Here is a 112108-nt window from a genome sequence, read left to right as displayed (position 1 = left end):
TCGTCCATCTCCGCCCGGCTTTGCGGCGCGGTCCAGGCGGGCGTCGCCTCCAGCCAGGCATCGGCCTGCCGCAGCAGGTCCTGATGCCGAGGCTCGAAGAACGGCCACGCGAGCGTAGCTTGCATGTTCATGGAAGAACGTCCTGTCGTAGGGGCTGGGCGCTATTGCTTGGGGATGTTGGCGCTTTGGGCCGTGGCAATCTCAAGCTCGATCTCTTTCCTCTGGAACTTGGCCAGCGCGGCGGCATCACCGATGAAGGAGATGAAATTGCTCTGCGCCAGGAAGGCTTGCGTCTTGGAATCGGCGTAGATCTCCAGCAGCGCGTCCTGCAGGGTCTTCACGACCGGCGCGGGCGTCTTGGCCGGCGCGAACATGGCCCACCACGCCACCTTGAAGAAGTCCTTGTAGCCCAGTTCCTGCAAGGTGGGCACGTCCGGCGCGCTGGCCAATCGCTTATCGGTCGTCACCGCCAGCAAGCGCAGCTTGCCCACCTGCACCAGGGCCTGCGCGCCGCTGTACTCAGCGATCACGAAGTCAACTTGCTTGCCCGCCAGATCATTCAAGGCCGGCCCCGCCCCCTTGTAGGAAATGCCGTTGGCGCTGGCCTGCGCCAGCGACAGGAACCATTCGCTGGCAATCTGGTAGGTGGCGCTTCCCGCCCCGTAGTTCAGCTTCTTCGGATCCTTTCTGGCGGCCGCCACCAGGTCCGCGACCGTCTTGTAGGGCGAATCCTGGTAGACATAAAAGCCCATGGGCGCCTGTGCCAGCACCGCCACCGGCGCCAGGTCGACCAAGGGGTCGTACGGCAGCTTGGCGAACGCCGCGACGTTGGTCGCCACGGGCGCATTGGCCGCCAGCAGCAGCGTATAGCCATCGGGCGCCGCCGACACGACGGCCTGGGTCGCGATAATGCCGCTCGCGCCTGGGCGGTTCTCGGCGATCACGGGCTGGCCCAGCTTGGCCTCCAACTGGCGCGCGGTGTAGCGCGCCAGCGTATCGGTACCCGTGCCGGGGGGATACGGGACGATCAGCCGGATCGGCTTGTCCGGAAATGCATGGCTGATCTGGGCGCCCAGCGCCAGCATGGCGCCTGCGAGCAAGGTGGTCAATCGTTTCATGTCTCCAACTCCTTTGTGTGCTCTGTTGTCTTTTGGAATTGCGGGCGCCAGCGCTTCGCGGTCAGGAAGATGACTGCGGATGCAAGGCGACCCGTCCGATGACCTCGCGGGAGGCCAGCGCGGCCAATGCTGCCGCGTGTGCCTCCAACGGGTAGGTCTGCTGGGTGTAGGGTTTCAGCGCCCCTTCGACGACCCAATCGAACATCGTGGCGAAGGCGGCGCGCACCGCCGCCCTGCGCTCGGGCGGGACAGGTACCCTGCCCCAGCCCATGTAGTAGCCCCAATAGATGCCGATCGCGGTGGCGTTCTTGACCAGCAGGATGTTGGCGGGAATCTGCGGAATGTCACCGCCAGCGAATCCCATCGGAATCAAGCGTCCTTCAGGCGCGACACAACGCAACGACTCCTCGAACACCTTGCCGCCCACCGGATCGAAGATCACATCGGCGCCGCGCCCATCCGTCAGGGCCAGCACCGCGTCGCGGAAGCCGCCTTCCCGGTAGTTGTGCCCGTGGTCGGCACCGTGCGCCCGCGCCGCGTCGAGCTTGGCCTGGGTGCTGGCGCACGCGATCACGCGCGCGCCCAGCCGCTTGGCGATCTCGATGGCCGCCAGCCCGCTGCCGCCGCTGGCCCCGTGCACCAGCACCGTCTCGCCCGGCTGCAGATGCGCGCGCCAGCGCAGCGCGCCATAGGCCGTGGCGTAGATGGTTGGAAACTGTACGGCGCTATCGAAATCCACACCGTCGGGCAGAGCGAATGTCGTGTCGACCGGCGCCACCACTTCGCTGGCAAAGCCGCCCGATTGCACGCCGGCCACCACCCGGTCGCCCGGACGGAACAGCGTCACGCCCGGGGCGCATTCCCGCACGATGCCCGCGACCTCGGTGCCTGGCGTCAGGGGTAGCGGCGGCCGGTTCTGGTGCTTGCCCTGCAACACCAGCAGGTTGGCGAAGCTCACGCCGCAGGAATGCACTTCGATGCGCACGCTGTCCGCCGGCAAAGGCGGCGCGGCGCAGGTCTCGACGCTGACTTGGCTGGGATCGTCCAGCCCGCGGCAGATGACGGCTCGCATGGTTCTCTCCTAATCGGCTTCGGGCAAGGCGCCATGACGCCCCGCACCCTGCTCGAAACGTTGCGCGCCAGCGCGCGCCTCCAGTTTTCGCGCGGCGGCGGCGTAGGCCATCTCCGCAGCCACCGCATCCCGCTCGGACAAGGCGATCTGGGCATAGGCCGATTGCCGGTCCGAGCGCATCGCGATCTGCGGGAATTGCGCCATCTGACGAGCCAACGCCTGGGCCTCGGCACGCGCTTGTCCATCCGGCACCACTCGGTTGACCAGCCCGAAGCGCTCGGCTTCCGGAGCCAGCACAATACGGGCGGTCAGCAACATGTCCAGGGCGCGGCTCATGCCTATCAGGCGTGGCAGCCGCACGGTCGTGCCATCGCTCATCGGCACGCCCCAACGGCGTGACAGTACGGCGAACGAGGCGCTTTCCTCCGCGATGCGCAAATCGCACCACAGCGCCACGCCCAACCCGCCCGCGCAGGCATGCCCCGCCACCGCTGCGATGACGGGCTTGGACAGCGGCGCATGCAAAGGGCCGTCCGGACTGCCTGCCCAGGGCTCGTAGTCGGTGCCTCCCGCCAATTCCTTCAGATCAGCGCCTGAACAGAAGGCGCCGCCGGCGCCGCACAGCACGGCCACCCGGGCCTGTTCGTCCGCATCGAATTCGCGCAGCGCTCGCGCCAGTTCGGAGGCAGCCTCGCGATCCAACGCATTGCGCACCTCGGGCCGGTTGATGATTACCGTGGTCACAAAACCGGCGCGTTCCACCAGGATTTTCGGAGCCATGAATCGCTGTCGTCCTGTAGTTTGAATAATACCAAGCAGTATTAAAATGATTAGAAAAAAGCCGCGCAGAATAGTCCGTTCGCGCGGCCCGGCTTTACTGCGGATGCGGCAACAAGGCGCTGACCGCGAAGCCGGCCAGTTCGTTGGCGACGCGCTCGCGGTCCTTGGCGGTTTCGTTCTTGCGCGGGTGATACCAGCGCGAAGTCCAGTTCAAAGCCCCCAGCAGCGGCTTGACCAGCAGCTTGGCGTCCATGGCGCGGAAATCGCCGCACTGCACGCCTTCCTCGATCACACGCATATACAAGGCTTCATTCGCCGCCCGCAACTTGAGGATTTCCTCCAGTTCGGCACGTTCGGACGCGGTGGTGCGCCCCGTCAGATGCAGTTCCAACCCTTGCGCCGCGACGCGCAGGTAGGCCAGATGCTCCATCATCAGCACGGTATGATCATGCGCCATCTTCCGCAGCTTGACGGCCGGCCGTTCGGCCGACAGCGCATGCGGCTCGATCGCTTCGCGGGTCAGTTCCATCGCGCGCCGCTGCACGGCGAAGAACAGCGCCGACTTATTGCGGTAGTAGTAATAGATGATGCCTTTGGTCGCACCGTAGGCCACGCTGATGTCGTCCAGCGATGCCGCTGAAAAGCCCAGGTTCATGAACACGGACGCGGCCGCATCGAGAATGGCGAGCCGCTTCTCGATCCCTTCCGTGCTGTCTATCAGGCTGGGCCGTCCCATAATGTCCTTGCTGTGGCGGAAATAAACGCGAAATTCTACCCTCAGGCCTGTCGGCCGGCGCCCGCGAACTCATCGCGGACCGCCTGCGTATGGGCGCCTATGGCGGGCACTTCGCCCAAGCGGCGCGGCTCGCCCCGGATCTGGACAGGCGGTGCCACGATGGACGCCACCCCGTGCGCGGTGCGTACCTCCGAGCGGCGCAGGTGCGGATGCGCCGACAATTCCTTGACGCCGTTGACTGACGCATAGGCAATCTTCGCCAGCGTCAGACGCCGTCGCAATTCCTCCAGCGCCACCGTACTCAGCAGAGCTTCGATTGCGGCTTTCAATTCCTCGGCATGCAGCACGCGGTCGCGATTGCTGCGGTAGCGCTCGTCGTCGACCCATTCGGGCTTGAGCAGCACGTCGCAAGCAAAGCGGCGCCATTCGCCGTCGTTCTGCACGCCGATCAGGAGCGACTGGCCGCCCTGGCAGGCGAAGGCGCCATAGGGAGCGATGGTCGGATGTCCGAGGCCTACGCGCGGCCACACCGTGCCGGCGTAGTCGTAGTGCAGCAGGGGCACGGTCATCCAGTCGGCCATGGCGTCGAACAACGACACGTGCAGGGCGCTGCCCTGCCCTGTCCGCTCGCGCTGCAACAGCGCCTCCAGGATGGCCGCGTGCGCATACATGCCGGTGCCGATATCGCAGGCGGATATGCCCACTCTGCCCGGGGCCTCCGGCGTGCCGGTCACCGACGCGATGCCCGATTCGGCCTGCACCAGCAGGTCGTAGGCGCGCATCTCCGCATAGGGGCCCGACTCGCCGTAACCCGTGATGTCGCAGGTAATCAGCCGGGGATTGGCGGCCCGCATTTCCTTCCAGCCGAAGCCGGCGCGTTCCGCCGCGCCCGGGCCCAGGTTCTGGATCAGCACGTCAGCCTGCAAGATCAGCGTGCGCAGCAGCGCCAGATCCTCAGGCTGCGAGAAATCGAGAACGATTGATTCCTTGCCCCGATTGAGCCAGACGAAATATGTGCTGTCGCCCATGACCGCCCCGTCATAGCCGCGCGCGAAATCGCCGGCCGCGCGTTCGATCTTGATGACGCGCGCGCCGGCATCAGCCAGCCGCGACGAGGCATACGGCGCTGCAGCTGCCTGCTCCACAGCGATCACCAGCAGACCTTCCAGGGGCAATGCCATTTTTGTCTCCGATCCAGCATTCGTTTTTTAATGCTACCGCGTAGTATTAGAACTGACAAGCCCGGGCTCCGGCCGCGCCTGGAACGTGGCGGAGCATTGGCATATGGCTGTCACACTCGCGGGCGATACTGGCGTCCGGATATCCGCCAGCCCCCGATCCCGGGCGCGCGCCGGATATTCATATAAAAGGTATTTCGTTGGCCGCCGCCCCTGGCCGCCTTACGATACCTGGCATCGACAGGGCCTGACGCCCGCAGGAATGCTCCACATGCAACGCTTGATATCCCCCATACTTACCCGCCGCCCGGTGCTACTGGCCGGCCCGCTCAGCGCGCGCCGCTACGACGCCGTGGTTTCCCTCCACGCCCACCGCGAAGCGCGCAGGCTGCGCGAATCCGCGCAGCGCATCCTGGCCGTTTCCGCCCGCTACATGCTGCCGGGCGCCTGAACCCGCCCCCAATCGCTGCGACCCGATCTCGTTCGGACGCGCAGTGCCCACTTTCATGCACTTCCTCCAGCTGCCACCTGCGGTAGCATTGCCGATTCGGCCCGAGACCGGGCCAGGCAGAACAGGAGTCATGCATGCAGAAGGTGGTAATCGTCGGCGGCGGCCACGCGGCGGCGCAATTGTGCGCCAGCCTGATAGAAGGCGGCTTTCCCGGCAGCCTGACGCTGGTGTGCGAAGAGGCCTCGCTGCCCTACCACCGCCCGCCGCTCTCCAAGACCTACATCAAGGATCCGGAAGCCCCGATCCAGCTGCTGCGCGCCGAGGCGGTCTACGCCGACGCCGGCGTGCAGGTGCTGCTGGCCGATCCCGCGGTCGGCATAGACCGCGACGCGCGCCGCTTGACGCTGGCTTCGGGCAAACAGCTGGACTATGACGCGCTGGTGCTGGCCACCGGCACGCGCGCGCGGCGCCTGCCGGACGTCCCTGATGAGCTCCAGAACCTGATCTACCTGCGCAACGCCGACGATGCCGCGCGCCTGCGCGCCGCGATCGCCGACGCGCCTTCGGTCACGGTCGTGGGCGGCGGTTTCATCGGCCTGGAAATCGCGGCCACGGCCGGCGCCCTGGGACGCCCGGTCACCGTCTTCGAATCCGCGCCGCGCCTGCTGGCGCGCTCCGTGTCGCCCGAAGCCTCGGACCACGTCGCCCGCGTGCTGCACGAGTCCGGCGTCGACCTGCGCCTGTCCTCCGACCTGCAACACATCCGGACCGAGAACGGCCGCGTGCGCAGCGTAGTCGTCAACGACGTGGAGCATCCGGTGGACCTGCTGGTCGCCGGCATCGGCGCCGTGCCCGAGATCACGCTGGCGCAGGCCGCGGGCCTGGACTGCCTGAACGGCATCGTGGTGGACGGGCTGATGCAAACCTCGGCGCCCGGCATCTACGCCATCGGCGACTGCACCTCGTTTCCGTATGCGCGCTGGGGCAAGACCCTGCGCCTGGAGTCGGTGCAGAACGCCAACGACCAGGCCCGCACCCTGGCCGGCGTGCTGCTCGGCACCAAGACCCCGTATCACGCCCTGCCCTGGTTCTGGTCCGACCAGGGCGCCTTGCGCCTGCAGATCGCCGGCCTGGCGCCGCCGGACACCGAGCGCGTACTGCGCCCGGGCGCCAAGCCCGGCAGCTTCTCGATCCTGCACTTTGCCGACGGCCATCTGGTCTGCGTCGAATCGATCAACGCCCCAATGGACCACCTGGCGGCGCGCAAGCTGCTGGAGCTGGGTCTGAACCCGCCCCGCGACGTGCTGGCCGACCCGGCCGTGCCGCTCAAAAGCCACTACTGAGGCGAATGGAGAAAGTCCGCGCCGGCGCGCCTCAGATGAAGCCGGCGGCGCGGAACATGCGCTGGTAGATCTGGCGCAGGACCGCTTCCTTGCGCTTGTTGTAGTCCATGACCTGCATCGCGCCGACCGCCGCCTCGCGCTTGGCCTGGGCATACAGATCGCGATCGGCGTCGTGCTGGCGCAGCCAGTCGCGGAACATCCGGTGGCGGACGTTCTCGGGGCAGTCCGGGCCGAACACATGCAGGTTCACGCGCGGCGCGGCCAGCTGCAAAAGACGGTGCTGATGCCAGGACGGCTCCCGCAAGACCAGCGCGTAACCGGCCGCCTCCAGCGCGGGGACATAAGAGTCCTCCTGGACGGGGTCGGCCACTGTCAGGTCTATATCTATCACCGGCTTGGCCGGCAGGCCCGGAACCGCCGTCGATCCCATATGCTCGACCGCAAGCGCCGCCGGTCCCAAGGCCTCGCGCACCTGCGTCGCAAGCTGGCCATAACGGACCGGCCAATCAGGGTCATAGGGTACGACCGCGACCAATTCCGGCGCCGGCTTGCCACGGACCCAGGGATCCTCGTCCGGATCCGAGTCGTAGTGCCGCATGATTTCTTCCGGCGTGGGCGCGCGCCGGTTTCCTGCCGGGCTCAATTGCCGAAAGCGCGACGCAGGCGCTCCAGCTCGGCCATGTTCAGGCGCTTGGCTTCCGCTTCGGCGTAGTTCCGTTCCCCTGATTCGTAGGCACCCTTGTAGATGCACTTGCTGCGGCTCGCGCACTCGCCGCCGGCGCGGGCAGAGGAGGAATACGACTTGGCGGCAGCCTGATCCGAAGTCTTGGAACCGCTGGACGAGCAACCGGCCATCAGCGCAGCCGCGAAAATCGCCACACCACAGCGGCTCAACGTTTGAATGGACATTTCCTGGTCCTGCAGAAAAGCTGTAGCCGACTTTATAGCAGGCTCTTGGAATCAGGGATTCACGGGCAATTGCTTCGAAACATTGCCGGTCTGAGGGTGCAAGACTCTGCTCGCGGCATATGGCAGCGCCTTTGATTGCGGGTAGACTGCCGCAGCTGGCTGGCCATGCGTTCCCGATAGTTGCCGCGGCGCTGGGAACACCGCGAAATGAAAAAACCCGCATCCTGGTCAAAGGAATGCGGGTCTTTTGCATTTTCCAGGGGCGACCCCTGGAACAAATTCTTGGTGCCGACGGCGAGACTCGAACTCGCACAGCTTTCGCCACTACCCCCTCAAGATAGCGTGTCTACCAATTTCACCACGTCGGCTAACTTCAGCCAGAAAAGCGTGCTTTCCTGGAAAGTCGAACATTCTATCACGCAAATTGGGAAACGGGTGGTTCCGTGCCGCTTTGTCGCTGGCATGCCACCAATCCGTCCCCAAGTACTATCCAGAGGAGCCGCGAATGCCCCCTCCCCCCGCCTATCAGTTGATCTGCAGGTTGGTCGCCTTGACGACTTCGCCCCACTTGCGGGTTTCGCTTTCCATGAAGGCCTTGAATGCTTGCGGCGTGTTGGGCGGCGGGGGCATCAGGAAGCCGTTGGTCTGGTAGCTGGCGGCCAGCGCGGCGTCGGAGGTCAGGGCCTTGTTGATGGCGGCGTTGACCTTCTGGACGATTTCGGGCGGTGTACCGGCCGGCGCGTACACGCCGAACCAGGCTGCCACGTCAAAGCCTTCCACGCCGGATTCGGCGATGGTGGGGATTTCCGGGGCGAACGGCACGCGGCTGGCGGTGGTGACGGCCAGGCCGGTCAGCTTGCCGGCGCGCACATGCGGCAGCAGCGGCGGCAGGTTGTCGAAGATCGAGTCCACCTGGCCGCCCAGCAGGTCGGCCACGGCCGGGCCGCTGCCGCGGTACGGGACGTGCAGGATATCGATGCCGGTCTTCATCTTGAAGAGTTCGCAGCCCAGGTGGGCGGACGAGCCGTTGCCGGGCGAAGCGCAGGTGAGCTTGCCGGGGTTCTTCTTGGCGTAGGCGATGTATTCCTGCACCGACTTGACGGGCACGCTGGCGTTGACGGCCAGGATGTTGGGCACCACGTTCAGCAGGGCGACGGCGTCCAGGTCCTTGAGCGCGTCATAGGACATCTTGGAATAGAGCGACTGGTTGATCGCGGTGGAAATCGATCCGACGAACAGCGTGTAGCCGTCGGGCGCCGAGCGGGCGACGGACTCGGCGCCGATGTTGCTGTTGGCGCCGGGCTTGTTCTCCACCACGAAGGTCTGGCCGAACTCCTTGCCCAGCACGTCGGCGATCATGCGCGCGCTGATGTCGGTGGTGCCGCCCGGGGCGTAGCCCACGACCAGCCGCACCGGCTTGGTCGGATAGGCGCCGGCCTGGGCCTGCGCCGGTCCGCTGGCGATGCACGCCAGCACTGCCGCCACGCCGGCCAGTTTGGTATAGATCTTCTTCATGTTTCCTCCTGTCGAAAACGGATGGGCGCGCATGGGGATGCGCACCGTTTTTTGTTGTTGTGCGGGCGCTGCTGCCCGGGGCGGCACCGCCGCCCGCGTCAGGCAGCGCCTGCCGGCCGCAAGGGCGCGATCAGGTCCGGCGTGAGGTCGGCCAGCGTCGCGCAGCCGAGCAGCGCCATGTTGGTCGAGATCTCGCTGCGGAATATGTCCGCCACTTTGCGGATGCCGGCGCTGCCGGCCACGGCCGCGCCGAACAATTGGGGCCGGCCGGTGAAGACCATGCGCGCGCCCAGGGCCACGGCCTTGAGCACGTCGGAGCCGCGGCGAAAACCGCCATCCACCATGACCGGGAAGCCGGGCGGCACCGCGGCCACCACGTCGGGCAACGCCTGCAAGGGCGAGATGCAGCCATCCAGCTGGCGTCCGCCGTGGTTCGACACGATCACGCCGTCGGCGCCCGCCGCGCAGGCCAGGCGCGCATCATCGGGATGCATCACGCCCTTGAGCACCAGCTTGCCCGGCCAGTTCTCGCGGATCCAGCGGATGTGTTCCCACGACAGCTTGTCGCGTTCGCCGCGAAAGCCGTTGGGCGGGTCCTGGGTGATGGGCGGGCCGATATCTTCGTACAGGTTCGAGAACCTGGGGATGCCGCTGCCCAGCAGCGTGCGCAGGAAGACGTTGAAGCTCCAGCGCGGGTGGCGCATGCCGTCCAGCATCACGCTGGGGCTGAGCTTGAAGGGCACGGTGAACGAGAGCTTCTGCAGGTTCTCGCGGTTGGCGCCGACGCAGGTGTCGATGGTCACCACCAGCACCGGGATCTCGGCCTGGCGCAGCCGCGCCATCAGCTTGCCGATGCGCTCGGTATTGCCCGGCAGATAGGCCTGGTACCAGCAGCGCTTGCCCGTGGCCTCCTGCAAGCGTTCCAGCGGCACGCTGGAAGCGCCGCTGATGATGAACGGTATCTCGGCCTGCTGGGCGACCTGCGCCAGCGCCAGGTCGCACTCATGCATGACGATGGCGGAGAACCCGGTAGGCGCGAAGCCCACCGGCATGGCGTAGCGCTGGCCGTAGAGTTCGACCTGGCTGCTGCGCTGGTCCACCACGCGCAGGCCGCGCGGCCGGAAACCCACGTCGCTCAATGCGCGCACGCTCTCGGCCAGCGAGGCGCCGTCCTCGGTGCCGCCGCAGACGTAGCCTTCGACGCAGCGCGGCATGATGCGCCGCGCCTCGCGTTCGAAGTCGCGCACGGACAGGCAACGATCCAGACGGCTCATGCGGCCACCGGCGAGCCGGCCTGCGCGCGCAGCGCCTGCATGCAGGCGGCCAGCGAACGGTCCTGCGTGTCCTGGTAGAGCGCCAGCTCGTCCTGCACCTGGGCGCCCAGGGCCTGCTCGAAAGCCGCCTGGCTGGCGTTCTGCGCGTATTCGGCCTGGGCCTTGTCGCCCAGGTTCGACTGGAAGATGCCGGCCGCGCTGACGGGCAGGAAGTCCTCGTACACCAGCGGCTCGAAGCGGATGTAGCCCTGGGCGATCAGGTCCTGCAGGCTGGCTTGCGCATCCGCGCCGTCCTTGCCGGTCAGGAAATAGCGGAAATAGGCCAGCCCCTGCGCATGCAGCGCATCATAGTCATCCGGGAAGGCGGCGAAACAGTCCTGCAGGTTCTGCATGTAGGCCGCGGCATTGCCTTCGTTGGGCGCGCCGCTGATGCGGCTGCGGGCCAGGTCCAGCAATTGGTCGTAGAGCGCGCGGCCCTTGCGGGTCAGCGCGACGCCGCGCTGCTCGATCTCGCCGAAGCGCGCCGTGTGGCTGCCGGCCGCGGACTGGCCGTCGACGCCGGCGAACAGGACCGCCTCCTCCAGCGCCTTGAAGCTGGTCTGGCGCAGCAGGATCGGACATTTGCGCGGCGGCGGGCCTTCGATCACGGCCTTCGCTGACACGCCGCGGCGCGGCATCTCGGCCTGGGCCTCGTCGATGTCCAGCGTGCGCGGAGTCAGGTGATTGATGTGCGGGCCCTTGAAGGCCACCACGTCGGCGATCAGGCGGTGCTGGCCGTGCAGTTCCTCGTAGTCTTCCAGGCTGACGGTGGCCTCGCTGTGCCAGCGGAAAGTGTGCAGGGCTTCGGCCACGAATTCGCGGGCCTCGGCTTCAACCAGTCCGCCCTGCGCCTCAAAGCGGGCCGCGAGTTCCAGCGTACGCGCGGTGAATATCTGGCGCGCGGCCAGGATGCGCGCGGCCTTCTCGCGCAGGGCCTCGTCGGCGATCAGTTCCAGCCGCAGCAGCGAGGTGAAGACGCGGAAGGGGCTGGCCTGCAGCGAGGCTTCGTGGGTGGCACGGAAGGCGGTGGAATGCACCGGTACGCCGGCCGGCGACAGATCGTAGTAGCCCACCGGCTGCATGCCCATCACGGAGAACACGCGCCGCATGTTGGCCAGTTCCTGCGCGGTGCCGACGCGGATCGCGCCGTGGCGCTCGATGTCCAGGCGCTCGATCTCGCCCGTGCGGGCCAGTTGGGCGGCCAACTCGGGCTGTTCGGCCAGCGTCTTGGCGTTGACCTGGGCGACCAGGTCCAGCAGCGTGTCGTACAGCGGCACTTCCGACTTGTACATGTCGGACATGGCGCGGGAGAACCAGGCGCGGATCTGGTCCGGATTGACGAAATTCTGACTCATGGCGGGCTCGGCACATCGGTAAACAAGGATGGCCCGCATGAAATCATGCGCCGCGCGTGCGATCAAATGAAAAAAATCGGCTTAATCAGTCCGTTTTTTCATGGACCGCGCCCGCTGGGCGTCGCGCTCGCGCTTGCGCGCGGCCTCTTCCTCAACCCAGGCGACGAACTGCTTGATCTTGGGCACTTCGGCCGAGTGCTCGGAATAGGCGACGAAGTACGCGCCGTCGCTGGGCTGCACGTAGTCCCAGGGAATCACCAGCTTGCCGGCCTGCAGCTCTTCTTCGGCCAGCAGGCGCGGCGTCAACGCCACGCCGCAACCGCCCTCCGCAGCGCGCACGCACATGTAGAAGGTATCGAAGCGGGGACCGTGGTAGCTGCGGTCGGACTGGAATTGCTGGCGCGAGAAGTAGTCGTGCCAGGCTTCCGGGCGCGAAGCGCACTGGATCAGCGCCTGGGCGCTCAGCGCCTCCAGGCTGTCGACCCTGTCACCCGGAAGAAAGCCGGGCGCGCACACCGGCACGACCTCGGCCTCGAACAATTCCCGGCACTGGGCGCCCGGCAAGGTGCCATGGCCGAAGAAGAAGGAGATGTCGATCTTGGCCTGCATCAGGTCGAAGGGCCGCGTTTCGCTGCGCACCTTGACCTGGATGTCGGGATGGGCGGCCATGAAGCCCTGCAGGCGCGGGATCAGCCAGCGCGCGCCGAAGGTGGGCTGGGTGCCGATGGTCAGCACCTGAGTCTCGCTGCCGTAGGTCAGGATGTAGCGCGAGGACATGTCCACCTGGTTCAGGATGGCCCTGACCTCGGACTGGTACAAGGCTCCCGCAGGCGTCAGTTGCAGGCGCCGCCGCACCCGCAGGAACAGCGGGTTGCGCAGCAGCGCCTCCAGCTGCGCGATCTGTTTGCTGATCGCGCTCTGGGTCATGTGCAGTTCCTCGGCGGCGCGCGTGAAGCTCATGTGCCGCGCCACCGCCTCGAAACATTGCAGCGCCATCATCGATGGCATCAAACGCTTTTCCATGGGGCCGATCCGGGTATGCCTGTGCTGGCGGCGGCCCGCGCTCCATCGCCGGCCGCCGCGCTTGCGGCATTATCGCAGGCCCGGCCTCACCACTGGTATCCGACCCCCGCGGCGCCGCCGAAGTCGCCGCGGGACGTGCCGTTGGCCGACACCTTGTAGACCCAGCGCCCGCCGCTAGACACGCGCGACAGCCCCAGGGCGTAACCCGATTCGCCGTTCCAGGTGCCGCCAGCCATGGACAGCATGTTGCGGCCGGGCAAGTAGGCCTGCGGCAAGGAAGCCGTCGCCATGGCTGCAGCCACCCCCGCGCTCAGCATGCGCTCCTGGGACTCCAGATCGCTGCGCAGGTTCTGCAGGGAATGCTCGACGGCGCCCACGCGCGCCTCGCTTGCGCTGCTTGCGGCGCGCAGCTGGCCCACGTTGACGGCATCGGTGTCCTCGCTGCCTGCAGCCACGCCCGTCATCTGGCGTCCACCCACGTTCACCTCGCCCGTGGAGCTTTGGGGCTGCGCCATGCCGTAGGCTTCGTAGTTCTCCTGCGCGCCGCGCGCCGCCGAGGACCCCGCCCCCAGCGCCACGCTGTTGCCCGCGCTGGCCACCGCGCCTGCGCCGACCGCGACGCTCTGCGTGGCCGCGGACGAATCCGCTCCCACCGACACGCTGCGGTCGGCAACGGAACCGCGTCCGGCGTTCGAGCCTATCGACACGTTGTCGTTGCCCCGCACGCCCGACCCCGCGGCCGTGCCCTGCGCCACGTTGTTATTGCCGACGACGTCGCGCCCCGCAGCCAGCCCGCCAGCCGTATTGCCGTCGCCCTGCACGCCATAGCCGGCGTAGGCGCCGGCAGCCGTGTTGTTGGCGCCGGTCACGTTCTGCCCGGCGTTCTTGCCCTGCGCCAGATTGCCCTCGCCCTCCACGTTCTGCCCCGCGTTCTGGCCCAGCGCCAGGTTGCCGTCACCGACGACGTTGCGGCCCGCTTCCTGGCCGAAGGCCGAATTGCCGTTGCCGGTGACATTGCGCCCGGCGTTGGTGCCATAGGCGGCATTGTTGTTGCCCACCGTATCCGTGCCGGCCCAGAAGCCAAACGCATCGTTGTAGTCGCCCGTGACGTTCTGGCCGGCGCTTCGGCCAAACGACTGGTTCCAGCCACCCTGCACATTGGTGCCGGCGTAATAGCCGATGGCCTGGTTGGCGTTCTTGCCGCCGACCTTGGAGCCCGCGCCCTCGCCGATCGCCAGGTTCCAGTTGGTGCTCACGTCCTGGCCCGCGCCATTGCCCAGGCCGATGTTGTTGCTGCCTTTCACGTTGGCGCCAGCGTTCTTGCCGATCGCGTGATTGCCCTTGCCCGTCACGCCCTGAGCGGCGCCCGGCCCATAACCGAGGTTGCTGCCGTCCCACTTCACAGGCGGCGCGGTCTGCGCCTGCGCGGCCGATCCCCCGGCCAGCGCGCCCACCAGAACCGCCACCGACAAGCCGTTGGCGGCCAGAATTGCGTATGTGTGCTTCATTTGTATGTTGATCGATTGTTGTTGCGGACCGGCCGGACGCGCACCCCGATGCGCGCCCGGCCCGCTCATGCCTGAGCCATCACAGATGCAGCGCCATGGCCGGATCGCTGACGCTCGCGCGGCCGTTCTCCATGCGTCCCGCGAAGCGGCGTTCGAAGCCTTCGGCGGTGACGGTGAAGTCGTACCAGTTGCCGCTTTCCTTGATGGACCAGTGGTGTTCGGCGACCTTGCCCGGCTCGACCGCCAGGGTCCAGGGGCCGTCCTTGCGGTAGGCGTTGGATTGCAGGTTCGCCTGCAGGCTGGCCGTGCCGCGGTTGGACACCTTCACGTAGAGCGCGCTGCCTGCCGGCTCGTAGCAGACCTGCACTTCCAAGGCCGCGCCACGCTGCGTATTGCCGGAGAAGGTCCGCACGAAGCCGTTGCTGCTGTACACCCAGAGGTCATAGTCGCCGCCGGTCCAGGTGTCGGACAACGTCTTGCCGGCTTCGACGGTGTAGCGCCGCGGGATCAGGTCCAGGTTGCGCTTGTCGTACACATGGAACACCGCGCCGGCTTCGCCCGTGTTGCTGAACAGCAGTTCGACCGCGCCATCCGCCCCCAACCGGGCGCTGGTGTGCAGTTCATAGGGCAGCGCGCGCGACAGCCGCGTGCCGGTCTCCTGGAACAGCGGCTGCGGGATTGCGGGCGCCTGGGTCACGGCGGTGGTGGGCAACAGCTTCTGCGCCGCGTTGACCGCGGGATAGTTGCTGGTGTCGGGCAGCGTGGGCACGCGCGGATCGTTGGGACTGACGAAGTCGAAGCAGGTGGTCAGGTCGCCGCAGACCGCGCGGCTCCAAGGACTGATGGCGTCGACCTTGATGTCGAAGCGCTGCTCCAGGAACCGGCCCACCGAGGTATGGTCGAACACCTGGGAATTGACCCAGCCGCCCTTGCTCCACGGCGACACGACGTACATCGGCACGCGTGAACTCAGGCCCCACGGCCGGATGTTGCCGGTGATCTTGTCGTCGGCCTTCAGGTAGTTGCCCACCGAGGCATCGAAATACTCCCCCTCCAGCGGCACGGTGGACTTGCCCATCAGCACGCCATTGGCGTCATAGGACGGCACTGCGGGCATGGCGGCGTGATCGAAGAAGCCGTCGTTCTCGTCGAAGGTCACGAACAGTGCGGTCTTGCTCCAGACTTCCGGATTGGAGGTCAGCGCGTCCAGCACGTCGGCGATGAAATCGGCGGCACCGGCCACGCCTTCGCTGCTGCCAGGATGCTCGGCCAGGGCCTGCGTGGGCAACACCCACGACACCTGCGGCAAAGTGCCATTGGCCACGTCCTGCTTGAGCTGGGCAAGGAAGTTGACGGCGCCGTCGTTCTTCTCGGGGCCGCCCGTCAGGCCATGTTCATAGATCGGCGAACCCGGCTGCGCGGTGCGGAAGCTCTTGAAGGCCAGGCAGCCGTGCATGGCACCCGTCCAGTTGTTGTTCATGTTCTGGTAGATGTGCCAGCTGACCCCGGCGCGCTGCAGCAGGTCGGGCAAGGTGTCCCACTTGAAGGCGCTGTTCACGTACTTGTAGTTGTAGGCGCCGGTCGCGGGGTCGACCTGGCCCGAACCGTCGGCCAGCTGCGCGCGGCCCGCCACCCAGTTGGACGGGTTAGGCCAGCAGCGCGAGTTGACGGGTTCCGAATCGGTGTCGGTGCTGTTCACGCCCAGCTTGCGCAGTTCGGGATTGGCGTTGGCGCCTGACCAGAACACGATGCGGTTGGGATCGGTGCCGGTCAGGATGGAACAGTGATAGCCGTCGCAGACCGTGAAGGCGTCGGCCAGCGCGAACTGGTACGGAATGTCCTCGCGCATGAAGAAGCCCATGGTGGCCTGGTTCTTGTACTGGATCCACTGGTCCATCTTGCCCTGGTTCCAGGCTGCCTGCTGGTCCGGGAAATTGTGCGGCGTGCCCGATCCGATCAGCGCGTTGCTGGTCCTGGAATCGCGGCGGAAGGGCTGGATGTCCTGGCCGCCCTTGGGGTCGGGCTGGAAGAACACCGATTTGCCGCTGGCCAGCGGAATCGGGAAGCGGTCGCCGAAACCGCGCACGCCGCGCATGGTGCCGAAATAGTGATCGAACGAGCGGTTCTCCTGCATCAGGATCACGATGTGCTTGATGTCCTTGATGGTGCCGCTTTCAACCGCGGCCGGAACCGCCAGCGCGCGCTGGATCGAGGCGGGCAGCAAGGCCATTGCCGACAGGGCGCCGGCCGCCTGGGCCGAGGCGCGGAAAAACTGCCGGCGGCCCGGCAAGGCCGGGGACGCGCTGGCGGGATGCGAGGGATAGGTCTTGGTCATGGGGCTACTCTTGCGTGGGGTTGGGCGGATCGGGCGTTCAGGGCGCGCAGCGCAGTTGCGGCGCGGGCGGCGGCGTCTCTGGCTGTCCGGTCTCGGGCGGCGTGGTCGCGCCGTCATCCGAGTCGTCATCGCCGCCGCAGGCGGCAAGGGTCAAACTCAAGGCGATGGCCGCAACAAGGGCGCGGCCCAGTGCAAAGTACGGGGTCATGAAAACTCCTGGTCAGGGAACGTTGCCGGGTCCGTCCGGCAGAAAACCTATCGGGGCGCGGCGGCCTGGCTGGCCGCCGCGCCGGCTCAGCTCAAGCGGCGCCGCAAGCGGGCGGCGACCTGGTCCAGCAAGAACACGGTGATGAAGATCACGACGAGAATGGTCCCGACGTGGGCGTACTGGTACATGTCGTAGCGGCCTTTGAGTTCCTGGCCGATGCCGCCCGCGCCCACCAGGCCCACGACGGTCGCCATGCGCACGTTGCGGTCCAGGATGTACAGGGTGTAGCCGGTGAACTTGGGCATGACTTGCGGCAGCACTGCGTAGGCCAGCACGCGCGGCTTGCTGGCGCCGATCGCGGCCAGCGCCTCTTGCGGCTTGGTGTCGGCCGTTTCGATGTCCTCGGCGTAGAACTTGCCCAGGAATCCCATCGAATGGATGGCCAGCGCCAGCACCCCGGCAATCGGGCCGAAGCCGTAGGCCAGCACCAGGAACAGCGCGCAGATCAGCTCGGGCATCGCACGGAACATGCTGACGATGGCGCGCGCCGCCACGTACAGCAGGCGGTTGGGCGCGTAGTTGCGGGCGCTGCAATAGGCCAGCGGCGCACTGCCCAGCACGGCCAGCAAGGTCGCCCAGATCGCGATCTCGAAGGTCTCTACCATCTTCACCGCCACCCGCCATAGATAGCCCAGCGGCTCGACCAGATAGGTCTGCGTGGATACCTCGTCTTCCATCTTCAGCGTGTGCGGATTCAGCCGGCTCTCGGTCACCTGCACCGTTTCCACATGCGCCAGCCACGGCAGCCTGTCCGGGTCGAAGCCCTCTATGCGCGAAGTCTCGGTGCGGTACGAGACCTGCAGCGGGAACAGGTTGTCGGCCAGAGCGCCCAGGCCCGAGGTGACCTGGGACTGCTCCTTCAGGCCCACCGCCGCCAGCGCGCCGTCCAGGGTGAGCGCCGCCATGCGACCCATCTCGACCCGCTGCCCGGTGTAGAGGAACAGCATCAGCGCGGCGATCACGATCAGCAGCGCGCGGGCGCCATAGGGCGGATCCAGGCGCCAGGCCGCGTTGTCGGCCGGCGTCTTCAATGCATGCGTGTTCATTGCGCGCCTCCCGCCGACAGCACCGCCGGCCGGATCGGCCTGGCCATGCGAGGTTCAGCATGGCCGCGGCCCGCAAGCGCGGCCATGCCGCTTTCCGCCTGCGGCGCCTGATACAGCGCACGGGCAGTGGCCTCATCGAACGCGCCCGCCGGTCCGTCGAACACCATGACGCCATGGCGCAGGGCCACGATGCGGTCGGCGAACTCGCGGGCCAGGTCGACCTGATGCAGGCTGCAGAGCACGGTGGCGCCGCGTTCGCGTGCCTGATTGCGCAACAACTCCAGGATGTCGCGGCTGATGCGCGGGTCCAGGCTGGCCACCGGCTCGTCGGCCAGCAGCAAGGCCGGAGCCAGCATGAACGCTCGGGCGATGCCCACGCGCTGCTGCTGGCCGCCGGACAATTCGCTCACGCGGCGTTGCAGGTGCTCGGGCTGCAGGCCGACTTCGCGCACCAGCTTGCAGGCCCGTTCGCGCAATTCCGCGGGGAAGCGCATCAGATAGGCGCGCCATGCCGGCAAGCCGGGCAGCGCGCCCGACAGCACGTTGGTCGCGACCGTCGCGCGCGACACCAGGTTGAAGTGCTGATGCACCATGCCGATCCGTGGCCGCACGGCCGCCAGCGTCGAGGGCTGCACCTGCGTGCCATCGACCCACACTTCGCCTTGGGTCGGCGCGGTCAAGCCGTTGGCCATGCGCAGCAAAGTCGACTTGCCCGCGCCCGAGGCGCCCAGGATCACGCAGAACTGGCCGCGCGGCACCTGCAGCGATACCGAGTTCAGCGCCGCGGTCCCATCGGCATAGCGCATGCCTACAGCGTCATAGCGCAGCATGTCCATTTCGCTTGCTCCGCCGATCACCGCTGTGCCGCCTTCTGCAGGATTTCACCCTTGATCTCGTCGGTCAGCAGGGCCATCTTCGAGGCCGGGCCGGCGAACTGCGCCTCGGAGAACTCGGTGTCGAAACGATCCAGCTTGGCGCCGCCATAGCCGCGCACCATGTCAGGCGTGACACCGGGCGCCTGATGGACCGTGGCAAAGGCTTGCTTGAGCGTGGCCTTCAGCGTCTCGGGCAGCTTGGTGTTCATCGCCAACGGCGGATACGGGATGGGTTCGCTCTTGAAGATCACCTTCACGGACTTCGGGTCCACCGCGCCCTGGCGCACCGCCTTGTCGAAGGAATCGAACGACAGCGCGGCCGCGTCGACCTGGCCCTGTACCAGCGCGGCGAGGCTGCTGGCGTGGCTGCCGGTCAGTTGCAGCGCCGCCAGGTCCTTGGCCGGGTCCATGCCGTCCTTGATCATGGATGCCACCTGGAAGGTGAAGCTGGAGGCCGAATTCACGTCGCCGAACGCGGCGCGCTTGCCCTTCAGATCAGCCAACGTATTGATCGGCGAATCAGCCTTGGCGAACATCGCGGCGTAGTAGGCGGATTCGCCCTTCTGCACGCCCACGGCCAGCAATTGCGCACATTGGCGCTCATGCGCCTGCACGTAGGAAACCGGACCCAGGAACGCGACCTCGGCCAACTGGTTGCACATGCCTTCGACCACGGCGCCGTAGGATTGGCCCACGGTCAGTTGGAAATGCAGGCCGGTGCTGCGCGTGATCGCGTTGAAGATCGGCGCGTAGTCGGCCTTGGTGCCCGACTCGGTGCCGCCGTCGGCGGGTATCAGCAGCACGCGCAGCGGACGTTGCTGCGAGCCGTCTGCCAGGGATTGGGCTTGTGCGAGAGGCGCGGCGGCCAGCAGGGAAACCAGCGCCAGGGCGGACGCGCAGGTGCGGATCTTCATTTTTCTGTTCCTAGTCTTGTTGAGGTTGCCATCGGGGCGCAGCGTGCTCGGCCCTGATTCCGGAACGCAGATTAGTCACCGCACATGACAGGCAAATGAAAATTTCTCAAATCAAAAAAATGAATTTTTGAATTTTGTTCAGATAGAATCACAGCCGCCGGGCAGGCCCGAACCGTAGCGGGCGCCCACTTCTTTCAACCCTGCACGCGCTTCGACGCCACCACGCCGATCCATGACCCGCATTGCCCGCACTCCCCTCGCTTCCTTCCCCCAAGCGCCGACGGCAGAACCGCCCTGGACCGCCCGATCACGCGGCCTGATCCTGGACCTGGACGGGACATTGATCCGGGGGCATGAAGTGATACCGGGCGCCAGCGAGCTGCTGACCCGCTGGGCAGGGCGCTGCGTCATCGTGTCCAACAATTCCACCGACACGGCGGCGGACCTGGCGCCGCGTTTACGGGCGATGGGCCTGCCGGTGCAGGCCGGAATGCTGGTCCTGGCCGGTGAACAGGCCGTGCGCCATATCGCCCGGCAAAACCCGCGGGCCGCGGTGCTGCTCTGCGCCTCGGACGCATTGCGCAGTTTCGCGGCCGGACTGGGGCTGGCGTTGGTCGACCGCGATGCGGACATCGTGCTGCTGGCGCGCGATCTCTCCTTCGGCTACGGGACGCTGCAGACCCTGGCAGGCGAGCTGGCGCGGGGCGCGGCGTTGATGGTCAGCAACGGCGACCTCACCCATCCCGGCCCGCAAGGCGCCATCGTCCCGGAGACGGGCGCGCTATTGCAGTCGGTGCTGGCCTGCGCGCCCGGCGCGCGGCCGCACATACTCGGCAAGCCGGGAGCCATGCTGCTGGAGGAAGGATTGCGCCGGCTGGGCCTGGCGCCTGCGGACGTCACGGTGATCGGCGACAACGTGCGCACCGATGGGCTGGGTGCGGTACGCCTGGGTATCGGCTACCTGCTGGTGGGCAATGCGCCCTGCGCGGATGCGCCGGACGTGGCGAGGCTGCTGGACAGCGCGTGCCCGCGCCGACATGCGCTGCCGGCGGGCATTGAAGACGATCAGTAGCGCTTGTTCGACAGCACGTCGAAGGTGCTGCGCAGCGTGGAGACGGCCTTGTCGTAGTCGGACAAGGCCAGGCAAGCGATGAGGGTGTCGATGATGGCGAGCTGGGCCAGCCGGCTGGTCATGGCCTCGGTGCGGAAACGGGTCTCGCGCGACATGGTGTGCAGCACCACGTCCGCATGCTCCTGGATCGGCGATTTGCCGAAATTGGTGATGCAGATCGTGCGCGCGCCGGCTTCCTTGGCCAGCCGCGTCGCCAACACCGTCTCGTGCGTGCTGCCCGAGTGCGAAATGGTCAGCACAGCGACGTCCGGCCCGGTCAGCGACGCGCTGATGGCCTGCACGTGGGAATCGGTCACTGCGGTGGCATGCAGCCCGATGCGCAGCATGCGGTAGTGCGCGTCGTGCGCGATGACGGCCGAGCTGCCGATGCCGTAGATTTCAACGCGGCGGGCGCCGCGTATCAGGTCCACCGCGGCCGACAGCGCTGCCACGTCCAGCACCGATTCGGTTTCCTGCAGGGTCTGGATATTGCTATGGAAGATCTTGCTGACGACCTGCTCGGGCGTGTCCTGGGCGGCCAGGTCTTCGTGGATGTACTGCACCGGCTGCACGATCTGCTGCGCCAGCGCGATCTTCAGCTGTTGAAAGCCCGTGGCCCCCAGCAGCTTGCAAAAGCCCACCACGCTGCCTTCGCTGCACTGGGTGCGCTCGGCCACTTCACTGACCGACATGTGCACCACCTCGGCGGGGTTGCGTATGACGAACTCGCCAATGCGCTGCGAGGCCGCCCCCATCGAGGGCAACAGGCTCTGGATACGCGCCAGCATGGCCTGCGGCGAGCCCCGCTGCTGATCGGCGGCGGTCGGGGTTCGGGGAGTGCGTTTGGATGTGGCCATGGCGGAGATCGAGAAACGGGAACCGGGTGCGCAGGCAACGATACCCTACCCGCTGCCGGCGCGGCGACGACGCATGCTAACGGCCGCCGATGACAGGATGTCCGGGCAGGCGCGCGCCGCCCATGAAAAAGGCCGGCATGTGCCGGCCTTTCCGTTTGCTGTGCCTTACTTCGCGGGCGTTTCGGCGGGCTTTTCGCCTGCGGCCGGAGCGGCCGGGGTGGCGGGAGCGGCCGGGGCCGAGGGCACCGACGCGTCGGGCTTGGCCGGAGCGGCGGGCACGGAACCCGCGCCGGGAACCGAGGCGGCGCCGGGAACCGACGAGCCAGCGGGAGCAGGCGCCGCGCCCGGCACTTGCGGCACCGAACGGTCGGCCGGGAAGCTCTGCATCACGCCCGAGTCGACGGCCGGGCCGCTATTGCCCTTGTGGCTGACATAAGCCAGGCCGGCGGTGGACGCGAAGAAGACCACGGCGGCCCACTTGGTCGCGCGCGAGAGGAAGTTCGCCGCGCCGGTGGCGCCGAACAGGCTGCCGGCCGAGCCGCTGCCGAAGGCGGACCCCATGTCGGCGCCTTTGCCCTGCTGAAGCAGGACCAGGACGATGATAGCCAGCGCCGAGATCACTTGGACGGCCAGCAGGATTTTGAGCATCAAGGGCATTACAGACTCCGGAACGGAAACTTAGATAGCGGCGATTCGCAAAAATTCTTCGGCCACGAGCGACGCGCCGCCGACCAGGGCTCCGTCGATATCAGTCATGGCGAACAAACTGGCGGCATTGGCAGCTTTGACGCTGCCGCCGTACAACACTTGCACCTGCGCGGCGCCCAGCGCGCGCAGGGCGGCGCGGATGGCGCCATGGACTTCCTGCGCCTGCTCGGGGCTGGCGGTGCGGCCGGTGCCGATGGCCCAGACGGGCTCATAGGCCAGGACCATGCGCGAAACCGCCTCGGCGCCCAGCGCCAGCACGGGCTTCAACTGGCGTTCGATCACGGCCAGCGTGTTGCCGGCTTCGCGGTCGGCCAGGGACTCGCCCACGCACACCACCGGCGTCAGGCCGGCGGCCAGCGCGGCCTGGGCCTTGGCGGCGACGGCTTCGTCGGTCTCGCCGTGCAGCACGCGGCGCTCGGAGTGGCCGGCCAGGGCCCAGCGGCAGCCGAATTCCTTCAGCATGGCGCCGGAGATTTCCCCGGTGTAGGCGCCCTTTTCATGGGCGCTGACGTCTTGCGCGCCCCAGGACACGCTGCTGCCGGTCAGGGCCGACGCCGCCTGCGCGAGATAGGGGAACGGCACACAGATGCCGATTTCGCAGTGGCTCGCAGCATCCGCGGCGCGCAGCTCGGTCAGCAACGCGGCGTTCTCGGCCAGGTTGCCGTGCATCTTCCAGTTGCCCAGCACGAGGCGGGCGCGGTTTTCGACTGAAGTCATGGCGAGGTATCTGTATCGGTTGGACTGGGGCGAGCCAAGGGCTGCGTAGCAACCGCCCACGGGCCTGCCTGGAAAAAATTCCAGGCGAAACCCGTGATTGTATCCTGTTGCGGGACGCTACGCCGAGCGCCCCCCATTTCTTACATGGTCAGGATGATTTTGCCGATGTTTTCACCGCTTTCCATCATGGCATGGGCGCGGGAAGCCTCGGCCAGCGGGAAGGTGGCGTGCACGATGGGCTTGATGGCCCCTTTTTCCAGCAAGGGCCAGGCCTGTTCGCGCAGCGCACGGGCAATGGCGCCCTTGAAGGCGACCGGGCGGGGACGCAAGGTCGAGCCGGTGATGGTCAGGCGGCGGCGCATGACCTGGGCCGTGTCCACATTGGCGTGGGAACCGCCCAGTTGGGCGATGATGACGATGCGGCCGTCGTCGGCCAGGCACTGCATGTCGCGGCCGATGTAATCGCCGGCCACCATGTCCAGGATCACGTCCACGCCGCGTCCGCGGGTGGCGTCCAGCACTTCCTTCACGAAATCCTGGGTCTTGTAGTTGATGCCGCGTTCGGCGCCCAGCGCTTCCACGGCGCGGGCCCGGTCGTCGCTGCCGACGGTGGCATAGACCTTGTGGCCCATGGCGCGGGCCAGCTGGATGGCCGTGGTGCCGATGCCGCTGGCGCCGCCGTGCACCAGCAGCGCCTCGCCTTCGGACAGGCGGCCGCGGTCGAAGACGTTGCTCCAGACCGTGAAATAGGTTTCCGGCAGGCCGGCGGCCTCGATGTCGGACAGACCCTTGGGGATGGGCAGGCATTGCGCCGCGGGCGCCACGCAGTATTCCGCGTAGCCGCCGCCCGCCACCAGGGCGCAGACCTTGTCGCCCATGGCGAAACCGCTGCCCGCCAGGTCGCCGCCGACGATTTCGCCGGCCACTTCCAGGCCCGGCAGGTCCGAGGCGCCGCGCGGCGGCGCGTAGTTGCCCTTGCGCTGGAACACGTCGGGACGATTGACGCCTGCGGCGCTGACTTTGATCAGAACTTCACCCGCGCCGGTTTCCGGCGTGGGGCGCTCCACGGGGACCAGGACCTCGGGGCCACCAGGGCGAGAGATTTCTACGGCGTGCATCGCGTGCCTCCTTTGCAGCAAATGGATTATTATTGCGCCCTTTACGGCGTATCGTGTTCCCGGCCTGGCATATTGTTTGCCTGATGGCCGGATCGCCGGAATATACGCAATACCAGGAAGCGTGGCAGAGTGGTCGATTGCACCGGTCTTGAAAACCGGCAACGGGCAACCGTTCGTGAGTTCGAATCTCACCGCTTCCGCCAAGACACCCGATGCCAGCGCGCATCGCCGCCCGCAAGGCGGCAGGGGCCTACAGGCTGCCGTACGAATGCAGCCCCGACAGGAACATGTTCACCCCCAGGAAGGCGAAGCTCGTCACCACCAGGCCGGCGAGCGCCCAGTAGGCCGCCACCTCTCCCCGCAGCCCCTTGAGCAGCCGCATGTGCAGCCAGGCGGCATAGTTCAGCCATACGATCAGCGCCCAGGTCTCCTTGGGATCCCATTGCCAGTACGCGCCCCAGGCGTCGGCGGCCCACAACGCGCCCAGCACGGTGGCCACGGTGAAAAAGGCGAAACCCAGCGCGATGGCCCGGTACATGATGTCCTCCAGCACCTCCAGGGACGGCAGCCGGCGGGCAATCGGCCGGCGCAGCGCCAGCACCGCGCCCACGAGGATGGCGCCCGCGCCGAAATACAGCATCCACACAGGCGACAGCCGCCGCGAGCCGAAGATCATCGGCTCGGCGCATAGCAGCGCACCCAGCAGGAAAACCGGAATCAGACGCTTGCCTGCGGCGCTCTGCCCGTGCAGCTTGACCAGGTAGGCGAAACCCACCGCGCCCGCCAGCGAGAACGTGCCGTAGCCAATGAAATTGGCCGGCACGTGCAGCTTCATCCACCAGCTTTGCAGCGCGGGGACCAGCGGCTGGATCTGATGGGCGCCGCGCGCGAGCGAATACCAGGACAGGAAGACGACCATCGAGGCGACCACCAGCATGACGAAGCCGCCCAGCGCCCGCGTGGCGTAGCGGGCCTCGTAGTAGAGGTAGAACAGCGCCGTGACCAGCGCGAAAAAAACAAATACCTCGTACAGGTTGCTGACTGGAATGTGTCCGACATCCGGTCCCAGCAGATGCCCTTCGCGCCAGCGCACCAGCAGGCCGGTCAGCCCTGCCCATACCCCGCCCCACGTCAGGACAGTGCCCAGCCAGGCGATCGCGGGCCGGGCCAGTCCCGCCCAGTAGCAGAGCGTGCCCAGCACGAACAGGCAGCTCATCCAGAGTATGGACGACTGCGACGACAGCAGGTACTTGAGCAGGAAGACGCTTTCGGCGCGCCCTAGATCGCCCTGCAGCAGCCCTGCCCCGCCCGCATACAGCCACACGGCCAGCAGCGCGCTGGCGCCGCTGGACAGGGCCAGAGTCCGCAAGGGGCGCCACAACCATCCCAGCCAGGCCAGGGCCGGCACGGCGCCGATCAGCATCGCTTTCTCGTAGCCGTTCAGGAACGGGCCGAACTCCGCCAACGCATAGGCGCAGCCGGCAAGGCAGATCAGCAGGAACGCGGCATCGGTCCGGTTCAGGCGCCTGCCGTTCCGGGCTGCGGCATTCGGAACCTCCGGCACGGGCCGGCGGGAAGTCAGCGGGACGGGCCCGGTAGCGGTAATCGGCATCGCAGCATCTCCATGCGTGACCGTCCGCCCCAGGTTGCCCACAGGCCGAACGAATCTTATATTGTCATAGGACAAATTGATTCTACGAACGACGCGGCAGCGCCGCATAGCGATGCCGCCGGTCCCCGCGCTGCGCCACCGTCCCTACCGGAAACGCGGCAGGCGTGCTAGACACCCGCGCAGCGCGCTTCGTCCAAAGATGGGCGAGACGCCGCCCGGTCCGGACAGGATTCCTGCAATTGTTTGCAAGCCGCGTGCACGCGCGCCATGGCCTGGGCGATCTCGCCAGTATCCAGACCGGCAAAGCCGAACAGCAGATGTCGGGGCTCGGCGCCCTCGGCCGCACAGGCGGCGGCCTGGGCCAGTGGATACAGCCTCACGCCCTGCGCCAGCGCGGCCGCGGCGACCGCGTCGGCGGGTGGGCTGTCCGCCGGCAGTTCGAAGGCCAGGTGCATCCCTGAATTCTGTCCGCTGATCCGGCCGCGTCCACCCCAGACCTTGCGGATGCCGCGCAGCAGTTCGTCGCGCTGCGCCTTGTAGCGCCGCCGCAAGGTCTGCAGGTGGCGCGCGAAACAGTTCTCATCGAAGTAGCGCGCCAGCACGGCCTGCGTCAGCCATGGACTGCCGTTGTTGAGCAAGGCCTTGCGTTCGACGAAATCGTCGACCAGCGCAGGCGGGCAAACCATGTATCCCAGCCTCAGGCCGGGCCCCAGCGTCTTGGAGAACGTCCCCAGGTACACGACCTGCCGCGGGCTCATCGCGGCCAGCGGCATGGGCAGTACAGACTCATAGCAAAAGTCGCCGTCGTAGTCGTCCTCGATGATCAGCGCGCCGCTGCGGCCCGCCCATTCGAGCAACTGCCGTCTGCGAGACAGCGACATGGCGTGGCCCAGGGGGTACTGGTGCGACGGCGTCACATAGGCCAGCCTGGCCGGCCCTTCCGGCAACAGATCCGTGCGCAGTCCCTGCCCGTCCACCGGAACCGGCGCCTCCTGCGCGCCATGCCGCCGCACCAGATTCCTGAATCCCGCGTAACAGGGCGACTCGAACACCGCCCTGCCGTGGCGGTCCAGGAAATGCGAGGCGATCAGGCTCAAAGCCTCCTGACTGCCGGCCGTGATCAGCACCTGTTCCGGTTCGACCTTCAACGCCTTGGCCGCCGACAGGTAATCGGCAATCTGCACGCGCAAGCCCCACAGGCCGGCCGGCGGCGCATATTCGGCCATGGCGCAGCCCGCATGCCGCAGCAGCTGGTTCGACAGCGTGATGAACTGGCGCAGCGGAAAGGCGTGGGCCGAGGGACGGCCGACCTTGAAGTCATAGCGCAGGGGCATCGGCGGCGACTGGCCGCAGACGCCGCTGGAAAGAGCCTGGCTGACGGCGTCGGCGTAGACCGGCGGACGGTCCTGGACGAAATCGGGGCAACGCGGATTGATGACCAGGCTGCGATTCAACGTCACGAAATAGCCGCGGCTGGGCTTGCTCTGGATCAGGCTGGAATCGATCAGCAGTTCATACGCGCCCAGCACGGTGTTCTTCGACACCTGCAGCAGCGATGACATCCGATTGATGGCCGGGAGCCTGTCCCCTTCCTGCAGCCGTCCGGCGCGTATCAACGCCTCGATCTGGTCGGCGATCTGCTGCTTGTAGGGTTTTGCATCCTGGCGGGATAGAGAGAGCGGGAGTGAAAACATGGCGGACAACCACAGGACAAAAAATGGCGCCGGCCTTTCGAAGCGGCGCGGGCCGGCCGCGCTCCGTTTGCTATCACGGTAGTGCTTTGGCCACGGCCTCACTTTGTCCTATGTCAAAAAACAGATTGGACCGTAACCATTGCGCAGGCGTGAGCCGTGCCTTATCGGCCCGGCGCCGCGATGACACAGTGCATGTGCCGCAGTTTCGGCAAAACCTTACGGGAGAGATCGACATGCACACCAAGCTATTGAGCGCGGCCTTGCTGTTCGTCTCGGCCGGCGCCGCCTGGAGTGCGCCGACCGGGGAGTACCTCAAGGCGAATCAGCTGTTCCAGCAGAACTGCGCCGTCTGTCATGGCGCCGACCGCGGCGGCTACATCGCGCCGGGCCTGACCAGCGACCGCCTGGTCCAGAGCGAGGCGGCGCTGCGCGGCACCATCATGACCGGCATCCCCGACACGCTGATGCCGCCCTTCGTGGGCCGCCTGTCCGACGAAGAGATCCGGGCGCTGGCCCGGCTCATCAAGACGCAGACGGCGGACGATCCCAAATGGGGGCTGGACCAGATCCGCGCCAGCGTGCAGGTGGTGGTAGACGAAGCCACCCTGCCCGCCAAGCCGACCTACGCCATCGACACCGTCTACGACCTGATGGTGGTCATGGCGCGCGGACGCTATGGGCGCGGCGACGCGGGCAACAATGCGCGCACCGTGTTCCTGGACGGCAAGACCAACAAGGTGGTCGGCGAGATCGCCACGCCGGTGGCGCCGCACATCATGGATTTCAGCCCCGTGGCGGAACGCTGGGCCTGGCTCAAGAGCGACGATGGCATGGTCTACAAGATCGACCTGTACTCGCTGCAGATCGTGCGCAAGGCCAAGGTCGGCCTGACCGGCCCCGGTATCGCCCTGTCCAACGACGGCAAGTGGCTGGCCATCAGTTCGTTCGTGCCCAAGAGCGTCGCCATCCTGAAGGCGGACACGCTGGAACCGGTCAAGTACATGGACCTTGAGGGCGAAGATCCGGACGGCAAGTTCGTCAAATCGGCCGGCGGGCCCGTCATCGGCAGCCGGATCAACAATAAGTTCGCGCTGACGCTGCGCCAGGCTGGCCAGATCTGGATCATCGACCCCGACAAGCCCGACATGCCCGTGACCAAGCTGACCAAGGTCGGCCGCATGCTGCATGACACCTTCCTCACGCCCGACGGGCGCTACTCCATGGTCGCGTCCTATGACGACAACAAGATCGTCGCGATCGACTTCAAGGACGACAAGGTGGTGCGCGACATACCCGCCGGCTGCCAGCCTCACGTCGGATCGGGCGCGGTGACCGAAGTCAACGGCCGCTTCCTGGCCTTCGGCACCAACATCGGCACCTGCGCAAAGGGCTCCGTGGTCACGGTCTGGGACACCAAGGACTTTTCCGTGGTCAAGCAGATCCCGGTGGCCGGAGCCACCGAATCGCCCGCCGCGCATCCGAACGCGCCCTACGTGGCGGTGGACATTGTCGACAAGGACAAGCGCGCGGCCTGGATCCAGCTGATCGACAAGAACACGCTGGAAGTGGCCAAGACGCTGGACGTGGGCGGGCATGCCTTCTTCCCCGACTACAACCGCACCGGCAATTACCTCTATGTCAGCTCGGGCTACTGGGGCGACCGCATCAAGATCTACGACAGCAAGACCCTGGAGCTGGTGGCGGAACACAAGATGGAAAGCCCCTCGGGCATTTTCTCCCGCGCCCGCACCCGCTGGCTGACCATCGGCCTGTCCGAAACGCGCAAATTCTGAGCCGAGGAACCCACATATGAAAACGCTATTCCGCATACTCACGGCACTGCTGCTGTCCCAGGCCGCCGCGCACGCGCTGGCCGCCGACGGGCAGCCCGCCCTGGTCGCCGGCGGCAATCCCGACACGCTCTCGCCCCGCGTCTCCGCCATGCTGCCGCTATGCGCCTCCTGCCATGGCGCGGACGGCATCAGCGCCGTCGGCCTGTACCCCAATCTTGCAGGGCAGAAGATGGAGTACCTGGTCAAACAGCTCAATGCCTTCAAGACCCGGGAGCGCAATGACCCGGTCATGAGTTCGATGGCCGAGCCCTTGAGCCCCGAAGCCATCCAGGAACTGGCCCAGTACTTCTCCAGCCGCAAGTAAGGGAGCAGGCCGCCATGGACGCGCCATCCGCGATGCTCTTCCCGGTGTACTTCAACCTGGCCGGCCGGCGGGTGGTCGTGGTGGGCGGCGGGGCCGTGGCCGAACGCAAGATCAGGCTGCTGCTCAGGGCCGGCGCCGCCGTTGCCGTGGCGGCGCCGGCCCTGACGCCCTGGCTGCGCGCAGCCGCGGACCAGGACCAGTTCCAGCATATGCCGGCCGTCTTCTCGCCGGCCTGCCTGGACGGCGCCTGGCTGGCGGTGGCCGCGACCGATCAGGGCGGCACGAACCAGGCGGTTGCCGCGGCGGCGCTTGCGCGCCGCATTCCCTGCAACGTGGTCGACGATCCCGTTCTTTCGACGATACAAGTGCCCGCCATCCTGGACCGTTCTCCGCTGGTGGTGGCGATTTCTTCAGGAGGCTGTGCGCCCGTGCTGGCGCGGCGCATCCGCGAACGGCTCGAAGCCTTGCTCGACGAAAGCACGGGAGATCTGGCGCGGCTCGCGGCACGCTATCGCAACCGCATCGTTGCGCGCTTCCGCGACCTGGAGCAACGTCGCGACTTCTACGACTGGATGCTGGACGGCCCGCTGCCCTCGTTGCTGGCGGCCGGCGACGGCAGGCAGGCCGGTCTGGCCCTCGAGGCCGCGATGCAGGCCGATACCCTGCCCCGCACAGGCAGCGCGACGATACTGGCAGCCGCCGACGGCCCCGCCGATCTGTTGACCCTGCGCGCCTTGCGCCTGCTGAACCAGGCCGACCTGGTCGCGCACGTGCCGGCGGTCAATCCGGCCATATTGGACAAGGCACGGCGGGACGCGGCGAGAATCGAGCTGAAAGGCCCGGGCCTGCAGCCTGATCCGGCCGTGGCCGCAGGCGCGGGACTGGACTGGCTGGCCCGCCAGGTGCAGGCGGGCCAGCGCGCCGTCCTGCTGCTGGGAACCGCGCATGACGCGAAGCTGCTGGCTCGACGAATATCGGCTTGCGGCGTGGCATGCAACGTCCTGTGAACGTCCGGCCCCGGACCAGCGCCGCGATCAGGAAGTCAGGTCCCCGCTTCCTCGCCACCCGCCAGCGCAGCCGCCAGATAAGCCTGGCCCCGCTCGCTGAAGGACAGTGACGCAGCCGCCTGCCTGCCGGCTTCGTCCATCTTGTGCCAGGTCTTCTGCAACACCGCGACGACCTTGTCCGGATAGCGTTCGCAGAATTCCTCGTACTGGTGCTCCAAAAACACCAGGCACAGCGCGTTCTCCATGCATTGGACGTCGGCATCGCGCTTGATGCCCTGCTTGCGCACGATCTTCAGCACCGCCTGCATGGTTTGCGCGTCATGGCCTGCGCTGGCTAACAGCCTTGCGGCGACGTCCGCGTGATGCTCCTTGAGCGTATTGCGCCATTGCAGATAGCCAGCCCTGCCGGCCGGACAGGCCTCGCGCGGGACCTCCCAGCGGCCGATGTGCTGGCAGCGGGCGGCCAGCCGCAAGGCAGAGCCGGCCTGCGGGGCCAGCTTCGTCACCCAGGCGTGGAGGAATTGGGCGTGCAGCCATTCGCGCGGCTGCATCGCGCCATTCCAGGCGACCAGATTGGGATCGCGCCGGTTGTACTCATCGAACAGCTGCCAGGCGCGCTGCAGCGGCGCGTCTTCTGCATCCACCGGGTTGGGCGGGAATTCCATTCACACTCCTGTCTCGTCTTCGGTCAGATAACAGCCGGGGTCCTCGGCCCAGAGGTCGCCCGACTGCTTCTGCGCACGGATGCGGGTGTTGCCGTTGCAGATGTCCAGGTGGGCGCAGCTGGCGCAGCGTCCCTTGACGGGCCGCGGCCGCAGCCGCAGCAGCTTGAGCAAGGGTTCGGCGGGATCCGACCAGATCTCCGAAAAGGGCCGCAAGCGCACATTTCCCAGAGTGTAGTGCCACCACATGGTGTCGGCATGGACATTGCCGCGATTGTCGATGTTCGCGACGTTCATGCCGCTGGCGTTGCCGCCCCACAGGCGCAGCCTGGCCTCGATATGCGGCGCGCTCTGCGGGAACCGGCGACGCACCCAGTGCAGGAAGAACACGCCGTCGGCATCGTTGTTGCCGGACGTGAACTCACGCGGTCTGCCGGCCGCGGCTTGTTCCAGGCAGGTTTCGAAGATCCGCTCCATGGCCGCGCGCGTCATGCGGTGATGGCTGTCCTCGCCCCGGTTGCGGCCGCCGCGGCCGGCGTAGTTCAAGTGTGAAAAGTAGAAGCGGTCGACATTCTCGGCGTCCAGCAATGCCAGCAGCCCGGGAAGATCGTCGGCGTTGCCCTGGGTCAGGGTGTAGCGGATGCCGACCTTGAGGCCGCGGTCCCTGCACAGCCGGATGCCTGCCAGCGAGGCATCGAAGGCGCCCGCCTCGCCCCGGAAGCGGTCGTGCGTCGCGCCCAGGCCGTCCAGCGAAATGCCCACGTAGTCGAAGCCGCAACCGGCGATGGACTCGATGTTGCACCCGTCTATCAGAGTGCCATTGGACGACAGGCCCACGTAGAAGCCCATGGCCTTGGCCCGGCGCGCAATATCGAAAATGTCCGGCCGCAACAGCGGTTCGCCGCCAGACAGGATCAGCGCCCTCACACCGTAGGCATGCAGATCGTCCATGACTGCGCAGACCTCGGCGTAGTCCAATTCGCCGGCGAAATCCTTGTCGACCGAAGCGGAGTAGCAATGCCGGCAATGCAGGTTGCAGCGCCGGATCAGGTTCCAGATCACCACGGGTCCGGCCGCCCCACGGCGTGGCGCAAGCGGCGTGGGACGCAGCAGTTCAGACACGAAGGCAGAGATGCGGAACATGCGGAATTCCTCGCTATGCTGCCGGCCCCTGGCCTTCTTTCAGGCGCAGGCCGGTCTTTTTCAGGATTGCCGAGGAAAACAGCGCGTCGTGCGCACGCAGGGCGTCCGGAAAGCGCGCGTGCAAGGCCTCGGCGACGTCATCGATGCGCGCCAGCACCGCCGCGCGATCGGTCCCGTGCAGCATGGCGTAGAGGTTGTAGCGCCACAGCGGCGGATGCCGGGGACGCCGGTAGCAATGGCTCACGTCCGCGCGCTGGCCCAACCAGGCTCCCACAGCGTCGGCCTGACCGTCTTCCACGTCCCAGACCGACATGGCGTTGGCCACGAATCCGAGCGCGTAGTGGTTGGGTACCACGCCGATGCGCCGTATCACGCCGCGCGCGAGCATGTCGCGCAACTGCGCCATCACCTCGGCTTCGGTGACGCCCAGCCGCGCGGCCACGGCCCGGTATGGATCCCGCCGGATCGGCAGCCCCTCCTGCGTGGCGCGGACCAGGGACAGTTCGAACGGAGTCAGGCCGGCTGCGTCCATCTCAGACCTCCAGCTTCATTTCAAGGAAGTACTCGCGCTCCTTCGGAAACGCCAGCACGGGCAGGCCCGTCTCCTGCTCAATGGCGCGCAAACAGGCGGCAACTTCGGCGGGATCAGCCGCCGCCAGCACGAACCACATGTTCAACGCATGCTCGCGGCGGTAGTTGTGCGCCACTTCGACCCGGCGGTTGACCAGGGCCACGACCCGCTCCCATTGCGCCTGCGGCACGGCCATCGCCGCCAGGCAGTACGCGCCGCCGGCGCGCTCGATCTGGAACAGCGGGCCGAAACGGCTCAGCGCGCCGCACTCGCGCAAGCGGGCTACCCGCGCGATCACGGCGTCTTCGTCCAGCCCCAGCGCCCGCGCGACGTCCGCGAACGGACGCGGGCTGATCGGAAAGCCGCCCTGCAGGCGGTTGATCAGCTTGCGGTCGGCAGCGTCCAAGCCCAGCGGCATGCCCGCGGCAATGTCCTTGGACCTAACCATGCGTCGCCTCTTCCGGCACGAACCTCGCACCGCGCTGCTTGAAACATCTGGTCGAGAACAGCACCGCATGCGGCCAGGCATCAAGTCCAAGACGGCCGGCGATGGCATTGCGCAGCGCCTGCACCGCTTTCCGCTCCTTGCCGTGGATCATGCAGAAGAGGTTGTAGGGCCATTGCGGCAAGCGCCGCGTGCGCCGGTAGCAAAGCGTGACGCCGGGCTCGGCGCCAAGCCGCTGCCCCAGCGCATCCACCCGCGTGTCGTCCACGTTCCAGACGCACATCGCATTGGCGCGAAAGCCCAGCTGGCGATGTCTCAGCACCACGCCGAAACGGCGGAACAGGCCTGCGCGCTGCCAGCGCTCCAGCAGGCGCAGCGTCTCGTCCTCATCCAGCCCCGCAAGTAGTCCCAACCGGCGATAGGGGTGCGCGCAAAGGTCCAACCCATCCTGCACGGCATGGAGCAAGGCCTCTTGCGCGCTGCCGGCGGGTGGCAGCACGGCTCGTCCGCCGCTGCGCTGCGGCGTCGTGCGTTGTTGTGGCGCGCTCAGACTGAAACCCAGGTCGATGTGGTACTCGGCCTCCATGGGCAAGGCCAGCGGCTCGCAGCCGGAGGCCTGTGCGATCCGCGCCAGCAAGCGCGCCAACGCGCCAGGCTTGCGGCAGGCGGCGACGAACCACAAGTTCAAGGCATGTTCGCGCTCGTAGTTGTGATTGACCTGTGGCAGGCTGCTGACGTAGGCGGCAACCTGATCCAGGCGGGCGGACGGCACGTGCATGCCGACCAGCGCGCTGGCAAAGCAGGACTGGTGCAGCACCGGACCGACACGGCTCACGAGCCCCTCGCGCTGCCACCGCTGAAAGCGCGCCAGCACCGTGTCTTCATCCAGGCCGACGCGCTCGGCCAGCAAGGCGTAGGGCCGCGAGACCAGCGGAAAGTCCCGCTGCCAGCCATCGAGCAGACGCAGATCGGAATCGGACAGTTCAGAAGCCAATGCGGCCGCTCCTGTTGGTGAAGAAAATGCCGCTGGGCTTGGGAATGTCCAGCGTGGCGCCGCGTTGCAGCGTCCGGGTGTCATACACCACCACCCGGTCATCGTCGCGCGCCGACAGCCATACCGCCTCTCCTCGCGGCGTGAATTCCATGTGCAACACGCCGCGGCCAGGTGCCAGCGTCCGGACCACGGCCAGGGTTTCGGTGTCGATGACCTGTACCTGGCCGTTGTCCGGCACCGCAAAGTTGACCCAGACGCGGCGGCCATCGGGCTGCGCCATGACGAACACCGGCTGGCCCAGCGTGGCGATGCGGCCGGTCTCCTGCCAGGTGGCGGTATCCACCACCAGCACCTCGTGCCTGCCGATGGCGGGCAGGAACAGGCGTCCGCCCGCCGCGCTCCAGCCTCGCAGGTGGGGCATCTTGTAGACCGGCAACGCTTCCTCGCCGCGCCCATAGCCCTGCAGGATCTTGCGCACGCCGGCCTCCGGATGCCAGAGGTCCATCATGGCCAGCGCATCCTCGCCGAACAACCCGGCGATGTAATAGCGGCCGTCCGGGGTGACCAGCGCGTCGTAGGGCTGGCGACCGGCCTTGTGGCGTTGTGTGGACGGCCGGGCGGGGTCCGACAGATCCGTGATCCAGATCTCGCCCGCGTCGAACAGCGCGTAGGCGAACTTCTGTCCAGGCAGGTCCGCCAGGCCGACGACCTTGGAGCGCCTGCCCGGCGCATACTCGGCGGGCACTTCGCTGATCTGGCGCAAGGTCACAGCGTCGAAGACCTTGATGCCGCCGGGCGTGTAGTTCTGCACCACGATCAGCCGCCCGTCCTGCGAAATGGCGCCGCCGATCGCATTGCCGGACTGGATGCTGCGACGGTCCACGCGTTTCCGCAGCAGATCCACCTTGGTCAGCCCGCCGTCCCGGCCGAAGACGTAGCCGTAGCGGCCATCGCGGGAATAGGCGATGTGCGCATGGGAAAGGTCGCCCAGCCCTTCGACCCGCGCCAGCCGGGTCTGTCCGCTGGTTTCGACGATGGAGACGGCGCCGTCGGCACGCTCTATCACCATGCCCAGGTCGTTGGTGCCGCGCGGGTCGGTGGCCGCGGCGCAGCCGGCCAGCACAACGGCGGCCAGGACGAACAGGAAACGCAGTTTCATGAACGTTTTATTCCTCTGGAAAGCCCTTGAGCAGCCGCGCGGCGATCCAGGCGGCTTCGTCGGGCGCAAGCATGCCGCGCCACCCGGGCATGGCGGTGCCGGGCAGCCCGTGCAGAATCGCCTGTTCGAGATAGGCCGGCGGCTTGCCAGCAAGCGCTTGCGGCGTCAACGCCGGCCCCAGGCCGCCATTCAGGCGCAATCCATGGCAGGAGCCGCAGTCCTGCCGCACCAGGTGTATGAGTCGCTGCTGATCGACGGGATCGAGGTCCGGCGCCGCCTGCGTCCGGCCCACCGCCGCTCCCAGCCCCGTGCAACAGGCCAGCGCCAGGCATGTCAGGCCGCGACCGGGGCGCATGGCTCGGCCGCGTCACGCAACAACAGCTGTCCCGCCGCGGCGGCGGACCAGGCGCGCTGCGCCAGTCGCACCACGTCGCCGACCACCAGCAGCGTGGGCGGCTTGAAGCCGGCCACCAGCTGCGGAATCTGGCGCAAGGGGGCCACCGTCCAGTCCTGGGCTTCGGTGGTGCCGGAATGAACCAGCGCGGCCGGCGTGTCGCCGCCGCGCCCATGCCGCTGCAAGGACGCGACGATCTCGGCGGCGTTGGCCACCGCCATGTAGAACACCAGGGTACAGGTGGGATCGGCCAGCGAACTCCAGTCCAGTTCAAGGCCGGCGTCGTCCCGCAGATGGCCCGTGATGAAACGCACGCTGGCCGCCACGCCCCGATGCGTCAGGGGTATGCCCAGCGCTGCCGCGCAGCCGTTGGCGGCGCTGATGCCCGGCACGACCTCAACCGGCACGCCGTGCCGCGACAGGAACAGCAGCTCCTCGCCGCCGCGCCCGAAAATGAACGGATCGCCGCCCTTCAAGCGCACGACGCGGGAGCAAGACCCCGCCAGCGCCAACAGCAGCTGATGGATGTCTTCCTGCCGGTGGCGGCAGTCGCCCGCCATCTTGCCTACGTCATGGAACTGCGCGGCGGGATTGATGAGGGGCAGGATGCCGCCGCCTACCAGCCTGTCGCAGACCACGGCATCGGCCTGCTGCAATAGCCGCAAGGCGCGCACCGTCAGCAATTCGGGATCGCCCGGACCGGCGCCAACCAGGTAAACCGTTCCGCTCACTACTCCCTCCCTTGCAGCCAGGCTGCGCAAAATAAGGCTTCAGGAGGAAGTGTAGGAAGCGACAGGCGGCTGCAATAGGTACGGTCGACGCAAGTGCAATGGGTGCGCCAGGGGCGTTCAGGACGCCTGGGCACGCAAACGCGCCAGGATCTGTGCGCGATGCTGGTCCAGGCCGGGGACCTCCCGCGCCATCGACGGCAGGGGTTTGGAGAACTTCACCGGGAAGCCCACCACGCGTCCTGCCGGCGTATCGGCAACGACCCCGCGATGTCTGACGTGCGGGTCCTCGAACACTTCATCGTGCCGCAGTACTGGCGCCCAGGGGATATCGTGACCGTCGAACAGGCGTTCCCAATCCGCCAGGTTGCGGCTCTTGAACAATTCGCGCAGTCGATCGTTCAAGGCTCGCTTGTCGCGCATCCGCCCCGCCCTCGTCTGGTAGCCCGGCGCGTTCAGGTCCGGGCAAGCCGGGGCCAGCGCCACGCAAAGGTTGCGCCAGAACGATTCCTCCAGAATGCCGAGCGCAAGATGCCGGCCGTCCGCCGTCTCGAAGACGTCGTTGTCAGGCATGACATGGGGCAGATGCGCCACCTCCGGGCCAGCAGGACCGTTCATCGCCTGCAATGCAGGGGCCATCCATGCCGTCATGGTGTCATGGATCGACACGTCCAAATGCTGCCCCACGCCGGACTCGCGCGCGTCCTGCACGGCAGCCAGTATCGCGAGCGCGGCGTGCATGGCCGCGCAGTAGTCCGACAGGCGCAATCGCGGCCGCGCCATGACATCGCGCACCTGCGACGGCACGGCCCAGTATCCGGCCAGGGCCATGTAATTCACGTCATGGCCGGGCCGTTGCGCATAGGGCCCTGTCTGCCCGAATCCCGAAATCGAACACAGCACCACCCGCGGATTGACGCGCGCCAATTGCGTGTAGTCCAGTCCCAGATTGGCCATTACGCCAGGCCTGAAACCCTCCACCACGACGTCGCTGCCTGCCACCAGTTGCAGCAGGACGCGCTTGTCTTCTTCGCGCTTCAGATCGAGGCAGATGGACTGCTTGCCCCGGTTGTACTTGGCGAAGGTCTCGGCTCCCAACTGGCGAGCGGTGTCGCCCTGCGGCTTTTCCACCTTGATCACGGTCGCCCCCAACTGACCCAGCAACATGGCGGTGTACGGCCCAGGGTGCAGTTGGCCCAGGTCGAGCACAGACATGCCGCTCAGGTAGTCCGCCGCCCCCTGCTCTGCGCCGGCGCTCATGCGAGTATCCCCTTTGCGATGGTATTGCGCTGGATTTCGCTGGTTCCAGTGACGATGCGGTACAGGCGCAGGCGGCGGAAGATGAACTCCACCGGATGGTTCTTCGTCACTCCCACGTTTCCATGGATCTGCATGGCCTTGTCGGCAATTTCGAAGCAACGCTCGGACACGAACAGCTTGCACATCGACGCCGCGTCGCGCACGTCCTCGCCCGAGTCGGCACGCTCTGCCGTGGCAAGCACCATCTGTTCGCAGGCATAGAGGGCCGTCGCCATGTCGGCCAGCATGTGCTGGATGGCCTGGAAGCGGCTGATGGGGCCGCCAAACTGCTGCCGGTGCTTGGCGTAGTCCACAGCCAGCCTGAAAGCCTGGCGCGCCAGGCCTATCATGGTCGGGCAATGCAGCAGGCGGTTCACGCTGACGCGGTTCATGGCGATCTTGAAACCCTGCCCTTCCTTGCCGATCAGGTTCTTCTTCGGCACCCGGACCTGATCCAGCACGATGTCCGCATCGACATACTGGCCTGTCATCGGCACGCAATCGTGCACCAGCCGTACGCCGGGGCTGTCCAGATCGATGAAAATCGCGGATATGCCTTCCGCGCCCCGGTCAGGATCGGTGACGCACATGGTGATGGCGAAATCGGCGAACGTCGAGGCGGTAATGTAGTGCTTGACCCCGGTCACGATGTAATCGTCGCCGTCGGCCACCGCGACGGTCTGCAAGCGGGTAGCGTCGGAGCCCGACTGCGGCTCGGTCATGGCGAAGCAGGCGCCGCGCTCGGCGTTGACCACGGGCATGATGTAGCGGTCGTGCTGGTACGGGGTCGCATACTGGACCAGGTTGCCGATGCGCGAAGGACCGCCCCAATCCCCCAGCACATGGGGGAACAGGATGGCGCCGGATGCCGCGACGTCGTCCTTGAGCACGCACAGGTCGCGGTAGGACAGCCCCTGCCCGCCCAGCTCGCGCGGCAGCTGCGCTCCATAGAATCCCAGCGCCCGGCATCGTTTCCACACGGACTGCACCAGGTCGCGCCCGAACTTGTCCTCGTACCCCAGGCCGAGCGACTGTTCCAACGGTATGAGTTCGTCCTGCAGGTACTGCTGCAACCGGGTGCGCAGGCCGGTCAGCGCCTGTTTGTCGTCTTGGGCCATGTCGTCTCCTTTGAGTAGTCCCCAGCTTGACAGCGCCCGGCATCCTCGCAATTATCTTTTCTTCGTTTTCAATAACCTGGCGGAATCATGAGGCTGGAAGATCTGGACTATTTCCTGGCGGTCGCGCGGCTGGGCCATGTCGGCCGGGCCGCCGACGGCATAGGCGTCAGCCAGCCTGCACTGACCAAGGGCATCCGGCGCCTGGAAGAAGAACTGAAACTGCAGCTCTTTGTCCGCACGCCCAAGGGCATGGAGCTGACAATTCCAGGACGCGCGTTCTACCAGCGCTCGATGCAGGCAAGGCGGGAACTCGACGACGCCATGCAGGAAGCGGGTGACCTGCACCGCGGAAGCATCGGCTTGCTGCGCGTCGGCGTCACGCCGCTGCTCGCGGAATCGTTCTTCAATCCGGCCTGCATCGAACTGCTGGCGCAACGACCCGCCGCCAAGGTCCAGGTCATGGTCAGCCTGAACGATGCCTTGATTCCAGCGTTACGGCAGGGAGACCTGGACTTCGCCATCAGTTCGCTGTTCGAATCCGCCTCCGCGGCGGAGTTCGAACGGGAACCCTTGTTCGCAGACAAGCTTTTCGTTGCCGTGCGCCCGGGCCATCCCTTGCTGGGCCGCCGCAAGATCCGCTTTGCCGATCTGGCGGGGTGCCAGTGGATGCTGCCGGGACCGCAGGCGGCATCACGGCGCTGGCTGGAAGCCAAGTTCGAGCAACACGGGTCGGCGCCGCCCAACGTGACGATCGAATCCAACGCGTCGGTATCGGGATTGCTGGGCATCCTGCACAGCACGGACCTGCTGACGCTGGTCAGCGAAATCACCCTGTCCGCGCATGCCGGCCAGGGCCTGAGCATCCTGCCTCTGGACGACATGACATGGCATCGGCAGATCGGCGTGCTGACGCGGCGCAACAGCTACCAGTCGCCGCTGACGCAGCGGCTGCTGGAAATCCTGCGGGAGCATGCCCGGGCCCGGGCGGGCGCCTAGCCCTCAATCCGCCTGCAAGCCCAGCTTGTCGATGAGCGGCCCATAGCGGGCGGACTCATCATCGATGAGCTTGCGCAGCTGCTGCGGCGTGCCGGGTATGGGCGTGAACGATTGCGACGCCAAGGCCTCCAGCACCTGGGCATCCTGCATCGCGCGGCCGACGGCGGCATTCAGCCGGTCGATGATTTCCTGCGGCGTGCCTTTCGGCACGGCGATTCCCGCCCAGCTGCCGCTGTCGAAGCCGGCATATCCCAGCTCGGCCACGGAAGGCACCTCTGGCAGGGAAGCGGCGCGCTTGGCGCTGGTGACGGCCAGCGCGCGGATCTTCCCTGAGGCGATGAAGGGCATGGCGGGCGCGACCGCGACGATGCCGATATCGATCTGGCCGCCTGCCAGGTCATTGAGCGCGTTGCTGCCACCCCGATAGGGCACGTGTATGGCGTCCAGGCCGAAATGCTGCTTGAGCGTTTCAAACGTCAGATGCATGGATGAGCCCACCCCCGGGCTGCCGTAGCTCAGTTTGCCTGGATTGACGCGGGCGTATGCGAGCAGCTCCTGGAATGTCTTGACCGGCAAGGCGCTGCTGACCAGGACCACGTGCGGAGCGATGCTGAGTCCGGATACAGGCGCCAGATCCGCGATGGGGTCGAACGACAGTTTGGGCGAAAGATGCTTGGCAATCGCGAAGTTGCCGCCGTACTCCAGCAGGGTGTAGCCGTCCGCAGGCGCGTTCGCGACCTTGGCGCCGCCCAGATTGCCGCCGCCCCCGCCCACGTTCTCGACGATGATGGTCTGGCCCAGTTCCTTGCCCAGGGGCACGGCGACCAGGCGGGCGATGTAGTCGAACTGGCCGCCAGCCGAGAACGGCACGATGAAGCGTATGGGCTTATCGGGGTAGCCGGCAGCCCCGGCGCCAGCCGCCTGCGCGGGTCCCGCCATGAGCGCGGCAAGCCCCAGGCTGACGGCCGCCAGGCAACGGGCCGCCCTGTCCCGCAGGCGGAAATTTCGCTGGTTCATGTTGTCTCCTGTTCTTGTGCAAGGCGGGACCGATGCTGGCCCCGCTTTCGCATAGAGGTAACCCGCAGGCCGCCTGAACGTCATGCCGCATCCAACGATTTCCATAACGCAGGGGAATCGCCCCCGCACGATAACGGCGCGGCATGAGGATTCGCGTCCTGGTTATCCGCGGGCGCCTTGCCGCCCCGCAGGATAGCGGCAAGCCAACCCCAGACACGGACACACCATGAACCAAGGCCGATACACCACCCGCAATGCGCGCTATTGGCGCGACCGTCCCGCCGTCATTTTCGGCGACAGGACGCTGAGCTTCGGACAGCTGGAAACCCGCTCCAACCGCCTGGCCAACGCCTTGCTGGGCCTGGGGCTGAAGAAAGGCGATCGCGTCGCCATTCTGGCCTGGAATTGCCCGGAGATCATCGAACTCGAATGCGCGCTGTACAAGGCGGGACTGGTGAAAGTGGCCCTGAACGCGCGCCTGTCGAACCAGGAGGTGCTGGATTCGGTCAACAATGCCGATGCGGCGGCCTTCATTGTGGACCCAGCCCATGTGGAAGCAGCGCAATCCCTGCTGGACGGCTTGGAGAACGTGCGGCATCGATTGGTGATGGGCGCCAGCGACATCGAAGGCTGGCGCTCATACGAACGCCTGCTGGAGTCGGCCGCCGACAGCAACCCGGACGTGCCGATGCAACCCGGCGACCTGGCCGTGCTGCACTTTACGTCGGGCTCGACGGGCAAGCTCAAGGCCGCCATGCAGACGGTAGGCAACCGCCTGGCGTCGCTGCGCAAGGTCGTGATGGGCCGCATGCGCGCCAATCCCGGCGAAGTGCTGGCACTCGCCGGCCCCATTACCCACGCCAGCGGCATGTTCATGCAGCCCTTCCTGTTCCAGGGCGGAACGATCCTGCTGCATGACCGGTTCGACCCCGAGAGCTTCCTGGCCTCCGCTGCCCGGCATCGCGCCGCCTTCAGCTTCATGGTGCCCACGATGGTCAACATGCTGATCGCGCATCCGCGGCTGCATCAGCACGACCTGAGCGCGCTGCGACAGATTTCCTATGGCGGCGCGCCGATGGCGCCGGCCCGCATCCGCGAAGCCTGGGAAGCCCTGGGACCCAAGCTCAGCCAGGGCTATGGCGCGGGTGAAACCACCGGCGGCCTGGTGCTGCTGAGTGCCCTGGACCATGCCGCAGCCATGTCGGGCCACCCGGAACGGCTGCTCTCCTGCGGGCGTCCATTCGGCGAAAGCGAGGTTCGTCTGCTGGACGAAGACGGCCGTGAGGTCGCGCCCGGCGAGGTCGGTGAGATTACCGCCACCGGCCCCGACATCTTCGCAGGCTATTGGCGCGAACCCGAGCTGTCCGCGCAAGCCCTGCGCGATGGCCGGCTGCATACCGGCGACCTGGCTCGGATGGACGATGCAGGTTTCCTCTATGTCGTGGACCGCAAGAAGGACATGATCATCTCGGGCGGATTCAATATCTACCCTACTGAAGTCGAACAGGCGCTGTATCAGCATCCGGGCGTGTACGAAGCCTGCGTTTTCGGCGTGCCCGACAAGGTGTGGGGCGAGTCCGTCAAGGCTGTGCTCGTGCTCAAGCCTGGCGACACCACCACCCCGGCCGATCTGATCGAGCATTGCCGCAAGCACCTGGCGGATTTCAAGAAGCCTCGCAGCATCGAACTGGTGGCGGAGTTGCCGAAGAACGCCAACGGCAAGCTCGCGCGCAAGCAACTGAGGGACGCGCACTGGGCGCATGAGGAGAGAAAGGTGGGCTAAGGGCACCACTAGGCGTAGTATGGGGATAGATGCTGTTCACGCTCCTAGGGCCGCGCGGACTCGCGCCGCCCTCCACACCCTCAGGAGGTTGTCATGTACAAGCACATACTCATCCCCATCGACGGATCCGAGCGTTCCTATGCTGGCCTGGCGCAAGGACTGGGCCTGGCCAGCGCCCTGGGCGCAAGCGTCACGGTGCTGACGGTGTACAGCGCCTACCGCCCGACCTCCATGGAAACGGTGCACCTGGAGGGCGTGCATACGGAATATGAGCGCGAGGCCCAGGAGCTCGCCAAGTCGTACCTGTCGCAAGCGGCCGCGCAAGCCAGCGCCGCGGGCGTGCCCTGCACCACCGAAATGCGCGAAAGCAACAACCCGGCGCAGACCATCATCGATATCGCCATGACGCAAGGCTGCGACCTGATCGCCATGGCCTCGCGCGGCCACGGCGGACTGGCGGCCGTGCTGCTGGGCAGCCAGACGCAGAAGGTGATGGCGCATTCGACGCTGCCGGTGATCGTCTACCGCTAAGACCGGCGCTTGGACTAGACCGCGGCGCGCGCTCCGTAGGTCTTCGGTATGCCAGCGGCGGCCACGCCGCTGCGCAGGCTTTCCTGCGGCAGCGCCTGGGCCAGCAAGGGCCGCGCCTGCAGCAACCGCGACAGATCCACGCCCGTGCGGTAGCCCATGCTTTCCAGCATGAAGACCAGGTCTTCGGTGACGATATTGCCCGACGCGCCAGGCGCGAAGGGACAGCCTCCCAGGCCTCCCAGGCAGGAATCGAAAGCGCGGATGCCTTCGTCCAGCCCGGCCAGCGCATTGGCCAGGCCCAGCCCCATCGTGTCGTGCAGGTGCAGCTTGACCAGGCGCGCGCCCACGGCGTCCTGCGCGGCGCGCACCGCATCGCGCACCAGCGCCGGATGGGCATAGCCCACGGTGTCGGCCAGCGCGATCTCGTCGGCGCCGGCCAACGCGGCGGCGGCGGCCACCTGCGCGACACGGCGCACCGGCACCGCGCCTTCCATCGAACATCCGAAGGCGGTGGCGACCGCCGCATCGATGCGCACGGGCCGCGGCTGCGCCCGCGCCCAATCGACGATGGAGGCCAGCACCTCCACCTGTGCGTCGGTGCCCTTGCCGACGTTGGCGCGGCTATGCGTGTCGCTAACGGAGACAGGAAACGACAGCGCGTGCGCGCCAGCCTCGTAGGCCGCAATGGCGCCCTTGAGGTTGCAGACCAGGGCAACCACCGTCAAGCCCTCGATCTTCAGGACGTCGGGCAGTACCGTACCCGTATCGGCCATCTGCGGCACCAAGCGCGGCGACACGAAGCTGCCCGCCTCGATCTCGCGCAGGCCGGCGTCGGCCAGCTGCCGGATCCAGCGTAGCTTGTCGGCCGCGGACATCATGCCCTTGGCCATTTGCAGCCCGTCGCGCGGACCCACTTCGCAAAGCCTGATTTCCTGGTTCATGTGCTGTCCTTTCCCGGCCGGCCTACTGCTGCACCACGATGCCCGCGCTTTCGATGGTCTGGCGCGCCTTGGCGATGTCCGAATTGATCAACGCGGCAAACTGTTCGGTGGACACCGGATCGGTTTCCAGGCCTTGCGAGGCCAGCGCCTCCTGCACGTCCTTGCGCGCCAGCAGCTTGTTGAAGTCGCTGTTCAGGCGCGACACGACCGCGGACGGCGTCTTGGCCGGGGCCAGCACGCCGTAGTAGGTCACCACGCTGAAATCCTTGTAGCCCAGCTCCGCGACCGTGGGCACCTCCGGCAGCGCCGGATTGCGCTTGGGCGAAGTGACTGCCAGCGCGCGCACCTTGCCGGACTTGATCAGCGTGGCCGCCGACGAAATCGAAGAGCCCGCGAACTGCAGGTGTCCGCCCATCAGGTCCGCCAGCGCCGGGGCCGAGCCCTTGTACGGCACGTGCTGCATCTTGAAGCCGGCCGCGTGCTGCAGCATTTCGATGGCGATGTGCACGCCGCCACCCGTGCCCGAGGTGCCATAGGAGATCTTGTTCGGATCCTTCTTGGCGGCGTCGATCACTTCGGGCAGCGTCTTGTAGGGCGAGCTGTCCGACACCAGCAGCACCATGGGCGTAGTGGCCACCAGCGCCACCGGCGCCAGGTCCTTGACCGGGTCGTACGACACCTTCATCAGCAGCGGAATCAGGGTGACGTTGTCGGACTGGCCGATCACCAGGTCGTAACCCTGGGCAGGCGAGCGCGCCGCTTCGGCCAGGCCCAGCGCCGTGCCCGCGCCCGGCTTGTTCTCGGGAATCACTGACCAGCCGTTGAGTTCATGCAGCTTGGTGCTCATCAGGCGGCCGATGTAGTCGGTGCCTCCGCCCGGCGTGGACGGGATGATGATGCGGATGGGCTTGCTGGGATAGTCCTGGGCGTGTGCGGCACAGGCGGCGGCCAGCGCGGCCACCGCGAACAGTCTGCGGATCATCTTGTCTCCTCTTTGATGGAAGTCTTGGCGGTCTGCGCCGCCTCGACCGATATCGGGCGCTACCGCCCGTTCATGCAATAACGCCTGCGCTGCGCAGGACCTCGATGCGCGCGGCATCCCAGCCCAGGCCCTGCAGAATGGCCTGCGTGTCGCCGCCCTGCCGCGGCGGATCGGAACGCTTGCCGGCCTTCAGGCCGTCGAACTCGATGGGCAGCGCCGCCGCGGATATCTCCCCGCCGTCCGGCAGCCGGGTCTTGAGCAGCGCGCCGCCGGCGTTCAGGTGCGCATCGTCCAGCAGGTCGTGCGGCTGGCGTATCGGGCCATAGGACAGGCCGGCGGCTTCCAGTGCCGCGCACAGCTCGTCGGTCTTCCAGGTCTTCAGGATCTCGCCCACGCCCGGCACCAGCCAGGGCCGCGCCGCCTCGCGGTCGACGGCGGTGGCCAGGCGCGGATCGGCGGCCCACTCGGGCGGCAGGAATTTCTGGGCGAAGTTGCGCCATTGCGCATCGCCCACCACGGCGACGAACACGCGGCCGTCGGCGGTCTCGAACACGTCATACACGCCCCAGGGCGGCCGGCGCTCCGCGCCCATGGGCTTGGGCGCCGCGCCCGTCAGCTGGTATTGCGCGATGAACTGCGCGACCAGCAGCAGGTTGTTCTCGAACAGGCCGGAGCGCACATGCCTGCCGCGCCCCGTGGCGTGGCGGTCGTGCAGCGCCGCCAGCGCGCCCACCACGCCGAAGGTGCCGCCCAGGATGTCGTTGACGGAGGCCGCCACGCGCTGGGGCGTGTCCGCGCCGCCGTTGATGTAGGCCAGCCCGCCCATCATCTGCACCACTTCGTCCAGCGCGGTGCGCTGCTTGTAGGGGCCGGACAGAAAGCCCTTGAGCGATACGTAGATCAGCCCAGGGTTCTCGGCCGACAGCGACTCATAGTCCAGCCCGTACTGGGCCAGGCTGCCGTCGCGAAAATTCTCCACCACCATGTCCGCCTGCAAGGCCAGCTGGCGCACCACGGCCTGCCCCTCGCGCGCCTTCAGGTCGATCGCCAGGCTTTGCTTGTTGCGATTGAAGACCGGGAAGTAGCCGCTGCCCGAGCCCTTCAGGCGCCGGGTGCGGTCGCCTTCGATCGGCTCCACCTTGATGACCTCGGCTCCCAGGTCCGCCAGCGCCAGGCCGGCCGCCGGGCCCATGATCATGTGGGACAGCTCCAGCACCTTGATGCCGCGCAGCGGTAATTCGGTGTGGTCCATGAAGGGTGAAGCCGGTGTTGCTGCCATCTGCATATCCTCGGGCCTGATGCGCTGAAAAACAGGCAACGGCAAGATCGATGCATGCCGCCGCCCCATGCCCCATCATCGGCGGCAAGCCGGATCAGCGGGTAGCGCTCTTTCAGCACGGGGGCATTCTCGTTTGGGAACGTCCGGGAAAGCCCTGAGCCCCGTCGTTTCAGGCGGCCTCCGCCACGCCCAGATGCGCCAACAGCACGCGAGCGGCGGGCGGCAAGGCGTCCAGCCCCAACACGGCGATGCACAAGGAAGTGCTGGACCAGGCTCCGGAGAGCGGAATGAAGCGGATGTCCAGGTTGGCGTGGCGCGCCTTGAGATACATGGGCACCACGGCCACGCCCATGCCGCGCGCCACCAGCATGCAGATGGTTTCATGCGAGCTGACCCGCGCGCTGATCCGCCGCGCCACGCCCGCATCCTGCGCCGCCTGCTCGAACACCGCGCTGATGCCGTTGTCGCGGTTCAGTTCGATCTGCTCGAAGGGCAGCAATTGCGCGTAGTCCAGCGTGTCGCGGTCGGCCAGCAGATGCTGGCCGGGCACGACCGCCGCCAGATCGCAGCGGCCACAGGTAAAGACCTGCAAACCGTCATGACCAAAATCGGAACCCACCGCCACGTCGGCCTGGCCGTCGAGCACCGCGCGGAACACCTCCTGGGTGGTGCCCTCTTCCAGGGAAATATCGATCTGGGGATAGGCGCGGCGAAAGGACTGGATCTGCGCCGGCAGTTCGCCGGACAGCGCCGCCACGCTAACCGCGAGCCGGATACTGCCGCGCACGCCGGTCGCAAAGCCCACCATCTCGCGGCGCATGCGGTCCATGCTCTGCAGCACCATGCGCACGTGCGTGGCCAGCGCATTGCCTGCCGGCGTGGGCTGCACGCCCCTGACCCCGCGTTCCAGCAGCGGCACGCCGAAGGCATCCTCCATCTCCGACATGCGTTTGCTGACGGCGGAAGGAACGATATTCTCGCGGGCGGCGGCGCGCGCCAGGCTGCCTTCCTCCAGCGCTGCGAGGAACAGGCGGAGCGAGACGGGATCGATATCGCGGGGATGCGGCGGGGGAGACGGGACGGGCTTCATGCCGGGAAGTGTCGTGCCTTGCGCGCCTGCGCAGGGATCGGGGTTTTCCCGGTCCGGGCGCCTTGCGCCTCTAACCCCGCACGCCCATACCGCCCTCCCATGCGTAGCCAGTCAGCAAGCCCAGCAAACCGCGCCTGACCACGGCCACTGCCTCATCCCGCAAGGCGTCGGCGCGCCAGCCCATTTCGATGGCATAGCCCGGCATCGCGACCGGGCAGGGCAGCATGCGCAGGCCGGAAGCGGCAGCCAGGCCGCGCGCCGCGTGCGCGGGCAAGGTCGACAGGGCATCGCTGCCCCGCAACAGGAACGCCAACGCCGAAAAATGCGTGGTCGAGGCCTGCACCCGGCGCGTCAGTCCCAGCCCGTGCAGCACTTCATCCACCACCCCGATGAAGCCGCCGGACGACACCAGAATGTGCTGGCGGCGGATGAATTCCTCCAGCGACAAGGTGGTCTGGCCTGGCGCCACGCTGGCGGGATCCAGCAGGCAGGCATAGCCGCCCTGCCCGACCGTCACGCGCTGCAAGGCCTGCGAGGCCAGTCCGCCCGAAGCGATCACCAGGTCCGCCTCGCGCGCCATCAGCATGTCGGCCGCCAGCCGGCTGTGGGTCTGGCGGAAGATGAGGCGCAGCCCCGGCGCGCTCTGCGCCAGCGCGTGGATCGCGTCTCGTCCCAGCGCGATCTCGAAATCGTCCGATAGCCCCAGCGTCACCGACCTGCCGGCAAAGCCCGCCGCGCCAGGCCGCGCCAGCGACAGGCTCTGACGGCACTTGTCCAGGGCTTCGCCAATGACGGGCCGCAGTTCGCGCGCCCGCAGGCTGGGCGTCAGCCCTCTGCCGGTGCGCGTGAACAGGGGGTCTCCGTAAAGCGCGCGCAGGCGGCCCAGCGCCGCGCTGACAGCGGACTGCGTCACGCCCAGGCGCAGCGCGGCACGTCCCGCTCCGCCCTCGTCATAGATGGCCTCGAAGATCTTGAGCAGGTTCAGGTCGGCTGACTCGATATCAATTTGGTTCATATCATTTATCTCTGACCAGGATTGATTGATTTTAGGGCCGGCCGGACACTGAAGCCCATTGCCACGTTTCCGAGGCCCCCGCCATGACCACGAAAACCGTCGCCGCCCTGCAGATCGGCTCCTCCCCCGAGGGCAAAGCCCGCACCCTGGAAGACATCCTCGCCTACGAGGGCGAGATCATCGCCTCTGGCGCCTCGCTCGTGGTCATGCCCGAAGCGCTGCTGGGCGGCTATCCCAAGGGCGAGATCTTCGGCACCCGCCTGGGCTACCGCCTGCCCGAAGGTCGCGAGGCCTATGCCCGCTATTACGACAACGCCATCGACGTGCCCGGCCCCGAAACCGAAGCGCTCGCCGCCCTGTCGCAGCGCACCGGGGCCAGCCTGGTGGTGGGCGTGATCGAACGCGGCGGCAACACGCTGTATTGCACCGCCCTGTTCTTCGAACCTGCTACCGGCCTCGCCGCCAAGCACCGCAAGCTCATGCCCACCGGCACCGAACGCCTGATCTGGGGCCAAGGCGACGGCTCGACCCTGCCGGTCGTCGACACCGAAGCCGGCCGCATCGGCGGCGCCATCTGCTGGGAAAACCACATGCCGTTGCTGCGCACCGCCATGTACGCCAAGGGCGTGGAAATCTGGTGCGCGCCCACCGTGGACGAACGCGACATCTGGCAGTGCTCGATGCGCCACATCGCCCACGAAGGCCGCTGCTTCGTGGTCAGCGCCTGCCAGGTGCAACCCTCGCCCGCCGAACTGGGCCAGGACGTGCCGGGCTGGGACGCCAACCGCCCTCTGATCAACGGCGGCTCGGTCATCGTCGGCCCGCTGGGCGACGTGCTGGCGGGCCCGCTGCGCGGCAAGGCCGGCCTGCTGACTGCCCAGGTCGACACGGCGGAACTGGTGCGCGCCCGCTACGACTTCGACGTGGTGGGCCACTACTCGCGCCCCGACGTCTTTTCCTTGACCGTGGACGAACGCCCGCGCCCCGCCGTGCGCTTCGTCTCCTGAATGTCCCGTCCACCAGGAGCCCGCAAGCCAGGCCCCTGGCGCCGGGATGGTATAGTCTCGCCCGCTGCCGGCCCTTCCGGGCCGCGCAACGCCCGAGTGGTGAAATTGGTAGACACAAGGGACTTGAACTAATTTGAGCCCTTTGGGGGAAACTCCAAAGGTGTAGCCCGTCAAACTCGGCGAATGCCCTGGACCCGTTCCGAGCCAACGCCGAGCCAAGCCCTGGCCGCACGGCCGGGGAAGGTGTAGAGAGCAGACGGCGGGCACCTAAGGCCGCAAGGCTATGGTGAAGGCGTGCTCCAGACCACGAACAGCGCATCCGCGCTGGCGGCGAAAGCCGAAGTGGTAAGAAAATCCCTCGGCCTCGCGGCCGTACCGGTTCGATTCCGGTCTCGGGCACCACCCCGCCACAGGCCAGGCGTCCATCCTTCGTCGCAAACCGGCGAACGCCTGCCTCGTCAAACTGAAGCGCGCAAAATTGCCCCCGCCGATCTAATCTAGTCCGGTAACCAGGGAGCGCGCCATGATCACCCTCTACTCGTACCCCGGACTCTATGGGCTGGAAGACAACAATCCTTACGGCCTGAAGATCTACGCCTTCCTGAAGCTCTGCCGGCTGCCGTTCGACCACCGGCATACGCTGGACGTACAGTCCGCCCCGCGTGGCCAACTGCCCTACATCGCCGACGGCGATCTGCGCATCGGCGACAGCGACGCCATCATCGCCTACCTGAAGCGCCAGTACGAACTGACCATCGACGATTCCCTCACGTCCGAGCAGCAGCGCCAGGACTTGCTGGTGCGCCGCGCGCTGGACGACCTGTACTGGGTCATGTCCTATTCGCGCTGGCGCGATGACCGCTATTGGCCGACCTTCCGCCGCGCGCTGCTGGACGCCCACCCGGACGTCACACCCGAGCAGCTGGAAGCCGCCCGCCAATACAACTTCCAGCGCTACCACTACCAAGGCATAGGCCGCTACGCCCCCGAAGACGCCTATGCGCGCGGGATCGCCGACCTGGAGGCCGTCTCCAGCCTGCTGGGCGACAACGGCTTCATGTTCGGCCCCAATCCGGGTAGCGTGGACGCGGGGCTCTACGGCTTTCTCGCCAATATCTATTTCTACGCCATCGACACGCCGCTCAAACAGTGCCTGGTGTCGCGGCGCAACCTGGTGAGCCTGTGCAATGCCGTGCGCGCCGAACTCGGTTAAGGCCTGACGCCCTTCCCGCGCGCGGCCGCCCGCCCCGGACGGCTTCCAAAAACGTTATTCTTGCGCCTCGTTTTCCACGTTTTCGCCCTGCCCGCCATGCGCCGGCGGGGCTTCAGACCTCACTTGACCGCCGCTTCCTCCTCCCCGCCCTTCATCGTCCTCGACGCCTGCATCCTCATGTCAGGCATCCTGCGCCGCCTGCTGCTCAGGCTGGCCGAGGCCGGCGTATACACGCCGGTCTGGACCGACCGCATCGGCGAGGAATGGCGCCGCAACGCCTCGCGCATCTGGGAGATCCCGCCCGAGGTGATGATGGAGATGTGGGACGACATGAACGCGCGCTTTCCCGGCGCCCGCGAGACGGACACCCAGGTCTACGAGGCCTCCTTGCGCTACAGCGACCCCAAGGACTTCCACGTGATCGCGGCCGGCCTGGCGCGGCGCGCGCGCTGCGGCCTGCAACAGCCGCCGGTGGTGCAGGTGCTGACCTGGAATCTGAAGGATTTCAACCGTTCCGAACTGCGGCGCCAGGGGCTGGACGTCTACAACCCCGACCGCATGCTGACGCAATGGTGGCAGGCCGCGCCCGACGCCATCCGTGCGGCGGCGGCACAGGTGCCCGCGGACTATGTGGCGTTGGGGCGCGAACCCGAGCCGCTGTCGGCGACGCTGCACCGCGAGCGCCTGTATGGCCTGAAGAACCTGCTGGCGCGCGACGCCGCGCAGAACGGCGGCGCCTGAACCGCGCCAGCGTGCTCAGTGGTCGTGGTTGCTGGCGGCAAAGCCCGCCGCGTTCAGTATGTCGATCACTTCCTGGATGTGCTCGTGGCCGCGCGTCTGCAGCACGAAATCCACCTCGACATTGCGCACCGGCAATGACGTGAACGCACGCTGGTGGTGCACTTCGGTGATGTTGGCCTGCGCGTCGGCGATGAGCTTGGTGGCGTGTGCCAGCGCGCCCGGCAGATCGCGCAGGTCCACGCGGATGCGCGCCAGGCGGCCGGCGCGCACCATGCCGCGCTCGATCAGTTCGCCCAGCATCAGCGGGTCGATGTTGCCGCCCGTCAGCACCAGGCCGATGCGCTTGCCCTTGTAGCGGTCGCTGCCCTCTTCCTGCGCGCGCAGCAGCGCGGCCAGGCCGGCGGCCCCCGCGCCTTCGACCACCGATTTCTCGATCTCCAGCAGCACCACGATGGCGTGCTCGATATCGCTTTCGCTGACCAGCTCCAGTCGATCGACCAGCTGGGTGACGATGGGCTGGGTCAGCGCGCCCGGCGACTTCACCGCGATGCCTTCGGCGATGGTGTAGGCGCCCTGCGGCATGGACACGCCCTTGACGGCGGCGTACATGGACGGAAAGCGCTCGGTCTGCACGCCGATGATCTCGATGCCGGGCTTGAGCGCCTTGGCCGCGGTGGCAATGCCGGAGATCAGGCCGCCGCCGCCGATGGCGACGACCAGGGTGTCCAGCTGCGGCTGGTCTTCCAGCATCTCGAGCGCCACCGTGCCCTGCCCCGATATGACCGCCTCGTCATCGTACGGGTGGATCATGATCAGGCCGCGCTCCTGCGCCAACTCGTAGCCGCGCGCCTTGGCGTCGTCGAAGGTGTCGCCGGCCAGCACCACCTCGGCGCCGAAGCGGCGCGTGTTGGCGATCTTGACGGTGGGGGTGAACCGCGGCATCACGATCACGGCCGGCACGCCCATGCGCTGGGCATGGTAGGCCACGCCCTGCGCGTGGTTGCCGGCGGACACGGCGATCACGCCCTTGGCGCGTTCTGCTTCCGACAGCGTCAGCATGCGGTTGAGCGCGCCGCGCTCCTTGAACGAAGCCGTGAACTGCAGGTTCTCGAACTTCAGCCAGATCTCCGCGCCGAAGATGTCGGACAGCGTGCGGGACAGGGTAAACGGGGTCTTCAGCACCTGGCCGCGCAGGTTCTCGCGGGCGGTCTGAATGGAGGCGATATCGATCACGATGGAAATCCTGTTAGCGCACCGGCAGGAAATTGAACAGCAGCAGGCCCTGCGCGTAGTTGATCCCGATGCGCCGCGTGTTCTCGCCCAGCAGGTTCGCGATCAGATCCAGGCGGCCGATGATGGCGCCGAATTCGCGTTCAAAGCTGAGGTTGGTGGCGTTCTGGGACATTTCGTTGGCCAGCAGCAAGGGTTCGCCCTGGGTATTGCGGCGCGACGCCAGCAGCCAGGCGGCTGCCTCGACGTTCCGTGCGGCATTGTAGACCCGCTGCCCGTCCAGCGCGTCGGTAGCGTACAGGCGGGTTTTGCCGTTGTGGGCGGCGATGATGGTGTCGGCCAAGCCGTAGATGAAAGCGCCGACCCGGTCGCCCGAATAGTTGGGGTCCAGGGACACGGCCAGGATCTGGATGTCGCGCAGTCCCGCCAGGTCCTTGGGCGGGATGCGGACTTCGATGGAATGCTTGACCAGCGACACCGCCTTGGCCAGGTCGGGCGCGCCGGACTTGCGCCATTCGCGCGGATTGCGGCGGTAGAGCTTGTCCAGCAGGACATACAGGCTGGCCAGGTTGTCGCGCACCTCCAGCGTGACGGTGCGGTTGAAGTCGGTCTGGCCGAACTGGTCGGCGGACATGTCCTCGCTCTTGGGACCGCCCTTGCCCGGCGCGGGGCTGCTCATGCAGCCGCTCAGCACGGCCGCAAGCAGCGCCGCGGCACTGGCGGATCTGGCCCACGCCGTCATGCCTTGCCCATCCGTTTCCCCCTTCTTTGCCACGTCGCGCAGGCCATCCTCCGTGGTCGGGGGGCCTCGCTCTCGCGCAAGACTTTACAGGAAGGTAAGCGCAGTTGGGAGATGTCCGGGGTCTGAAGAAGCAAGAAGATGAATCATGCCGGCCACAAGCGTGCGCGTCGGCCCATGAAAAACGGCGCCCGCAGGCGCCGTTTCATGCTACCGGTCAAGCAGGCTTATTCAGCTTGCGGTTCCGATTGCGGGGCAGCTTCGGGAGCCGCAGCGGCTTGCTGCTGCTCGATGCCGCCAATCGCCTTGATGGACAGGCGCAGGCGGCCCTTGTCGTCGGCCTCGATGACCTTGACGCGGACTTGCTGGCCGACCTTCAGCACATCGTTGATGTTAGCGATGCGGTAGTTGGCGATTTCCGAGATGTGCAGCAGGCCGTCGCGGCCCGGCAGCACTTGCACGATGGCGCCGAAATCCAGCAGGCGCAGCACGGCGCCTTCGTAGATCTGGCCCACTTCGACGTCGGCGGTCAGTTCGACGATGCGGCGCTGGGCTTCCTTGGCCTGCGCTTCGTCGACGCTGGCGATCACGATCGTGCCGTCGTCCGAGATGTCGATCTGCGTGCCGGTTTCTTCGGTCAGCGCGCGGATGGTGGCGCCGCCCTTGCCGATCACGTCGCGGATCTTCTCGGGGTTGATCTTGATGGTCAGCATGCGCGGAGCGAAAGCCGACAGCTCGCCGCGCGAACCGTCCAGCGCTTCCTTCATCTTGCCCAGGATGTGCAGGCGGCCTTCGCGGGCCTGAGCCAGCGCCACTTGCATGATTTCCTTGGTGATGCCCTGGATCTTGATGTCCATCTGCAGTGCGGTGACGCCGTTCTCGGTGCCCGCGACCTTGAAGTCCATGTCGCCCAGGTGATCTTCGTCGCCCAGGATGTCCGTCAGCACGGCAAACTTGCCACCGTCCAGGATCAGGCCCATGGCCACGCCGGCCACGTGATCCTTGACCGGCACGCCGGCGTCCATCATGGCCAGCGAGCCGCCGCAGACCGAAGCCATCGACGACGAGCCGTTGGACTCGGTGATTTCCGACACGATGCGGATGGTGTACTGGAAGTCTTCCGGAGCCGGCAGCAGCGGGATCAGCGCGCGCTTGGCCAGGCGGCCGTGGCCGATTTCGCGGCGCTTGGGCACACCGATGCGGCCCGTTTCGCCGGTGGCGAACGGAGGCATGTTGTAGTGCAGCATGAAGCGGTCGCGGTATTCGCCCATGAGCGCGTCGATGATCTGCTCGTCCTGCTTGGTGCCCAGCGTGGCCACGACCAGCGCCTGGGTTTCACCGCGGGTGAACAGCGCGCTGCCGTGTGCGCGGGGCAGCACGCCCAGACGCACGCTGATGGGGCGCACGGTGCGGGTATCGCGGCCGTCGATGCGCGGCTCGCCGTTCAGGATCTGGCCGCGCACGATGGCGGATTCCAGCGAGAACATGATGTTGTCGACAGCGACGGCGTCCGGCAGCGCTTCGCCCTTTTCGGCGGCGGCGGCGGCCAGCTTGGCCGACACGTCAGCCGACACTTCGCGCAGCTTGGTCGTACGGGCCTGCTTTTCGCGGATCTGGTAGGCGGCGTTCAGGCCTTCCTGGGCAGCTGCGGTGACCGCGGCGATCAGGGCTTCGTCCTTGGCGGGCGCTTGCCAGTCCCAATCGGGCTTGCCGGCGTCCTTCACCAGTTCGTGAATGGCGTTGATGACGGCCTGCATTTGCTGGTGGCCGTAGACCACGCCGCCCAGCATGATTTCTTCGGACAGCTGGTCGGCTTCGGATTCCACCATCAGCACGGCGTTTTCGGTGCCGGCGACGACCAGGTCCAGCTTGGACGACTTCAGCTGCGAGGCGGTCGGGTTGATGGCGTACTGGCCATCGATGTAACCCACGCGCGCGGCGCCGATGGGGCCGTTGAACGGGATGCCCGAGATGGCCAGCGCGGCCGAGGCGCCGATCATGGCGGGAATGTCGGGATCGATTTCAGGATTGACCGACAGCGTGTGGATGACCACCTGGACTTCGTTGTAGAAGTCTTCGGGGAACAGCGGACGCAGGGGACGGTCGATCAGGCGCGAGGTCAGCGTTTCCTTCTCGGAGGGCTTGCCTTCGCGCTTGAAGAAGCCACCCGGGATGCGGCCGGCGGCGTAGGTCTTCTCGATGTAGTCAACGGTCAGCGGGAAAAACGTTTGACCCGGCTTGGCCTTCTTGGAAGCCACGACGGTGGCCAGGACGACGGTGTCCTCGATCGACACCACAACGGCGCCGGAGGCCTGGCGAGCGATCTCGCCAGTTTCCAGGACGACCGTGTGCTGGCCGTACTGGAACGATTTTGTCACTTTGTTGAACATGACGATTATTCCTTACAAATGAAAAACCGTGGCCGTCGCGACATACGTCGCACCGACCACGGTTGCGTCATGGGGAGCCAGCCCCGTCGATCACTTGCGCAGACCGAGTTTTTCGATCAGTGCGCGGTACGAATCGGGATTGCGGCCCTTGAGATAGTCGAGCAGCTTGCGGCGACGGCTGACCATACGGAGCAGACCGCGGCGCGAGTGATGGTCCTTCATGTGTTCTTTGAAGTGACCGGTCAGTTCGTTGATGCGGGCGGTGAGCAGAGCCACCTGAACTTCGGGGGAGCCGGTATCGCCTTGAGCGCGTTGGAATTGCGCGACGATATCGGATTTCTTGATGTCAGCTACAGACATTTATGACCTCTTCGGACATGCGACAGGGCCGAGGCGCCCTGACGTGGTTTGGAAAAAATTTGCGCGAACCTGGCGGAATTCGCTTTCTCACTGCTGCCATTGATGACTCAAACAGAAGCCTGGAATCCGGGTGTTGGACGCGGTGTTTCGACACCGGGGCCTGGCACCTGGACCAGCTCTGCGGCCAGCGCAAAGGATGTTGCAAGATCAATACACTTGATAAAGCTCGATGATTATAGCCGATTCGCTAGAATTACCCCAATGAGGGCCGCCTGCCCCGCCGCAGGCCGCGATGCCACGTAAGGAGAAGATATGTCTAAATATTACAGAAGCGCGCGCCTGGCACTGGCTGCCGCCGCGTTGGCCGGCCTGGCCGCCTGCGCAAACATGGCCCAGATTCCTCCCGGCACGCCCTACGCCGACGTGCAAGCCCAGTTCGGCCGGCCCAACTTCGAATGCCCGCAAGCCAATGGCGGGCGGCGCGTGATCTGGACCCAGCAGCCCATGGGCCAGTACGCCTGGGGCACCAACGTCGGCGCGGACGGACGCGTGGGCCAGGTGGTGCCGCTGCTGACGGACGAACACTTCAAGGTGCTGAGCGAAGGCGTATGGGGTCCCGACCGCGTGCGCTGCGAATTCGGCCCGCCCGCCAAGATCGAGGAAGCCGGCCTGGGAGAAAAGCGCGAGGTGGTCTGGTCGTACCGCTACAAGGAAAACGGCGTCTGGAACTCGCTGATGTATGTCTACATGAGCCGCGACGGCAGCAAGCTGACGCACTTCCATCCCGGCCCGGACCCCATGTACGACGACGACAGGTTCATGTGGCGCTGATTCCCCCGCCTCTCTAAAAAAACAAAACCCGCCATCAGGCGGGTTTTGTTTTCAAGGCGTTCACCAATCAGGACGATTGGTTGCGGCGTTCCTGCGTCAGGCGGCGCGCGCGGTTCCAGCGCCAGGCCCACATGATCCAGCCCGACAGGCCGTACAGCACGAACAGGCCGAACAACACGACCGGAGGATCGCTGGACACGAACACGAACACGGCCACCACCAGCAGGATGCCCCAGAACGGCACGCTGCGGCCCAGGGCGAAGCTCTTGCCGCTGAAGAACGGCGCATTCGACACCATGGAAATGCCCGCGTACATGGTCAGCGTGAACGCCGCCCAGGCCATCAGGCTGTCATGGATGGGCAGCTTGTTGTCCACGGCCAGCCAGACGAAACCCGCCACCAGCGCGCCGGCAGCCGGGCTGGGCAAGCCCTGGAAGTAGCGCTTGTCGACCACGGCGATGTTGGTGTTGAAACGCGCCAGGCGCAGCGCGGCGCCGGCGACATAGACGAACGCGGCCAGCCAGCCCCAGCGGCCCAGGTCGTTCAGGATCCATTCGTACATGACCAGCGCGGGCGCAACGCCGAAGGAGGTCATGTCGGACAGCGAGTCGTACTGCTCGCCGAAGGCGGACTGGGTGTTGGTCAGGCGGGCGACCCGGCCGTCCATGCCGTCCAGCACCATCGCCGCGAAAATGGCGATGGCGGCCACTTCGAAGCGGTCGTTCATGGCCTGCACGACGGCGTAGAACCCCGCGAACAGTGCCGCGGTGGTGAACGCGTTGGGCAGCAGGTAGATGCTGCGGTGGCGGTTCTCGGAATCGCGCATGGAAAAATTGGGCATGGTCTCAATAACTTACAACGAACATTGAAAGGTTAACCCATCTGGCCCCGCTTGCGGGGCGGAGCAAGCCGCGTGCCTGGCCAATCGAGGGGAAGCCTGCAAAAAAAGCGGCATGCCCTCGCAGGCATGCCGCTTCGACCCTGATTGCGCGGGGCAGGCCCCGCGCAATGGCATGGATCAGTTCTTGGACTTGTCCACCAGCTTGTTGGCGGCGATCCAGGGCATCATGGCGCGCAGCTTGCCGCCCACTTGCTCGATCTGCGATTCCGCGTTGATGCGGCGGCGCGAGGTCAGCGTCGGAGCGCCGGCGGTGTTTTCCAGGATGAACTTCTTGGCGTATTCGCCGGTCTGGATGTCCGTCAGGCACTGGCGCATGGCCTTGCGGGTTTCGTCGGTGACGATCTTCGGGCCGGTTTCGTACTCGCCGAACTCGGCGTTGTTCGAGATCGAGTAGTTCATGTTGGCGATGCCGCCTTCATAGATCAGGTCGACGATCAGCTTCAGTTCGTGCAGGCATTCGAAGTACGCCATTTCGGGCGCGTAGCCGGCTTCCACCAGCGTGTCGAAACCGGCCTTGATCAGTTCGACGGTACCGCCGCACAGCACGGCCTGTTCGCCGAACAGGTCGGTTTCGGTTTCTTCGCGGAAGTTGGTTTCGATGATGCCGGCACGGCCGCCGCCGTTGGCGCTGGCGTACGACAGGGCCACGTCACGCGCGGCGCCCGACTTGTCCTGGTACACGGCCACCAGGTGGGGCACGCCGCCGCCTTGCTTGTAGGTGTTGCGCACGGTGTGGCCCGGGGCCTTCGGGGCGATCATGATGACGTCGATGTCTTCACGCGGCACGACCTGGCCGTAGTGCACGTTGAAGCCGTGGGCGAACGCCAGGGCGGCGCCGGGCTTGATGTTGGCGTGCACTTCCTTGTTGTAGACCGAGGCGATGTTCTCGTCGGGCAGCAGCATCATGACGATGTCGGCGGACTTGACCGCGTCGGCAACTTCCTTGACTTCCAGGCCGGCGTTGGCGGCCTTGTTCCACGAGGCGCCGCCCTTGCGCAGGCCGACCACGACCTTCACGCCGGACTCATGCAGGTTCTGCGCGTGCGCGTGTCCTTGCGAGCCGTAGCCGATGATGGCAACAGTCTTGCCCTTGACCAGGGAGAGATCGCAGTCTTTGTCGTAGAAAACTTTCATGGTTGTGCTCCAGATTCCAGTATTTTGGATATTTGTTTAATTCAGATGTAGGGTGCGGCTTGGCCTGGAAGGCCGGTCAAATCTTCAAAATCCGTTCACCGCGTCCGATGCCGGACACACCGGTGCGCACGGTTTCAAGGATTGCACTGCGGTCCAGGGCCTCCAGGAAGGCCTGTACTTTTTCCTGCACCCCGGTCAATTCGATGGTGTAGGACTTGTCGGTCACGTCGATGATGCGGCCGCGGAAGATATCCGCCATGCGCTTCATTTCCTCGCGCTCCTTGCCGACCGCGCGCACCTTCACGAGCATCAGCTCACGCTCGATGTGCGCGCCTTCGGTCAGGTCGACCACCTTGACCACATCCACCAGGCGGTTCAGGTGCTTGGTGATCTGCTCGATGATTTCATCGGAACCGGTGGTCACGATGGTCATGCGCGACAGCGTGGAGTCCTCGGTGGGCGCCACGGTCAAGGTCTCGATGTTGTAGCCCCGCGCGGAAAACAGGCCCACCACGCGCGACAGCGCGCCGGGTTCGTTCTCGAGGAGGACGGAAATCACGTGCTTCATGGGTGGCCTCCTTACAGGTCTTCAGAGCCGAGCAGCATTTCGGTCAGCCCGCGGCCGGCCTTGACCATCGGCCACACGTTTTCGGTGCGGTCGGTGATGAAGTCCAGGAAAACCAGGCGATCCTTGTGCTTCTTGAACGCTTCGCGCAGCGCCGGCTCGACGTCCGCCGGTCGTTCGATGCGCAGACCCACGTGGCCATAGGCCTCGGCCACCTTGACGAAATCGGGCAGCGAATCCATGTAGGACTCGGAATAGCGCGAACCGTAGTCGATCTGCTGCCACTGCCGGACCATGCCCAGGAAGCGGTTGTTCAGGCAGATGATCTTCGGCGTCAGGCGGTACTGGTGGCAGGTCGACAGTTCCTGGATGTTCATCTGGATCGACCCTTCGCCCGTGATGACGGCGACGTCGTGCCCAGGATTGGCCATCTGCACGCCCATGGCGTACGGCAGGCCCACGCCCATGGTGCCCAGGCCGCCGGAGTTGATCCAGCGGCGCGGCTTGTCGAACTTGTAGTACTGCGCGGCCCACATCTGGTGCTGGCCCACGTCGGAAGTCACGAAGGCGTCGCCGCCAGTCACTTCCCAGAGCTTTTCCACCACGAACTGCGGCTTGATGACCTCGTCCGAGTTGGCGAACTTCAGGCATTCCTTGCCGCGCCAGGACTCGACCTGCTCCCACCACTTGGCGATCGGAGCGGGCTTGTGCTCGGCCGCGGCGATGTCGTACTGCGCGCTGAGGTCGGCCAGCACGTCCTTGACGTTACCGACGATCGGGACGTCCACGCGCACGCGCTTGGAGATCGACGAGGGATCGATATCGATATGGATGATCTTGCGGGCGTTCTGGGCGAAGTGCTTGGGGTTGCCGATCACGCGGTCGTCGAAACGGGCGCCGATGGCCAGCAGCACGTCGCAGTGCTGCATCGCCATATTGGCCTCGTACGTGCCGTGCATGCCGGGCATGCCGACGAACTGGCCGCTGCTGGCCGGGTAGCCGCCCAGACCCATCAGGGTGCTGGTGCAGGGCGCGCCCAGTTGCGACACGAGCTTGTTCAGCTCGGGCGCGGCGTTCGACAGGATGACCCCGCCGCCCGTGTAGATCATGGGCCGCTCGGCGGCCAGCAGCATCTGCACGGCTTTCTTGATCTGCCCCTGGTGGCCCTTGTTGACGGGCGCATAGGAGCGCATCGAGATCTCGCCCTTGGGCGGCGTGTACTTGCACTGCGCGATGGTGATGTCCTTGGGGATATCCACCAGCACCGGGCCGGGACGGCCGGTGCGCGCGATGTAGAACGCGCGGCGCATGGTTTCGGCCAGGTCCTTGACGTCGCGCACAAGGAAGTTGTGCTTGACGCAGGGACGCGTAATGCCGACGGTGTCGCATTCCTGGAAGGCGTCCTCGCCAATGGCCGCAGTGGGCACCTGCCCGCTGATGATGACCATGGGGATGGAATCCATGTAGGCGGTGGCGATGCCGGTGACGGCATTGGTCACGCCCGGTCCGCTGGTCACGAGGCAGACGCCGACCTTTTGCGACGAGCGCGAATAGGCATCGGCGGCGTGCACGGCGGCCTGCTCGTGACGAACCAGGATATGCTGGAATTTGTCTTGCTTGAAAATCGCGTCGTAGATGTAAAGCACCGCGCCGCCGGGGTAGCCGAAAACGTGTTCCACGCCTTCATCGGCCAGGCAGCGCACGACGATATCGGCGCCATTCAGTTCCATGTTGTCATTCCTTTCAGTACCGGCCCTGCAACCCTGACTGCTGCTCGCCCGGATACGGCGGCAACTGAACCCATACCGGTCCCGACAACATGATCCGGCGCTTTGCGGCTCACGGAGCCACGCCACCCGGACACCTTGCCGACCCGGCACACGCTCGACAGAACGCAGTGCAAACGCCCCTGGGGGACGCTGGAGGTCGAAATGGAAGCCTTGGCAACACACGCTTGTGGCGCGGCCAACGGCAGGTGTAACTGCTGCGGGATGGCTGGGAGGTGACCCTGGCAATCCGCCTCAACGCACCGGTTTCGGATAGGCAGACCGATGCAAGTGGAGCAATTTACCGCGTTGCGTCAAAGGTAGCAAATCGACTTTTCTTCGACCGTTGCTTGGAAGGTTCGGTAACTATCCGACCCCAAAAATTTAGGCAGTCTCTCTATACTTGTTTCGTCATCCGAAACCGAGCCGCCGCCTCATGGATTTGCGCATTGCCAGCATCCGCCGCTTCCTCTACAGCCACTACTTCTTCGGAGGGGTGCGCCAGGGGGTGGGGATGCTGTTGCCCGTGCTGGTGCTGGGCGGCCTGTTCGGCAACTACACCACGGGTCTGGTTGCAACGTTCGGGGCGCAATGCCTGGCCATCATCGACCAGCCGGGCGGGCCGCAGCGCCACCGCACCAACGAGATGCTGGGCGGCGCCGCGCTGGGCACGCTGACGGTCATCATCACAGGGCTGGCGTCATCGCACCCCGTGCTGATCTGGCTGGCGGTCATCGCGCAGTGCTTCGTCTATTCGATGTTCACGGTGTTCGGCAAACGCGGCGGGCTGATCGGCTTTGCCGGCCTGTTGCTGATGACCCTGACCATGCATTCGCCGCTGGCGCCCCATGAGGTGCTGGCGCACGCCACGGCCACGCTGGGCGGGGCGCTGTTCTACGTCGCATTCAGCCTGGGGTTCTCGCGCCTGTTCTGGCTGCGCGAGGAGCAGCAGGCCATGTCGGTGGCGCTCTTCGCCACCGCCGACTACGTGGCGGCGCGCGCCACCTTCTACGATGAAACCGCCGATCTGGACGACGCCTACCGCGAGCTGATCCAGCGCCAATCCGTCATGACGGAAAAACACCAGGCGGCGCGCGACATGGTGCTGCGCGCCCTGCCCCGCGGCAAAGGCCTGGGCGACCGCCAGCGCGTGATGATCTGGAACATGTTCGTCGATATGCTGCAGCTGCTGGATACGCTGGTGGCCACGCATACCGACTACGCGGCGCTGCGCCGCGCGCTGGCCGGCAGCGACTGCCTGATGTTCATGCGCGATGCGCTGGTGAAGATGTCGCTGGAGCTCAACCGCATCGCGCTGGACGTGTCGCGCGGGCGCAAGGTGCAGTACCGCAGCAGCGCCAAGGCCGAATTGCGCGCCATCGAATACGAGATCGAACAGCTCAAGCAGCAGGGCCTGGGCGAGCGCGAGCCCGAGATGCTGGCGCTGATCGTCCAGGTGCTGCGCCGGCTGCGCAATTCGGCGCGCATCGTCGACCGCCTGGCCGACCACACCGCCGCTTCGCCCGACGCCAAGCCCACCGACGTGCTGCGCATCAACAAGTCGCTGACGCGCTTCATTTCGCGGCAGGAATTCCGCGTGGGGCTCCTGACCAGCAACCTGCGCCTGGATTCGCCGCACTTCCGCTATGCGCTGCGCGTCACCGCGGCCGCGGCCATCGCCATGACGCTGGCCAGCCAATGGCTTTCGCCAGCGTTTTCCGCGCACAACTACTGGATCATGCTGACCATCGTCATCATCATGAAGCCGGGTTTCGCGCTGACCCGCCAGCGCAATAGCTGGCGCCTGACGGGCACGCTGATCGGCTGCATCCTGGCCCTGCTGCTGTTCAACCTGACCGACCGGCCCGAACTGCTGTTCGCCGCGCTGCTGGGCGCCTGCATCATGGGCAACAGCCTGGTGCAGCTGAACTACATGGCCAGCGCCACCTTCAACACGCTGTTTGTGGTGCTGGTGTTCCACTTCGTGTCGCCGGGCACGGTGTCCATGTCAGTGATCGGCGAACGCGCCATCGATACGTTGATCGGCTGCGCGCTGGCGCTGATCTGCAGCTACATCCTGCCCTGGTGGGAGGCCCGCTACCTGAAACCGCTGGCGGCCGCGGCCACGCGCGCCAACCGCGAATACCTGATCGCCGGCCTGCGCTACGTCGAGGCCATGCAGGCCCACGGCGCGCCCGTGGGCGCCGCCGCCGGCGAGACTCCGGCGGTCACGGACGCCGACCTGGCCTGGCGGCTGGCGCGCAAGAACGTGCACATCTCCTTCAGCAATTTCGCCGAGGCTTTCTACCGGATGATGAGCGAGCCCACGTCGCATCAGGTAAGCGTGCCGGAGCTGAACAACCTGCTGATCCAGAACCACATCCTGGCTTCGCAGATCACAGCGGCCATCCCCATTCTGGCCAGCCTGCCGGCTACGCCCGAAGCGGTACAGCGGGCGCTGACCGGCATGGTGGACCTGTTGGATGAGAACCGGGCGCAGGCGCCGGCCGGCCTGCCGACCCAGTTCGACACGGAAGGCGAACAGGCGGCGCTGGTCTATCCGGTCAAGCAGATGCTGAAGGCGGCGCACATGATCCGCCAGGAACTGCACGCGCTGGCCGATCCCACGCACGCGCCGCCGGTGGCGGCGGCAGCATGACCGGCGTGGATGGCTCTGACGGGAATGGGGAGTCCCGGGCGCAAGGCCCGGGACCGGATCAGACCTTGCGGCGGAACACCAGCTTGTCTTCCGACGAGGCAGAGGCGTCGAACTTGTAGCCTTCCAGGTCGAAGCCTTGCAGGCCTTCGGGCTTGGACACTTTGTGCAGGATCGCGTAGCGCGCCATCAGGCCGCGCGCGCGTTTGGCGTGGAAGCTGATGACCTTCCAGGCGCCGTTCTTCCAGTCCTGGAATACGCATTGCACGACGCGCGCCTTCAGCGTCTTCAGGTCGACCGACTTGAAGTATTCCTCGGACGCCAGGTTGACGATCACGGGCGCCTTCTGGCCGGCCTGCCGTTCGTTGAGATAGTCAGCGATGGCCGGGCCCCAGTACTCGTACAGGTTCTTGCCCTTGGGCGTGGCCAGGCGCGTGCCCATTTCCAGGCGGTAGGGCTGCATCAGGTCCAGCGGGCGCAGCACGCCATACAGGCCGCTCAGGATGGCCACGTGCTCTTGCGCCCAGTCCAGCTGCTTGGCCGACAGGGTCGCGGCCTCCAGCCCTTCGTAGACGTCGCCGTTGAAGGCCAGCACCGCCTGGCGCGAGTTGGCCTGCGTGAAGCTGCGCTTCCAGTGGGCATAGCGCTGCACGTTGAGTTCGGACAGCGCCGGGCTCAAGCTCATGAGCTCGGAGATGTCCTCGGCCGACTTGGTCTTCAGCACCTTGATGAGGCCGGCGGCCTGGTCCACGAACAGCGGCTGGGTATGCGTCTCGATGTGCAGCGGCGAGTCGTAATCCAGCTTCTTGGCGGGAGAAAGCAAAAACAGCATTCGGGAATTCCTTTTTTAGCGTGCCGTCCAGCCGCCATCGACCGAGACGGACGTACCTGTGATTTGCGCGGCGGCGTCCGAGGCCAGGAACACGGCGGTGCCCCCCAGTTGCTCCGGCGTCACGAATTGCAGCGACGGCTGCTTTTCGCTCAGCAGTTCGCGCGCGGCGGTTTCCTGGTCCACGCCATCTTTTTCCGCCAGCGCGGTGATCTGCTTTTCGACCAGCGGAGTGCGTACCCAGCCCGGGCAGATGGCGTTGGCCGTGATGCCCTGGCCGGCCGTTTCCAGCGCGGTGACCTTGGTGAAGCCGACCACGCCGTGCTTGGCGGCGACATAGGCCGACTTGTTCGCCGAAGCCACCAGGCCATGGGCCGAGGCGATGTTGATGATGCGGCCGAAGCCCTGCTTCTTCATGTGCGGCAGGGCGGCGGCGGTGCCGTGGAACACTGCCGACAGGTTCAGCGCCAGGATCGCGTCCCATTTTTCAGCGGGGAAGTCCTCGATCAGCGCGGTGTGCTGGATGCCGGCGTTATTGACCAGGATGTCGATGCGGCCCAACTGGCGCACCGCGTTCTCGACCAGCTCGCGCACGGCCGCGCCCTTGGACAGGTCGGCGCCGTCGTAGATGACCCTCACGCCATGCTTGTCGGCCAGGCCGGCGCGGAGCTTTTCGATTTCGGCCGCATCGCCGAAGCCGTTCAAGACGATATCGGCGCCTTGCTGGGCGAAGGCAGTGGCGATACCCAGGCCGATGCCGCTGGTGGAACCGGTGACAAGGGCGACTTTTCCTTTAAGCATGAGCATTCTCCTGTGGTCGGGCACATTGGACGGGCCAAGCAAGGGTCAAGTGTAGCTGCCCGGCATGACGGCAATCATGCCATGCCCGTACGGCACGCAGGGTCAAGCAGCGGGAGGAGGATCGCGCGGCGCGGGAGGTTTCGGCGCCTCGTCCTGGACCGGTTCCGCTGCCGGCAGATCGGCCATGCCGCCCCGGTTCTCGGGTATGCGTTCCAGCAGCTTGATCAGCATCGGCACCACGCCCATCGAAATCGCCACGATGACGGACAGCAAGTCGCGCTGTTCCAGGTTCATCAGATTGTTGTCCCAGGCTTCGTTGAAGATGGCGAAGCTGAACTCCCCGCCCTGCGCCAGCGCCAGCGCGAATAGCAGGCGGTGATAGCGCGGCAGGCCCAGAAAGCGCGAAAAGCCGTACAGAATCAAGGCCTTGACCAGCAGCAGCGCGAATACGCCTACAAGAATGAAGGGCCAGTGGTTGGCCACCACCTTCAGATTCACGGACATGCCGATGGCTACGAAGAACAGGCCCAGCAGCAGCCCCTTGAACGGGTCGATGGCCTTTTCCAGGTCATCCCGATAGCGCGACTCGGCCATCAGCACGCCCACCAGGAACCCGCCCAGGCCCGCGGACAGGCCGGCGTAGTCGAACAGTTGAGCAGCGCCCACCACCATCAGCAGGGCGGCGGCCGTGAACAATTCATTCAACTGCGCCTTGGCAGCCCAGCCCAGCAGCCGCAGCCGGTACGCCGCCGCGACCACCACCACGGCGATCAGCGCCTCCTTGAAGGAAGGCGCCGAGGCGCCATCCGAACCCAGCAGGCCCGCCGCCACCAGCATCGGGATCGCCGCCATGTCCTGGAACAGCAGTATCCCCAGCGCCGACCTGCCCAGGGGCGTGCGCGTCAGCACGCGTTCGTCCAGCAGCCGCAAGGCCACCGCCGTGGACGACAGGGCCAGCGACAGCCCGCAAAGGATTGCCGCCTGCCATTCCATGCCGGCCAGATGCCGCAGCGCCGCGCCGAACACCACCGCCAGCAGCAGCCCGCAGGCCAGCATCTGCAAGGAACCCAGCACGAAGACTTCGTTGCGCATGGCCCACAGGCGTTTGGGCGAGAGCTCCAGCCCGATGATGAACAGCATCATCACCACGCCCCACTGGGACACATTGATCATGGTGTCCACATTGGTGACGAGCCTGAGGCAGGACGGCCCCACCAGCACGCCGGCCAGCAGATAGCCCGGGATCGCGCCCAGGCCCAGCAGCTGGGTCAGGGGCACGCACAGCACGGCCGCAAGCAAAAGGATAAGGATGAGATCCATGGGACTAGCGGTTCCGGGATGAGCGCCGAGAAGAGAAGAGTGCCGGGCAGGGACGCCGGGCATGTCGGAATTCTGGGCAAAGATCGCCGCCGCTGAAAGCCGGTTGAAACCCGCTGTGGGGGACTTTCAACCACCCCCTTTACACAAACAAAAAAAATCCTGTAGAATTGCGGGCTTCGCTGCTTCGACAACGAAGATCCTTCCGACCAGGGATCTTTAGTGGAAGACCCGGCCCTTGGGGGTAACCCAGGCCAGCCAGGAACACCACCGTTACGAAACCCAGCCACGGAGAGGTGGCAGAGTGGTCGAATGTACCTGACTCGAAATCAGGCGTACGGTATCCCCGTACCGTGGGTTCGAATCCCACCCTCTCCGCCAAGTATTGCAAAAAAGGCCAATCCCTCGGGATTGGCCTTTTTCTTTTTCCTTCGGACTTCATAAAAACTAAAAACGCACAGGCTCGGCGCGCGCCGGCTTGCGTGTAGGCAAGCCCTGCGCCACTCCGATGCTCGCCCCGGTGGGGCTGCGCTTCGGATGGCTCCGGGGGGTCCTCGGCTGGTAGGCGCCTAATGCGTTGGTTTTGGATCCCGTAATGGGCAGATGCCGCGAGCCGGTGGCCGGACGGAGGGATCCGAAGCGCAGCCCCACTGGGGCGAGCATCGGAATCCCGCAGTCCGGACGGCGGCGACTCAAGAACGCTGCCTCACAAAACCGAAGTGCGGGGCGGTAGGGCCTCGAGCTTGCGGATGCCAGAGTCCTTTAGCCGCCGAGGCTGCCCTGCGCCATTCCGATGCTCGCCCCGGTGGGGCTGCGCTTCGGATGGCTCCGGGGTCCTCGGCTGGCAGTTGCCTAATGCGTTGGGTTTGGACCCCGTTCATGGGTAGATGCCTTGAGCCGGTGGCCGGACGGAGGGATCCGAAGTGCAGCCCCACCGGGGTGAGCATCGAAATGGCCCGACAGCGCCCCATCGCCAGATATGGACCCATGTCACTTTGGCACCATATGGCAAGCCGCAGACTCGAGCCCCCCATCGGCGCGCCAGGAGTATTCAGAGCGAGGCAATACCTGTCAAGACAGGAAGATCGGCGTCTCCCATGCCTTTTCGAGACCGGAATTTCGCCGGCGATGTCCTCAACCTGCTGAAGCGCTATCGGATTGCAGCAAGCGAAGGCGGGGCCGCCCCGCCTGACTATCACAAGGGCGCCGTTGGCCGCGCCAATTGGAACAGGTCCGTGCTGCGCGCGTACCAGCCGCCGCCGTGCATGCGCGCGATCAGCCCCATGGCCGGCGTGTCCATGTAGCCGCGCTCGGCGTCCTGCACATAGGCATCGTCGACGTGCGCGCCCAGCACCCGGCCGATCACCACGAGCTGGCGCGGGCCGGTCACGATGGTTGCCTGGCTGACGCATTCCAGCGACACCGGACTGCCCTTGATCAGCGGGGGACGCACGTGTGTAGCCGGCAGCGCGGTCAGGCCGGCCGCCGCCATCTCGTCCACGTCCGCCGGGTAATCGGCGCAGGTCTGGTTCATCTGCGCAACCAGCGACTCCGGCACCAGGTTCACCACGAACTCGCCGTTCTCGATGATGTTGGCGCCGGAATCCTTCAGTTCGCCGCTGGCATGGCGCATCAGGCCGATGGCGACCGTCGGCGGCTGAGGCCCCATGACATTGAAGAAGCTGAAGGGAGCCGCGTTGACAACGCCTTTGTCCGAAATGGTGGTAAGCCACGCGATCGGGCGCGGGGTGACGGTCGAGGTCAGCACGTTGTAGACCGTCTGCGTCGGCAAGGCGCTGAAATCAAAATGCATGATTCAAGCCTCCCCGGCATTCAGCGCCGAGACGGCCCGCTTTTCACGGGTGTCGACCTGCAGCTGGAACACGTCGGGGCGTGCGTAGTGGCCCGAGACGTCGAAGTCGTACTTGCCGCGCAGGATCTGGTTGGGATTGATGTCGGCGTACAGGATGGTCTCGGCTGAGAAATCCGGCCCTGCCAGCACTTCGCCCAGCGGATCGATGATGGCGCTGCCGCCGCGCATCAGCACGGTGTCGGGCGCGTCGCCCAACGCGCATTCGAAATCGTCGGGATAGGCATCGCGGCGCAGATGCTGGCAGGCCGTGAGCACATAGCAGCGCCCCTCCAGCGCGATGTGGCGCATGCTGGGAATCCAGGAATCGCGGTCGTCGGCAGTCGGCGCGCAATACAGCGCCACGCCCTGGCTGTACATGTACATGCGCAGCATGGGCATGTAGTTTTCCCAGCAGATGACGGCGCCGATCTTGCCGTAGGGCGTGTCGAAGACGGGCATGGTGGAACCATCGCCGAAGCCCCAGATCAGGCGTTCGCCGGCGGTGGGCATGAGCTTGCGGTGCTTGCCCGCCAGCCCTTCACGGCCGTTGAAGTACAGCACCGTGCAGTACAGCGTGCCGCCATCGGCTTCGATGCAGCCCATGACCACGAAGCTGTCGGTGTCGGCCGCGGCCTGGGCCACCAGCGCGACCTCTTCGCCATCCAGCCGGATGGCCTGGTTGTGATAGCTGGCGAAGGCGTCGCGGCCCTCGGGCTTGCGCATGCCGATGGGCGCGCCGAAGGAGTTGCCCTTGGGATAGCCGCCCAGGAACGCCTCGGGGAACACGAGCACGCGGGCGCCCTGCTCCGCCGCCTGGCGGATGAGCGATGCCGCCTTTTCGGCGCAGGCGACGCTGTCGGTGGGAATGGAGGCCGCCTGGATGACGGCAGCCTTGAAGCTCTGTTGCGTGGACATGTCTCTCCTCTTTCTCAGTGTGCAGCGTCTTCGTCGATGGCGCGGGCGCGGGTGTTCGGCAGGAACAGGCTGCCGATGACGCCGACCACCGCGGTCACGACGACCGGATACATCAGGCCGCCAAAGATATTGCCGCTGGCCTGAGCCAGGTAGGTGGCGGTAAAGGGCACGATGCCGCCGAAGATGCCGGCGCCGATGTGGTACGGGAAGGATAGCGCCGTATAGCGGATGCGGGCCGGGAACAATTCGACCAGATAGGACGCCACCGGGCCGTAGACCATGGCGACCACGGCCGTCATCAGCACCAGGATCAGGATGATGGTCGTGCGGTCGACGCGCGCGGGATCGGCCCGCTCGGGATAGCCGGCGGCCGTCAGCGCGCTGGTGTAGGCGGCGCGGTCAAAGCCGTTGACGGTCGTGCCGCCCACGCTCATGGCGATGCTCTGCCCGGGCAGCGGCGCGGCGTATTCGAAGTTGATGCCCTTGCCGACCAGGAATTTCTTGGCCTGCACGCAGACCTTCTTGTGGTCGGCATGGCTGCCGATCATGGCGGCCTGCAGTCCGAAGTCGCAGGCGCCGCCGCTGGTGTCGGCATGCACGCGCACCGGGGTGGTCTGCATGGCTTGCGCCAGGGCCGGGTTGCCCGCCTTGAGCAGCACGTCGAACATGGAGTGGTAGCCCAGCGCCGCGACGAACAAGCCGACCATCATGATCCACTTGCGGCCGATGCGGTCCGACAGCCAGCCGAACAGCACGAAGGTCGGCGCGCCGATGATGAAACCGATCAGGATCAGCGTGTAGACGCTGGTCTGGTCCAGTTGCACGGCCTGCTGCATGAAGATCATGACGTAGAACTGGCCGGTGAAATAGGTAGCGCCCTGGCCGGCGGTGACGCCGATCAGCGCCAGCAGCACCAGCCGCAGGCTGGACCATTGGCCGAAGGTCTCCTTGACCGGGTTCTTGGACAGGCGGTTCTGCTGCTTCATGCGCGTGAACACGGGCGACTCGTGCAGCTTGGCGCGCACGTAGATCGAAATCGCCAGCATCACGATCGACAGGATGAACGGCAGGCGCCAGCCCCACTGGCGGAAATCCTCGGCGCTCATGGATGCCTGGGTGCACAGGATCACGATCAGGGACAGGATCAGGCCCGCCGAGGACGTGATCTGGATCCAGCCCGTCAGCAGGCCTCGGCGCTTGGGTTCGCAGTGCTCGGCCACATAGATGACCGCGCCGCCGTACTCGCCGCCCACCGCCAGGCCCTGCACCACGCGCAGGGTCAGCAGCAGGATCCATGAAAGGTGGCCGGCCGATTCATAGGTGGGCAGGCAGCCGATCAGGACGGTTGCGCCGCCCATCATCACCACGGTGATGAGGAAGGTGTACTTGCGGCCCAGCTTGTCGCCCAGGTAGCCGAACATCACGGCGCCCAGGGGCCGGATGATGAAGCCCACCGCCAACGCGCCCAGCGCGGCCAGCAGTGCCACCGTGGGGTTGTCCTGCGGGAACAGCACCTGGCTCATGAAGACGGCCAGGGTCCCGTAAATGAAAAAGTCGTACCACTCGAACAAGGTGCCCAGGGTCGAGGCCACCACCACCTGGCGTTCCTCTTTCCTGCTGAGCGTCGGACCGGCGTCGATCCGCGGCATTGCCACATTCGCTTCCACGCTTGCTTTCCCCAATCGCTTTAGATTGATAATGCTGTATTCATTAACTATTATCAAACTTAACCCAGGACCTGAAAAACTAGGGGAAACCCGGCGAAGCCGCCCGCGCGCCCGGGCGGCAAGGGTCCGCCCCGCTGCTACACTCCCGCCAGAAAAACAGTGGAGGCAGCAATGGCAAGGCCCGCCGGCAAGATGGAAAAGAACGCGGAACAGGCGCCTGCCGCCGCGCGCAGGGGCATCCAGTCGATCGAAGTGGGATTCCGGATCCTGGACGTCATCCGCAAGGCCGGCCGCCCCCTGCCCCTGAAGGAAATCGCGGATGCCTGTGAACTGACGGTACCCAACGTCCACTACTACCTGGTCAGCTTTCAGAAGGTGGGCGTGGTGCAGCAGCACGCGGATACGGGCCATTACGGCCTGGGTCCCTATGCCCTGCGGCTGGGCCTGGCGGCCCTGGAACAGTTCGACGTATTCACCACCGCCCGGCCCATCATGGCCGAAGTGGCCGCGGTCACCGGCCACACCGTGTTCCTGGGCGTGTGGGGCAACAAGGGCCCGACCATCGTCTACCGCGTCGAAGGCGCCCGCAGCCGCCCCCTGCTGGAACTGCGCGTGGGCAGCGTGCTGCCGCTGCTGTCCTCGGCGCTGGGCCGCAATTTCCTGGCGCACCTGCCGGAAGCCAGCACGCGCGAACTGCTGGAACAGGAAATGGCCTCGGCCGGTTCGGACGGATATGGCGGCAAGTCCTACACGCAAAAGGACGTGCAGGCCATCCGCGAGGAAGTGCTCGAACACCACCTCAGCCGTTGCCGCGACGCGCTGCTGCCGCACTTCACGTCGCTGTCCGCGCCCATTTTCGACATGCTGGGCGAGATGAAGGCGGCCATCACGCTGATGGGCCCGGTGGGCGCCATCGACGACGACCTGCAATCCGACACGGCGCGGCTGCTCAGTGAAAAAGCCCGCTCGATCTCGGCAACGGCAGGCTGGGTGGAGCCGCAGGCGCGCTAGGCGCTTCTGCCGCCCTCACCTCCGCGCGTCGGGCAGCCGGCTGGGCGGCGGCGTGCTGGCCACGTTTTTCTTGTAGTAAGCGATGAACTCGGGCGCCGGCATGGGCTTGCCGTACAGCCAGCCCTGGCCGAAATCCACCTCGCGCGCTTTCAGGTGGTCTTCCTGTTCCTGACGTTCGATGCCTTCGGCCACGGTCAGCAGGTTCAGCGACTTGGCCATGTCGATGATGTGGTCCGTGACCTTGTGGGTCGCGGAATCGGTGCCGATGGTGTCGACGAAGGACTTGTCGATCTTCAGCGAGTCGAGCGGCAGCCGCTGCAGATAGGACAGGCTGGAGTAACCCGTGCCGAAGTCGTCGATGGCCACGGCATGGCCTTGCGCCCGGGCCTGTTCGATCACGCTGCAGGCCTTGTCCACGTCCATGAAGCCGCGTTCGGTGGCTTCCAGCCAGATCTGCCGGGGATCGATGACCGTGCCTTCGAGCATGCGCTGCAACACCCGCAACGCCCCGCCATCCTTGAGATCGCTGGCGCTCAGGTTGACCGAGATGTGCGCCCCCCGGTCCTCGCCCAGCAGATCCTCCATATCCCGGATCACCAGGCGAAACACCTCTTCGGTGATGCGGGCCATCAGGCCGTTGTCCTCGGCGATCGAGATAAACAGATCAGGTCTCAGGGTCTTGCCGCCGCGCCTGATCCAACGCACCAGCGCCTCCGCGCCGATGCAGCGGCCAGTGCGCAGGTCGATGATGGGCTGGTAGTGGACGACGAATTCCCGCCGCCTGATGCCGGCGGCCAATTCGCCCGCGATCGACAGGCGCCGGCGCGACAGCCAGACGACCAGCGCGATCATGGCCGCCGCGACCAGCGTCCCCATGGGCAACCAGAACAGGCGTTCGCGCGGCAGCATGTCCAGCGCTTCGGTTTGAGGTTCGAGCAGGACGACGGCCAGGTCCGCATTGCGGGCGACGGCGCTGAGATAGGCCTCGTCGATGTCCAGCTTGCCGCCATTCAGCGCCTGCGATACCAGCACGAGATCGGGGTCGTTGCGGGTGCCCAGCATGCCCACGCCCGGCAGGACCACGGCAAGTTGCGCGCCGTCCGTGAGCGCCTTTTCGGTGAACCGGCCTGGTTCGAACAAGGCGCTGTAATCGCCGTGGCGCACGGCCACCATCCTGATGCCGGGGCTCAAGACGGGCACTGCGTCCAGCAACAGGCGTCCACCATTGGCCAGTTCGACCTGGGCCGGAACCAGCGGCTCTTCGTAGCTGGGCACGCCCCAGGTGGTGCACTGGACGATGCCGCCCGCCACGTAGGCCAGATCGTCCACGGCCCGGTCCCTCAGGGCCAGGGCCCGCATATGGCGGATGTGCTGGGGTGAACAGGGTTCGAATGCCAGCCCGTCCAGATCGCGCAGCGTGGTCACGGTCTGGTCCAGCAAGTCCTGCGTGTCCCTCAGGATGCGCTGGGCCTGGTCGTCCAGATAGCGCTGTTCGCCCGCGACGGCGCGGGACCAGGACATGTGCAGCGCGAAGCCGATGGGCAACAGCGCCGCGGCGGCGGCGAGAGCGATGGCGATGCCGATTACAAACTTGCGCGGCATCGAGGCCGTCCCCAGGGATCGCCGGCTGGCGAGGTTATATCTTTTTACACTTTTTGAGGGGGCAGTGTCTCCATCAATTTCCGCTCGCAGCCGGCGTTTCAGCCTTCCGCCACGATCTTCGCGTCGCGGATGGTCTGGGCGTACTTCTGCTGCTCCTGCTTCATGAAGTCGGCAAAGCGCTGGACGCTGCCGCCGCCATCCTCCGCGCCCACCTGCGCCAGCTTTTCCTGCACATCCGGCATCGCCAGCGCCCGGTCGATGTCCTGGTTCATGCGCTGGACCATGGCGGCGGGCATCTTGCCCGGACCGACCATGCCGAACCAGATGCTGGCCTCGAAGCCGGGATAGCCCTGTTCGGCCACGGTCGGCACATTGGGGTGGCTCTTGGAGCGCTGCAGCAGAGTCTGCGCCAACGCGATCACCTTGCCGGACTGCACCAGCGGCGTGGCGGTGGTCATGCCTTCGAAGCAGTACTGCACGTGGCCGCCCAGCAGGTCGTTCATCAAGGGAGCCGAACCCTTGTAGGGCACGTGCAGCACGTCAATCCCGGCGCGGGCCTTGAAGATCTCCAGCGCCAGGTGCTGCGCCGAACCGCTGCCGGCCGAACCGAACACGATCTTGCCCGGCTGCGCCTTGCACAGCGCGACCAGCTCGGGCAGCGTCTTGGCGGGCTGAGAGGCGCCGCCGATCAGGATGGTGGGCGTCTTTCCGACCAGCGCGATGGGCGTGAAGTCGCGGTCCACCGAATAGGCCAGCTTGGGTTGCAGGCCCGGCGCGATGCCGTGGCTGTTGACGTGCGCCATCAACAGCGTGTTGCCGTCGTTGGGCTGGCGCGCCACCTGTTCGGCGGCAATGATGCCGGCCGCGCCCGCGCGGTTTTCGACGATGACGGGAATATTCCACATCACGCCCAGCTTCTGCCCCAGCAGGCGCGCCAGCACGTCGGTGCCGCCGCCGGCGGGAAAGCCCACCACGATCTTCACCGGCCCCTGCGGCAGGTCTTGCGCCCGCGCCGCCGCCGGCAGGACCAGCGCGGCTCCCAGCGCCGCGGCGCCGGTCATGAATTGCCTACGTTGCATTGCTGTCTCCTCGCGCGCCGGTCCGATGGCCGGCGACTGGTTCTCGAAACTCTGTCACCGCTCACCGCAAGCGGCCGTCTGGCGCGGCCTGGCTGCGATGCTCCTGCGCTGCTGCGCGCGGCCCGCAGGCCGCGCGCCCTGCCCTCAACCAGCGACCCGGCTCCACTTGCCGTAGCGCTCGACCATGCGCTCGTCGAAGCCGAAGCCCAGGCCGGGCTCCTGATGCAACACCACGCGCCCCTGCTTGTGCGTCAACTGGCGGTCGACCAGCCTGCGGAAGTTCAGGACCTGATCGTCCCAGAAAAATTCGACGTAGCGTGCATTCGGCGTCGCGGCGACCAGCGGCGCATGCACGTCATGGAACCAGTGCGGGCAAACCACGACGCCGTAGCTGGCAGCGGTAGCGGCGATGCGCTTCCATTCGGTGATGCCGCCGCAGACGGCGGCGTCGGTCTGCAGGATGCCGGCTGCGCCCTTGTCCAGCAGCTCCTTGTGATACCAGCGGCCGTAGCCGATCTCGGCGGTGGCGATGGGCAGGCGCGTCAGGCGCGCGAGCTTGGCGTGGCTGTCGATGTCGTCGGGGCCGAAGGGTTCTTCGATGAAGTACGGATCGTACTGTTCGAAGCGGCGGATGTACTGCATGGCCTGAGTCACGTCCTGCCAGGCGTTGTTGCAGTCCATCATCAGCTCGACGTCGGGGCCGATGGCCTCGCGCGCCGCCTTCAGGCGCGCCTCTTCCTCGGCCGGGGACAGGCGGCCGGTCTTCATCTTCACGGCGCGAAAGCCCTTGTCCACGTAGCTCGCCATTTCCTCGCCCAGGTGCTGGGGCGTCTTGCCGTCGAGGTAATAGCCGCCGCTGGCATAGGCCGGCACGGTTTCGAGCTCGACCGCGCCCAGGTACTTGTGCAGCGGCAGGCCGACGGTCTTGGCGTTCAGGTCCCACAGCGCGATGTCCAGGGCGCTCAATGCGCGCATTACCGTGCCTTGCCTGCCTTGCAGCAGGGCTTCCTGGTACATCGCCTGCCACAGGCCTTCGACGGCGAGCGAATCCTTGCCCAGCAGCACGGGGCCCAGCAGGTTCTGCACCGCGGCTTCGAAGATGGCGCCGCCGGCGCTGCCCACGTAGCAGAAGCCGATGCCTTCCACGCCGTCGGAGGAACGGACCTTCACCAGGCCGTAGTGCCGTGTGGACACGGTGCGGTTCGAAAACGAGGTGACCTTGTCCAGGGGCACCGCGGCGGCGCACACGTCTATGGATTCAATGATGGGCACAACTGGCTCCTTGGTAATCGGGATGGTCGGGCGGGGCCTGCGCGGCTTGCGGGGCCTCAACGCTCTGAACGTATTCTTGCCGCGGCAAAAGAAAACAACAATTATCTTCATCCATCTTTAGAATATGGAAAAAGCATCTTTTCAGGAGAAGCTGGTTCGTGGATTCGCGCTTTCTGCAAACCTATGTGCACGTGGTGGAGCTGGGTTCCATCGCCCAGGCCGCGCGCCACCAGGGGCTGACGCCCGCCACGGTGCAGCAGCGCCTGCGCGCGCTGGAAACGGACATGGGCAGCGCCCTGATCGCGCGCTCCGGCCGCACCGTGAAGCCCACCCAGGCCGGCATGCGGATCCTGGAGCGCGCCCGCGCCATCCTGCGCGACGTGCGCGACCTGCGTTCGGCCGCGTCCGACACCGAACTGCCGGCGGGCCCCTTGCGCCTGGGCGCCACGCCCACCGCGCTGACCGGCATCATGCCGCCCGTGCTGCGCGCCTGGACCGCGCGCCATCCCCACATTGAAATCTACATAGAACCCGCGCCCACCACCCTGCTCTACGGCAAGGTGCTGTCCGGCGAACTGGACGGCGCGCTGCTGGTGCATCCGCTATTCGCCATCCCCAAGACCTGCGCCTGGCGCGACCTGCGGCAAGAACCGCTGGTGCTGGTCACGCCGGCCGACATGAAGGTGCGCGATCCGCTGGAAGTCATCGCTCGCGAACCCTACATCTGCTATGACCGCAGCGTGGTGGGCGGCAAGATGGCCGACGACTACCTGCGTGCGCGCAGCCTGCGGCCGCACGTGCGCTTCGAGCTGGATGGAATCGATTCCATTGCCAAACTGGTGTCGGAAGGATTGGGCGTGGCGCTGCTGCCGGATTGGGCGACCACCGGTGAACCGTCAGCCCGCGTCAGGCGCTGGCCCTTGCCGCCGCCCTGCCCGGTGCGCACCGTGGGCGCGGTCTGGCTGCGCTCCGGCGTGCGTTCGGCGCTGATGCAGGCCTTCGTGGAAATGGCCGAGACCCAGCTCGGCCTGGACTGAGCGCGGAAGATCAGCCCTGTGCGTTTGCGTCGCGGCCGTCGCGCGCCACGACCACGCCGCCCGACACCACCAGGCGGCGCGGCGCGCGCGTTGCCACGGCTTGCGCAATACAGCTGGCGTCGACCAGCACCAGGTCGGCGCGCGCGCCCGGCGCCAGGCCATAGTCCCTGAAACCACAGGCGCGGGCCGCGGCGGCGGTCACGCAATCGAACGCCCATTCGACCTCGTCGTCGCGCCGCAGGTCGTTGCGCAGCCCGATCAGCATGGCGCGCGCCAGCATGTCGGGACTGCCGTAAGGCGTCCAGGTATCGCGGATGCCATCGTTGCCGCCGAAGATCGTCACCCCCGCCTCGCGACAGGCGCGCACGGCCGGCACGGGCCGCGACGGCGGCGCGGTCGTCAGCAAGGCCACGTCCAGCGCGGCCAGCCGCCGCAGCAGGCCGTCCAGCCGCTTGGCGTCGACGCCGCCCAGACAGAAGGCGTGACTGATGACAACCTTGCCCTGCATACCCAGCGCCTGGACGCGGTCCAGGATCAGGTCCAGGGTAAAGGCGCCCAGTTCGCCCGGCTCGTGCAGATGGATATCGACGGGCTTGTGATGCTTGTCCGCCAGGCCGAACAGCACGTCGAGCGACCTCGCCGGATCGCGGTCGATGGCCGAGGGATCCAGCCCGCCCAGCACATCCGCGCCCTGCGCCAGGGCCTGGTCCAGCAGCTCGGCCGTGCCGGGCCGGACCAGCAGGCCCGACTGGGGAAAGGCCACGGTCTGGATCTCGACGCGTCCGGCCAGCTCCTGGCGCGTGGCGTGCACACCCTCCAGATGGCGCAGCCCGGCGTCGGTATCGATGTCCACGTGCGTGCGGATGCGGGTCGTGCCTTCGCGCAGGAAGGCCAGCGCCAGGGCGCGCGAATGGCTGGCCGCGTCATGGCCGCTGCGGGCGCGCCAGACGCGTTCGTTCTCGATGCGGTCGGTCAGCGCCGGGCCCACTTCGTTCACGTACCAGGGCGAATCCCAGGTGGTCTTGTCCAGGTGAGTATGGCCTTCGACCAGGCCAGGCAGCAGCAAGGCGCCTGCGCCGTCCTCGACAGGCATGCCGGGCGCGGCGGCGAGGCCCGGCCCGATACCCTGAATGCGCCCGTCGCGCACCAGCACGTCCACCGCGCCGCCTTGCGGGGCGCGGACATTCTTCAAAAACAGATTGGTCATGGCAGGATTCCAGGCGCCGCGCGTGGCGGCTGGCCTTGCGCAGACCAGGCGGCACGCGCCATCAAGCTCAGGCTTGGGGCGGTTCTATCCAGAAGAAACGTTCACCCTGGCGGACCATGTCGGCCACGCCTTCGGCGCCGATGCGGTAATCCGTACCCATCAGCGTGGCGCCGCCATCCTCATGGATATGAATGATGGCGAGCGGGTCATTTGCCATGGTGTACCAGTAGTAACCCGGCTTGAGATCATGCAGGTTCGTAGTCATGTTTCGAGTATACAAACATCCCCGCGCCGTATTCAAAAAGACACATAAATCCAGCTCATGCCTGACATGATGGCCTTGAGGCGGCATACTTCCCGATTCCAGGCCCAAACCGCCCGCACAGTAGGCATGCGTCGACCAGGCTGTCGCCGCATTGGCGCATATGCTTTGACCGTTGGAGGAACCGCGAGCGTATGAAAAGGCAGTCTCTTCAATTCAGCGAGCCGCTTAAACAAGCTGTTTTGGACGGCCGTAAAGTGCAGAGCCGGCGCATCCTGAAGCCGCAACCGACCAAACTGACCACGGTCTGGTATGCGGACGCCGCGGATTCCGGCAGATGGGTGGCCATGGGCCCGTCGCTGGATAATCCATCCGAATTGCGCAAGACCTCAAGCTGGGTCAGGTGCCCATTTGGAAAATCCGGCGACAGTATCGAATTGACCGACGAAGCCGGCAATACCTTCGCCACCGCCGTTATCGTGGGCGTGCGCGTCCAGCGCCTGCAAACGCTGTCCGAAGCCGATGCCCGCGCCGAAGGCACGCAAGCCCTGTACCAAAGCTCCGCCCTATTGCCGGGCGTGCCGCTGCAGACCGCCTTCGCCTTGACCTGGTGCGAGCGTTACGGCTCGCACGCCTGGGCAGCGAACCCGTGGGTCTGGGTGGTCGAATTCCGTCGCCAACAGGCCGATGGGGAGCTGGACGCCTAGCTCCTGCCCCAAAAAACTGGTGCGCCCGCGCAACGTCGTTACGCGGAAACAGGGGCGGATGGTGACTGCCTGTAACCTGGCCACTCGGCTTCACCTGATTCCAGGCGATTTCAATCCATTTCAATTGCGGCCGCATCAGAGCGGACTCACGCTGTTGCGTAGCAGCAAGCCGCATGCCATATGGGCGGGGACGGTTGCGGATTGTCGCGATTGACGCGGGCCCGCTTACGTCTGCCTGATCGAAAAGCCCGAAAATGGCATCAACGAATACTCAACTTTGCTGCGTCAAGCGGCAGGCAGGTGCAAGATGAAAAAATGGCTTATCGCTGGTGCTGGTGCCGCTGGTCTGCTGATCTCCAGCGTCGCCCTGGCTCGCGTGGACGTCGGCATCTCGATCGGCATACCGGGGGGCGTATACCCCGCGCCGGTCTACGTCGCGCCGCAGCCCGTGTATGTGCCTCCCCCGCCGCCCGTCTATTACCGCCCCGCGCCGGTGTATGTCGCGCCGCCGGTGGTCTACCCGGCGCCGGTGTATTACCGCGGCGGCGGCCGCTATTACGACCGCGGCTATTACTATGGCCGCGGACGCGGACATGACCACCACCACGGCCGCGGCCGCGGACATGACCGCGATTAACGCGTGACGGCCGCCAGGCGCCGGAAAAAGCAAAGGCCACTCTTGCGAGTGGCCTTTTTTTTCTGCGGGGCAATGTCCGGTGCCGCGCGGAAAGCACCTCAGGCTGCAGGAGCCTGCACGGGTTTGCCGACCAACACCACCGGTTGCTGCGGAGCCTTGCTGGCTTTGGCATCGCTCCACCGCGGCGTTTCCTGAACGAGATCGATCCAACGGCGGGGCTCGCTCGACGACCGCCACCAACCATTATGCGGACGCATGGGCAAACTCCGGTTCACCGTTGAAACGCACGCCGTTGATGCCCTGGAACAGTTGCAGGCTTTCCTGCTCGGCTTCGTGCAGGCTCGAAAACGGCGCCTGTCCGGGCACGGTCCAGCACTTTTCCGGCGCGGTGCCGCCAACCCGGCGCGTCCATATCTGCACACGGTAGCCCTGCTCGTCTTCCTGAGCCACGGAGCATCTCACACGAAAATCTCCAATCATTCTTGAAGTCATGGGCAACTCCTTGTTATTTAAGTGAATGAAGCGTGTAGCACACGGGGCATATTGTGCCGTAACTATCCGGCCCTTTTATTGGAATACACAATTGCTCACATCATAATCAAACACTAGCGCAGGCAGCTTAAAGGCCCGAGGCGACAGGAATATGTACAGATAATAAAAAAAAACGGAGCCCGAAGGCTCCGTCTTTTACTCCGCCAAATGACGGATGGACAGCTGAAAAGCGTCAGGCTTTCGGTGCCGGATTCAGCACCGTCAGGCCGCCCATATAAGGCTGCAGCGCCTCCGGAATCAGCACGCTGCCGTCTGCCTGCTGGTGGTTTTCCAGCACGGCGACCAGCGCGCGGCCCACGGCCAGGCCCGAACCGTTGAGCGTGTGCACGTATTCCGGCTTGCCCTGGGCATTGCGGAAGCGCGCCTGCATGCGGCGGGCCTGGAAGGTTTCGCAGTTCGACACCGAGGAAATCTCGCGCCAGGTGTTCTGCGCGGGAAGCCACACTTCCAGGTCATAGGTCTTGGCCGAACCGAAGCCCATGTCGCCCGTGCACAGCAGCACAACGCGGTAGGGCAGGCCCAGCAGTTGCAGCACGCGCTCGGCATGGCCCACCATGTCTTCCAGCGCCTCGTAGGACTGATCGGGCTGGGTGATCTGCACCATTTCAACCTTGTCGAACTGGTGTTGGCGGATCATGCCGCGGGTATCACGGCCGCCGCTGCCGGCTTCCGAGCGGAAGCACGGCGTGTGCGCCGTGAGCTTGAGCGGCAGGTCGGAGGCGGCCTGGATGGTGTCGCGCGCCACGCTGGTCAAGGTGATTTCCGAGGTGGAGATCAGGTACTGGTCTTCACGCACGTACGGCTTGCCCTGGTCGTCGACCTTGGGATCGTCGTCGCCGCCGCCCTTGGACACCGCGAACATATCGTCCTTGAACTTCGGCAGCTGGCCCGTGCCGTACAGCGTCGAGGCATTGACGATGTAGGGGGTGTAGCACTCGGTGTAGCCGTGCGTGCCCGTCTGCAGGTCCAGCATGAACTGCGACAGCGCACGGTGCAGGCGCGCAATCGGGCCGCGCATGAACGAGAAGCGGGCGCCGGACAGCTTGGCGGCCATGTCGAAGTCCAGCCCCAGGGGCTCGCCGATGGCAACGTGGTCGCGGGCCTCGAACGCCAGGGCCGGGGGATTGCCGTCGGCGCCGGCCGCGCCCGGCAGCCAGCGGCGCACTTCGACGTTGTCGTCGGCGGATTCGCCCAGCGGCACGCTGGCGTGCGGCAGGTTGGGCACCGACATCAGCAGTTCATTGAGCGGCTGCTGCAAGGCGGCCAGCTCTTCTTCCAGCTGCTTCAGGCGCACGGGCACGGCCTGCGATTCGGCCATGACGGCGCTGGCGTCCTCGCCCTTGGCCTTGAGCTGGCCGATCTGCTTGGCCAGCGCGTTGCGGCGGGCTTGCAGGGACTCGGTTTCAGTCTGGACAGCCTTGCGGCGGGATTCCAGCTCATTGAACCGTTCCGTGTCGAAGGACACGCCACGGCTCTTGAGGCGGTCTACGACGGTTTGCAGGTCTTTACGCAGCAGTATCGGGTCTAGCATGGTGATATCGGTGAGGTTGCGTGAAGCAACGGGCGGCGCCCGTTACCGTTTCTTGGCGCGTTCCTGTGCGTCCAGCTCGCGCAGGAATGCCAGCTTTTGCTGGATTTTAGCCTCCAGGCCGCGATCGGTCGGCCGATAGAAGGAGGGATTGAGTCCATCGGGGAAATATTGCTCGGCGGCGGCGTAGCCGTGCGGCTCGTCGTGCGCGTAGCGGTAGGCCTTGCCATGGCCCAGCTGCTTCATCAATTTGGTGGGCGCATTGCGCAGGTGGATCGGCACCGGCGCGCTGCCGTGCTCGGCCGCGAACTTGCGCGCCTGGTTGTAGGCGTTGTAGACGGCGTTCGACTTGGCCGCGCAGGCCATGTAGACCACCGCCTGCGCCAGCGCCAGTTCGCCTTCCGGCGAGCCCAGGCGTTCATAGATGTCGGCGCCGTTCACGGCCAGGTCGGTGGCGCGGGGATCGGCCAGGCCGATGTCTTCCACCGCCATGCGCACCAGCCGGCGCGACAGGTATTTGGGATCGGCGCCGCCGTCGATCATGCGGCAGAACCAGTACAGCGCGGCGTCTGGGTTGGAGCCGCGCACCGACTTGTGCAGTGCGCTGATCTGGTCGTAGAACGCGTCGCCGCCCTTGTCGAAGCGGCGCAGGTTCTGCGACAGCGAGATCTCCAGCCAGGCCGCGTCCACCGTATCGCGGCCGGCGGCCTGCGCCGATTCAGCCACCACTTCGACCGCGCTGATCAGGCGGCGCGCATCGCCGTCGGCCCAGGCCGCCAGCTGTTCGCGCGCGTCGGCCTCGACATGGATGCGCTCGCCCTCTTCCAGCCCGTCGTTCAGGGCCTCCACGGCGCGGTCGACCAGCTGTTGCAGCTCCTCGGCGGTAAGCGATTGCAGCACGTACACCCGCGCCCGCGACAACAGCGCCGAATTGACCTCGAACGAGGGGTTTTCGGTGGTGGCGCCGATGAAGGTGAACAGCCCGCTTTCCACATAGGGCAGGAAGGCATCCTGCTGCGCCTTGTTGAAGCGGTGCACCTCGTCGACGAAGAGGATGGTGCGTCGTCCCTGGCCCTGCGCCACCTGCGCCACGGTGACCGCGTCGCGGATGTCCTTGACCCCGCCCAGCACCGCCGAGATGGCGATGAACTGCGCGTCGAAGCCGTCCGCCATCAGGCGCGCCAGCGTGGTCTTGCCCACGCCTGGCGGCCCCCAGAAGATCATGGAATGCGGCCGGCCCGAGTCGAAGGCGACGCGCAGGGGCTTGTCGGGCCCCAGCAGATGCGACTGTCCGACCACGTCGGACAGGGTCCGCGGGCGCAGCCGCTCGGCCAGGGGCACATAGGGCCGATGCGCAGGATCGGCCGCGAAGAGATCGTTGCTCATTGGCAGAAGATGAGGGGAGACAGCAAGTAATTCAAGCCAGCATTACACCATGGCGCGGGCCTGCCTCCCTTAGCGGTCCTAGGCCAGTCCCGGCGGCGCGAAGCGCCGGTTCGCCAGCACCGGCAATACCTTGCGGGCATGGGCCAGGCGTTCGGGGTCGATATCGGCGAAAACCAGAGCCGGGGCTTCGCCCGCCCGTGCCGTCACCACACCAAGCGGATCCACCACCATGCTGCAGCCGATGTTGCGTTCGCCGCATTCGCCGGTGGCAGCCACATAGCAGGTATTTTCCAGCGCGCGCGCCGTGACCAGCACTTCCCAGTGCATTTCCTTCAACGGGCCGCGAACCCAGGCCGCCGGCAGCACCAGCAGGTCGGCGCCGTCCAGCGCCAGGCGCCGCGCCAGTTCGGGGAAGCGCACGTCGTAGCAGGTCATCAGGCCCACGCGCAGGCCGCCGATGTCCAGCAGCGGCGGGATGTCGACGCCGGGCGTGACGTTGGTGGATTCCTTCATGTTGAAGGCGTCGTACAGGTGCAGCTTGCGGTATTGCGACAGGATCTTGCCGTCTTGCAGCGTCACCAGCGTGTTCCAGACCCGCCCTTCCCCGGTCGGCACATGCACGCACATCATGGTCGCCAACTGCGAGCCGCGGCTGGCTTCCAGCAGGCGGCTCATGAAGGGACCGTCCAGCGGCTGGGCAGCCTTCAGGACGATCTGCGGATCGGTGATGTCGCGGGCCAGGATGCCTTCGGGCAAGACCAGCAGGCCGGCGCCGCCGGCGCGGGCGCGCTCCATCAAGTCTATGCAGACCTGGGCGTTTTCTTCCCAGACGCGGCTGACGGCGAACTGGCCCAAAGCAACTTTCAGCATGACGCTTCCTTGTGTCGGAGGTTTTTCCTATTGTCGCGCCAACCGCCGGCCAGCGCCGACTACGGGAAACTCCTAACTCCCGCTTGTAAATTCTTTTCACGATAATGAAAAAAACCAGGTTTGACGTAAATATTTTCCATAGCAGGCGCCCCATGACGAACTCCTCCTTCCCCGCAGCCCCCCTGGACGTGAACGGCAAAGGCCTGGGCGCCTTTCCGGAATCCTGTACCACCGTCGGCGTGGCGGCGCTGAACTGGAACCTGCTCAATGAGGACGTCAGCCTGCCCGTGGCGGTGCTGTACGAAGCCCGCGTGCGCCACAACCTGCAATGGATGCAGCGCTTCATGGAAGCGTACAAGGTCAAGCTTGCGCCCCATGGCAAGACCACCATGAGCCCGGCGCTGTTCCAGCGCCAGATCGCAGGCGGCGCCTGGGGCATCACGCTGGCAACCGCCCCGCAGGTCCGGGCCGCCTACCAGCACGGCGTGCGCCGGATCCTGATGGCCAACCAGCTGGTGGGCCGCGCCAACATGGCCATCATCGCGCACGTGCTGCGCGACCCGGCCTTCACCTTTTTCTGCATAGTGGACTCCCCGGCCAACGCGGCCCAGCTGGGCGCCTACTTCGGCGAACAGGGCCTGACCCTGCCGGTGCTGATCGAGCTGGGCCCGCAGGGTGGCCGCACCGGCGTGCGCGACGACGTCCAATTGCGGGCGCTGGTCGACGAAATCGGCAAATGGCCCGGCCTGGCCCTGGCCGGCATCGAAGTCTACGAAGGCGTGCTGCAGGAAGAAGACGCCATCCGCGCCTTCCTGCGCCGCGCCGCCGACGCCCTGCGCGGCCTCGCCGCCGCCGGCCGCCTGCGCAAGAACGGCCCCGCCCTGATCTCTGGCGCCGGCTCCGCCTGGTTCGACGTGGTGGCCGAGGAATTCTCGCAACTGGACATCGGCGCGCCGCTGGAAATCGTGCTGCGCCCCGGCTGCTACCTGTCGCACGACGTCGGCATCTACCGCTCGGCCGCCGAGCGCATCAACGCCCACAATCCGGTCGCGCAAAAGATGGAACCCGGCCTGCAGCCGGCCTTGCAGGTCTGGGCCTACGTGCAGTCTCTGCCCGAACCGGGCCGCGCCATCGTCGCCATGGGCAAGCGCGACGCCGCCTTCGACGCCGGCCTGCCCACGCCCGCCGCGCTGTACCGCCCCGGCCGTGACGCCGCGCCCGGCCAGGCTCCCGGCCACTGGAAGCTGAGCGCGATGATGGACCAGCACGCCTTCATGCAGATCGGCGCAGGCGACGACATCCAGGTCGGCGACATGATCGCCTTCGATATTTCCCACCCGTGCCTGACCTTCGACAAGTGGCGCCAGGTGCTGCTGGTGGACGAGCAATACCGCGTCACCGACGTGGCCGAAACCTTCTTCTGAACGGCCCTGCCCGCCGCACCGCGCCGGTACCCAGCGGGCAGGGGGAATCGCGGGATTCCGGCGCAAACCTCTAATTACTACAAGCAAAACCCGTTTTTGACCCTCTGGAGAGAGAATCATGAACTTCCGTACCTCCCGGCGAGGCGGTGGGCTCAATAGCCTGCTGCTGGCCGGCGCAATTGGCTTGACCGCATTGTCGACCCCCGCCCTCTGTGCCACGCCGATCAAGGGAGGCACGATTTCGGTTGCCACCATAGGCGAGCCGCCCACGCTGGATCCGATGACCAGCACCGCCGACCTGGTGGGCATCCTGACCCAGCACTTCTTCGAAACGCTGTACACCTTCGACGGCAAGTGGAACCTGACCCCGCTCCTGGCCGACAAGCTGCCGGAAGTCTCCGCCGACGGGCTGACCTACACGATCCCGCTGCGCCAGGGCATCACCTTCCATGACGGATCCAAGATGGATTCGTCCGACGTGCTGGCCTCGCTCAAGCGCTGGACCGAGACCGCCACGCGCGGCAAGATGGCCGCCAAGATCATCACCGGCATGGAAGCGCCGGACGCCAACACCATCCGCATCACGCTCAAGCAGCCCTATGCGCCCCTGACCGCGCTGCTGGCCATGAACAACAGCGCCGCCGTCATCATGCCCAAGGGCAAGATCGCTCCGGCCCTGACCGAATTCGTCGGCACCGGCCCCTACCAACTGAAGGCGCGCGTGCCCGACCAGTACATCCAGCTGGTCCGCTTCGAAGGCTACAAGCAGCGCGAAGGCGAGCCTGACGGCTTTGGCGGCGCGCGCAAGCAGTACCTGGACGAGATCCGCTTCGTACCGGTCAGCAACGCCAACACCCGCGTCGAAAGCGCGGTGGCAGGCCAGTTCGACTACGTCGACTCGCTGCCGGTGGAATCGCTGCCCAAGCTCAAGAACGGCCGCTCCGACCCCGTCATGCTCAAGCCCTTCGGCTGGCCGCGCCTGGTGCTCAATACCAAGCAAGGCATCATGTCGAACCTGGCGGTCCGCCAGGCCGTGCAGCTGGCGCTGAACGAAGAAGACATGCTGTACGCCGCCTTCGGCGACAAGAACTTCTACAAGCTCAACGGCGACCTGTATCCCGAGGGCTATCCCTGGGCCACGTCCCTGGGCGGCAAGGTCTACAACAAGGGCGACGCCGCCGGCGCCAAGAAGCTGGTGGATGGCGCCAACGTGCAGGACCGCAAGATCCGCATCCTGACCAGCCAGCAGTACGAGTTCCACTACAAGATGGCGCTGGTCGCCGCCGAATACCTGAAGGCCGCGGGCTTCACCGTGGACATGCAGGTGGTGGACTGGGCCACGCTGACGCAGCGCCGCCAGGACCCGGCCCTGTGGGACGTCTTCATCACGCACAGCCCCTTCCTGCCTGAACCCGCCCTGATCGACTTCCCGTCCAAGGACGCGCCGGGCTGGTGGGACACCCCCCGCCGCAACCAGGCGCTGGACGCCTTCAACCAGGCCAGCAACCAGGAAGAGCGCATCAAGCGCTGGGCCGATGTGCAGCAGGCCGTGTACGACGAAGTGCCCTTCATCAAGGTCGGCGACTTCAACGCCCAGGCCGCGCGCTCGCCGTCGCTGCAAGGCACCAAGGCCGTGCCGTGGCCCTACTTCTGGAACGCCTGGAAGTCCAAGTAATGGCGTAGCGCGGCAGGGCAAAGGCGCACACAAGACCTCCTGCCGCGCTCCACGCATCAATGCATGACCCGCGGAGCGCGCCCTTCCAACAAGCGCGCCGCCCCTCCCCACGATACGACGCTTTTTTAGGACATCCATCGTGTTGCGTTATCTCTTAAACCGGCTGGTCGGGCTGGTGGCCGTGATGTTCATCGTCGCGACCATCGTGTTCGTGATCATCCGCGTCACGCCAGGCGATCCCGCCGCCGTGATGCTGGGTCCGCAGGCCAGCCAGCAGGACATCGCCGCCCTGCGCACCCAGCTCGGGCTGGACCAGCCGATGGCCGTGCAGTACGTTTCGTGGCTGGGCAAGCTGGCCCAAGGCGACCTGGGCCAATCCATCTTCATGAACAAGCCGGTGCTGTCGGCCTTGGCCGACCGCGCCGAACCCACCATCCTGCTGACGCTCATGTCGCTGCTGATCGCCAGCGCCATCGCGCTGCCGGTGGGGATACTGTCCGCGGTCAAACGCGGCACCACGCTGGACCAGTCGGTACTGTCGTTCTCGATGTTCACCTCCAGCGTGCCCAGCTTCTGGCTCGGGCTGCTGCTGATGCAGGTGTTCTCGGTCAAGCTGGGCTGGCTGCCCGTGGCCGGCTACGGCGGGCCCGACGCCTCGCTCATGACCCGGCTGTCGCACCTGATCCTGCCTGCGGTGGTGCTGGGCCTGGTGAACTCGGCGCTGATCACCCGCTTCATCCGCGCCAGCATGCTGGACGTGCTGCGCGACGACTATGTGCGCACCGCGCGCGCCAAGGGCCTGCCCGAAAGCAAGGTGATCCTGAAGCACGCCGTGCGCAATGCGCTGATCCCGATCCTGACAGTGCTGGGCCTGACCACGGCGCTGCTGATCAGCGGCGCGGTCGTGACCGAAACCGTGTTCGGCCTGCCCGGCGTGGGCAGCCTGGTGGTGTCGGCCGTGCTGCGCCGCGACTACCCCGTCATCCAGGGCGCGCTGCTGATCATCGCGGCCATCTACGTCCTGATCAATCTCTTCATCGATCTGCTGTACCTGCTGGTCGATCCCCGGGTCCGCTACTGATATGGCTATCGCAACTACCGCTAATTCCGGCGCGGGCGCCGACCGCTGGCAGGTCCTGCGCCTGCTGGTGTCGCGCAAGACCGTGCTGATCAGCCTGATCGTGATCGTCGTGCTGGTCCTGGCTGCGCTGCTGGCGCCCTGGATCAGCCCCTACGATCCGTTCAAGCTGTCCATCATGAACCGGTTGAAGGCGCCGGGCGCCGCGCACTGGTTCGGCACCGACGACTTCGGCCGCGACGTGTTCAGCCGCGTCATCCACGGCGGCCGCCTGTCGCTGATGGTGGGCTTCTCCGTCGTGATCGTGTCCAGCATCCTGGGCATCGCGCTGGGCCTGATCGCGGGCTTCTTCCGCACGGCGGACAAGTTCGTGTCGCGCCTGATCGACGCCATGATGGCCTTTCCCGACATCCTGCTGGCGATCTCGCTGGTGGCCGCGCTGGGGCCGTCGCTGGTCAACGTGGTGATCGCGCTGGGCATCGTCTACACGCCGCGCCTGGCGCGCATCGTGCGCGCCTCGACCCTGGTGATCCGCGAACTGCCCTTCGTCGAAGCCGCCCGCGCGCTGGGCGTGCCCACCTGGCGCATCGTCACCGTGCACGTGCTGCGCAACCTGGTGTCGCCCATCCTGGTGCAGGGCACGTTCATCTTCGCCTACGCGATCCTGGCCGAAGCCGGCCTGTCGTTCCTGGGCGTGGGCGTGTCGCCCGACATCCCCACCTGGGGCACCATGATCAACGCCGGCCAGCAGTACATGGGCTCGGCCGACTGGATCATGATCTTCCCCGGCATCGCCATCGTCCTGTCCGTGCTGTCGCTGCAACTGGTCGGCGACGGCCTGCGCGACGTCCTCGATCCGCGCCTGCGCAAGGAGCTGTAATCATGACCGCAAGCACCCGAGACGTCGTGCTTTCCGTGGAAGGGTTGAAGACCTGGTTCCACAGCCGCGACGGCATCGCCAAATCCGTGGACGGCGTTACCTTCGACCTGGCCCGCGGCGAAACGCTGGCCATCGTCGGCGAGTCCGGCTCCGGCAAGTCCGTGACCAGCCTGTCCATCATGGGCCTGCTGCCCAAGCCGGCGGGTCGCATCGAGGCCGGCAAGATCCTGTTCCGCGACCGCCAGGGCGCGCAGCACGACCTGGCCCAGGCCTCGCCCGCCACCCTGCGCAAGATCCGCGGCGCCGAAATCGCCATGATCTTCCAGGAGCCCATGACCAGCCTGAATCCGCTGTACACGGTGGGCGACCAGATCGCCGAAGCCGTGCTGCAGCACGAGGGCGGCTCCCGCGACGCGGCCATGCGGCGCGCCCGTGAAATGCTGGAACGCGTCGAAATCCCGGCGGCCGAGCGGCGCATCAACGAGTACCCGCACCAGATGTCGGGCGGCATGCGCCAGCGCGTGATGATCGCGCTGGCCCTGGCGTGCAACCCCGCCGTGCTGATCGCGGACGAGCCGACCACCGCGCTGGACGTGACCGTGCAGGCGCAGATCCTGGACCTGCTGCGCCGGCTGCAGGCCGAGATGAACATGAGCATCCTGTTCATCACGCACAACCTGGGCGTAGTGGCCGAGATCGCGCATCGCGTGGCGGTCATGTACGCGGGCCGCGTGGTCGAGGACGCCGGCGTCTACGACCTGTTCGAAAAGCCCACGCACCCCTACACCCGCGGCCTGCTGTCCTGCATCCCCACGGCCGCCCTGCTGGCCTCCGGCGAACGGCTGCGCGCCATCCCGGGCAACGTGCCCAGCGTGCTGTCGCTGCCGGCCGGCTGTACCTTCGCGCCGCGCTGCCCGCTGGCCGCCGACGACTGCCGCGCCGCCGTGCCCGAACTCATGCCGGTGCAGACCGACCACCGCGCGCGCTGCATCAAGGTGAATCCGATATGACGAGTAGCCCCATTCCCATCCGCGCCGAGGAGCCGCTGGTGCGGATCCAGGACCTGAAGGTCCACTTCCCCACCTCGCAGGCGCGCCATGCGCCGGTCGTGAAGGCCGTGGACGGCGTCAGCTTCGACGTGCCGCGCAACACCATCGTCGGCCTGGTCGGCGAATCCGGCTCGGGCAAGACCACCACCGGCCGCGCCCTGCTGCGCCTGTTCGCGCCCACCGCCGGCCGCATCCTGTTCGACGGCCAGGACATCACCAAGCTGTCCGAAAAGCAGATGCTGCCCTGGCGCCGCCGCATGCAGATCGTGTTCCAGGATCCCTACGCCAGCCTCAACCCCCGCATGACGGTGGCCGAGATCCTGGGCGAAGCGCTGGACACCCACCGGCTTGCCCAGAACCGCCGCATGGCCCGCATCGGCGAGCTGCTGGAACGCGTGGGCCTGAACGCCGACCACAGCCGCCGCTATCCGCACGAGTTCTCCGGCGGCCAGCGCCAGCGCATCGGCATCGCCCGCGCGCTGGCAGTCGAGCCCGATTTCATCGTGGCCGACGAGCCGGTGTCCGCGCTGGACGTGTCGGTGCAGGCGCAGGTGCTGAACCTGCTGCAGGACCTGCAGCGCGACCTGGGCCTGACCATGCTGTTCGTGGCCCACGACCTGGCGGTGGTGGACTACCTGTGCGACGAGGTCGTGGTGATGTACCTGGGCCGTGTCATGGAACGCGGCCCGACCAGTGAGGTCTACGCCCGCCCCCGCCATCCCTATACCCGCGCGCTGCTGTCCGCCGCGCCGGTGCCGGACCCGCGCGCGCCGCGCTCGCGTATCCTGTTGAAGGGCGACATCCCCAGCCCGGTCAACCCGCCTTCCGGCTGCGTGTTCCGCACCCGCTGCCCCTACGCCATCGAAAGCTGCGCAACCACCGAGGCGCAGGCCGCCAATGTCGGCCCGGGCCACTATGTGGCGTGTTCGCGCATCGGCGACGCCGAGCTGGCCGCCTGATAACCGCCCAGTCCAGAACAGATCCAGGAAGCCCACATGAACATCATCCGCGACATCGTCTTCCAGATACGCAGTCGGCGGGACTCGCTGAGCGTGACCGAACGCAAGGTCGCCGACGCCATCCTGGACGACATCATCTGGGGCGCCAGCGCCACCGTCGACCAGCTGGCGGCCAAGGCCGGCGTCAGCATCGCAACCATCTCGCGCTTCGCGCGCACGGTCGGCTGCGACGACACCCGCGACCTGAAGCTCAAGCTGGCCCAGGCCAGCACAGTGGGCAGCCGCTTCCTGGACCCCAGCGCGCCAACCGAGGAAAGCACCTTCTACGCCCGCATCTACGCCGACATCGAAAGCACGCTGCGCGCCCACCTGCCCAACTTCACCGAGCAACTGTTCGAGGCGGCCGCCGGCATTGTCGACGGCGCGCGCATGATCTATGTCTTCGGCATGGGCGGCGCGTCGGCCGTGCTGGCGCAGGAAGTGCAGTCGCGCCTGGTTCGCCTGGGCTATCCCATTGCCGTGTACAGCGATGCGGTGCTGCTGCGCATGGTCGCGGCCACGCTGGACGAACGCGACGCGGTGCTGATCCTGTCGGCCTCGGGCCTCACGCCGGAAATCGTGGGCGCGGCCCGCATCGTCAAGCAGTACCAGGCGCGCATCGTCGCCATCACCGACGCCACCTCCGCCCTGGCTGAACTGGCCGACGTGGTGCTGCCCATCCGCACCGACGAAACCGACTTCATCTACAAGCCCTCGGCATCGCGCTACGCGATGATGCTGGCCATAGACCTGCTCTCGACCGAACTGGCCATGCTGAACCAGGAAGAAAACCGGGAGCGCCTGCGCCGCATCAAGCTGGCGCTGGACGAACACCGCGGCGGTCCAAACCGCCTGCCGCTGGGCGATTGAACTGGAACACAAGATGTACGACACCCTCATAGGCAATGTGCTGGTCCTGGACGGCACCGGCGAACCCGCCTACCGCGCCAGCGTGGCGCTGGCCGACGGCCGCATCGCGGCCATCGGCGACCTGCCCGGCGCGGCGGCGCGCAAGATCATCGATGGCACCCGCCTGGCGCTGGCCCCGGGTTTCATCGACGTGCACACGCATGACGACACCAACGTCATCCGCACGCCGGACATGCTGCCCAAGCTGTCCCAGGGCGTGACCACCGTGGTGGTGGGCAATTGCGGCATCAGCGCGTCGCCCGTGGCCCTGCGCGGCGAACCGCCGGACCCGATGAACCTGCTGGGCGCCCGCGCGGACTTCAGCTACCCCACCTTCGCGGACTACACCCGCGCCATCGAGGCCGCGCGCCCCGCCGTGAACGTGGCCGCGCTGGTCGGCCACACCGCCCTGCGCAGCAACCACATGGACCGGCTCGACCGCGCCGCCACTCGCGAGGAAGTGCTGGCCATGCGCGAGCAGCTGCGCGACGCGCTGGCCCATGGCGCCATCGGCCTGAGCACCGGCCTGGCCTATGCCTCCGCGTTCGACGCGGACACCGAAGAGGTCAAGCTGCTTGCCGAGGCGCTGGATGAATTCGGCGCGCTCTACACCACCCACCTGCGCTCGGAGTTCGCCGCCATCCTGGAGGCCATGCAGGAAGCCTTCGACATCGGCCAGCATGCCCGCGTGCCGGTGGTGGTGTCGCACCTGAAATGCGCCGGCGCCGGCAACTGGGGCCGCACCAAAGAAGTGCTGTCCGCGCTCGAGACCGCCGGCCGCCTGCAACACGTGGGCTGCGACTGCTACCCCTACTCCGCCAGCTCCTCGACCCTGGACCTGAAGCAGGTCACGGACGAGTTCGACATCGACATCACCTGGTCCGTGCCGCATCCGGAGCAGGCCCGCCGCAAGCTGGCCGACATTGCCTCCGACTGGGGCCTGAGCCTGCTCGAAACGGCCGCGCGCCTGCAGCCGGCCGGCGCCGTGTACCACAACATGCATGAAGACGACGTGCGCCGCGTGCTGTCGCACCGGCTCACCATGGTGGGCTCCGACGGCCTGCCCAACGATCCCATGCCTCACCCCCGGCTCTGGGGCGCATTCCCGCGCGTGCTCGGCCACTACAGCCGCGACGTGGGGCTGTTCCCGCTGACGGAGGCCGTGCACAAGATGACGGGCCTGTCCGCCGCCCGCTTCGGCCTGGCCGAGCGCGGATTGGTGCGCGAGGGCTACCACGCGGACCTGGTGCTGTTCGATCCGGCCACGGTCATCGACCGCGCCACCTTCGCCGCGCCGGTGCAGACTGCCGCTGGCATCGAGGCGGTGTGGGTCAATGGCGCCCTGTCCTATCGCCAGGGCGAGGCCACCGGCGACCGCGCCGGCCGCTGGCTGCCGCGCAGCGGCGACCTGCGCAAGAACTTCCAGTAAGCAACGGGCGAAATCCCGGCGCAAAACCGGCCATTCATTTCAAGGAGAGAACCATGAGCAATGCTCCCACCGCCGACAGCAACGGCATCACCCGCTACGGCGTCGCCGGCGGCACGGGCCAGGGCGGCTCGCACATGCCATTTGCCCGCGCGGTCGCGGCCGACGGCTGGCTGCACGTGTCCGGCCAGGTGCCGATGGACAACGGCGAAGTCGTCGAAGGCGGCATCGTGACCCAATCGCACAAGGCCATCCAGCAGGTGCTGGCCATCCTGAAGGAAGCCGGCTACGGTCCCGAACACGTCGTGCGCTGCGGCGTGTGGCTGGACGACGCGCGCGACTTCGCGTCGTTCAACAAGGTGTTCAAGGAATACTTCGGCGAGAACCCGCCGGCGCGGGCCTGCGTGCAGTCGTCGCTGGTGGTCGACGCCAAGGTCGAGGTCGACTGCATCGCGTATAAGCGTCCCTAAGCGGACACCACACAAGAAAAAGCCTGGCGTTGCCAGGCTTTTTTCACATCTTCACGACATCAACACCCTTGGGCGCGACAAACTGGAATTCCTTGGCCGGCAGCTGTGGGTTGGCTGCGATGCCGGACAGATCCACGCGGGTGGTCTGGCCAAATGAATCCAGCAGCTCCACGCGCACCGGCAGGTTGTCCTTCATGCCGATGTCCACGCGCGAAAAGCCCGCATCGGCGGTGCGCGGCTTGGCCCGCAGCCAATCGATCCCATCCTTGGACGGCAGGGCCGAAACGTCGAACGACTGCTCCAGCGACCCCGAGCCGAACAGGATGGCGGCGGGCGAGGTGCCGATGGCGGCATCGACCTTGCGTTCGGTGACCTGGGCCAGGTCCGGATCGAACTGGAATACCTGGCGGCCATCCGAGATCACCAGTTGCTCATAGGGCTTCTGCACCGCCCACTTGAACTTGCCGGGACGCTGGAACGAGAACACGCCGGTCTGGGCGGGCTGCGTGCGGCCCTGATTGTTCACCGTGTACTGCGAGAACGAGCCGGTGGCCGAGGTCACCGTGGCCACGAAAGCGCGCAGCTGCTCCTGCGCGCTGGCGGCAAACACCATGGCGGGCGCCAGGCTCAGGGCCGCCACGGCGGCCAGTCGGCGGAACATCTTCATCAAGCTTCCTCTCGGGCGGCGGCGGCTGCGGGAACCAGGATCTCGCGGTTGCCATTGGACTGCATCGCCGACACCATACCCGATTGCTCCATCTGCTCCAGTAACCGGGCCGCACGGTTGTAACCAATGCGCAGGTGGCGCTGCACCAGCGAAATGGACGCGCGGCGGTGCTTGAGCACCACTTCGCAAGCCTGGTCGTACATCGGGTCGGATTCGGCGTCGCCGCCGATGCCGGTGACGCTGCTGGCGCCTTCGCCCGCATCCCCGTCCAGGCCGCCTTCCAGCAGGCCTTCGATGTAGTTGGGTTCGCCCTGCGCCTTGAGGCTTTCCACCACGCGGTGCACTTCGTCATCGCTGCAGAACGCGCCGTGCACGCGTACCGGCAGGCCGGTGCCCGGCGGCATGTAAAGCATGTCGCCCTGGCCCAGCAGGGTTTCGGCGCCCATCTGATCCAGAATGGTGCGCGAGTCGATCTTGGACGACACCTGGAACGCGATGCGCGTCGGGATGTTGGCCTTGATCAGGCCGGTGATGACGTCGACGCTGGGACGCTGCGTGGCCAGGATGAGGTGGATGCCGGCGGCGCGCGCCTTCTGCGCCAGGCGGGCGATCAGCTCTTCGATCTTCTTGCCCACCACCATCATCAGGTCGGCGAGTTCGTCGATGACCACCACGATGGTGGGCAGCGGCGACAGCGGCTCCGGCGCGTCCGGCGTCAGCGAGAACGGATTCGGAATGGGTTCCTCACGCTTGATGGCGTCGCGGATCTTGGTGTTGTAGCCCGCCAGGTTGCGCACGCCCATCTTGCTCATCAGGCGGTAGCGCTTTTCCATTTCGCCCACGCACCAGTTCAGTGCGTTGGAGGCCTGGCGCATGTCGGTGACCACCGGCGCCAGCAGATGCGGAATGCCTTCGTAGACGCTCATTTCGAGCATCTTCGGATCGATCAGGATCAGCCGGGTGTGGGACGCGTCCGCCTTGTACAGCAGCGACAGGATCATGGCGTTGATCCCCACGGACTTGCCCGAACCGGTCGTGCCCGCCACCAGCAGGTGGGGCATCTTGGCCAGGTCGGCCACCACCGGATTGCCGGCGATGTCCTTGCCCAGCGCCATCGTCACGACGGAATGGCTGGCGTGGTAGGTCTGCGAACCCAGGATCTCGGACAGGCGCACCATCTGGCGGCGCGGGTTGGGCAGTTCCAGGCCCATCAGGTTCTTGCCCGGAATGGTTTCCACCACCCGGATGCTGACCAGGCTGAGCGCGCGCGCCAGGTCCTTGGCCAGGTTGACGATCTGGCTGCCCTTCACGCCCGTGGCGGGCTCGATTTCGTAGCGCGTGATGACCGGGCCGGCCTGCGCCGCCACCACGGTGACCGACACGCCAAAGTCGGCCAGCTTCTTTTCGATCAGGCGCGAAGTGAATTCAATGGTTTCGGCCGACACCGTTTCCTGGTTGGCCAGGGGTGGATCCAGCAGGCTGATCGCGGGCAGATCGCCTTCGGCGCCGCCCGAGGGCGCGAAGAACAGCGATTGCTGCTTTTCCTTTTCAACGCGTTCGGACTTGGGCACCACGGTAATGGCGGGTTCGATCCGCACCGGCTGCTCGTGGACCAGCTTTTCCTGCTTGGCCACGACCTGTTCGGTGCGCACGGCCTTGGCGACCTCGCCGACCTTGCGGTCTTCGCGGGCGGCGTAGGAGTCGCGCACGCGACGCACCAGGCCCTCCAGCCACGAGCCCACGCGTTCGGCGATGGACAGCCAGGAAAACGAGAAGAACAGGCTCAGGCCGATGGCCAGCATGACCAGAAAGGCCAGCGTGCTGCCAGTGAAACCGATGCTGCGGCCGATCAGGTCGGCCAGCGTCTGGCCGATCACGCCGCCGGCGCCGCTGGTGTTCTCGGAGGCGCCGGGCAGATGCGTGCCGCGGCTGGCCAGGCGCAGGGCTTCCATGCCCAGCGACCCCACCAGCAGCAGAAAGAAACCGATGCCCTCTTCCCAGTGGACGCGGGGCAACACTTCCGGCTGCTTACTATTGGTAACGCGAAGATGGCTGGCCAGGCGGCGGTAGCCCGCGCGCACCCGGTGCAGCAGCAAAATTACCCACCACCAGGCGGAAAAGCCGAACAGATAGAGCAGGATGTCCGCCAGATAGGCGCCCAGGGTCCCGCCCTTGTTGTGGATGGCGCCGGCGGGGACGGAATGCGACCAGCCAGGGTCGGCCGCATTCCAGGTGGCCAGCACCAGCGTCAGCCAGGCCGCCAGGGCGGCGAAGAGGATCCAGCGGGCTTCGCGCAGCAGAGCGGACAAGCGCGTCTGCAGGGGGGAAGGCCCGTTACGGGTATTGCGCGAGGCGCGCGGAGAAGCAGTCGAGATACGCGGCATGCGGCTCATTATAATTGGGCGTTAACCTAAAGATACCCGCCCATGTCCACGCCTACGCACGCTAAAGTTTTGATACTCGGTTCCGGCCCTGCCGGTTACACGGCGGCCGTCTATGCGGCACGCGCCAATCTGAGCCCTGTTCTTGTTACAGGTCTGGCCCAAGGCGGCCAGCTCATGACCACCACGGACGTCGACAATTGGCCGGCCGACGCCGATGGCGTGCAGGGTCCGGACCTGATGCAGCGCTTCCAGAAGCACGCCGAACGTTTCAACACCGAAATGATCTTCGACCACATTGCCAAGGTCGATGTGTCCAAGCGCCCGTTCACCCTCACGGGCGACACCGGCAAGATCTACACCTGCGACGCCCTCATCATCGCCACCGGCGCCTCGGCCAAGTACCTCGGCCTGCCGTCTGAAGAGGCCTTCATGGGCCGCGGCGTGTCCGGCTGCGCCACCTGCGACGGCTTCTTCTACCGCAACCAGGACGTCGTCGTCGTCGGCGGCGGCAATACCGCCGTGGAAGAAGCGCTGTACCTGTCGAACATCTGCCGCAAGGTCACCCTGATCCATCGCCGCGACAAGTTCCGCGCCGAGCCCATCCTGGTCGACAAGCTCATGAGCAAGGTCGAGAACGGCAACATGGAACTCAAGCTGTTCCATACCCTGGAAGAAGTGCTGGGCGACGACAGCGGCGTCACCGGCGTGCGCGTGCGCCACGTCGACACCGGCGTCACCGAAGACATGGCGGCCACCGGCGCCTTCATCGCCATCGGCCACCAGCCCAACACCGAAATCTTCCAGGGCCAACTGGAAATGAAGGACGGCTACATCGTCACCAAGAGCGGCCTGTCCGGCATGGCCACGATGACCTCGGTCCCGGGCGTGTTCGCGGCCGGCGACGTGCAGGACCACGTCTACCGCCAGGCCATTACCAGCGCCGGCACCGGCTGCATGGCCGCGCTGGACGCACAACGGTGGCTGGAGAATGCGGGGCAGTAAGGTCGGCCTGGCCGACCTGAAACGCCTGAAGAAAGACCTGCAGGCCGAGCGCGAACGCGCCGCCCTGGCCCAGCGGGTGGCGGTGCTGAAAAAAGCCGACACCGCCCCCGTGGACGACATGGCGGCGTTCAAGCGCACGATGCAGTCGGTCACGCCCATCAAGCAGGCCGCCCGGGTGGAGCACAAGCCCGTGGCACAGCCTGCGCCCGCGCTGCGCCGCGCCAACGCGCTGGGCGAAACGCCCACGCGCGCCGACGCCGGCGTCTCAGACGGCGGCGAAATCACGCATCTGCTGTCCGAAGGCGGCACCGCCTTCGTACGCAGCGACGCCGCGCCCGACACCGCGCGCAACCTGCGCCGCGGCCAATGGCGCGCAGGCGCCGAACTGGACCTGCATGGTCTGCGGGTGGAACAGGCCCGCCACGCCCTGCTGTCGTTCCTGGACGAATGCCAGGAGCACGGCATCCGTTGCGTGCGCATCGTGCACGGCAAGGGCTATGGCTCACAGGGGCTGGAACCGGTGCTCAAGGACAAGGCCCGCACCTGGCTGGTGCAGAAAAACGAGGTGCTGGCGTTTTCCGAGGCGCCCGAGCGCGAAGGCGGCGCGGGCGCCCTGCTGGTGCTGCTGCGACAAGCCGAAGGAACGCGCAAATGAAGTGGCTCTATCTGGGCATAGCGATCATCGCCGAGATCTTCGCGACCAGCGCGCTCAAGGGGTCCGAAGGCTTCACCCGCCTGGCGCCGTCCATCGTGACGGTGTTCGGCTATCTGATCTCGTTCTACTTCCTGTCGCTGACCCTGCGCGAGATCCCGGTGGGCATCGCCTACGCCATCTGGTCCGGCGTGGGTATCGTGCTGATATCCATCGTGGGCGCGGTGCTGTTCAAGCAGCACCTGGACACGCCCGCGCTCATCGGCATCGGCCTCATCATCGCCGGCGTGGTGGTGATGAACGTGTTCTCGAAATCCGTTTCGCATTGAAGCCCCGCGACGGGTCCACGGCGAGTTCCCGGATCCGCCGCTGGCTGGCGGCCTGGCTGTGCCTGGGCTGTCTGGGCTTGCTGCCGGCCGGCAATGCCTGGGCCCAGGAGTTCAACCGCGCGGCTGAGCTCGTGCGCTACCGAACCTGGCTGAGCGCTTTCAAGCAGGACCTGGACCAATTGTCCGCTACGCCCGGCCCCTTGTCGCAAGCCCAGTTGGAGGCGATGTTCGCCCGCACGGTGGTGCCCGGCTCACGCGGCGCGGGATTCATCCGCCAGGCGTTCACGCAGCGCGGCAGTGAAGGCGCAAACTTTCCGAAGCCTGGCCCGCGCGCCGTGCTCATGGCCGTGCTGGACAGCGCCATCCCCGCCGGCCAGGGCGGCCTGTATCCGGAAGCGGATGCTGCCCTGAACGTCGCGGAGTTGACCGTCTGGTACCTGCATGTGGATGTCGGCGACATGACCAATACCTACCTGCTGTCGGGCGAGCACTTCAAGCCTTACCGACTACCTCCTCCGGGCAAGCTGGAACGCAACGCCTACCCCTTCCTGCTGATGGACACCCGCGACAACGCCTTGCGCCTGGGCGGCGTCAGCAGCGAACTCTGGGGGCTGATCGCCTACCTGCACAATGCCGCGCTTTGATTGCTCTCTGCGTCTGCTTGCGCTGACGGCACTTTCCATGGCGCCGGGGCTGGCCAGCGCGCTCTGCGAGCCACTGGCGGCGTCCGCGCAGCGCCACACCAGGGTGATGGACATTTCCCTGGACGACACGAATACCTTGCTGGCGTTGGACGGCTCGCGCATCCGGTCATGGCTGCCTGGCGTCGCCATAGACACGGACGGACGCGCCTCCCCCGCCATCTGGGCCGAACAGGTGGACTGGTCCGTCTACGCCGCCGCGCCGCACGCCCGCATCGGCGTCACGATGCTGCGCTGGGAAAGCGCCCCCGACGGCCGCCAGCATTTGTGCGGCATCGCCCGTTACAGTGCCAACGCAGTCCACGAAACCCGCGCATCGGGCAAGGCCGAGCTGCCCCCGCCAGACGCTGAAACACGCTTCTACTATGACGCCGCCGGTCGGCTGACTGGCTACGAGGAGCGCTCGCGCGCATGGGACGGCCGCCGCAACCGGCCGGCGCGCTACTGCCTGCGCTACGACGCCCACGGCTGGCTGGCCGAGCTGGGCGCCAACGATTGCTCGGCGCGCTCCCGGCCCATGGCCCGCTACGTGCATGACGCGGCGGGCCGGCTGTTGCGCACGATTTCCTATCAAGACAGATCCGAAGACGCGTTCGAAGTCGTGACGTATGACGCTCGGGGCCGCAGGGCGCAGCGCTACTTGCGCCAGCGGACGGCGTGGGCGGACGAGCCCGCCGTTCTGGGACTGCCCTACCGCGAAAGTCCGGGCCACTATGCCGTACTAGTGTTGCCCGGTCCGGCCTGGAAAGCGCCAGCGCTGGATTCGTACAACTACGACTGGACCATCGTGCAACCCAAGCAGACCGCCGCAGGCATGGCCAGCATCTATGACGCCAAGCGGGACCCCGCCCAGGTGCTGGCAAAAGGCAAAAGCGGCGACGATGGACAGTTCCCCATGACCAGCGCGCAACGCAAACGGGTCTGGGAGGCCGCCGGCCAGACGCCGGGCGGCGTGCAATGGCTATGGGCGCCCGGCCAGACCTATACCCTGCTGCAAACGATGCCCGCGGCGGCATGGGCTTCCTGCGTCGATCCGGAAAACCGGAAGGCCGACGCCTGCGCAGCGTCTTAGGCGCGTTCGCCCTGCGGTTTGGGTGCGCCCGGATGCCGCAGGTAGTCCACCAGCGCCAGCGTGGCCCGGTCGGGAGGCGGCGTCAGCAGGGACACCACAATGATCGTCAGGAATGCCACCGGCGCGCCGAACACGCCCGCCGCGATCGGCTGGATGCCCCACCACAGGTCCACGGGCTGGGTGCGTGAAATGCCCAGCACCCATTCGCGCAGCCACGGATGCGTGTGCGTCATGTAGGCGAACGTCGCCGCAAGCCCCGCCGCCATGCCCAGCGTCGCCCCCCATTTGTTGGCCCGGCGCCAGAACACGCCCATGACCAGCGCCGGGAAAAACGACGAAGCCGCGAAGGAAAACGCGGCCGACACCATGAACAGGATGTCCGCCGGCTTGCGCGCCGCCACCCAGGCCGCACCGAACGCCACCAGCAGCAACAGGATCTTGGACACCATCACGCGGCGCGCCGCCGACATGCGCGGCGACACCATGCGGTACCACATGTCGTGCGACAGGGAGTTGGACAGGGTCAGCAACAGGCCATCGGCGGTGGACAGCGCCGCAGCCAGCCCGCCCGCCGCCACCAGGGCCGATATGACGTAGGGCAGCCCGCCGATTTCCGGCATGGCCAGCACCACCACGTCGGCGCCCATGCTGATTTCGCTCAACTGCACGATGCCGTCGCGGTTGACGTCGGTCACGTCCAGCAGATTGCTGTCGACGGCGCTCCAGGCATGCACCCAGTTGGGCAGGCTGAGAAAGCTGGACCCCACCACCTGTGTATAGACCTCGTACTTCACAAGCAGCGCCAGCGCCGGCGCCATGAAATACAGCAGCAGGATGAACAGTAGCGACCAGCACACCGATTTGCGCGCCTCGATGACTGAAGGCGTGGTGTATGAACGCATCAGGATGTGCGGCATGCCGGCGGTGCCCAGCATCAGGCATAGCACCAGCGCCAGGAAGTTGACGCGCATATTGCGCTGCTCTTCCGGATCCTTGGACGGGAACGGTTCCGCATGCGGTGTGGCGGGCGCCGCCCGCGCCTCGAAGGCGGCCTTGGCCTGCGCCCATGCGACACGCGCCTCCTCCACGCTGGGGGGATAGCCGGCCAGCTCGCGTTCGGCCGAGCGGATCTCGACCATGGGCGCATCGTTCGCCGTCAACTGCGCCAGCCGGCTGCGCAGCTTGTCCTTTTCCAGTGTCCAGGATTCTGGCAATGCCGCCATCCGGCGGCCCATTTCGTCGGCGCGCTCCTGCCAAAGCCTGCGCACCTCGATTTCGGACGGGTCGTTCTGCAGGTAGATTTCTTTTTCGGTGACCTGCTGCAGCACCACCCCGGCCGACAACTGCGGCACGGGCATGTTGGTGTGCTTGATGGACAGCCAGACCACCGGCACCAGATAGGCAATGACCAGGATGATGTACTGCCCCACCTGCGTCCAGGTGACCGCGCGCATGCCGCCCAGGAACGAACAGACCAGCATGCCGCCCAGCGCCACGAAGATGCCGAGCTCGAAGGAAATGCCGGTCATGCGCGTGGTGATGATGCCCACGCCGTAGATCTGCGCCACCAGGTAGGTGAAGGAACAGAGTATGGCGCAGGCCACGCCCGCCAGGCGCGGCATGTTGCCGCCATAGCGCGCACCCATGAAGTCGGGGATGGTGTATTGGCCGAAGCGGCGCAGATAAGGCGCCAGCAGCATCGCCACCAGTACGTAGCCGCCGGTCCAGCCCATGATGTAGGCCAGCCCACCGTAGCCCGTCAGGTAGAGCGTGCCGGCCACCCCGATGAAGGAAGCCACCGACATCCAGTCGGCGGCGGTGGCCATGCCGTTGTAGATCGCCGGCACCCGCCGGCCGGCCACGTAGTACTCGACCTGATCCGAGGTCCGGCAGACGATGCCGATACCGGCGTACAGGCTGACCGTGACCAGCAGGAATACATAGCCGATCCAGTTGCGCGGCATGCCCAGGATCTCGGCCAGCGCCATCAACAGGATCATCAACGCGAAGCCCGCCGTGTACAGCACGTAGATGCGGCGCAGCCGGACTCTGAATTGCTGGGGCGTGTCTCCGCTGAAAAACGGCATCAGCGGTGCCCTCCCGTGTCGTCGGAGCGCTCATCGGCGCGATTCATGATCCGGGCGTAGATGCCGATGATGACCAGGTAGGCCAGCGGCGCGCCATAGGCCGCCATCCAGAACGCGAACGGCCAGCCGATGAAATCGAAGTTCAGGCTGCGGGCAAAAAAAGCGGGAATGAAGGTCAGCGCGGCCCAGGCGACGAGCAACACCAGGATCAGCCACAAGTTGCGGCGCCAATAGGGAGTCGTGGCGGGTGCCGAGGATGAAAGGCGCGATTCCGACATAGCTGGGATGAGCGAACCCTGTCTGATTATCGCGAAACGCGGCGCTTGAAAAGCCTTTGCGCTTGAAATGCCGGCTTTTTATGCGACAACGGCCGGCACTACCTGGTGCCAGCCGTTGTGCGTTTTGCTTTTTTTGGGTACTGCTTTACTTTTTTTATGTACCGGTGCCGCCGGTATTTGCCCATGCAGGGCTTTGTCTCCTCACCTGCATGGGAAGAGATTCTGCACCAGATGCGGGATTGTCACACTAGGGGAATGCCCTAAGAAGGAGCATTCATTTACATATTCCATGCACCAACTTGGTGCAATTCGGTGTTCCCGTACTGAATATTGGGATTTTACGTTTCATTTACACCCCCCTCCCAAACGTATACCCCGTTTTTACCCCCCGCTCCGTAACCTGCCGATGTCTTGATTGGTCACTACGCCTGCCCGGCGCGCATCCCTATTCGCCGAGCAGGCCCGTCGTTCGAAGGGAGCGCCGCTCCCGGGAGGAAAAACGTGGATGCCTTCTATATCGCCATCTTTGCCGTCATGGCCGGGCTGACTTTCGCCCTGTTGCGGTTCTGCGAAACCTTGTCTGCGGGAGAGCAGCCATGAACTGGCTCTATTGGCTGAGCGGCCTGACGGCCGCCTTGTTGTTCGTGTACCTGCTGGTCGCGCTGTTCAAACCGGAGAAATTCTGATGACCGCCGAATTCGTCGGATTGCTGGTCGCGTACCTGGCAGTCCTGCTTGCGATCGCGCCCCTGCTCGGGCGTTACATCCGCATCGCCATGGAAAACGGGCAATCCCGGCTGACCGCCTGGGGCCGTCCAATCGAGCGCGGCATCTACCGGCTGGCGGGCATAGACCCGCAGGCCGAAATGGGCTGGAAGCGCTACGCCGTGGCGGTGCTGGCCTTCAATATCATCGGCATCGCGGCCGTCTACGCCTTGCAGCGCCTGCAGGGCATGCTGCCGCTCAATCCCGCCGGCATGGGCGCGGTGTCACCGGACTCGGCCCTGAACACCGCCATCAGCTTCGTGGCCAATACCAACTGGCAGGGCTATGGCGGCGAATCGACGATGAGCTACCTGACGCAGATGCTGGCGCTGACGGTGCAGAATTTCGTCTCGGCCGCCACCGGCATCGCCGTGCTGTTCGCGCTAATCCGCGGCCTGTCGCGCCATTGCTCGGCCACGGTGGGCAACTTCTGGACCGACATGGTGCGCAGCACGCTGTACGTGCTGCTGCCGCTGTCCCTGGTCCTGGCGCTGGCGCTGGTCAGCCAGGGGGTGATCCAGAATTTCAGCCCCTATCAGGAAGTCCAGACGATCGAGGCGGTGCATTACGAGCAGCCCCGCGTGGACGCCCAAGGCCAGCCCGTGCTGGACGCCCAGGGACAGGCCGTGACCGGTCCCGCCGTCAGCAAGACCCAGACCCTGGCCATGGGTCCGGTCGCTTCGCAGGAATCGATCAAGCTGCTGGGGACCAACGGCGGCGGCTTCTTCAACGCCAACTCCGCGCATCCCTTTGAGAACCCCACGCCGCTGGCGAACTTCCTGGAGATGTTGGCCATCCTGGCCATTCCCGCCGCGCTGTGCTTCTCGTTCGGCGAAATGGTGGGCAGCCGGCGCCAGGGCATCGCGATCCTGGCGGCCATGACCGTGCTGTTCGCGGTGTTTGCGCTATCCGCCGCCTACTTCGAGCAGCAGCCCAATCCGATGGCGGCCCAGGCCGGCGCCGACAGCGCGCTCAGCGCGTTCTCGCCGGGCGGCAACATGGAAGGCAAGGAAACCCGCTTCGGCATCGCCGCCACCTCGCTGTTCGCCACCGTCACCACGGCGGCGTCCTGCGGCGCGGTCAACGGCATGCACGATTCGCTCAACGCCATGGGCGGCCTGACGCCGATGCTGTTGATGCAATTGGGCGAGGTGGTCTTCGGCGGCGTGGGTTCGGGCCTGTACGGCATGCTGGCCTTCGCCATCCTGGGCGTCTTCATCGCCGGACTGATGATAGGCCGCACCCCGGAATACCTGGGCAAGAAGATCGAAGCCTATGACATGAAGATGGTCTCCATCGTCATCCTGGCTACCCCGCTGCTGGTGCTGGTCGGCACGGCGCTGGCGGTCTCGGTGCCGGCCGGCCAGGCTGGCGTGCTGAATCCGGGCATCCACGGTTTCTCCGAAATCCTCTATGGCCTGACGTCGGCCGCCAACAACAACGGCAGCGCCTTCGCCGGGTTGTCGGCCAACACGCCCTTCTACAACGTGCTGCTGGGCGTCGCCATGTGGTTCGGCCGCTTCGCCATCATCGTCGCCATCCTGGCGATGGCCGGCTCGCTGGCCGCCAAGCGCCGGCTGCCCGCCGGTCCCGGCAGCATGCCCACCACCGGCCCGCTGTTCGTGGTGCTGTTGATCGGCGCGGTGCTGCTGGTAGGCGCTTTGACGTACGTGCCCGCACTGGCCTTGGGCCCGGTGGCGGAACACCTGCAAATTAAAGGCTAGGAATGAAAATGGCCAAGATTGAAACTTCTACTACCGGCGCCGGCGGCGGCGCCGCCCGCGCCGCGACTGGCGTTGCGCGTGAACGCCAGTTCGGCATGTGGTCGCGCGCCCTGATCGGTCCGGCGGTGCTGGACAGCCTGCGCAAGCTATCGCCCGCCGCGCAGTTGAAGAACCCCGTGATGTTCGTGGTCTACGTCGGCAGCATCCTGACCACGGTGCTGTGGGTCATGGCCCTGCGCGGCCGGGCCGAAGCGCCCGCCGGGTTCATCCTGGCGATCGCCGTGTGGCTATGGTTCACCGTGCTGTTCGCGAACTTCGCCGAAGCCCTGGCCGAAGGCCGCGGCAAGCAGCAGGCGGCCACCCTGCGCGGTCTGCGCACCACCATCGACGCCCGTCTGCTGAAGGGCTTTCGCGATGCCGACGCCAGCCTGGCTGCGCCCGGCGCCTGGCGCAACCAGGCAGTCAGCCAGCCTTCGGGCCTGCTGCGCCGGGGCGACGTAGTGCTGGTCGAAGCGGGCGACATCATCCCTGGCGACGGCCAGGTCATCGCCGGCGTGGCGTCAGTGGACGAAAGCGCCATCACCGGCGAATCCGCGCCCGTGATCCGCGAGTCCGGCGGCGACTTCTCGTCGGTCACCGGCGGCACCCGCGTGCTGTCTGACTGGATCTTCGTGCGCATCGCCGCCGACCCCGGCGAGAGCTTCCTGGACCGCATGATCACCATGGTCGAAGGCGCCAAGCGCCAGAAGACGCCCAACGAGCTCGCCCTCACCATCCTGCTGGTGGGCCTGACCGTGGTGTTCCTGCTGGTGGTCGTGACCCTGATGCCGTTCTCGATCTACGCGGTCAACGCCGCTGGCGGCGGTTCTGTGGTGACGGTCACGGTGCTGGTCGCGCTGCTGGTCTGCCTGATCCCCACCACCATCGGCGGCCTGCTGTCGGCCATCGGCGTGGCCGGCATGAGCCGAATGATGGGCGCGAACGTCATCGCTACGTCCGGCCGCGCCGTCGAAGCCGCTGGCGACGTGGACGTGCTGCTGCTGGACAAGACCGGCACCATCACCTTCGGCAACCGCCAGGCCTCGACCTTTCTGCCTGCCCCCGGCGTGTCCGCGCGCGAACTGGCCGAGGCCGCGCGCCTGGCCTCGCTGGCCGATGAAACGCCGGAAGGCCGCAGCATCGTGGCGCTGGCCGACAAGTCCATCCACGCCCCGGCCGCGCCCATGGCGCATGCCGAATTCGTGCCCTTCACCGCGCAATCGCGCATGAGCGGCGTGAACCTTAATGGCCGCATGATCCGCAAGGGCGCGGTCGACGCCGTGCAGGCCTGGCTGGCCGAGCAGGACTCGACCGTGCCGGAACAGGCCCTGCGCCTGGCTGAGGACGTGGCCCGCCGCGGCAGCACGCCGCTGATGGTCAGCGACGGCAATCGGGCGCTGGGCGTGGTCGAGCTGAAGGACATCGTCAAGCCGGACATCCAGTCGCGCTTCGCGGAGCTGCGCCGCATGGGCATCAAGACCGTGATGATCACGGGCGACAACAAGCTTACGGCCGCATCCATCGCCGCCGAGGCGGGCGTGGACGACTTCCTCGCGGAAGCCACGCCCGAGGCCAAGCTCAAGCTGATCCGCGCCTACCAGGCGGAGGGCCGGCTGGTAGCGATGACGGGCGACGGCACCAACGATGCGCCTGCGCTGGCGCAGGCCGACGTGGCGGTGGCGATGAATTCGGGCACCCAGGCCGCCAAGGAGGCCGGCAATATGGTGGACCTGGATTCCAACCCCACCAAGCTGATCGAGATCGTCGAGATCGGCAAGCAGATGCTGATGACCCGCGGCGCGCTCACTACCTTCAGCGTGGCCAACGACGTGGCCAAGTACTTCGCCATCATTCCGGCCGCCTTCGCCACCGTCTATCCGCAGTTGAACGTGCTGAACATCATGGGCCTGGCCACACCGGCCTCGGCCATTCTGTCTGCCGTGATCTTCAACGCGCTGATCATCGTGGTGCTGATCCCGTTGGCGCTCAAGGGCGTGCGCTATCGCGCGCTGGGCGCGGCCGTGCTGTTGCGCCGCAATCTGCTCATCTATGGCCTGGGCGGTCTGCTGGTGCCGTTTGCCGGCATCAAGCTGGTCGACATGGTCCTGGCCGCCCTGGGCTGGGCCTGAGCCCCGAAACCGCAAGGAACCCATCATGAAAAATTCCGCCACACTGCCGCGCCAAGGCGGCATCCTGCGTCCCGCGCTGGTCGTCTTCGCCGCGCTGTCGCTGGTGACCGGCCTGGCCTATCCCTTCCTGACCACGGGCATCGCCGCCGCCGTCTTCCCGCACGAAGCGGCCGGCTCGCTGATCAAGCAAGGCGACCGCGTCGTCGGGTCCGAACTGATCGGCCAGTCGTTCAGTTCGCCTGCCTACTTCTGGGGCCGCCCGTCGGCCACCGCGCCCATGCCGTACAACGGCGCCGGCTCCGGCGGTTCGAACCTGGGGCCGCGCAATCCGGCGCTGGCCGATGCCATCCAGGCGCGCATCGCTGCCCTGAAGGCGGCCGATCCGGACAACCCGGTCCCGGTGCCGGTGGACCTGGTCACCGCATCAGGCAGCGGCCTGGATCCGCACATCAGCCCGGCCGCCGCTGCCTACCAGGCGGCGCGCGTGGCGCGCGCCCGCGACCTGCCGCGCGCGCAGGTCGACGCGCTGATCCAGGCCCATACCGAGAAGCCCTGGCTGGGCGTGCTGGGCGACCCCGCGGTCAACGTGCTGACGCTGAACCTGGCGCTGGACCAATTGCGTCCAGCCCGCTGATGCCGCGGCGTATAGTATTGCCAGCCGTTCCCTCACACCTACTGCGCGTTCATGGCTGATATCGCTGGCGAGCGTCCCGACCCCGACGCGCTCTTGAAGACCCTGGACGACGCCGCGCGCCAGGCGGTGCGCGGCAAGCTGCGCGTCTACTTCGGGTCGTCGGCAGGCGTGGGCAAGACCTACGCCATGCTGGAGGCGGCGCGCGCGCAGGCCGCCCAGGGCGCCAACGTGCTGGCCGGCATCGTCGAGACCCACGGCCGGCGCGAAACCGCCACGCTGCTGGAAGGCCTGCCTGTCCTGCCGCTCAAGGACGTGCCGTACCGCGGCCACGTGCTGAAGGAATTTGATTTGGATGGCGCGCTGGCCCGCCATCCCAACCTGGTGCTGGTGGACGAGCTGGCGCACTCGAACGCGCCAGGCTCGCGCCATGCCAAGCGCTGGCAGGACATCCAGGAACTCCTGACGGCGGGCATCGACGTCTGGACCACGCTGAACGTGCAGCACCTGGACAGCCTGAACGAAGCCGTGGGCAGCATCACCGGCGTGCGCGTCTGGGAAACCGTGCCGGACGAGGTCTTCGATGCGGCCGACGAAGTCATTCTGGTGGACCTGTCCGCCGACGAGCTGCTGCGCCGACTGAAGGAAGGCAAGGTCTATCTGCCGGAACAGGCCCGCCACGCCACCCGCAATTTCTTTCGCAAGGGCAACCTGATAGCGCTACGCGAGCTGGCGCTGCGCCGCACCGCCGACCACGTCGACGACGACGTCCAGGCCTACCGCCGCGACCGCGCCATCGAACCCGTGTGGCGTACGCGCGAAGCCGTGGTCGCGTGTATCGGTCCGGACGTGGACGCCGAGTACGTCATCCGCAGCGCACACCGCCTGAGCCAGCAGCTGGAATGCGATCTGCACGTGGTCACCATCGACACACCGCGCGCGGCCCCGCCGCCCCAGGCCGAACAGGAGCGCATCCAGCGCAGCCTGGCCCTGGCGGATGCATTGGGCGCGCGCAGCGAAGTCCTGGCCGGCGGCGACATGGTCGATGCCGTGGTGCGCTATGTGCGCCGCCACAACATCACCAAGGCCATCATCGGCCGCACCCGCGCCAGCGGCCTGCAACGCCTGCGCCTGTCGCTGTCCGCGCTGCTGACCGCGGCCATCTCGCCGGGCTGGCTGTGGCGCCGCCACAGCTTTGCCGACATGCTGGCCGCGGGCTGCCCCGAGATCGACATCATCCGCCTGGGCGCGCCGCCACTGCCGGCCGCATCCGCGCCGGGGCGCGATCCGCTCACGCTGGGACAACGTACGCGCCAGGCCGCCGACGAGCGCAATCCGCGGCCGCTGGCGGGCTACGCCTGGGCGCTGTGCTATTGCGCCGCGGCCACCGCGCTGTCCATGCTGGCCTTCCCGGCGCTGCACCAGACCAACATCGTCATGCTGTTCCTGCTGGCGGTGGTGGCCGTTGCGCTGCGCCACGGGCGCGGACCGGCGGCGCTGGCCTCGGTCATCAGCGTAGGGCTGTTCGATTTCTTCTTCGTGCAACCGCTGGCGTCCTTCGCCGTATCGGACGTGCAGTATCTGCTGACCTTCGGCGTGCTGCTGTCGGTGGGCCTGCTGATCGGCCAGTTGACGGCCGGCCTGCGCTTGCAGGCGCAGGCTTCGGTCAAGCGCGAAGCCGATGCGCGCAGCCTCTACGAATTCGCGCGCGAATTGTCGTCCGCGCTGCTGCCCGAGCAGATCGTCACCCTGGCGGGCGCCTTCGTGCATGCCACCTTCGGTTCGCGCTGCGCGCTATACATCCTGGGCATGGACGACCGCCTGAAGCTGGCGTCTCCCGCCGCGGACGACATGCCGCCGCTGGAATCCGCGCTGGCCCAATGGGTCTACGACCACGGACAGCCGGCCGGCGCAGGCACCTCCACCCTGTCCAACAGCGAACTGCTGTACCTGCCGCTGAAGGCGCCGATGCGCACCCGCGGCGTGCTGGCCCTGGCCGCTCCGCGCCGCAGCCTGTTCCTGAATCCCGACTCGCGCCGCCAGATCGAGGCCTACGCCACCCTGATCGCCATCGCGCTGGAACGCCTGCACTACGTGGAAGTGGCGCAGCAGGCGCTGGTCAGCATGGAATCCGAAAAGCTGCGCAACTCGCTGCTGGCGGCCGTGTCGCACGATCTGCGCACCCCGCTGACCAGCCTGGTCGGCATGACGGACACGCTGATGCGCCAGCAGGCGACGCTGCCGCCCGACATCCACGACACCGTCCGCGCCATGCGCGACCAGGCCCAGCGCATGCACGCGCTGGTGGTCAATCTGCTGGACATGGCGCGGCTGCAGAACCGCGACACGCCGCTGCGCCTGGAATGGCAATCCATCGAAGAACTGGTCGGCGCTTCGCTTGCCGCCATGCGCGAACCGCTGGCCGCGCACCGCGTCACCGTGGACAGCCTGTCGCATCTGCCGCTGGTGGAATGCGACGGCGTACTGATCGAACGCGTGCTCTGCAATCTGCTGGAGAACGCGGCCAAGTACACGCCTGCCGGCAGCGCCCTGCGTCTGCATGCGGACGTACACGAGGGCGAACTGCGCGTGGCGGTCAGCGACAACGGCCCGGGCGTGCCGCCGGGCGCTGAGCGCCGCATCTTCGAAAAATTCACGCGCGGCGACCGCGAGTCCGCCACCCCGGGCGTCGGCCTGGGCCTGGCCGTGTGCGAAGCCATCATCGCCGCCCACCATGGGAAAATCTGGGTAGAACACGCGCCGGGCCAGGAGTCCGGCGCCCAGTTCGTCTTTACGCTGCCACTGGGCG

104 protein-coding genes and 3 tRNA genes (2 of these 107 only partly in view) are annotated in these 112108 nt (G+C 66.5%); 39 read left to right on the top strand and 68 right to left on the bottom strand.

From position 1 onward, the window contains the following. The 6 genes from HV793_RS21130 to HV793_RS21105 all read right to left on the bottom strand — a co-directional run. A protein-coding gene (locus HV793_RS21130) for an acyl-CoA dehydrogenase family protein (RefSeq protein WP_175213890.1) crosses the window boundary here: on the bottom strand, positions 1-131 show its 5' portion. It extends 1105 nt beyond the left edge of the window; 131 of the gene's 1236 nt are visible here — the first part of the coding sequence; it begins with the start codon at positions 129-131; its stop codon lies beyond the left edge, outside the window. A 30-nt stretch (positions 132-161) separates the two neighbouring features. Beyond that, entirely contained in the window at positions 162-1118 is a 957-nt protein-coding gene (locus HV793_RS21125) for a Bug family tripartite tricarboxylate transporter substrate binding protein (RefSeq protein ID WP_175213889.1), read from the bottom strand. A gap of 61 nt (positions 1119-1179) precedes the next feature. Continuing rightward, on the bottom strand, positions 1180-2190 hold the full coding sequence (locus tag HV793_RS21120; protein WP_175213888.1) for an NADPH:quinone oxidoreductase family protein: 1011 nt from the start codon (positions 2188-2190) through the stop codon (positions 1180-1182). 9 nt (positions 2191-2199) lie between these two features. Next, a complete protein-coding gene (locus HV793_RS21115; protein WP_175213887.1) occupies positions 2200-2970 on the bottom strand; it encodes a crotonase/enoyl-CoA hydratase family protein in 771 nt (256 codons plus the stop codon). A 94-nt stretch (positions 2971-3064) separates the two neighbouring features. Continuing rightward, complete coding sequence (locus HV793_RS21110; RefSeq protein WP_175213886.1) at positions 3065-3706, bottom strand: TetR-type transcription factor C-terminal domain-containing protein; 642 nt, start codon at positions 3704-3706, stop codon at positions 3065-3067. Between the two features lie 41 nt (positions 3707-3747). After that, positions 3748-4887: a CaiB/BaiF CoA transferase family protein gene (locus HV793_RS21105; protein ID WP_175213885.1), complete on the bottom strand. Its 1140-nt coding sequence runs from the start codon at positions 4885-4887 to the stop codon at positions 3748-3750. Positions 4888-5155: 268 nt separating this feature from the next. Here HV793_RS21105 and HV793_RS21100 point away from each other — a divergent pair, with 268 nt between their 5' ends. Both HV793_RS21100 and HV793_RS21095 read left to right on the top strand, forming a co-directional pair. Next, a complete protein-coding gene (locus HV793_RS21100) occupies positions 5156-5335 on the top strand; it encodes a hypothetical protein (RefSeq protein WP_054450268.1) in 180 nt (59 codons plus the stop codon). A 134-nt stretch (positions 5336-5469) separates the two neighbouring features. Continuing rightward, positions 5470-6678 carry an NAD(P)/FAD-dependent oxidoreductase gene (locus HV793_RS21095; protein WP_119450862.1) on the top strand — a complete coding sequence of 403 codons (1209 nt, stop codon included), beginning with the start codon at positions 5470-5472 and terminating at the stop codon, positions 6676-6678. Between the two features lie 31 nt (positions 6679-6709). On the opposite strand, the gene HV793_RS21090 is transcribed toward HV793_RS21095, so the two are convergent. The 13 genes from HV793_RS21090 to HV793_RS21030 form a co-directional block, all read right to left on the bottom strand. Then, positions 6710-7276, bottom strand: coding sequence for a GrpB family protein (locus tag HV793_RS21090; RefSeq protein ID WP_119450880.1), 567 nt, complete (start codon positions 7274-7276; stop codon positions 6710-6712). Positions 7277-7317: 41 nt separating this feature from the next. Continuing rightward, positions 7318-7587 carry a hypothetical protein gene (locus HV793_RS21085; protein WP_119450861.1) on the bottom strand — a complete coding sequence of 90 codons (270 nt, stop codon included), beginning with the start codon at positions 7585-7587 and terminating at the stop codon, positions 7318-7320. 283 nt (positions 7588-7870) lie between these two features. Continuing rightward, a tRNA-Leu gene (locus HV793_RS21080) sits at positions 7871-7955 on the bottom strand. A gap of 157 nt (positions 7956-8112) precedes the next feature. Then, on the bottom strand, positions 8113-9102 hold the full coding sequence (locus HV793_RS21075; RefSeq protein WP_054450261.1) for a Bug family tripartite tricarboxylate transporter substrate binding protein: 990 nt from the start codon (positions 9100-9102) through the stop codon (positions 8113-8115). Between the two features lie 98 nt (positions 9103-9200). Continuing rightward, complete coding sequence (locus HV793_RS21070; protein ID WP_175213884.1) at positions 9201-10376, bottom strand: alpha-hydroxy acid oxidase; 1176 nt, start codon at positions 10374-10376, stop codon at positions 9201-9203. Next, a complete protein-coding gene (gene hglS, locus HV793_RS21065) occupies positions 10373-11770 on the bottom strand; it encodes a 2-oxoadipate dioxygenase/decarboxylase HglS (protein ID WP_175213883.1) in 1398 nt (465 codons plus the stop codon). Before hglS ends, HV793_RS21070 begins: the two co-directional genes overlap by 4 nt. Positions 11771-11851: 81 nt before the next feature. Next, positions 11852-12793 (bottom strand): LysR substrate-binding domain-containing protein, encoded by a 942-nt coding sequence (locus HV793_RS21060; RefSeq protein ID WP_119450858.1) that lies wholly within the window; start codon positions 12791-12793, stop codon positions 11852-11854. Positions 12794-12879: 86 nt separating this feature from the next. Further along, positions 12880-14301 carry a YadA family autotransporter adhesin gene (locus HV793_RS21055; protein ID WP_119450857.1) on the bottom strand — a complete coding sequence of 474 codons (1422 nt, stop codon included), beginning with the start codon at positions 14299-14301 and terminating at the stop codon, positions 12880-12882. A gap of 79 nt (positions 14302-14380) precedes the next feature. After that, positions 14381-16636 (bottom strand): phosphocholine-specific phospholipase C, encoded by a 2256-nt coding sequence (locus HV793_RS21050; RefSeq protein ID WP_175159515.1) that lies wholly within the window; start codon positions 16634-16636, stop codon positions 14381-14383. 37 nt (positions 16637-16673) lie between these two features. Beyond that, positions 16674-16844, bottom strand: a complete 171-nt coding sequence (locus HV793_RS21045) for a hypothetical protein (RefSeq protein WP_166738396.1) — start codon at positions 16842-16844, stop codon at positions 16674-16676. 86 nt (positions 16845-16930) lie between these two features. Then, a complete protein-coding gene (gene phnE, locus HV793_RS21040; protein ID WP_175213882.1) occupies positions 16931-17950 on the bottom strand; it encodes a phosphonate ABC transporter, permease protein PhnE in 1020 nt (339 codons plus the stop codon). Next, positions 17947-18786: a phosphonate ABC transporter ATP-binding protein gene (locus HV793_RS21035; RefSeq protein WP_054450248.1), complete on the bottom strand. Its 840-nt coding sequence runs from the start codon at positions 18784-18786 to the stop codon at positions 17947-17949. Before HV793_RS21035 ends, phnE begins: the two co-directional genes overlap by 4 nt. 17 nt (positions 18787-18803) lie before the next feature. Continuing rightward, positions 18804-19739, bottom strand: a complete 936-nt coding sequence (locus tag HV793_RS21030; RefSeq protein WP_119450855.1) for a phosphate/phosphite/phosphonate ABC transporter substrate-binding protein — start codon at positions 19737-19739, stop codon at positions 18804-18806. A 232-nt stretch (positions 19740-19971) separates the two neighbouring features. Between HV793_RS21030 and HV793_RS21025 the strand changes: the two genes are divergently transcribed. Next, positions 19972-20811, top strand: coding sequence for an HAD-IIA family hydrolase (locus tag HV793_RS21025; RefSeq protein WP_119450854.1), 840 nt, complete (start codon positions 19972-19974; stop codon positions 20809-20811). Here HV793_RS21025 and HV793_RS21020 read toward each other — a convergent pair. The 4 genes from HV793_RS21020 to HV793_RS21005 form a co-directional block, all read right to left on the bottom strand. Further along, positions 20805-21707 (bottom strand): MurR/RpiR family transcriptional regulator, encoded by a 903-nt coding sequence (locus tag HV793_RS21020; RefSeq protein ID WP_225588996.1) that lies wholly within the window; start codon positions 21705-21707, stop codon positions 20805-20807. The two genes, HV793_RS21025 and HV793_RS21020, sit on opposite strands and share 7 nt — an antisense overlap. Positions 21708-21872: 165 nt before the next feature. Continuing rightward, the gene (secG, locus tag HV793_RS21015) at positions 21873-22364 is read right to left on the bottom strand and encodes a preprotein translocase subunit SecG (RefSeq protein ID WP_054450241.1); all 492 of its coding nucleotides are present in this window, start codon (positions 22362-22364) and stop codon (positions 21873-21875) included. A 21-nt stretch (positions 22365-22385) separates the two neighbouring features. Next, a complete protein-coding gene (gene tpiA / locus HV793_RS21010; protein WP_175213881.1) occupies positions 22386-23132 on the bottom strand; it encodes a triose-phosphate isomerase in 747 nt (248 codons plus the stop codon). A 140-nt stretch (positions 23133-23272) separates the two neighbouring features. After that, positions 23273-24250 carry an NAD(P)H-quinone oxidoreductase gene (locus HV793_RS21005; RefSeq protein ID WP_175213880.1) on the bottom strand — a complete coding sequence of 326 codons (978 nt, stop codon included), beginning with the start codon at positions 24248-24250 and terminating at the stop codon, positions 23273-23275. Between the two features lie 115 nt (positions 24251-24365). Here HV793_RS21005 and HV793_RS21000 point away from each other — a divergent pair. Next, positions 24366-24453 (top strand) — tRNA-Ser (locus HV793_RS21000). A 47-nt stretch (positions 24454-24500) separates the two neighbouring features. Here the strand turns inward: HV793_RS21000 and ccsB are convergent. Both ccsB and pdxR read right to left on the bottom strand, forming a co-directional pair. Beyond that, positions 24501-25862 (bottom strand): c-type cytochrome biogenesis protein CcsB, encoded by a 1362-nt coding sequence (gene ccsB, locus HV793_RS20995; RefSeq protein WP_175213879.1) that lies wholly within the window; start codon positions 25860-25862, stop codon positions 24501-24503. A 167-nt stretch (positions 25863-26029) separates the two neighbouring features. Continuing rightward, entirely contained in the window at positions 26030-27556 is a 1527-nt protein-coding gene (pdxR, locus tag HV793_RS20990; protein WP_175213878.1) for a MocR-like pyridoxine biosynthesis transcription factor PdxR, read from the bottom strand. 233 nt (positions 27557-27789) lie between these two features. Here pdxR and HV793_RS20985 point away from each other — a divergent pair, with 233 nt between their 5' ends. The 3 genes from HV793_RS20985 to HV793_RS20975 are packed head-to-tail and all read left to right on the top strand — an operon-like array spanning position 27790 to position 30720. Continuing rightward, a complete protein-coding gene (locus tag HV793_RS20985; RefSeq protein ID WP_119450851.1) occupies positions 27790-29349 on the top strand; it encodes a nitrite reductase in 1560 nt (519 codons plus the stop codon). 16 nt (positions 29350-29365) lie between these two features. Next, a complete protein-coding gene (locus HV793_RS20980; RefSeq protein WP_054450228.1) occupies positions 29366-29713 on the top strand; it encodes a c-type cytochrome in 348 nt (115 codons plus the stop codon). 14 nt (positions 29714-29727) lie between these two features. Continuing rightward, positions 29728-30720, top strand: a complete 993-nt coding sequence (locus HV793_RS20975) for a precorrin-2 dehydrogenase/sirohydrochlorin ferrochelatase family protein (protein ID WP_054450226.1) — start codon at positions 29728-29730, stop codon at positions 30718-30720. 35 nt (positions 30721-30755) lie between these two features. Here HV793_RS20975 and HV793_RS20970 read toward each other — a convergent pair whose 3' ends face one another. The 10 genes from HV793_RS20970 to HV793_RS20925 form a co-directional block, all read right to left on the bottom strand. Then, positions 30756-31385, bottom strand: coding sequence for a DUF4202 domain-containing protein (locus HV793_RS20970; protein ID WP_054450225.1), 630 nt, complete (start codon positions 31383-31385; stop codon positions 30756-30758). Continuing rightward, on the bottom strand, positions 31386-32525 hold the full coding sequence (nirJ, locus tag HV793_RS20965) for a heme d1 biosynthesis radical SAM protein NirJ (RefSeq protein WP_125470934.1): 1140 nt from the start codon (positions 32523-32525) through the stop codon (positions 31386-31388). A gap of 13 nt (positions 32526-32538) precedes the next feature. Beyond that, positions 32539-33057, bottom strand: a complete 519-nt coding sequence (gene ahbB, locus HV793_RS20960; protein WP_175213877.1) for a siroheme decarboxylase subunit beta — start codon at positions 33055-33057, stop codon at positions 32539-32541. 1 nt (position 33058) lies between these two features. After that, positions 33059-33544 carry an Lrp/AsnC family transcriptional regulator gene (locus tag HV793_RS20955; protein WP_175181170.1) on the bottom strand — a complete coding sequence of 162 codons (486 nt, stop codon included), beginning with the start codon at positions 33542-33544 and terminating at the stop codon, positions 33059-33061. Next, entirely contained in the window at positions 33537-34535 is a 999-nt protein-coding gene (gene ahbB / locus HV793_RS20950) for a siroheme decarboxylase subunit beta (protein WP_217481787.1), read from the bottom strand. Before ahbB (HV793_RS20950) ends, HV793_RS20955 begins: the two co-directional genes overlap by 8 nt. Next, a complete protein-coding gene (locus HV793_RS20945; RefSeq protein ID WP_175181168.1) occupies positions 34525-35694 on the bottom strand; it encodes a cytochrome D1 domain-containing protein in 1170 nt (389 codons plus the stop codon). Before HV793_RS20945 ends, ahbB (HV793_RS20950) begins: the two co-directional genes overlap by 11 nt. A 7-nt stretch (positions 35695-35701) precedes the next feature. Continuing rightward, complete coding sequence (locus HV793_RS20940; protein WP_082400648.1) at positions 35702-36049, bottom strand: c-type cytochrome; 348 nt, start codon at positions 36047-36049, stop codon at positions 35702-35704. Continuing rightward, positions 36028-36819 carry a uroporphyrinogen-III C-methyltransferase gene (cobA, locus tag HV793_RS20935; RefSeq protein WP_175159497.1) on the bottom strand — a complete coding sequence of 264 codons (792 nt, stop codon included), beginning with the start codon at positions 36817-36819 and terminating at the stop codon, positions 36028-36030. Before cobA ends, HV793_RS20940 begins: the two co-directional genes overlap by 22 nt. 117 nt (positions 36820-36936) lie before the next feature. Then, positions 36937-38076, bottom strand: coding sequence for a CaiB/BaiF CoA transferase family protein (locus HV793_RS20930; RefSeq protein ID WP_244958685.1), 1140 nt, complete (start codon positions 38074-38076; stop codon positions 36937-36939). Next, complete coding sequence (locus tag HV793_RS20925; RefSeq protein WP_175181165.1) at positions 38073-39233, bottom strand: acyl-CoA dehydrogenase family protein; 1161 nt, start codon at positions 39231-39233, stop codon at positions 38073-38075. Before HV793_RS20925 ends, HV793_RS20930 begins: the two co-directional genes overlap by 4 nt. An 87-nt stretch (positions 39234-39320) precedes the next feature. Here HV793_RS20925 and HV793_RS20920 point away from each other — a divergent pair, with 87 nt between their 5' ends. Further along, a complete protein-coding gene (locus HV793_RS20920) occupies positions 39321-40229 on the top strand; it encodes a LysR family transcriptional regulator (protein ID WP_119450841.1) in 909 nt (302 codons plus the stop codon). Between the two features lie 3 nt (positions 40230-40232). Here the strand turns inward: HV793_RS20920 and HV793_RS20915 are convergent, their stop codons facing one another. Next, complete coding sequence (locus tag HV793_RS20915) at positions 40233-41246, bottom strand: Bug family tripartite tricarboxylate transporter substrate binding protein (protein WP_158598566.1); 1014 nt, start codon at positions 41244-41246, stop codon at positions 40233-40235. Positions 41247-41472: 226 nt separating this feature from the next. Between HV793_RS20915 and HV793_RS20910 the strand changes: the two genes are divergently transcribed. Together HV793_RS20910 and HV793_RS20905 are read left to right on the top strand one after the other, a co-directional pair. Then, positions 41473-43029 (top strand): AMP-binding protein, encoded by a 1557-nt coding sequence (locus HV793_RS20910; protein WP_125470928.1) that lies wholly within the window; start codon positions 41473-41475, stop codon positions 43027-43029. Positions 43030-43122: 93 nt separating this feature from the next. Then, complete coding sequence (locus HV793_RS20905) at positions 43123-43560, top strand: universal stress protein (protein WP_054450200.1); 438 nt, start codon at positions 43123-43125, stop codon at positions 43558-43560. Between the two features lie 14 nt (positions 43561-43574). Here the strand turns inward: HV793_RS20905 and HV793_RS20900 are convergent, their stop codons facing one another. From HV793_RS20900 to HV793_RS20880, 5 genes are all read right to left on the bottom strand, one after another. Continuing rightward, positions 43575-44501, bottom strand: coding sequence for a hydroxymethylglutaryl-CoA lyase (locus tag HV793_RS20900; RefSeq protein ID WP_175213875.1), 927 nt, complete (start codon positions 44499-44501; stop codon positions 43575-43577). A gap of 22 nt (positions 44502-44523) precedes the next feature. Further along, positions 44524-45483 carry a Bug family tripartite tricarboxylate transporter substrate binding protein gene (locus HV793_RS20895; RefSeq protein ID WP_054450197.1) on the bottom strand — a complete coding sequence of 320 codons (960 nt, stop codon included), beginning with the start codon at positions 45481-45483 and terminating at the stop codon, positions 44524-44526. 70 nt (positions 45484-45553) lie between these two features. After that, positions 45554-46762, bottom strand: a complete 1209-nt coding sequence (locus HV793_RS20890) for a CaiB/BaiF CoA transferase family protein (RefSeq protein WP_082400642.1) — start codon at positions 46760-46762, stop codon at positions 45554-45556. Positions 46763-46931: 169 nt separating this feature from the next. Then, the gene (locus HV793_RS20885) at positions 46932-47852 is read right to left on the bottom strand and encodes a LysR family transcriptional regulator (protein ID WP_175213874.1); all 921 of its coding nucleotides are present in this window, start codon (positions 47850-47852) and stop codon (positions 46932-46934) included. A gap of 70 nt (positions 47853-47922) precedes the next feature. Continuing rightward, positions 47923-48867 carry a LysR substrate-binding domain-containing protein gene (locus HV793_RS20880; RefSeq protein WP_054450190.1) on the bottom strand — a complete coding sequence of 315 codons (945 nt, stop codon included), beginning with the start codon at positions 48865-48867 and terminating at the stop codon, positions 47923-47925. 83 nt (positions 48868-48950) lie between these two features. Between HV793_RS20880 and HV793_RS20875 the strand changes: the two genes are divergently transcribed. The 3 genes from HV793_RS20875 (at position 48951) to HV793_RS20865 (ending at position 51828) form a co-directional block, all read left to right on the top strand. Then, a complete protein-coding gene (locus HV793_RS20875; RefSeq protein ID WP_054450188.1) occupies positions 48951-49874 on the top strand; it encodes a carbon-nitrogen hydrolase family protein in 924 nt (307 codons plus the stop codon). A 523-nt stretch (positions 49875-50397) separates the two neighbouring features. Further along, positions 50398-51087 carry a glutathione S-transferase family protein gene (locus HV793_RS20870; RefSeq protein WP_175181162.1) on the top strand — a complete coding sequence of 230 codons (690 nt, stop codon included), beginning with the start codon at positions 50398-50400 and terminating at the stop codon, positions 51085-51087. A 177-nt stretch (positions 51088-51264) separates the two neighbouring features. Continuing rightward, positions 51265-51828 (top strand): PIN domain-containing protein, encoded by a 564-nt coding sequence (locus HV793_RS20865; protein WP_244958691.1) that lies wholly within the window; start codon positions 51265-51267, stop codon positions 51826-51828. A 15-nt stretch (positions 51829-51843) separates the two neighbouring features. Here HV793_RS20865 and HV793_RS20860 read toward each other — a convergent pair whose 3' ends face one another. The 4 genes from HV793_RS20860 to rpsO all read right to left on the bottom strand — a co-directional run bounded on the left by HV793_RS20860 (position 51844) and on the right by rpsO (position 56547). Then, on the bottom strand, positions 51844-53061 hold the full coding sequence (locus tag HV793_RS20860) for a threonine ammonia-lyase (protein ID WP_054450181.1): 1218 nt from the start codon (positions 53059-53061) through the stop codon (positions 51844-51846). A gap of 13 nt (positions 53062-53074) precedes the next feature. Then, on the bottom strand, positions 53075-53737 hold the full coding sequence (locus HV793_RS20855; protein ID WP_370127071.1) for a hypothetical protein: 663 nt from the start codon (positions 53735-53737) through the stop codon (positions 53075-53077). 287 nt (positions 53738-54024) lie between these two features. Then, a complete protein-coding gene (pnp, locus tag HV793_RS20850) occupies positions 54025-56187 on the bottom strand; it encodes a polyribonucleotide nucleotidyltransferase (RefSeq protein ID WP_054450179.1) in 2163 nt (720 codons plus the stop codon). Positions 56188-56277: 90 nt separating this feature from the next. Continuing rightward, positions 56278-56547 carry a 30S ribosomal protein S15 gene (rpsO, locus tag HV793_RS20845; RefSeq protein WP_006223612.1) on the bottom strand — a complete coding sequence of 90 codons (270 nt, stop codon included), beginning with the start codon at positions 56545-56547 and terminating at the stop codon, positions 56278-56280. A gap of 312 nt (positions 56548-56859) precedes the next feature. Between rpsO and HV793_RS20840 the strand changes: the two genes are divergently transcribed. After that, on the top strand, positions 56860-57378 hold the full coding sequence (locus HV793_RS20840; RefSeq protein WP_054450177.1) for a hypothetical protein: 519 nt from the start codon (positions 56860-56862) through the stop codon (positions 57376-57378). Positions 57379-57445: 67 nt separating this feature from the next. Here HV793_RS20840 and pssA read toward each other — a convergent pair whose 3' ends face one another. The 4 genes from pssA to HV793_RS20820 form a co-directional block, all read right to left on the bottom strand. After that, on the bottom strand, positions 57446-58219 hold the full coding sequence (pssA, locus tag HV793_RS20835; RefSeq protein WP_054450175.1) for a CDP-diacylglycerol--serine O-phosphatidyltransferase: 774 nt from the start codon (positions 58217-58219) through the stop codon (positions 57446-57448). A gap of 177 nt (positions 58220-58396) precedes the next feature. Beyond that, positions 58397-59413: a ketol-acid reductoisomerase gene (gene ilvC / locus HV793_RS20830; protein WP_013391929.1), complete on the bottom strand. Its 1017-nt coding sequence runs from the start codon at positions 59411-59413 to the stop codon at positions 58397-58399. Between the two features lie 76 nt (positions 59414-59489). Next, positions 59490-59981, bottom strand: coding sequence for an acetolactate synthase small subunit (ilvN, locus tag HV793_RS20825; protein ID WP_054450173.1), 492 nt, complete (start codon positions 59979-59981; stop codon positions 59490-59492). Between the two features lie 11 nt (positions 59982-59992). After that, complete coding sequence (locus tag HV793_RS20820; RefSeq protein WP_255423500.1) at positions 59993-61762, bottom strand: acetolactate synthase 3 catalytic subunit; 1770 nt, start codon at positions 61760-61762, stop codon at positions 59993-59995. A gap of 418 nt (positions 61763-62180) precedes the next feature. On the opposite strand from HV793_RS20820, the gene HV793_RS20815 reads away from it, so the two are divergent. Continuing rightward, positions 62181-64403 carry an FUSC family protein gene (locus tag HV793_RS20815; protein ID WP_054450170.1) on the top strand — a complete coding sequence of 741 codons (2223 nt, stop codon included), beginning with the start codon at positions 62181-62183 and terminating at the stop codon, positions 64401-64403. A 58-nt stretch (positions 64404-64461) separates the two neighbouring features. Here HV793_RS20815 and yaaA read toward each other — a convergent pair whose 3' ends face one another. The 3 genes from yaaA to HV793_RS20800 all read right to left on the bottom strand — a co-directional run bounded on the left by yaaA (position 64462) and on the right by HV793_RS20800 (position 67350). Beyond that, on the bottom strand, positions 64462-65232 hold the full coding sequence (gene yaaA / locus HV793_RS20810; RefSeq protein ID WP_054450168.1) for a peroxide stress protein YaaA: 771 nt from the start codon (positions 65230-65232) through the stop codon (positions 64462-64464). A gap of 15 nt (positions 65233-65247) precedes the next feature. After that, complete coding sequence (locus HV793_RS20805) at positions 65248-66030, bottom strand: 3-hydroxybutyrate dehydrogenase (protein WP_119450785.1); 783 nt, start codon at positions 66028-66030, stop codon at positions 65248-65250. Positions 66031-66132: 102 nt separating this feature from the next. Beyond that, positions 66133-67350, bottom strand: coding sequence for a cation:proton antiporter domain-containing protein (locus HV793_RS20800; protein WP_054450164.1), 1218 nt, complete (start codon positions 67348-67350; stop codon positions 66133-66135). 287 nt (positions 67351-67637) lie between these two features. Between HV793_RS20800 and HV793_RS20795 the strand changes: the two genes are divergently transcribed. Then, positions 67638-67728, top strand: a tRNA-Ser gene (locus tag HV793_RS20795). 814 nt (positions 67729-68542) lie between these two features. Here HV793_RS20795 and HV793_RS20790 read toward each other — a convergent pair. Genes HV793_RS20790 through HV793_RS20780 form a run of 3 tightly spaced genes read right to left on the bottom strand, consistent with a single transcriptional unit; the run spans position 68543 to position 71763 of the window. Continuing rightward, on the bottom strand, positions 68543-69160 hold the full coding sequence (locus HV793_RS20790; protein ID WP_119450782.1) for a flavin reductase family protein: 618 nt from the start codon (positions 69158-69160) through the stop codon (positions 68543-68545). 3 nt (positions 69161-69163) lie between these two features. Further along, positions 69164-70114, bottom strand: coding sequence for a carbon-nitrogen hydrolase family protein (locus HV793_RS20785; protein ID WP_054450139.1), 951 nt, complete (start codon positions 70112-70114; stop codon positions 69164-69166). Positions 70115-70128: 14 nt separating this feature from the next. Next, positions 70129-71763 (bottom strand): MFS transporter, encoded by a 1635-nt coding sequence (locus tag HV793_RS20780; protein ID WP_175214062.1) that lies wholly within the window; start codon positions 71761-71763, stop codon positions 70129-70131. A gap of 189 nt (positions 71764-71952) precedes the next feature. Between HV793_RS20780 and HV793_RS20775 the strand changes: the two genes are divergently transcribed. Then, positions 71953-72792, top strand: a complete 840-nt coding sequence (locus HV793_RS20775; RefSeq protein WP_054450135.1) for an IclR family transcriptional regulator — start codon at positions 71953-71955, stop codon at positions 72790-72792. 15 nt (positions 72793-72807) lie between these two features. Here the strand turns inward: HV793_RS20775 and HV793_RS20770 are convergent, their stop codons facing one another. From HV793_RS20770 to HV793_RS20760, 3 genes are all read right to left on the bottom strand, one after another. Continuing rightward, complete coding sequence (locus HV793_RS20770) at positions 72808-74394, bottom strand: EAL domain-containing protein (protein ID WP_054450132.1); 1587 nt, start codon at positions 74392-74394, stop codon at positions 72808-72810. Between the two features lie 98 nt (positions 74395-74492). Then, positions 74493-75473 carry a Bug family tripartite tricarboxylate transporter substrate binding protein gene (locus HV793_RS20765; protein WP_054450130.1) on the bottom strand — a complete coding sequence of 327 codons (981 nt, stop codon included), beginning with the start codon at positions 75471-75473 and terminating at the stop codon, positions 74493-74495. Between the two features lie 144 nt (positions 75474-75617). Then, positions 75618-76745 (bottom strand): mandelate racemase/muconate lactonizing enzyme family protein, encoded by a 1128-nt coding sequence (locus HV793_RS20760; RefSeq protein ID WP_054450128.1) that lies wholly within the window; start codon positions 76743-76745, stop codon positions 75618-75620. A gap of 158 nt (positions 76746-76903) precedes the next feature. On the opposite strand from HV793_RS20760, the gene HV793_RS20755 reads away from it, so the two are divergent. Beyond that, complete coding sequence (locus tag HV793_RS20755) at positions 76904-77782, top strand: LysR family transcriptional regulator (RefSeq protein WP_175213873.1); 879 nt, start codon at positions 76904-76906, stop codon at positions 77780-77782. 10 nt (positions 77783-77792) lie between these two features. Here HV793_RS20755 and HV793_RS20750 read toward each other — a convergent pair whose 3' ends face one another. After that, entirely contained in the window at positions 77793-78989 is a 1197-nt protein-coding gene (locus HV793_RS20750; protein ID WP_175159471.1) for an amidohydrolase family protein, read from the bottom strand. 67 nt (positions 78990-79056) lie between these two features. Then, entirely contained in the window at positions 79057-79254 is a 198-nt protein-coding gene (locus HV793_RS20745; RefSeq protein WP_013391913.1) for a hypothetical protein, read from the bottom strand. 191 nt (positions 79255-79445) lie between these two features. Here HV793_RS20745 and HV793_RS20740 point away from each other — a divergent pair, with 191 nt between their 5' ends. Both HV793_RS20740 and HV793_RS20735 read left to right on the top strand, forming a co-directional pair. Next, positions 79446-79958: an ASCH domain-containing protein gene (locus HV793_RS20740; RefSeq protein WP_054450123.1), complete on the top strand. Its 513-nt coding sequence runs from the start codon at positions 79446-79448 to the stop codon at positions 79956-79958. 307 nt (positions 79959-80265) lie between these two features. Further along, positions 80266-80595 (top strand): virulence factor, encoded by a 330-nt coding sequence (locus HV793_RS20735; RefSeq protein WP_175213872.1) that lies wholly within the window; start codon positions 80266-80268, stop codon positions 80593-80595. A 243-nt stretch (positions 80596-80838) separates the two neighbouring features. Here the strand turns inward: HV793_RS20735 and HV793_RS20730 are convergent, their stop codons facing one another. The 4 genes from HV793_RS20730 to HV793_RS20715 all read right to left on the bottom strand — a co-directional run bounded on the left by HV793_RS20730 (position 80839) and on the right by HV793_RS20715 (position 84931). Further along, entirely contained in the window at positions 80839-81087 is a 249-nt protein-coding gene (locus HV793_RS20730) for a hypothetical protein (RefSeq protein ID WP_082400638.1), read from the bottom strand. 232 nt (positions 81088-81319) lie between these two features. Then, positions 81320-82678 carry a serine--tRNA ligase gene (gene serS, locus HV793_RS20725; protein WP_175181159.1) on the bottom strand — a complete coding sequence of 453 codons (1359 nt, stop codon included), beginning with the start codon at positions 82676-82678 and terminating at the stop codon, positions 81320-81322. Between the two features lie 42 nt (positions 82679-82720). Further along, complete coding sequence (locus HV793_RS20720) at positions 82721-84061, bottom strand: replication-associated recombination protein A (protein WP_175213871.1); 1341 nt, start codon at positions 84059-84061, stop codon at positions 82721-82723. A 78-nt stretch (positions 84062-84139) separates the two neighbouring features. Then, a complete protein-coding gene (locus HV793_RS20715; protein WP_082400636.1) occupies positions 84140-84931 on the bottom strand; it encodes a deaminated glutathione amidase in 792 nt (263 codons plus the stop codon). A 152-nt stretch (positions 84932-85083) separates the two neighbouring features. Here HV793_RS20715 and HV793_RS20710 point away from each other — a divergent pair, with 152 nt between their 5' ends. The 9 genes from HV793_RS20710 (at position 85084) to HV793_RS20670 (ending at position 94840) form a co-directional block, all read left to right on the top strand. Further along, positions 85084-86355, top strand: coding sequence for an amino acid deaminase (locus HV793_RS20710; RefSeq protein WP_175213870.1), 1272 nt, complete (start codon positions 85084-85086; stop codon positions 86353-86355). Positions 86356-86473: 118 nt separating this feature from the next. After that, positions 86474-88030, top strand: a complete 1557-nt coding sequence (locus HV793_RS20705; protein WP_054450112.1) for an ABC transporter substrate-binding protein — start codon at positions 86474-86476, stop codon at positions 88028-88030. 139 nt (positions 88031-88169) lie between these two features. Next, positions 88170-89111 carry an ABC transporter permease gene (locus tag HV793_RS20700; RefSeq protein WP_054450111.1) on the top strand — a complete coding sequence of 314 codons (942 nt, stop codon included), beginning with the start codon at positions 88170-88172 and terminating at the stop codon, positions 89109-89111. A 1-nt stretch (position 89112) separates the two neighbouring features. Next, entirely contained in the window at positions 89113-89988 is an 876-nt protein-coding gene (locus tag HV793_RS20695) for an ABC transporter permease (RefSeq protein ID WP_054450108.1), read from the top strand. 2 nt (positions 89989-89990) lie between these two features. Continuing rightward, positions 89991-90998: an ABC transporter ATP-binding protein gene (locus tag HV793_RS20690; RefSeq protein WP_054450107.1), complete on the top strand. Its 1008-nt coding sequence runs from the start codon at positions 89991-89993 to the stop codon at positions 90996-90998. Next, the gene (locus HV793_RS20685) at positions 90995-91996 is read left to right on the top strand and encodes an ABC transporter ATP-binding protein (protein ID WP_054450105.1); all 1002 of its coding nucleotides are present in this window, start codon (positions 90995-90997) and stop codon (positions 91994-91996) included. The genes HV793_RS20690 and HV793_RS20685 overlap by 4 nt, the downstream gene beginning before the upstream one ends. 36 nt (positions 91997-92032) lie before the next feature. Continuing rightward, positions 92033-92905: a MurR/RpiR family transcriptional regulator gene (locus HV793_RS20680; RefSeq protein WP_054450103.1), complete on the top strand. Its 873-nt coding sequence runs from the start codon at positions 92033-92035 to the stop codon at positions 92903-92905. Between the two features lie 13 nt (positions 92906-92918). Beyond that, positions 92919-94373, top strand: a complete 1455-nt coding sequence (locus HV793_RS20675) for an N-acyl-D-amino-acid deacylase family protein (RefSeq protein ID WP_175159464.1) — start codon at positions 92919-92921, stop codon at positions 94371-94373. 53 nt (positions 94374-94426) lie between these two features. Further along, on the top strand, positions 94427-94840 hold the full coding sequence (locus tag HV793_RS20670; RefSeq protein ID WP_118931699.1) for a RidA family protein: 414 nt from the start codon (positions 94427-94429) through the stop codon (positions 94838-94840). Positions 94841-94883: 43 nt separating this feature from the next. On the opposite strand, the gene lolA is transcribed toward HV793_RS20670, so the two are convergent. Both lolA and HV793_RS20660 read right to left on the bottom strand, forming a co-directional pair. Then, positions 94884-95507, bottom strand: a complete 624-nt coding sequence (gene lolA / locus HV793_RS20665) for an outer membrane lipoprotein chaperone LolA (RefSeq protein WP_054450098.1) — start codon at positions 95505-95507, stop codon at positions 94884-94886. Further along, positions 95507-97891: a DNA translocase FtsK gene (locus HV793_RS20660; RefSeq protein ID WP_119450774.1), complete on the bottom strand. Its 2385-nt coding sequence runs from the start codon at positions 97889-97891 to the stop codon at positions 95507-95509. The genes lolA and HV793_RS20660 overlap by 1 nt, the downstream gene beginning before the upstream one ends. Positions 97892-97933: 42 nt before the next feature. Here HV793_RS20660 and trxB point away from each other — a divergent pair, with 42 nt between their 5' ends. From trxB to HV793_RS20635, 5 genes are read left to right on the top strand one after another with little or no spacing between them, the layout of a single operon-like run. Beyond that, positions 97934-98893, top strand: a complete 960-nt coding sequence (trxB, locus tag HV793_RS20655) for a thioredoxin-disulfide reductase (RefSeq protein WP_054450094.1) — start codon at positions 97934-97936, stop codon at positions 98891-98893. Continuing rightward, positions 98880-99548: a Smr/MutS family protein gene (locus HV793_RS20650; RefSeq protein ID WP_054450092.1), complete on the top strand. Its 669-nt coding sequence runs from the start codon at positions 98880-98882 to the stop codon at positions 99546-99548. Before trxB ends, HV793_RS20650 begins: the two co-directional genes overlap by 14 nt. After that, positions 99545-99874 carry a DMT family transporter gene (locus HV793_RS20645; protein WP_054450090.1) on the top strand — a complete coding sequence of 110 codons (330 nt, stop codon included), beginning with the start codon at positions 99545-99547 and terminating at the stop codon, positions 99872-99874. Before HV793_RS20650 ends, HV793_RS20645 begins: the two co-directional genes overlap by 4 nt. Next, positions 99871-100518: a hypothetical protein gene (locus HV793_RS20640; protein WP_175213869.1), complete on the top strand. Its 648-nt coding sequence runs from the start codon at positions 99871-99873 to the stop codon at positions 100516-100518. The genes HV793_RS20645 and HV793_RS20640 overlap by 4 nt, the downstream gene beginning before the upstream one ends. A gap of 37 nt (positions 100519-100555) precedes the next feature. Continuing rightward, complete coding sequence (locus tag HV793_RS20635) at positions 100556-101647, top strand: hypothetical protein (protein WP_244958684.1); 1092 nt, start codon at positions 100556-100558, stop codon at positions 101645-101647. Here HV793_RS20635 and HV793_RS20630 read toward each other — a convergent pair. Further along, positions 101644-103734 carry a sodium:solute symporter family protein gene (locus tag HV793_RS20630; RefSeq protein WP_175159458.1) on the bottom strand — a complete coding sequence of 697 codons (2091 nt, stop codon included), beginning with the start codon at positions 103732-103734 and terminating at the stop codon, positions 101644-101646. The genes HV793_RS20635 and HV793_RS20630 overlap by 4 nt on opposite strands. Continuing rightward, a complete protein-coding gene (locus HV793_RS20625; protein WP_054450082.1) occupies positions 103734-104012 on the bottom strand; it encodes a DUF4212 domain-containing protein in 279 nt (92 codons plus the stop codon). Before HV793_RS20625 ends, HV793_RS20630 begins: the two co-directional genes overlap by 1 nt. A 596-nt stretch (positions 104013-104608) precedes the next feature. On the opposite strand from HV793_RS20625, the gene kdpF reads away from it, so the two are divergent. The 5 genes in view from kdpF to HV793_RS20600 are tightly spaced (at most 51 nt apart) and all read left to right on the top strand, a layout consistent with a single transcriptional unit that may run on beyond the window. Then, positions 104609-104698 (top strand): K(+)-transporting ATPase subunit F, encoded by a 90-nt coding sequence (gene kdpF, locus HV793_RS20620; protein WP_013391886.1) that lies wholly within the window; start codon positions 104609-104611, stop codon positions 104696-104698. After that, positions 104698-106500 carry a potassium-transporting ATPase subunit KdpA gene (kdpA, locus tag HV793_RS20615; RefSeq protein ID WP_175213867.1) on the top strand — a complete coding sequence of 601 codons (1803 nt, stop codon included), beginning with the start codon at positions 104698-104700 and terminating at the stop codon, positions 106498-106500. The genes kdpF and kdpA overlap by 1 nt, the downstream gene beginning before the upstream one ends. An 8-nt stretch (positions 106501-106508) precedes the next feature. Continuing rightward, a complete protein-coding gene (gene kdpB, locus HV793_RS20610) occupies positions 106509-108668 on the top strand; it encodes a potassium-transporting ATPase subunit KdpB (protein ID WP_175213866.1) in 2160 nt (719 codons plus the stop codon). A gap of 25 nt (positions 108669-108693) precedes the next feature. Then, a complete protein-coding gene (gene kdpC / locus HV793_RS20605) occupies positions 108694-109302 on the top strand; it encodes a potassium-transporting ATPase subunit KdpC (protein WP_119450772.1) in 609 nt (202 codons plus the stop codon). Between the two features lie 51 nt (positions 109303-109353). Then, positions 109354-112108 carry the 5' portion of a DUF4118 domain-containing protein gene (locus HV793_RS20600; RefSeq protein WP_175213865.1) on the top strand. 32 nt of this gene lie beyond the right edge of the window, so 2755 of the gene's 2787 nt are visible here — the first part of the coding sequence; its start codon is at positions 109354-109356; the stop codon falls past the right edge of the window.

The organism is Achromobacter aegrifaciens, from assembly GCF_902859965.1.
GTDB lineage: Bacteria > Pseudomonadota > Gammaproteobacteria > Burkholderiales > Burkholderiaceae_B > Achromobacter > Achromobacter aegrifaciens.
Note: the sequence above shows the minus strand (reverse complement) of the source record. Positions and strands in the feature narration are given on the sequence as shown.

What these genes read in the sequence shown, in the direction of transcription:
- HV793_RS21125 (WP_175213889.1), bottom strand. Translation starts at nt 1,118, where the DNA reads ATGAAACGATTGACCACCTTGCTCGCAGGCGCCATGCTGGCGCTGGGC.
- HV793_RS21120 (WP_175213888.1), bottom strand. Translation starts at nt 2,190, where the DNA reads ATGCGAGCCGTCATCTGCCGCGGGCTGGACGATCCCAGCCAAGTCAGC.
- HV793_RS21115 (WP_175213887.1), bottom strand. Translation starts at nt 2,970, where the DNA reads ATGGCTCCGAAAATCCTGGTGGAACGCGCCGGTTTTGTGACCACGGTA.
- HV793_RS21110 (WP_175213886.1), bottom strand. Translation starts at nt 3,706, where the DNA reads ATGGGACGGCCCAGCCTGATAGACAGCACGGAAGGGATCGAGAAGCGG.
- HV793_RS21105 (WP_175213885.1), bottom strand. Translation starts at nt 4,887, where the DNA reads ATGGCATTGCCCCTGGAAGGTCTGCTGGTGATCGCTGTGGAGCAGGCA.
- HV793_RS21100 (WP_054450268.1), top strand. Translation starts at nt 5,156, where the DNA reads ATGCAACGCTTGATATCCCCCATACTTACCCGCCGCCCGGTGCTACTG.
- HV793_RS21095 (WP_119450862.1), top strand. Translation starts at nt 5,470, where the DNA reads ATGCAGAAGGTGGTAATCGTCGGCGGCGGCCACGCGGCGGCGCAATTG.
- HV793_RS21090 (WP_119450880.1), bottom strand. Translation starts at nt 7,276, where the DNA reads ATGCGGCACTACGACTCGGATCCGGACGAGGATCCCTGGGTCCGTGGC.
- HV793_RS21085 (WP_119450861.1), bottom strand. Translation starts at nt 7,587, where the DNA reads ATGTCCATTCAAACGTTGAGCCGCTGTGGTGTGGCGATTTTCGCGGCT.
- HV793_RS21075 (WP_054450261.1), bottom strand. Translation starts at nt 9,102, where the DNA reads ATGAAGAAGATCTATACCAAACTGGCCGGCGTGGCGGCAGTGCTGGCG.
- HV793_RS21070 (WP_175213884.1), bottom strand. Translation starts at nt 10,376, where the DNA reads ATGAGCCGTCTGGATCGTTGCCTGTCCGTGCGCGACTTCGAACGCGAG.
- hglS (WP_175213883.1), bottom strand. Translation starts at nt 11,770, where the DNA reads ATGAGTCAGAATTTCGTCAATCCGGACCAGATCCGCGCCTGGTTCTCC.
- HV793_RS21060 (WP_119450858.1), bottom strand. Translation starts at nt 12,793, where the DNA reads ATGGAAAAGCGTTTGATGCCATCGATGATGGCGCTGCAATGTTTCGAG.
- HV793_RS21055 (WP_119450857.1), bottom strand. Translation starts at nt 14,301, where the DNA reads ATGAAGCACACATACGCAATTCTGGCCGCCAACGGCTTGTCGGTGGCG.
- HV793_RS21050 (WP_175159515.1), bottom strand. Translation starts at nt 16,636, where the DNA reads ATGACCAAGACCTATCCCTCGCATCCCGCCAGCGCGTCCCCGGCCTTG.
- HV793_RS21045 (WP_166738396.1), bottom strand. Translation starts at nt 16,844, where the DNA reads ATGACCCCGTACTTTGCACTGGGCCGCGCCCTTGTTGCGGCCATCGCC.
- phnE (WP_175213882.1), bottom strand. Translation starts at nt 17,950, where the DNA reads ATGAACACGCATGCATTGAAGACGCCGGCCGACAACGCGGCCTGGCGC.
- HV793_RS21035 (WP_054450248.1), bottom strand. Translation starts at nt 18,786, where the DNA reads ATGGACATGCTGCGCTATGACGCTGTAGGCATGCGCTATGCCGATGGG.
- HV793_RS21030 (WP_119450855.1), bottom strand. Translation starts at nt 19,739, where the DNA reads ATGAAGATCCGCACCTGCGCGTCCGCCCTGGCGCTGGTTTCCCTGCTG.
- HV793_RS21025 (WP_119450854.1), top strand. Translation starts at nt 19,972, where the DNA reads ATGACCCGCATTGCCCGCACTCCCCTCGCTTCCTTCCCCCAAGCGCCG.
- HV793_RS21020 (WP_225588996.1), bottom strand. Translation starts at nt 21,707, where the DNA reads ATGGCCACATCCAAACGCACTCCCCGAACCCCGACCGCCGCCGATCAG.
- secG (WP_054450241.1), bottom strand. Translation starts at nt 22,364, where the DNA reads ATGCCCTTGATGCTCAAAATCCTGCTGGCCGTCCAAGTGATCTCGGCG.
- tpiA (WP_175213881.1), bottom strand. Translation starts at nt 23,132, where the DNA reads ATGACTTCAGTCGAAAACCGCGCCCGCCTCGTGCTGGGCAACTGGAAG.
- HV793_RS21005 (WP_175213880.1), bottom strand. Translation starts at nt 24,250, where the DNA reads ATGCACGCCGTAGAAATCTCTCGCCCTGGTGGCCCCGAGGTCCTGGTC.
- ccsB (WP_175213879.1), bottom strand. Translation starts at nt 25,862, where the DNA reads ATGCCGATTACCGCTACCGGGCCCGTCCCGCTGACTTCCCGCCGGCCC.
- pdxR (WP_175213878.1), bottom strand. Translation starts at nt 27,556, where the DNA reads ATGTTTTCACTCCCGCTCTCTCTATCCCGCCAGGATGCAAAACCCTAC.
- HV793_RS20985 (WP_119450851.1), top strand. Translation starts at nt 27,790, where the DNA reads ATGCACACCAAGCTATTGAGCGCGGCCTTGCTGTTCGTCTCGGCCGGC.
- HV793_RS20980 (WP_054450228.1), top strand. Translation starts at nt 29,366, where the DNA reads ATGAAAACGCTATTCCGCATACTCACGGCACTGCTGCTGTCCCAGGCC.
- HV793_RS20975 (WP_054450226.1), top strand. Translation starts at nt 29,728, where the DNA reads ATGGACGCGCCATCCGCGATGCTCTTCCCGGTGTACTTCAACCTGGCC.
- HV793_RS20970 (WP_054450225.1), bottom strand. Translation starts at nt 31,385, where the DNA reads ATGGAATTCCCGCCCAACCCGGTGGATGCAGAAGACGCGCCGCTGCAG.
- nirJ (WP_125470934.1), bottom strand. Translation starts at nt 32,525, where the DNA reads ATGTTCCGCATCTCTGCCTTCGTGTCTGAACTGCTGCGTCCCACGCCG.
- ahbB (WP_175213877.1), bottom strand. Translation starts at nt 33,057, where the DNA reads ATGGACGCAGCCGGCCTGACTCCGTTCGAACTGTCCCTGGTCCGCGCC.
- HV793_RS20955 (WP_175181170.1), bottom strand. Translation starts at nt 33,544, where the DNA reads ATGGTTAGGTCCAAGGACATTGCCGCGGGCATGCCGCTGGGCTTGGAC.
- HV793_RS20945 (WP_175181168.1), bottom strand. Translation starts at nt 35,694, where the DNA reads ATGAAACTGCGTTTCCTGTTCGTCCTGGCCGCCGTTGTGCTGGCCGGC.
- HV793_RS20940 (WP_082400648.1), bottom strand. Translation starts at nt 36,049, where the DNA reads ATGCGCCCCGGTCGCGGCCTGACATGCCTGGCGCTGGCCTGTTGCACG.
- HV793_RS20930 (WP_244958685.1), bottom strand. Translation starts at nt 38,076, where the DNA reads ATGAGCGCCGGCGCAGAGCAGGGGGCGGCGGACTACCTGAGCGGCATG.
- HV793_RS20925 (WP_175181165.1), bottom strand. Translation starts at nt 39,233, where the DNA reads ATGGCCCAAGACGACAAACAGGCGCTGACCGGCCTGCGCACCCGGTTG.
- HV793_RS20920 (WP_119450841.1), top strand. Translation starts at nt 39,321, where the DNA reads ATGAGGCTGGAAGATCTGGACTATTTCCTGGCGGTCGCGCGGCTGGGC.
- HV793_RS20915 (WP_158598566.1), bottom strand. Translation starts at nt 41,246, where the DNA reads ATGAACCAGCGAAATTTCCGCCTGCGGGACAGGGCGGCCCGTTGCCTG.
- HV793_RS20910 (WP_125470928.1), top strand. Translation starts at nt 41,473, where the DNA reads ATGAACCAAGGCCGATACACCACCCGCAATGCGCGCTATTGGCGCGAC.
- HV793_RS20905 (WP_054450200.1), top strand. Translation starts at nt 43,123, where the DNA reads ATGTACAAGCACATACTCATCCCCATCGACGGATCCGAGCGTTCCTAT.
- HV793_RS20900 (WP_175213875.1), bottom strand. Translation starts at nt 44,501, where the DNA reads ATGAACCAGGAAATCAGGCTTTGCGAAGTGGGTCCGCGCGACGGGCTG.
- HV793_RS20895 (WP_054450197.1), bottom strand. Translation starts at nt 45,483, where the DNA reads ATGATCCGCAGACTGTTCGCGGTGGCCGCGCTGGCCGCCGCCTGTGCC.
- HV793_RS20890 (WP_082400642.1), bottom strand. Translation starts at nt 46,762, where the DNA reads ATGGCAGCAACACCGGCTTCACCCTTCATGGACCACACCGAATTACCG.
- HV793_RS20885 (WP_175213874.1), bottom strand. Translation starts at nt 47,852, where the DNA reads ATGAAGCCCGTCCCGTCTCCCCCGCCGCATCCCCGCGATATCGATCCC.
- HV793_RS20880 (WP_054450190.1), bottom strand. Translation starts at nt 48,867, where the DNA reads ATGAACCAAATTGATATCGAGTCAGCCGACCTGAACCTGCTCAAGATC.
- HV793_RS20875 (WP_054450188.1), top strand. Translation starts at nt 48,951, where the DNA reads ATGACCACGAAAACCGTCGCCGCCCTGCAGATCGGCTCCTCCCCCGAG.
- HV793_RS20870 (WP_175181162.1), top strand. Translation starts at nt 50,398, where the DNA reads ATGATCACCCTCTACTCGTACCCCGGACTCTATGGGCTGGAAGACAAC.
- HV793_RS20865 (WP_244958691.1), top strand. Translation starts at nt 51,265, where the DNA reads ATGTCAGGCATCCTGCGCCGCCTGCTGCTCAGGCTGGCCGAGGCCGGC.
- HV793_RS20855 (WP_370127071.1), bottom strand. Translation starts at nt 53,737, where the DNA reads ATGAGCAGCCCCGCGCCGGGCAAGGGCGGTCCCAAGAGCGAGGACATG.
- pnp (WP_054450179.1), bottom strand. Translation starts at nt 56,187, where the DNA reads ATGTTCAACAAAGTGACAAAATCGTTCCAGTACGGCCAGCACACGGTC.
- rpsO (WP_006223612.1), bottom strand. Translation starts at nt 56,547, where the DNA reads ATGTCTGTAGCTGACATCAAGAAATCCGATATCGTCGCGCAATTCCAA.
- HV793_RS20840 (WP_054450177.1), top strand. Translation starts at nt 56,860, where the DNA reads ATGTCTAAATATTACAGAAGCGCGCGCCTGGCACTGGCTGCCGCCGCG.
- pssA (WP_054450175.1), bottom strand. Translation starts at nt 58,219, where the DNA reads ATGCCCAATTTTTCCATGCGCGATTCCGAGAACCGCCACCGCAGCATC.
- ilvC (WP_013391929.1), bottom strand. Translation starts at nt 59,413, where the DNA reads ATGAAAGTTTTCTACGACAAAGACTGCGATCTCTCCCTGGTCAAGGGC.
- ilvN (WP_054450173.1), bottom strand. Translation starts at nt 59,981, where the DNA reads ATGAAGCACGTGATTTCCGTCCTCCTCGAGAACGAACCCGGCGCGCTG.
- HV793_RS20815 (WP_054450170.1), top strand. Translation starts at nt 62,181, where the DNA reads ATGGATTTGCGCATTGCCAGCATCCGCCGCTTCCTCTACAGCCACTAC.
- yaaA (WP_054450168.1), bottom strand. Translation starts at nt 65,232, where the DNA reads ATGCTGTTTTTGCTTTCTCCCGCCAAGAAGCTGGATTACGACTCGCCG.
- HV793_RS20805 (WP_119450785.1), bottom strand. Translation starts at nt 66,030, where the DNA reads ATGCTTAAAGGAAAAGTCGCCCTTGTCACCGGTTCCACCAGCGGCATC.
- HV793_RS20800 (WP_054450164.1), bottom strand. Translation starts at nt 67,350, where the DNA reads ATGGATCTCATCCTTATCCTTTTGCTTGCGGCCGTGCTGTGCGTGCCC.
- HV793_RS20790 (WP_119450782.1), bottom strand. Translation starts at nt 69,160, where the DNA reads ATGCATTTTGATTTCAGCGCCTTGCCGACGCAGACGGTCTACAACGTG.
- HV793_RS20785 (WP_054450139.1), bottom strand. Translation starts at nt 70,114, where the DNA reads ATGTCCACGCAACAGAGCTTCAAGGCTGCCGTCATCCAGGCGGCCTCC.
- HV793_RS20780 (WP_175214062.1), bottom strand. Translation starts at nt 71,763, where the DNA reads ATGCCGCGGATCGACGCCGGTCCGACGCTCAGCAGGAAAGAGGAACGC.
- HV793_RS20775 (WP_054450135.1), top strand. Translation starts at nt 71,953, where the DNA reads ATGGCAAGGCCCGCCGGCAAGATGGAAAAGAACGCGGAACAGGCGCCT.
- HV793_RS20770 (WP_054450132.1), bottom strand. Translation starts at nt 74,394, where the DNA reads ATGCCGCGCAAGTTTGTAATCGGCATCGCCATCGCTCTCGCCGCCGCC.
- HV793_RS20765 (WP_054450130.1), bottom strand. Translation starts at nt 75,473, where the DNA reads ATGCAACGTAGGCAATTCATGACCGGCGCCGCGGCGCTGGGAGCCGCG.
- HV793_RS20750 (WP_175159471.1), bottom strand. Translation starts at nt 78,989, where the DNA reads ATGACCAATCTGTTTTTGAAGAATGTCCGCGCCCCGCAAGGCGGCGCG.
- HV793_RS20745 (WP_013391913.1), bottom strand. Translation starts at nt 79,254, where the DNA reads ATGACTACGAACCTGCATGATCTCAAGCCGGGTTACTACTGGTACACC.
- HV793_RS20740 (WP_054450123.1), top strand. Translation starts at nt 79,446, where the DNA reads ATGAAAAGGCAGTCTCTTCAATTCAGCGAGCCGCTTAAACAAGCTGTT.
- HV793_RS20735 (WP_175213872.1), top strand. Translation starts at nt 80,266, where the DNA reads ATGAAAAAATGGCTTATCGCTGGTGCTGGTGCCGCTGGTCTGCTGATC.
- HV793_RS20730 (WP_082400638.1), bottom strand. Translation starts at nt 81,087, where the DNA reads ATGACTTCAAGAATGATTGGAGATTTTCGTGTGAGATGCTCCGTGGCT.
- serS (WP_175181159.1), bottom strand. Translation starts at nt 82,678, where the DNA reads ATGCTAGACCCGATACTGCTGCGTAAAGACCTGCAAACCGTCGTAGAC.
- HV793_RS20720 (WP_175213871.1), bottom strand. Translation starts at nt 84,061, where the DNA reads ATGAGCAACGATCTCTTCGCGGCCGATCCTGCGCATCGGCCCTATGTG.
- HV793_RS20715 (WP_082400636.1), bottom strand. Translation starts at nt 84,931, where the DNA reads ATGCTGAAAGTTGCTTTGGGCCAGTTCGCCGTCAGCCGCGTCTGGGAA.
- HV793_RS20710 (WP_175213870.1), top strand. Translation starts at nt 85,084, where the DNA reads ATGACGAACTCCTCCTTCCCCGCAGCCCCCCTGGACGTGAACGGCAAA.
- HV793_RS20705 (WP_054450112.1), top strand. Translation starts at nt 86,474, where the DNA reads ATGAACTTCCGTACCTCCCGGCGAGGCGGTGGGCTCAATAGCCTGCTG.
- HV793_RS20695 (WP_054450108.1), top strand. Translation starts at nt 89,113, where the DNA reads ATGGCTATCGCAACTACCGCTAATTCCGGCGCGGGCGCCGACCGCTGG.
- HV793_RS20690 (WP_054450107.1), top strand. Translation starts at nt 89,991, where the DNA reads ATGACCGCAAGCACCCGAGACGTCGTGCTTTCCGTGGAAGGGTTGAAG.
- HV793_RS20685 (WP_054450105.1), top strand. Translation starts at nt 90,995, where the DNA reads ATGACGAGTAGCCCCATTCCCATCCGCGCCGAGGAGCCGCTGGTGCGG.
- HV793_RS20680 (WP_054450103.1), top strand. Translation starts at nt 92,033, where the DNA reads ATGAACATCATCCGCGACATCGTCTTCCAGATACGCAGTCGGCGGGAC.
- HV793_RS20675 (WP_175159464.1), top strand. Translation starts at nt 92,919, where the DNA reads ATGTACGACACCCTCATAGGCAATGTGCTGGTCCTGGACGGCACCGGC.
- HV793_RS20670 (WP_118931699.1), top strand. Translation starts at nt 94,427, where the DNA reads ATGAGCAATGCTCCCACCGCCGACAGCAACGGCATCACCCGCTACGGC.
- lolA (WP_054450098.1), bottom strand. Translation starts at nt 95,507, where the DNA reads ATGAAGATGTTCCGCCGACTGGCCGCCGTGGCGGCCCTGAGCCTGGCG.
- HV793_RS20660 (WP_119450774.1), bottom strand. Translation starts at nt 97,891, where the DNA reads ATGCCGCGTATCTCGACTGCTTCTCCGCGCGCCTCGCGCAATACCCGT.
- trxB (WP_054450094.1), top strand. Translation starts at nt 97,934, where the DNA reads ATGTCCACGCCTACGCACGCTAAAGTTTTGATACTCGGTTCCGGCCCT.
- HV793_RS20650 (WP_054450092.1), top strand. Translation starts at nt 98,880, where the DNA reads ATGCGGGGCAGTAAGGTCGGCCTGGCCGACCTGAAACGCCTGAAGAAA.
- HV793_RS20645 (WP_054450090.1), top strand. Translation starts at nt 99,545, where the DNA reads ATGAAGTGGCTCTATCTGGGCATAGCGATCATCGCCGAGATCTTCGCG.
- HV793_RS20635 (WP_244958684.1), top strand. Translation starts at nt 100,556, where the DNA reads ATGGCGCCGGGGCTGGCCAGCGCGCTCTGCGAGCCACTGGCGGCGTCC.
- HV793_RS20630 (WP_175159458.1), bottom strand. Translation starts at nt 103,734, where the DNA reads ATGCCGTTTTTCAGCGGAGACACGCCCCAGCAATTCAGAGTCCGGCTG.
- HV793_RS20625 (WP_054450082.1), bottom strand. Translation starts at nt 104,012, where the DNA reads ATGTCGGAATCGCGCCTTTCATCCTCGGCACCCGCCACGACTCCCTAT.
- kdpF (WP_013391886.1), top strand. Translation starts at nt 104,609, where the DNA reads ATGAACTGGCTCTATTGGCTGAGCGGCCTGACGGCCGCCTTGTTGTTC.
- kdpA (WP_175213867.1), top strand. Translation starts at nt 104,698, where the DNA reads ATGACCGCCGAATTCGTCGGATTGCTGGTCGCGTACCTGGCAGTCCTG.
- kdpB (WP_175213866.1), top strand. Translation starts at nt 106,509, where the DNA reads ATGGCCAAGATTGAAACTTCTACTACCGGCGCCGGCGGCGGCGCCGCC.
- kdpC (WP_119450772.1), top strand. Translation starts at nt 108,694, where the DNA reads ATGAAAAATTCCGCCACACTGCCGCGCCAAGGCGGCATCCTGCGTCCC.